Here is a 100,042-nt window from a genome sequence, read left to right on the forward strand (position 1 = left end):
AATCGCCAACGGCGACGCGAGGGAGGAACGACCGAGCGCCCTTGACGCCCGACCCGAAGCCGCCACCATCAAGACCAGGAGGGCGGCCCCACACCCAACGATCCAACCGGGTTGCTGTCGGCCGGGTTGCTGTCGGCCGGGTTGCTGTCGGCCGGGTTGCTGTCGGCCGGGTTGCTGTCGGCCGGGTTGCTGTCGGCCGGGTTGCCGCCCCTTCGCCGTCCGAGACTGCCCATGCCTGTCTCCGCCGTATCAGGCCCGCCCGCTCGGCCGCACTCCGATCAGGTGTCCGTACGCCACCACGTTGCCCTGGTAGCCGGTCTTCCTCGTGAATCCGCCGCCGCAGGTGATCACCCGCAGTTCGGCACGGTCGCTCGGCCCGTAGACCTTCTCGTCCGGGAATGTGTCGGCCTCGTACACCTCGATGGCGTCGATGGTGAACACAGCGGTGCGCCCGTCCCTGCGGGTCACCTCGATCCGGTGGCCCTTCTTCAGCGCGCCGAGGCTGTAGAAGACGGACGGGCCCCGCGCGTTGTCGACATGGCCGGCCATGATCGCCGTGCCCTTGGCGCCCGGCGACGTACCGTCCTCGTACCAGCCGGCCAGATTGCGGTCACCGGCCGGCGGCACCTCCAGGCTGCCGCCCCTGCCCAGGCCCAGCCCCATGACCGGGGCGTCGACGCGGATCTCGGGTATGCGCAGCCGTACGGGGACCGAGGGCGCCAGCGGATCGGCGGCGGCGTCCGTGTGGACCCCCGGCCCGGCCGCGAACGCCTCGGCGGCCGACGGCATCGGCGGGGTGACGTCGTGCGAGCCGCTGTGGACCAGCCACAGTCCGACGCCGACGGCGACGGCTATGCCCCCCCAGCCCTTGTTCTTGGGGGTCATCGCTCCTCCGGTCTCCTCGGGTCGCTGCCGGGAGAGGTGCCCCGCCCCCGTCGGCCATGGGCCGGGCGGGAGCGGGGACGCGGCGGTACTCGGGCGGTGCGAACCTGCCCGTCAGCTGTCCTGCGCGCCGCTCGCCCGGCGCCGCAGCAGCAGCGTCCCGCCGACGGCGGCCGCGGCCAGTACGGCCACGCCCGCCGCGATCTGGGTGGTGTCAGGACCGACGCTGCCGCCGACGCCGGTGCTGACATGGCCACTCGGCCTGCCGTGGTGCCGCACCACCAGCTCGCCCTCGGCGCGCTTGCCCTTCTTGCAGCGCACCTCGATGTCGTAGGTGCCCGGCTCGGTGTCGTCCGGGATGGTGAACCGGCCCACCGCGCCCTCCTCGTGCGCGTCGGCGCGCAGCCGGAACTCGCCCGCACCGACCGAGCTCGCGTCACCCGTGCCGTGGCCGTCCTTGCCGCACGCGGTGGTGCTCACGGTGACCTTCGTGCCGGGGCTCGCGGGCGAGGGGGACACCTCCAGCGTCCCGGCGTCGCCGGGGTACGCCGCCTGGGCGCCGAGGCCTATGGAGACGAGCGCCAGTGCGGTGGCGGCCAGCAGGCGTGACGTGACCATGGGGTCCTCCGGAAAGCGCATGGTGCGGTGTGCCGTTCTCTCCGAGATAAGGCGCAGCCCGCCCTCCACGCCTGCTGATGAGCCATCAGATCCATGTGGCCTGATCGGCGTGTCGCACTGGACAGTAGGTGTTGTTGCAGGTCGGCGACGGTGACGGGGCGTCAGTCTCCCTCGGTGCCGTGGACCCTGCTGAACGGGTGAAACCGGGCGCGCCGACGGCGCGCCGTCGGCGGGTCCGGTGCGGGGTGTGCACCGGGGCGTGCGCGTCGAGCGAACCGGCGGCGCGCGCCAAGGGGGGAGCCGCCCGGTCGGTGACCACTGTCGTAGCACCGCGACCTTGAGGCGACCCGCCCGTCACAGCAGCTCGCCCGTTCGTGTGATCGCTCTTCCGCGGGTGGTGCTTGACCTCAACCGCGCTTGAGGTAAGACGCTCTCCCTATGGACCTCACCCCATCTGGGAACGCCGCGCCGCACGTCCCGTCGGGCGCCGCGCCCCTCAAGCTCGCCGTCATCGTCGGCTCCACCCGCGACGGCCGCTTCGGACCCGTCATCGCCGACTGGTTCCTTTCCAGGGCCGCCCTGCGCGAGGACTTCAGCGTCGAGCTCGTCGACCTCGTCGAGGCCGAGCTGCCCACCGCCCTCTCCTACAACCCCTCGCCGGAGGTGCGCGCCGAGCTGGCCAAGGTCTCGCCGAAGCTGGCCGGTGCCGACGCCTTCGTCGTGCTCACCCCCGAGTACAACCACTCCTTCCCCGCCGCCCTCAAGAGCCTCATCGACTGGCACTACACCGAATGGCAGGCCAAGCCCGTCGCCTTCGTCTCCTACGGCGGCATCTCCGGCGGGCTGCGGGCCGTCGAGCAACTGCGCCAGGTCTTCGCCGAGATGCACGCCGTCACCGTCCGCGACACCGTCTCGTTCCACAATGCCCGCGCCCACTTCGACGACGCGGGACAGCACCGCGACCCCGCCGGACCGGACGCCGCCGCCAAGACCATGCTCGACCAGCTCGCCTGGTGGGGCACTGCGCTGCGGGACGCCAAGTCGGTCCGTCCGTACGCCGGTTGAGCGCGGCGCGGCGGTGGACGTCCAGGTCGGGCCGGGGACTGCGTACGGTGGCGAGGGCGGGGCCGGACCGGGCCCGTTCGCAGACGTTGAGCCCCATGACGACCCGAAGGAGCCCATGCCGTGGACCGACCACTCGCCTCGCCGCCGCTGCTGGCCGTCCTGACCACCACCGACAGCGCGGACAAGGCGCGGGAGCTGGCCCGCGGCGCCGTGGAGGCGCGGCTGGCCGCCTGTGCACAGATCACCGCGCCCGTGACCTCGGTCTACCACTGGCAGAACGCGATCGAGACCGCCGAGGAGTGGCAGATCCTCTTCAAGACCACCCCGGACTGCTACGACGCGCTGGAAGCGCATCTGACCGCGGCCCACGACTACGACACACCGGAGATCATCGCCACCCCGGTGGTGCGCGGCAGCGCGGCGTACGCGGCCTGGGTCCGGGCGGAAACCGCCGCGCCGTGACCGGCAAGGAGCGTTCCCGCCTCCCGTTCTTCGTCTACGGCACGCTGCGCCCCGGCGAACACAACCACGACCTCTTCCTGCACGGGCGTACCGTCGCCGAGGAGCCCGCGACGCTGCCGGGCGCGCTGCTGTACGCCGGCCCGGGCTATCCCTACGCCGTCGACGACCCCGGCGGCGGTGACACGGTCGCCGGGGAGGTGGTGACCGCGGCGCCGGGGGAGTACGGGGAGCTTCTCGCGGTGCTGGACCGTCTCGAGGAGTTCGTCGCCCCGGGCGACCCGCGCAATCTGTACGAGCGGGTGGTGCGCGACGTGGTTGTCGAGGACGGCACGGCGATCCGGGCCTGGGTCTACATCGCGGCGGACGGCATCGCGCGCGAACTGCGGGCCCGGGGGAGGGTGATCGGGGGAGGCGACTGGTCGGACCGGGCGGGGACGTAGCCGATCCCGGACCGGGCAGGGCGTCGCCCGTACGCGGCCGCCCTGTTCTGTGTTCCGGCCGGACCAGGCTGCGTTCGGACCGGGAGCGCCCGGTCGGGCGGGCGGCTTGTCTGTGCGGCCGAGGGCCCGCCGTGTCAGGCCCGGGCCGATTGCGCCGCGGTCGGCCAGGCCCGGCGCCGGGCCTCGCCGACCCGGGCGAAAGCCCCTCGGCCGACCGGGCCGGACCTCGGACTGAGGCCCCCCGTACCTCAGGCCGCGGCCGCCGGAGCGGGCTGCTCGGCGCGTTCCACCCGGACCGCGCAGACCTTGAACTCCGGCATCCGCGAGGTCGGGTCGAGCGCCGGATTCGTCACCGTGTTGACCCGGCCGTCGCCCGGCCAGTGGAACGGCATGAACACCGTGTCGGGCCGTATGCCGTGGGTGATCCGCGCCGGACCCACCGCGCGGCCGCGGCGCGACACGACCGCGATCGGGTCGCCCTCGGCGGCCCCGAGGCGTTCCGCGAGCTGTGGATGCAGCTCCACGAACGGTCCGGGCGCGGCGGTGTTGAGTTCGTCGACCCGCCGGGTCTGCGCGCCGGACTGGTACTGGGCCACCACCCGCCCCGTCGTCAGCAGCACCGGGTACTCCGCGTCCGGCTCCTCCGCGGCCGGCCGGTGCCCGACCGGGATGAAACGGGCCCGCCCGTCCGCTGTCGCGAACCTGTCCAGGAAAAGCCGCGGCGTGCCGGGGTGAACGGGGGCCGCCGAGCCGACCGGACCGTCGGCCTTGCCCCGGCCGGCCGTGTGCATCCCGGACAGGACCTCCGACCGGGCCGGCCCCGCGTCCCCGGAAGGGGCCTCGATCGCGTCCTCGACCGTCTCCGGGCACGGCCAGAACACGCCGTTCTCCTCCGCGATCCTGCGGTACGTGATGCCCGAGTAGTCCGCCGGGCCGCCCGCGGACGCCCGCCGCAGCTCCTCGAAGACCTCCTCCGGGTCCGAGGGGAATCCCTTCTCGTGCCCGAGCAGCTCGGCCAGAGCGCCCAGCACCTCGAGATCGCTGCGTATGCCGGACGGCGCCTGCACCGCCTTGCGGCGCAGCAGTACCCGGCCCTCCAGGTTCGTCGTCGTGCCCGTCTCCTCCGCCCACTGCGTGACCGGCAGCACCACATCCGCCAGCGCCGCCGTCTCCGACAGCACCACGTCCGCGACGGCGAGGAAGTCCAGGGAGCGCAGCCGCTCCTCGATGTGCCCCGCGCGCGGGGCGGACACCACCGGGTTCGACCCCATCAGCAGCAGCGACTTCACGTCCTGGCCCAGCGCGTCGAGCAGTTCGTACGCACTGCGCCCCGGTCCCGGCAGCGTCTCGGGCTCCACGCCCCACACCCTTGCGACATGGGCCCTCGCCGCCGGGTCGTCCAGCTTGCGGTAGCCCGGCAGCTGGTCGGCCTTCTGGCCGTGTTCCCGGCCGCCCTGGCCGTTGCCCTGTCCGGTCAGACAGCCGTAGCCGGACAGTGGCCGGCCCGCCCGGCCGGTGGCCAGGCACAGGTTGATCCAGGCGCTGACCGTGTCCGTGCCCTTGGAGTGCTGCTCCGGCCCGCGCGCCGTGAGCACCATGCCGGTCGGCGCGTCGCAGAACAGCCGTACCGCTTCGCGCAGCTCGGGCACGCCGACGCCGGTGATCCGCTCGACCAGCTCGGGCCAGTGCGCCATCGCCGCGGCCCTGGCCTCCGCCCAGCCGCTCGTACGCTCGCGGATGAACTCCTCGTCCGTACGCCCCTGCGCCACCACCACATGCAGTAGGCCGAGCGCGAGCGCCAGATCCGTGCCGGGGCGCGGCGCCAGGTGCAGATCGGCCTGCTCGGCGGTCTTGGTGCGCCGCGGGTCGATGACGATGAGCGTGCCGCCGTTCGCCTTCAGCTCGGTCAGATAGCGCAGTGCGGGCGGCATCGTCTCGGCGAGGTTGGAGCCGACGAGGATCACGCACCCCGTGCGCGGAATGTCCTCCAGCGGGAACGGCAGCCCCCGGTCGAGACCGAATGCCTTGTTGTGCGCGGCCGCCGCCGACGACATGCAAAAGCGCCCGTTGTAGTCGATCTGCGAGGTGCCGAGCACGACGCGGGCGAACTTGCCCAGCGTGTACGCCTTCTCGTTGGTCAGACCGCCGCCGCCGAAGACGCCCACCGCGTCGGGGCCGTGCTGCGCCCTCGTACGGCGCAGCCCGTCCGCGATCGTACGCAGGGCCTCCTCCCAGGTCGCCGGTTCGAGCCTGCCTGTGGCGTGGCTTCGGATCAGTGGCTCGGTCAGGCGTACCCGGGAGGAGAGCAGGGAGGGGGCCGTACGCCCCTTGCCGCACAACGCGCCCCGGTTGACGGGGAAGTCGGCCCGCTCAACCACCTCGACGACCGTCTCGGCGGCGGCGCCGGAACCCGGCGTCGCCCGCAGATTCATGCCGCACTGCAGGGCGCAGTAAGGGCAGTGGGTCGGGATGGTCTCGTCGCGCATGACGCCCAGCGTGGAACGTCCGTGTTACGCGGACGGGCGCGCCGCATTACGGGCGAGGTACGCCCCGCTCCGCGCCCGCCCCACGGTCCGGTGAGGTGTACGCCCGTGCTCCCTCTCCCGGGGACACAGCGTGATCCCGCCCGGGGACCGCTCCCCGCCCCGGGGCCACAGCAGGGCGGGCTCATGTCAGCCGCGCCGGCCCAGCATCGCCAGCAGCCGGGACTGGTGGCTGTCACCCGGCGGCGGCTCGATCGGCGGCGCGAACAGCCCCGACTTCGCCAGCCCCGATGCATACGGCGTGACCTCGTCCAGGGCAAACCCCACCAGCGCGGCCGGCAGCCGCTCCGATGCGCCGATGGCCCGCGACAGGTCCCACGCGTGCACCACCGCGTCCGTGGTCATCTGCGCGCAGTACGCGACGGCCGGCGTCTCCCCGTACGACAGCCGCACGGTGCGCTCCAGTGCTCCGTCGGCGGCGAAGGCCTTGCGGGCGGCCCGGGCGGCCGCGTCCCAGGCGGCCCGGGGGCGCTCGCCGAGGACGTCGCCGTCGTACGCGTCGCCGATGTCCCCGATCGACGCACCGTCGCTCACCAGATCGGGCACCCACAGCTGCTCGGCCGTGAGGTGGTTGACCAGATCGCGTACCGACCACTCGGTGCACGGCGTCGGATCGTCCCACTGGTCGGCGCGCACGGCGTGCACCCGCTCGGTGAACAGGGCGAGCGCCTCGGAGTGCCGGGCGAGCAGCGTTGCCATGTCGTTTTCCATACGGCTCACTGTTACGCGCCACCGAGCCCTGCGCGAGTCTGCGGGGCGTCGTGCCGCTCCGCGTCAGCGGCCGGAGGCGGCCGTGGCGTCGGCGAGGGCCTTGCGCACACCAGGCTCCACGGCGCCGAGGAACCGCGGGTCGGGTGTGAGCGCCGCGTCGAGCGACGCCTTGCCGGCCGCGAACATCTCCCGTACGCCGCCGTAGTACCAGGTCGCGTCGTGCGGCTCGGCGACCGAGACGCCGTACGACTCGATCCCGGCCGAGCGGCACAGCGCGACGGCACGCCGGATGTGGAAGCCCTGCGTCACCAGCACCGCGCGATCCACCCCGAAGATCTTCTTCGCGCGTACGCACGAGTCCCAGGTGTCGAAGCCGGCGTAGTCGCTGACGATCCGCCCGTCCGGCACTCCGCGCTCGGTGAGATAGGTGCGCATCGCGTCCGGCTCGTCGTACTCCACCCGGCTGTTGTCCCCGGTGACCAGCACGACCTTGACCTTGCCCGTCCGGTACAACTCGGCCGCGGCATCCAGGCGGTGGGCGAGATACGGCGTGGGCCGGCCTTTCCAGAGCCCGGCGCCGAACACGACGGCGACATCCTGCGCGGGGACCTCGGCGACGGTAAGGACGCGGCTGTCGGCGACGGCGTGCATCCAGGTCGCGGGCGCGAGCGCGATCACGCACCCCAGCATCACCGTCTGCACGGTCCGCCGCCGGGCACGCCGCGAGCGGGGCAGGCGGGGCTTCGGCAGGCGGAGCTTCTTCAAGGAACCCATCACGCCCGGTCAGACGCTTACGGAGAGGAAACGGTTCGGTGGACGGCCGACTTGTTGGCATGATCACCGCCGTGATCGACGACAAGGTGTACATGGCCGCACGCAACAACGCGCAGTGGTGCGACGCCATGTGTCGTGCCCACGGGCTGCCGGGCAGTTTCGGCGCCCGCGTCTGGACCAACGGCCGGCGGACGCCGCCGCTGTACCCGGACGCGGTGACGCTGACCGGGGACGCCACGGCGGACGACATCCTGGGCACCGTCGACACGGCAGGCCCCGGCTGCTCGGTCAAGGACAGCTTCGTGTCCCTGGACCTGGCAGCGGCGGGGTTCGAGGTCCTCTTCGAGGCGCAGTGGCTGCACCGTCCGGGCGACCTGCCCGCGCCGGTGCCGCCGCCGGGGAGGGAGTGGGAGCGGGTTCGCAGCCCCGCCGAGCTGGCCGCGTGGGCAGCGGCCTGGGACGGCGACGAGGGCCTGGCCGGACTGTTCCGCCCGGAACTGCTGACCGACCCCGCGACCACCTTCCTGGCAGCGCGCGAGGCGCCGGGCAAGGACCGTATCGTCGCCGGCGCCGTGGTGAGCCTGGGCGCAGGGGCCGCGGGCATCTCCAACCTGTTCGCCGTGGACGACGACCTGGACGCCGCCTGGGCGGGCGCTCTGGCGGCGGTCGCCCGCCGATGGCCGGGCACGCCGGTCGTCGGGTACGAGCAGGGCGACGACCTGACGGCCGCGGTCGGCCAGGGATGCGCGCCGGTGGGGCCGCTGCGGGTCTGGCTCGTGTCGGCGCAGGCCGCCGACGAGGAGTAGCCGCCGCCGACCGCCCAGCCGCCCGGTCGCGGGGGCAGAGAATCCGCCACGGCGGGGCGCCGGTCCCGCTTGCGCCGGTCCCGCTTGCGCCGGCCCCGCTTGCGCCGGCCCGGCCGACCGCCGGCTCCACGCCCGCCTGCGCCGGCCCGTCGACCGGTGTCGCCCGCCGATCGGCCCGGCGCCCCTTGGCCGGAGACCCGGTCCGGGCTGCGCGCGGGTGGATCCGCCTGCGCTTCGGGCGGGCGTCCGGCCCGGTCGCCGACCACGCCCCGGTCGGCAGCGAACCCGCCGCCGGCAGGCCTGGCCGCTGCGGCGAGGCGCGCCCGCGAAGGCCTCCCGGCGCCGGCCGGCAGCAGCCCCCGCCGCCGCCCACACGCGATTGATCACGTCGTTTCGGGGTGACGCCGCGCCCATTCGGACCCGGCGCGCGCCGACGGTCATGGCGTCGGTCGGGCGCCCGCCTGCGCCGGCCCGGCCGACCGCCGCCTCCACGCCCGCCTGCGCCGCGCCGTGAGCCTGTGGCAAAGACCCGTCACCCTCACGCAACAACCCGGCAACCTGCGCCCGTCACCATCGGTTCATGACGGAGCCGGAACACCTTCGAGAGTCCCTGCCCCTCGACACCACAGCGCAGCTGCTCACGCGCATCACCGCTCAGCTCGGCACCCAGCTGAGTCACGTCCGACTGAACGGAACCCCCAGCGCATGCCCCCGACCGACCGGCCAGCCCTCGTTGTCGTCGCCCACGGCAGCCGCGACCCGCGCGCCGCGCTCACCGTCCGCGCGCTCATCGACGGGGTCCGTGAGCTCCGCCCCGGGCTCGATGTCCGTCTCGGTCACATCGAGCTGAACGAGCCGCTGCTCCGCGACACCCTCGCCGGGCTGCGCGGCAGCCGGGGGCGCCCCGCCCGCGGTGTGCTCGTACCGCTGCTGCTCAGCCGCGGCTACCACGTCAAGCACGATCTGCCGCAGGCCGCCGCGGCCCACCCAGACGCGGAACTGCGTATCGCCGAACCGCTCGGACCGCACCCGCTGCTGGTGGAGGCGCTCTGCTCCCGGCTCGCCGACGCGGGCTGGCGGCCCGAGGACGGCACCAGCCGCAGCGCCGGCGTCGTCCTGGCGTCCGCAGGCTCCCGCGACCCCGACTCGGCCACGGACACCCGCCGGACGGCGGACCTGCTGAGCGAACGGCTCGGCGGGGTGCCCGTCGTCGCCGCCTACGCCTCCGCCCTCACGCCCACCGTGCCCGCGGCCGTCCGCGCCCTCACCACCCGCGGCCGGCACCGCATAGCCGTCGCCTCCTACTTCGCCGCCCCCGGCCTGTTCGCCACCCGCAGCGCCGCGGCCGCGCCGTGGATCGCCGCCGAGCCGCTCGGTACCCACCCCGCCCTCGCCCGGCTGCTGCTGCACCGCTACGACCAGGCACTCAGCCGCCCGTACGCACCTCAGCGGCTCGAACTCTCCGCCGCATAGCCCCGAGTGTCACCTGCTCCGGTTACCTTCGGTGCATGGATGGCACCACCGGCCCCACCGGCAGCACCTCGTCCGAGCCCGCCGCACACGACCCGGCCGCACACCGCCCGGCCCTGCACGACCCCGCCGCTTACCAGCCCGCGCTGTTCGGTCACGCCGCGCACGACGTCGACGCCTATGACGAGGCCGCCACCGAGCGCTGGGCGTCCGAGCCGGACAAGCGCCCCGGCCGTACCGCCTTCCAGCGTGACCGGGCCCGGGTACTGCACTCCTCGGCGCTGCGCCGTCTGGCGGGCAAGACCCAGGTGGTCACCCCCGGCACCCGCAGCCATGCCTGGGACGCCAGCCCGCGCACCCGGCTCACCCACTCTCTGGAGTGCGCCCAGGTCGGGCGGGAGCTGGGGGCCGCACTCGGCTGCGATCCCGATCTGGTCGAGGCCGCCTGCCTCGCCCACGACATGGGCCACCCGCCCTTCGGGCACAACGGCGAACAGACTTTGAACGACTTCGCGAAGGACTGCGGCGGCTTCGAGGGCAACGCCCAGTCGCTTCGGCTGCTGACCCGGATCGAGCCCAAGCGGTTCATCCACAGCGAGTCCACCGGCGAGCCGGTCAGCGTCGGCCTCAATCTCACCCGGGCCGTCCTGGACGCGGCCACCAAGTACCCCTGGCCGCGAGGCGGACACCCCGCCGAGCCCGACTCGGTGAAGTTCGGGGTGTACGAGGACGATCTGCCGGTCTTCGCATGGGCGCGGATCGGTGCCCCCGCGTACCGCAAGTGCTTCGAGGCCCAGGTCATGGACTGGTCCGACGACGTGGCGTACTCGGTGCACGACTTCGAGGACGGTCTGCACGCCGGCCACGTCGACCCCGCCTGCCTGCGGTCGCAGACGGAGCGCCGGGCGATCTGGGACGTGGCGATCGGGCGGTACGTACCGCAGGACACCGACCCGCAGGAGCTGTCCGACGCCCTCGACCGGCTCGTCGACCAGGTGTGGTGGCCGCACCACTACGACGGGTCGGCTGTCGCCCAGGCCCGCCTGAAGGACGCCACCAGCCAGCTGATCGGCCGGTTCTGCCTGGCCGCGGAGGGCGCCACCCGCCGGGCGTACGGCTCCGGCCGGCTCACCCGGTACGCGGCGGAACTGGTCGTGCCGCGCGAGACCCGCAACGAGTGCGCGGTCCTCAAGGCCGTGGCCGACCGCTATGTGATGCAGCGCGCCGAGCAGGAGGTGCTGCGCGCCGACCAGCGTGTCGTGCTCTCGGAGCTGGCGCGCGCGCTCACCGCCCGCGCCCCCGAGGACCTCGAGCCGCAGTTCCGTGCCCTGTTCGACGCCGCGGAGGACGACCGGGCCCGCAAGCGGGTGATCGTCGACCAGATCGCCAGCCTCACCGACGCCTCCGCGCGTACCCTCCACGCCCGCCTCACCGGTCCTCGCCCGCCGGGCTGACACCAGGCCGGTCCCTCGGGTCCGTCCGATATGACACGCCCGGAGGGGCACTCCCCCTTTCGCCATCACGCTCCGTGCGGGACGCTCGCTGAAGGCTGAGCAGCGTAGAACCAAAGAGGAGGCATCACGTGGTCGACGCACATCGGACCTTCGTCATCGTCGGCGGCGGACTGGCCGGGGCCAAAGCCGCCGAGACGCTCCGCTCCGAAGGGTTCACCGGGCGAGTGATCCTCATCGGTGACGAACGCGACCACCCCTACGAACGCCCGCCCCTGTCCAAGGGCTATCTGTCCGGCAAGGAGGAGCGCGACAGCGTCTTCGTCCACGAGACCGCCTGGTACGCCCAGGCGGACGTCGAACTCCACCTCGGCCAGCCCGTCGTCGCCATCGACCGCGACACCAACACGGTCCGCCTCGGGGACGGGGCCGTCATGCACTACGACAAGCTGCTGCTGGCCACCGGCGCCGAGCCCCGTCGCCTCGACATCCCCGGCACCGACCTGGCGGGCGTCCACCATCTGCGCCGCTTGGCCCACGCCGACCGGCTGCGCCACCGGCTCACCGCACTCGGCCGCGACAACGGGCACCTGCTCATCGCCGGCGCGGGCTGGATCGGCCTGGAGGTCGCGGCGGCCGCCCGCGGCTACGGCGCCGAGGTCACTGTCGTCGAGCCGCTGGCCACCCCGCTGCACCAGGTCATCGGCCCCGAGCTGGGCCAGTTCTTCACCGAACTGCACACCGAGCACGGCGTCCGCTTCCGCTTCGGCACCCGCCTCACCGAGATCACAGGGCAGGACGGGATGGTGCTCGCCGCCCGCACCGACGACGGCGAGGAGCAGCCGGCCCACGATGTGCTCGCCGCGATCGGCGCCGCCCCGCGCGCCGCACTCGCCGAGGCCGCGGGCCTCGCCCTGGCCGACCGGGAGCACGGAGGCGGCGTCGCCGTCGACGCGAGCCTGCGCACCTCCGACCCCGACATCTACGCGGTGGGCGACGTCGCGGCCGTCCACCATCCGCTGCTGGGGATCCGGCTGCGCGTCGAGCACTGGGCCAACGCGCTGAACGGCGGTCCGGCGGCCGCACGCGCCATGCTCGGCCAGGACGTCTCGTACGACCGCATCCCGTACTTCTTCTCCGACCAGTACGACCTGGGCCTGGAGTACTCGGGCTGGGCCCCGGCGGGCTCGTACGACCAGGTGGTGCTGCGCGGCGATGTGGGCAAACGGGAGTTCATCGCCTTCTGGCTGAAGGACCGCCGGGTGCTCGCCGGGATGAACGTGAATGTGTGGGACGTCACGGACCCCGTCCAGCAACTGGTCCGCTCCCGCGCACAGGTGGATCCCGACGCGCTGGGCGACCCGTCCGTGCCGCTCGCTTCGCTGGCCGGCTGACCGGGCAGGACTGTGGGCGCACGGCCGTAGACTTCACGCGTGGCCGGCAGGATCAACGATGACGACGTGAAGGCGGTACGGGACGCGGTCCCGATCGACGCCGTCGTGTCCGAGTACCTCCAGCTGCGCAACGCCGGCGGCGGAAACCTGAAGGGGCTGTGTCCCTTCCACGACGAGAAGTCCCCCTCCTTCCAGGTCAGCCCGAGCAAGGGTCTCTTCCACTGCTTCGGCTGCCAGGAGGGCGGCGACACGATCGCCTTCGTGATGAAGATCGACCATCTCTCGTTCTCCGAGACGGTCGAGCGCCTCGCCGCGACGGCGGGCATCACCCTGCGCTACGAAGAAGGCGGGTACAACCCCAGCCACCAGCGCGGCGAGCGTATCCGCCTGGTGGAGGCCCACAAGATCGCCGCACAGTTCTATGTCGAGCAACTGGACGGCCCCGAGGCGGAGATCGGCCGGAAGTTCCTCGCCGAGCGCGGCTTCGACCAGGCCGCCGCCCAGCACTTCGGCGTCGGCTACAGCCCGGCCGGCTGGGACCATCTGACCCGGTTTCTGCGCGGCAAGGGCTTCAGCGACAAGGAGCTGACCCTCTCCGGCCTGTCCCAGGAGGGCCGACGCGGACCCATCGACCGGTTCCGCGGCCGGCTGATGTGGCCCATCCGTGACATCACCGGAGAGGTCGTCGGCTTCGGCGCGCGCAAGCTGCGCGACGACGACAACGGCCCGAAGTATCTGAACACCCCCGAGACCGCGATCTACAAGAAGTCGCAGGTGCTGTACGGCATCGACCTCGCCAAGAAGGAGATCGCCAGGACCAGCACGGCCGTGGTCGTCGAGGGCTACACCGACGTCATGGCCTGCCACCTCGCGGGCGTCACCACAGCCATCGCCACCTGTGGCACGGCCTTCGGCGGCGACCACATCAAGATCCTGCGCCGGCTGCTGATGGACAACGCCACCGCCGAGGTGATCTTCACCTTCGACGGCGACGCGGCCGGTCAGAAGGCCGCACTGCGCGCCTTCGAGGACGACCAGAAGTTCGCCGCCGAGACCTCGATCGCGATCACCCCCGGCGGGATGGACCCCTGCGAGCTGCGCCTGGCCGAGGGCGACCCCGCCGTACAGAAGCTGGTCGAAACCCGCACCCCGCTCTTCGAGTTCGCCATCCGCCACATGGTGGCCCGGCACAACCTGGAGACGCCCGCGGGCCGTGCCGCCGCGCTCGACGAGGCCGCGCCCATCGTGGCCGGTATCAAGAACGGCGCGATCCAGCACGAGTCGGCGGTGCAGCTCGCCGGCATCCTCGGCATCCTCGACACCCAGTTCGTGGTCAAGAGGGTCGCCCAGCTCGCGCGCTGGGCCCGCGAGCGCGGCGGCCGCGGCCCGGACCGGCACGGCGGCCCGTCGCGCACCCCCGCCCCGTACGAGCAGCAGCGTGCCCCCCAGGCCCAGGCCGGCCCCGCGCTCAACCTGCGCAGCCCCGCCCACCGCACCGAGCGCGAGCTGCTCAAGCTTGCACTCCAGCACCCGGACCTGGTCTCCCCGGCCTTCGACGCGTACGGCGTCGACGAGTTCACCGCCCCTCCGTACGCGGCGGTGCGCCAGACCATCGCGGAGGCGGGCGGCGCCGAACAGGGCACCCGGGACAGCCCCGACTACCTGGCCCGGGTCCGGGACGCGGCCCCGAACGACACGGTGCGCGCCATGGTCACCGAGCTCGCCGTGGAGGCCGTCCACTCCCGCACGGTCGACGAGACGTACGCGGGGTTCCAGCTCGTCCAGGTCCGTCTGCGTGCGGTGGACCGCCGTATCCGCGACGTCCAGGGCACGCTCGCGCGCCTCGGCCAGCATGGCGACCCGGAGCAGGGGGCGGCCGTGCAGAACGAGCTGTGGGTGCTCCAGCAGTACGCCCAGTCCCTGCGCAACCAGGGCGCCGACGCGCTCTGAGCGCCCCGCGCACCAGCAGCGTGTCGGCGCTCCGGCATGCCGGCAGGTCGCGGCGCGCCGGCCGATCCGCCCGGACGGCGGCACCAGCGGCATCCGCGTAACCGGACGGTCACGCACGGGTCTCAAAAAGTCACCGCACGCCCCTCGTGGCGGGGATGTGTCGTACCCCACACTGGGGTGCGGTGTCTGAGTCCCCGGAGCGCGGCCGGTCCACCCGAAGTGGGCCTGATATCCCCGCGGATCCGCTCGTCGCGTACGGGACGGAAAGCGGCCCTGCGGCCGTTGCCGTCCCGCTGCCGCACGCCCCCGAACCGGCAGCGATCACCCTGGAGGTCGCCCCCGTGCAGACCCTGACCGAGACCGAAGCCGCCCCGACCGTCACCGCTCTTGCGGCCGCCCTGGCCGAGCAGGTCCCTGCCCAGAGGGTCGCGGCCGACCTCGACGCGGTGCCGGACGCCGACGCGCAGGGCGCGGACGAGGAGCCGGCGGACGGGCACAAGAGGCCTGATGTGCACGAGACGCCTGATGTGCACGAGACGCAGCACGTACGCGACATTCAGCACGTGCACGAGACGCCGGAGCCGCCCGAGCCGCGGCCCGTCGGCCGGGCGGACACCGGCGGACCCTCCTCCGACCTCTTCCGCCAGTATCTGCGCGAGATCGGCCGCATCCCGCTGCTCACCGCCGCCGAGGAGGTGGAGCTGGCGCGTCGGGTCGAGGCGGGTCTCTTCGCCGAGGAACGGCTCGCCGGCACGCCCGATTCCCAGCTCGCCGCCGATCTCGACACGTTGGTGGTCATGGGCCGGATGGCCAAGCGCCGGCTGATCGAGGCCAACCTCCGCCTCGTCGTCTCCGTCGCCAAGCGCTACGTCGGCCGCGGACTGACGATGCTCGACCTGGTCCAGGAGGGAAACCTCGGCCTGATCAGGGCGGTCGAGAAGTTCGACTACGCCCGCGGCTACAAGTTCTCGACGTACGCGACATGGTGGATCCGCCAGGCCATGTCACGTGCGCTCGCCGACCAGGCGCGGACCATTCGTGTCCCGGTCCATGTGGTCGAGCTGATCAACAGGGTCGTGCGGGTGCAGCGCCGCATGCTCCAGGAACGCGGCTACGAACCCACCCCCGAAGAGGTCGCCGCCCAGCTCGAGCTGCCGCCCGAGCGGGTCAGCGAGGTGCTGCGGCTCGCCCAGGAGCCCGTATCCCTGCATGCGCCGGTGGGGGAGGAGGACGACGTGGCGCTCGGCGACCTGATCGAGGACGGTGATGCCGCGTCCCCCGTCGAGTCCGCCGCCTTCCTTCTGCTGCGCGAGCATCTGGAGGCGGTGCTGTCCACGCTCGGCGAGCGTGAACGCAAGGTGGTGCAGCTGCGCTACGGGCTGGCCGACGGCCGGCCGCGCACCCTCGAGGAGATCGGCCGGCTCTTCGGTGTGACCCGTGAACGGATCCGCCAGATCGAGTCCAAGACCCTCAACAAGCTGCGCGACCATGCCTTCGCCGACCAGCTGCGCGGCTATCTCGACTGAGCGCCGCGGCTCATCCCTCGTGATCGTCGTCCGGTCCCTGTCGCTTGGCGCGGGCGTCGATGCCGAGACCGATACCGACGCCGAGGGCGAGCCCGAGCGCGATTCCCAGGGCCAGGTTGTCGGTGAGCATCCCGAGTGAGATCCCCAACGCCACCCCCAGCGGCATCCACAGCGCGACGCCCTGTCCCGGCGTGCTCTTCCCTGCCATGTGGTTCCCCCTTGTGCGGATGTGGGTCGTGCCGTACGGACGCGGTCGTGGTCCGTGACGGCCCATTTTCCCTCACCAAGATCGCATGCGTTCCCGCAGGGGAACCGGGGAGAGGGAGCGGTCTATACCTGGCTGGCGATCTGGATCAGATTGCCGCAGGTGTCGTCGAGGACGGCCATCGTCACCCCGCCCATCTCGAGAGGCTCCTGGGTGAAGCGGACCCCGAGCGCACGCAGGCGCGCGTACTCCGCGCGGGCGTCGTCGACGGCGAACGACGTGGCGGGGATGCCGTCCTCGACCAGCGCCTTCTTGAAGGGGCCGACGGCCGGGTGGCCGTCCGGCTCCAGGAGCAGTTCGGTGCCGTCGGTGTCCTCCGGGGAGACGACGGTCAGCCAGCGGGCGTCGCCGCCGAGCGGGATCTCGGTCTTCTTCACGAATCCGAGCACGTCCGTGTAGAAGGACAGGGCCTTGTCCTGGTCGTCGACGAAGACGCTTGTGACGTTGATCCTCATGGCGCTCTTCCTCTCATGTCCGGGGCGGCCACCGCTCCACGATGCTCTGCAGCGGGGCGGTGTCGAGGTGGTGGAATCTGAACTTGCCGTCGCGCCTGCTGGTCACGAGACCGGCTGCCTCGAGCACTTCGAGGTGCTGGGACACGGCCTGCCGGGACAGGCCGAGCCCGTGCTTCATGGTCAGCCGGGTGCACAGTTCGAACAGCGTCTGGCCGTCACGGTCGTGCAGCTCGTCGAGGATCGCTCTTCTCGCAGGTGCGGCGAGCGCGTGGAAGATGTCGCTCACCACCCCGTTATAGGCAAGTGCTCACTTGCCTGTCAATCCACCTCCACCACGGCCTGCGCGAACTGCGCCGCGTACAGCCGTGCGTACGCGCCCTGCGCCAGCAACAGCTCCTCGTGCGTGCCCTGCTCGACGATCGACCCGTTCTCCATCACCAGGATCACGTCCGCGTCCCTGATGGTGGAGAGCCGGTGCGCGATCACAAAGCTCGTACGCCCATGGGACAGGCGCGCCATCGCCTTCTGGATCAGCACCTCGGTGCGGGTGTCCACGGAACTCGTCGCCTCGTCCAGCACCAGGATCACCGGGTCGGACAGGAACGCCCGGGCAATGGTGATCAGCTGCTTCTCGCCGGCGCTGACGCCCGAGCCCTCGTCGTCGATGACGGTGTCGTAGCCGTCCGGGAGGGTCCGGATGAAGCGGTCGGCGTGCGCGGCGCGCGCCGCCTCCTCGATCTCCGCCCGCGTCACCTTGCGGGACGTGCCGTAGGCGATGTTGTCGGCGATCGTCCCGCCGAACAGCCAGGTGTCCTGGAGCACCATGCCGATGCCGGAACGCAGCTCGTCCCGCGACATGGTGGCGACGTCCACCCCGTCGAGACAGATCCTGCCGCCGGTCACCTCGTAGAACCGCATCAGCAGATTGACCAGGGTGGTCTTGCCGGCTCCGGTCGGGCCGACGATCGCGACCGTGTGGCCCGGTTCGACCGACAGCGACAGATCCTCGATGAGAGGCTTGTCCGCGGCGTAGCGGAACGACACCTTCTCCAGCGACACGGCGCCGCGCAGTGCGTCCGGCCGTGCCCCGGCGAGCGGCTCCGGCGCCTGCTCCCGCGAGTCCAGCAGCTCGAAGACCCGCTCGGCGGACGCGACACCCGACTGCACCAGGTTCGCCATCGAGGCGACCTGCGTCAGGGGCATGGAGAACTGCCGCGAGTACTGGATGAACGCCTGCACATCGCCGATCGACAGCGCGCCCGAGGCCACGCGCAGCCCGCCGACGACCGCCACCAGCACATAGTTGAGGTTGGAGACGAAGAACATCAGCGGCTGCATGACACCGCTGTTGAACTGGGCCTTGAACCCGGCTTCGTAGAGCGCGTCGTTCTGCTCGGCGAAGTCCTTGGCCGACTCCTCCTGCCGTCCGAAGACCTTCACCAGCGCATGGCCGGTGTACATCTCCTCGATATGGGCGTTGAGCTTGCCCGTGGTCCTCCACTGCGACACGAAGTACGGCTGCGAGCGCTTGCCTATCCTCGTTGCCACGACCACCGACACCGGCACCGTGACGAGCGCGACCAGCGCCAGCAGCGGCGAGATCCAGAACATCATCGCCAGCACGCCGACGATCGTCAGCAGTGAGTTGATCAGCTGCCCCATCGTCTGCTGCAGGGTCTGCGAGATGTTGTCGATGTCGTTCGTCGCCCTGCTGAGCACTTCGCCGCGCTTGGCGCGGTCGAAGTAGGACAGCGGCAGCCGCGACAGCTTCGCCTGCACGTCCTCACGCAGCCGGTACACGGTCCGGTTGATCACCCGGATCGACAGTCGGGTCGCCACCAGCATCAGCAGCCCCGCGGCCACATAGATGGCGAGCGCCACCAGCAGGACATCGCGTACGGCGGTGAAGTCGATGCCGCTTCCGGGCGTGAAGTCCACCGCGGAGAGCATGTCGGCAAGACCGTCGTCGCCCTGCTTCCGCAGGCCCTCGATCGCCTGGTCCTTGCTGGTTCCCGCGGGCATCTCCCGCCCGACGACCCCCGCGAACACCAGGTCCGTCGCCCGCCCCAGGATCATCGGCCCGACCACCGAGAGACCGACGCTCAGCACAGCGGCCGCGAGCATCACCCACAGCGTCGCCCGCTCCGGCGCGAGCTGCCGCAGCAGCCGCTTGCCCGACCCCTTGAAGTCCATCGACCGCTCGTTGGGCGAGCCGCCCGCCATCATCCGTGCAGCAGGTCCCCCGCTCATGCGGCCTCAGCCTCCGTCAGCTGCGAGAGCACGATCTCCCGGTAGGTCTCATTGCCCTGCATCAGTTCGTGATGGCTTCCGGTGCCCACGACCCGCCCCTCGTCCAGGACGACGATCCGGTCCGCGTCCCGGATGGTCGACACCCGCTGGGCGACGATCACCACCGTCGCGCCGGCGGTCTCGCGCGACAGGGCACCGCGCAGCGCCGCATCGGTCGCGTAGTCCAGTGCCGAGAAGGAGTCGTCGAACAGATAGATCTCCGGCCGCTGCACCAGCGTGCGGGCGATCGCCAGCCGCTGGCGCTGGCCGCCGGAGACATTGGTGCCGCCCTGCGCGATGGGCGCGTTGAGCCCGCCCTCGAGTTCCCGTACGAAGTCGGCGGCCTGCGCCACTTCGAGGGCCTCCCACAGCTCCTCCTCGCTCGCGCCGGGCTTTCCGTACCGCAGATTGGTGGCCACGGTCCCGGAGAACAGGTACGGCTTCTGCGGCACGAGCCCGACCGTCCTCGCCATCAGTGCCGGCTCCAGCTCCCGTACGTCCACCCCGTCGACGAGCACCTCGCCGCCCGTCACGTCGAACAGCCGCGGCACCAGGCCCAGCAGCGTCGACTTGCCGCTGCCCGTCGACCCTATGATCGCGGTCGTCTCGCCCGGCAGCGCCACCAGGTCGACCCCGCGCAGCACCGGCTCCTCGGCCCCCGGATAGCGGAAGTCGACGCCCCGCACCTGAAGATGACCGCTGCGGCGCAGCTCCCTCACCGGCGAGCTCGGCGGCACCACGCTCGAATCGGTGCCCAGCACCTCCTCGATCCGCTCGGCACAGACCTCGGCGCGCGGCACCATCATGAACATGAAGGTGGCCATCATCACGGCCATCACGATCTGCATCAGATACGCGAGGAACGCGGTCAGCGCACCGATCTGGATCGCACCGCTGTCGACACGGTGGGCACCGAACCAGACGACGGCGACGGACGACACGTTCACCACCGTCATCACGGTCGGGAACATCAGCGCCATCAGCCGTCCGGTGGACAGGGACACATCGGTGAGCTCGTCGTTGGCCCCGCGGAAGCGCTCCTTCTCGTACGCGTCCCGTACGAAGGCCCGGATCACCCGGTTGCCGGTGATCTGCTCGCGCAGCACCCGGTTCACCGTGTCGAGGCGCTCCTGCATGGTGCGGAACAGCGGCCGCATCCGCTTCACGATCAGCGACACCGAGATGCCGAGCACCGGCACGACAGCGAGCAGCACCGCCGACAGCGGCACGTCCTGGCCGAGCGCCATGATGATGCCGCCGACACACATGATCGGGGCCGAGACCATCATGGTGAAGCCCATCAGCACCAGCATCTGCACCTGCTGGACGTCGTTGGTGGTACGGGTGATCAGCGAAGGCGCCCCGAAGTGCCCCACTTCCCGTGCCGAGAAGCTCTGCACCTGCCCGAAGACGGCGGCCCGGACGTCCCGCCCGAGGGCGGACGCGGTGCGCGCGCCGTAAAAAACGGCCCCGATGTTGCAGAGCACCTGGACCACACTGACGCCGATCATGAGGGCGCCCACGGCCAGGATGTAGCCCGTGTCCCCCTTCACGACACCGTTGTCGATGATGTCGGCGTTCAGGGTGGGCAGATAGAGGGTGGCGCTGGTCTGCAGCAGTTGCAGCGCCACCAGGAAGGCGATCGGTCTCTTGTACGGACTCAAGTGGGTCCGCAGCAGTCGTATCAGCACACGCTGTCTCTCGGGCTCGGCAAGATCGGGGGCCACCCCATCTTCCGACACCCGACGGGGGAAACCCCAAGGGTTTTCCCCCAAAGCCCGGTCAAGAACAGCTGAACGAAAGCTGTCCGTTAAGGGGCGGGGTTGAACGCCCCCGGATGGATCTGGTCCCGGGTCGCCCCGTACTGCTGGCGCACCGCCTGCCCCACCGGCAGTTCGTCACCCGGCTCGAAGACCTGGACGGCAGCCCCCTGCCAGGCCGGCGGGGCCTGCGGGGACAGCGTCCCCTGCGCGACACCCAGCGCCCACGCGGCCTGGCGCGCCGCGCCGAGGGCCGCATAGTCGGCGGGCTGTGGCACCAGGACCTGCGCCCCGAAGATCGCGGGCGCCGCGGCCTGTACGGCGGCCAGCTCGGCGGCCGCCCCCAGCAGGAACACCCGGCGCACCTCCAGGCCCCGGCCGCGCAGCACGTCCAGCGCGTCCGCGAGCGAGCACAGCATGCCCTCGAAGGATGCCCGCGCGAGATGCTCGGGCTTCATCGACTCGCGCCGCAGCCCGCTCAGCGTGCCCGCGGTGTGCGGCAGCTGCGGAGTCCGCTCGCCCTCCAGATACGGCAGCAGCACCAGACCGGACGAGCCCGGCGTCGACTTCATGGCGAGATCCGACAGCTCCGCGAGGTCGTCCAGCCCCAGCAGTTCGGCCGTACCGCGCAGCGCCCGAACGGCATTGAGCGTGTGGACGACCGGCAGATGCATCCCGGTCGCGTCGGCGAACGAGGTGATCATCCCGCTCGGGTCCGCGAGCGCCTCGTGGTGCACGGCCATCACGGAACCCGACGCACCCAGCGACACCACGGCGTCGCCGACGCCGAGCCCCAGCCCGAACGCCGCCGCCATCGTCTCGCCGGTCCCCGCGGAGATCAGCAGCCCTTCGGGCGTGGTGCCCGCGGCCTCGGCCGGACCGAGCACCTCGGGCAGCGCGCACTGGTGCCCCAGGGCGAGTTCCACCAGATCGGGGCGGTAGGAGCCGGTACCCGCCGACCAGTACCCCGTGGCAGAGGCGCCACCGCGGTCGGTGGTCCGCCGGGAGGGCCGTCCCAGCAGCTGCCACACCAGCCAGTCGTGCGGCTGCATCAGCCCCGCGATCCGCCGTGCGGCCTCGGGCTCGGCGCGTGCCAGCCAGCGCAGCTTCGCCACCGGCTGGGCCGCCTGAGGTACGCACCCGACGGCCTCGGCCCAGGCCTGCCGCCCGCCGAGCCCGTCGATGAGATCGGCCGCCGCGACCTGGGCCCGCTTGTCGTTGCCGAGCAGGGCGGGACGTACGAGCCCACCCTGCGCATCCAGTGGGACCAGCCCGTTCTGCTGTGCGGAGACGCCGATGGCCTGCACGCCTTCCAGCAGCCCGCCGGTTGCGGCGTCACCGAGAGAGAGCAGCCAGACCTGCGGATCGACCTCGGTCGCCTTGGGATCGACGGGGTGCGGCGCATACCCCTGCCGCAGTACGGCACCCGTGTCCGCGTCACAGACGACGATGCGTGTGAACCCAGACGAACTGTCCAACCCGGCGACTATCCCCATGTACAGAATTCTGCCGCACTCGGCGGACAGTCATGTCACGTGTTGGTGGTTCCCCAGTCGTCGTCGAGGCTGCCGTTCCGGTCCCGCAGCGCGCGCACCCGCTCGGCGACCGAGACGGGCACATGGTCACCGACCTTGTCACTGACCTTGTGGAACGCCTTTCCGGCCGCTTGGCGGCTGTTGTGCGCGGCGGACTCGGCGGCGTTACGTACCGCGGGGTTCCGGGAGAGCTCCCGCGTGGCTTTCTTGAGCTGTTCGTAGCGTTCGCGCCCTGCCCGCGTGCCGAGCACGTAGCCGAGGGCGAGTCCGGCGACGAAGGTGAGCTTGTACCGCATGGCGCGACCCTTCCGTTGCGTCGGTGCTGGCCGCCTACCCGCAGAAGCCCGTGATCACCCCGGGACATACCGATTGGCGGAGCACCCCCCTGCTTGCGCTAATGTATGTGTCGCAGCGAGCACACGCCCCCTGGGATGCCCCAGGTAGGTACGTTCGGTGCACATGCAGCAATCCCCTGTAGCTCAATTGGCAGAGCAGCCGGCTGTTAACCGGCAGGTTACTGGTTCGAGTCCAGTCGGGGGAGCGCGATCCCCTGTAGCTCAATTGGCAGAGCATTCGGCTGTTAACCGGAGGGTTGCTGGTTCGAGTCCAGCCGGGGGAGCAGATGAGAGAGAGGACCCCTCGTGGGTCCTCTTTTCATGTGTTCTGCACCGGACCGGAACCGGGCGGCGACCAGCGCAGTCCTCATGGTTGTGCGTTGCCGACCATCCGAAGCAGGAGATCGTATGACCGGCTATGCTGCGGCAGACGGCGCGCACAAATGTGCGCGACGCGCCGTAAGGGGCGGTAGCTCAGCCGGTTAGAGCAGCGGACTCATAATCCGTCGGCCGTGGGTTCGAGTCCCACCCGCCCCACTGCGCGCTATATGTGCAGAAACGATGTGACGTGCGACAGCAGCATGCACCTGCCGAAGCGTCAGAGGAAGTAGCCACGCCGAAGTGTGTCGGTCCTCGCCCAGCAGCCCTTCCGAGTCCCCCGCGGGACCACTCGGTTGGCCCCGTGGGGAGTGCGGCCGGTCCTGAGCGGCAGCCCCGATCGCGTTGATGCCGGACGTGGGGGAGGCCGGCGCGGGGATCTGCCGGCCGGGAGTGCCGCGGCACACCCTGACGGCCTTCCGCAGGGCGGGGCCGACCGCGGATCACGTGTCCGAGCCGGTCCCGGCTGCGCGCCGGCGGATCAGGTCGGCACGCGAGGTGATGCCCAGGCGCTCGAAGATGCGACGCAGATGGTAGTCGACGGTGCGTGGGCTCAGGCACAGCCGGGCCGCCACCTCCTTGTTGGTTGCGCCCTCGGCTACCAGGCGGGCGATCTGCTGCTGACGGGGCGTCAGCGTGTCCGGCCGGACTTCAAGAGCGGGGGCTTCGTCCTCAGCGGGATCCCAGTCGTCCCCGGTGGCGCGCAGCTCGGCCCGGGTCCGGTCGAGCCACAGCCGCGCTCCGTGCCTGCGAAAGACGTCGGCCGCCTCCCGGAGCTGGGCGCGGGCGTCCGCGCGTCGGCGCTCACGGTTGAGGTACTCGCCGTACAGCAGGCATGTGCGGGCAAGTTCCAGTTCGCGATCGCCGCTCGGGTGCAGACGCAGAGCGCGCCGGAAGTGTTCCTCGGTGTCGCCGGTTTCCAGCAGTGCGCGGCACCGGGCAGCCAGCGCGGCCGGCCACCCCCGGCCGATCGCCTGGGCCCAGGGGGCGAAGGTCGCCGCTGCGCGCTCCGCCCGGGGCCGGTCCCCGGCGCGGACGGCGGCCTCCACGTAGCTGGGGACGGCCTCGATCGCGACACCGGGATGTCCGAGCCTTGTCCGGGCGAGCCTGCGCAGCTTGGCGGCCGCCTCGGCCCAGTTTCCGGAGGCGAGATCCAGGTGGGCCAGGCCCCACAGGCCAAGGGCGGAGGCGAGGCCCAGGCCGTGCGCCTGCGCTTCGCCGACGACGCGGTCCGCGTACTGCCCACAGGCCCCGGAGTCCCCGGCGATCCCGGCCGCGAGCATCAGTATCCCCATCAGGTTGCGGGCACAGTTGAGCTGGCCGGTTTCACGGGCGAGCCGTAGTGCCTCCATGGCGGTGAGCGTCGCGGTGTCCGGTCCGCTCAGCCAGCATTCCGGGTACGCGAGGTACTGCATGGCGTGCGCCATCGTGGGTGTGTCACCTGCCGTGCGTGCCGTCGTCACCGCTCGGGTGGCCAGCGCACGCGCGCGGGCATCGTCGGCGACGAACAGCGCACCGTGCGACGCCCAGGCGAGCAGGAGGGGGTCGTCCACCTGCGCCGCCGTGTCGAGACACCCGCGTAGGCGGGGCACCGCGGCCGCGAGCCGTCCTTGCAGCGAATCGGCGACCGCGAGCAGAACCTCGGCGGCGAATCGGCTCTCCGGCTGTTCCTCCCGCGCCGAACTGTCGAGCATCGCCAGCGCGCGCCGGCCGGCCTGCACGGGTAAGGCCGCGTTTCCCGCGTACAGGCCCGCCTCCCCCGCTGCCACGAGCGCCTTGATGGCCAACGACGGGTTGTCACCGGCCAGTAGGTCGGCGGCGGTCAGGAGTGCGTCGTAGGCATCCGGCGCTGCGGCGTGATGCAGGGAGATCACGCCGTTCAGATAGGCGATGTGCCCCCGCAACGACGGCTGATCCGTACCGACCAGGGTCTCCGCGCGTTCCAGCAGCCGGGCTGCGCGCCGCGGCCGTCCGGCCCGTCTGCTGCAGTCGGCGGCGCTGACCAGGCGGCTTCCCCGGGGGCCGTCCTCGGGGGTCAGCTGGGCCGAGCGTTCCATGAGCGCCGCCGCGTGCGCCTGGCCCTCGTGCCGACGGGCGCAGGCAGCCTGACGTTCCAGTTCGTCGGCCAGTTCGGCGTTTGCCTCCGACAGCAGGGCGGCCTCGTGCCAGCACCGACGATCGTCGTCCGTGTCGGCGAACGCCCGCGCCAGCATGTCGTGCGCCCACTGCCGCTCGGCGAGATCCGCTCCCTGGCAGATCGCCCGGCCGAGGTCGTCGTGCCGGAAGGAGATCGCCGTCCTCGAGACGGTGAGCAGACCCGCGGTCTCGGCGGATTTCAGGGCCGACGGGTCGATCCTCGTCCGCTGGGCGACACGTAAGAGTGTCAGGGGGTCCAGGCCCGGTTCCGCGGCCAGCAGCAACAGCAACCTCCGGCAGTCGCCGGGAAGCCGTCGGAACTCGGCAAGCCGGAGGCGCGCCAGGCGAGGTGCCAGGGGCAGGGGATCGGGCAGGCTGGACAGCCGGCTCAGCTCCGCGGGTGTGAGCGTCCGCAGGAACTCGAGCAGAACGAGGGGATTGCCGCCGGCTGCATGGAGGAGCACCTCGCGAACCGGGAGCGCCACCGGATACGGCCGGATCCGCGCGAGGAGCCGCAGACAGTCCTGGTCGCTCAGGCCCGCCAGACGAAGTACCGGCACTCCCGACACGGCGGCGCACCTGTCGCTCTCCGTCCCGGCCAGGATCAGGACCCGCTCGGTGCTGATCCTGCGGGCCACGAAGCCGAGGGTGTACCGGGACTCGGAGTCGACCCACTGCAGATCGTCGACGCCGAGCAGCACCGGGCTGCGGCCGCTCGCCCTGGCCAGCAGAGCCAGCACGGCGAGTGCGATGAGCGACCGCTCCCGGAGCGGCGGGACGTACCCGAGCAGCAGCCGCTCCAGGACCTCCCGGGACTGCGGCGGCAGTTGACGCATGTCGGGGGCCAGCGGCCTGACCAGCCGCTGCACCACTCCGTACACCAGGTGCTGCTCCGCCGGTACCCCGTCGGCCCGGACAGCGCGGAAGTCATGGGCCAGGTGGGACGCGTACCGGAGCAGTGCGGTCTTGCCGATCCCGTGGTCACCGGTCAGGAGCAGGGCGCCGCCGCCTGCTCCGCGGCAGGCATCCACCGCCGCCGCAAGCTGGGTGCGCTCGGCCTGTCTGCCGATGATGTGGGGTTGCTCGGTGCCGTACGTCATGACGCACGCCTCCCGGCTCGACGCCTCAGGCCTGAGAATAATGACTATTCTCGACGGTGAGCGCAACAGTGACGCTGCCCCGAAGCGCCGTGCTTCGAGGGCCTCCTGGAGGCTCCTGGCGCGGATACCCTTGGTTCGTGGCAGACCCTGATTCCCCCTCAAGGCAGTCCGGTGCACTGATCCGGGACCGGTTGATCGAGGCGGCCGTTCAGGAATTCGGTGAGCAGGGCTACGACCGCACGCGGGTGCAGGACATCGCCCGTCGTGCCGGGCTCTCCACCGGCGCCATCTACGGCAACTTCCGGAACAAGGCCGACCTTCTTGCCGAGGCGGTCGATCGCGGTCTGGCAGCCGCCGCGCGCAAGCTGGATGAGGCTCTCGACCGCGGGGCTGCCTCCACCGACCTGCTCGAGATGATCACCACTGACCTCTCCGACCCACGCCGGCGAACGTGGGCGCCTCTGGTCAGCGAGGCGCTCGCCGCCGCGCGGCGCGACGACGAGGTGGCCCGCAGGGTCCACGCCGCCTTGCGCAGGGCGGAGACCAGGTTGACGGATCTGGTCGAACTCGCCCAACAGGACGGTTCACTTACCGCCGAGGTCGACGGCGCGGCCTGTGCCCGCCTGGTGCTGTGTGCGTCCCTCGGTGTCGACGTACTCACCGCCGTGAACTTCGAGGGCCCGGACCGCAAGGCGTGGACCGCATTGATGCACAGGATCTTCGCCGGGGCGGCCGCGGCGACTGTCCGGACCGTGGCCTCCGTCCGGCGCCCGGCCGGGGGCCGTTCGCGGCGGAGCGGCTGAATCACCGGTCGCAGCCACCGCGAATCGGTGCAATCGCCGGTGTTGCGGCTGCCCGCGAGGGCGAGTACCCCGAGTACTTGCTGGTCAGCAACTCGGCGGAAATTTCCCCGTTTTCACTGCGTCAGAGATCCGTTGACAGTGGAAAGGCCGCACGTCACTCTACGGTCAGCCGAGCGAGTCCTTATCGGTGAGGGGGACCCCCTCGATCAGGCCTGTCCGCTCTGGCGCTGTTGACCGTAACGCGTTCCTCGCCAGGGAAAAACACCGCCTGCTTTCATGCTGCGCGCCGACAAGGATTCCGGCGTTCTGGCCATCGCGAGGCGACGTGAAGCGCGCTCACATTCCATGCGCACCGGTCGAGTCCGAAGAATTCCTTTCCGGCAAGGAGGAAACATGCTTCAGCGAAAAATCGCGTTGACCGCCGTCGTCGTCGCCACGGCGCTGGCGGCGGGCGCCACCCCGGCGGTCTCCGTCGGCGCTCCCGACACCAGGACACGACCCCAGCACTCCGGAGCACAGGTCACAACAGTTCGGTACGGACCGTTCACGATCCCGGCAGCGTCCGGGCACGACCACGGGGAGACGGGCAACCGACTCTCCTTCAACGTGCAAAAGCCGTGCGACGACTGCTACATAACGGGATTCAAGCCCAATCTCGTGTACGCGGACGGGTCGAACGCCAATGTCAACACCGGCCCCATGCTGCACCACATGGTGATGGGAAACCACTGGAAGAACGACGTCGTGTGCAACGGCCCGCAGCGAATATTCGCCTCCGGAAACGAGCGGGTGGAGAGCGTCCTGCCCTCCGGATACGGCATCAAGGTCGGCAGGGGCGAGCGGTGGAACATGCTCTACGACCTGATGAACCACGCCTCGCAGAACAAGACGGTCTACATCTCCGTCACCTACACCCATGAATCCGCCACTGGTTCGTCACTCAAGCCGGTGACACCGATCTGGATGGACGCGGGCGGATGCCTCGGCAGCGTGTACGACGCTCCCGAGGGAGTCAGCGAAAAGACCCGACGATGGCGGTCCACGATCTCCGGGACGCTGGTGCACATGCGTGGCCATCTCCACCACGGCGGTCACTCGGTGCGGACCGAGAACCTCGGCACCGGCAAGGTCCTGTGCAACATCGTGGCGGAGGAAGGCGGCAGCCCCGAGTTCATCGACATTCACGGAAACACCGAGATCTCGGACATGCCGCCCTGCAGCGGGGACTCCCTGGGCACGATCCAACGGGGGGACGTTCTGCAGATCACCAGCAGGTACGAGATCGACGGGCACTCGCACGACGACGTCATGGGGATCATGGCCGGCTGGGTGGCCCGGAACTGATCCGCCTCGAGCAGGCGGTGGGGCGCGCGGGGGCGCGCCCCACCGCCCCACCGCCCCACCAAGGAGGTGATCGCATGAATCCGGGCCGGTCCAGCAGAACTCCGCACGGCTGGACGCTCCTCGTCGCCGACGTGCTCGTCTGTCTGGCATGGGCGGGCAGCGTGTGGGCGGCGCTGCATGTGGAGGCCGGCCCGGCGGTGCGCACGGTCGCGCTGTTCGCGCATCTGGGGGCATTGGTCGTCGGACTGGGCTCGGTGCTGACCATCGACTACTACGGCATGCTGTGGCTGCTGGGGAGGCGGAGCCTGCGTCACGCGCTGGAGTTCGCCGGCCCGCTGCACGTGCCCGTGTGGGCGGGGCTGGCCGGCTTGGTGCTGAGCGGGATCATCCTCGATCCCGACCCCCGGGCACTCCTCACCCGGGTCAAGCTGGCACTCGTCCTTCTGATCGCGCTCAACGGAGTGCACGCGCACGCTCTGCACCGCACCCTGGTCGGCCACGAAAACGGGTGTCCCCCGCGGCGGTTGCTCGTGCGTGCAGTGATCTCGGCCGCCCTCTCTCAACTCGGGTGGTGGGGGGCAGTGACGATCGGATTCCTCAACAGTCAGTCATGACCGGCGAGGGAGTGTGCCTCGGCGGCGCCACGCACCGCCTCAGGCAGCGGCGGCAGATCAAACGCGAGGGAGTCGGCAACGTGGCGTCCCGGGTCACTCGGTGCGGACGTGCTGCCGCCGTAGAAGCCGAGAGTCGGCTGCGGTCAGAGAGTGAGTAGTCGGACGAGCAACACCACCGACGTGCCCGCTGTGAACACCGACCCCAACACGGTGAACACCAGGTCGACCGTCGCTACGTCCCAGCCCTGGATCGCAAACCGGCGGGGATCTTCCGGATCGTATTGGACCATGACAAAGGCCCCCACGCCGAAGTTGCCTCCGACGCAACCGCGGCCAAACCTGGATGAGTACTCGCACTCGCGGCCGTCCCGGGTCGTCCAGGCTGCGACCGGGTGGTAAATCGTGGCGCCCTCGTCGCCTCGTCCGACCTCGTGGCGGACGATCCGAGCCTCTGCGGTGACACCTGTGCGACGGAGCGCGCCGGCGCGGCGGAGTCCGTACACGCCGAAGCTGAGGAAGACCGCGCCAATCGTCAGCGGGATGAGAGAGAAGAGCCATTCGCGTTCCATGTGTTGTGCGACGCGTGCGTGGGGGTGCCGGTTGCGAGTGGGGCGACTGCGGCAGCCTGCCTGCCACCGCGCTCGGTGACACAAGCCGACAGAGTTGGAGCCGTCGAGCAGGGGATCGGCCCGGCCGCGAGGACAGGGCGCACGCACCGGCCGCCACAAGCGTCACGATCAGCCCGGCGAGGAACATCAGGCCGACGCCCGCCCCGGCGAAGCCGATCGCCACGTACCGCGCCCACGGATCGGCCTGCTTGATGATGACGGTCTGCGCCGGAGGAGGCCCGCGACCGTGCCCGCACTGGCACACCGTGCCCGTCCGGTACTGCTCCACGGGCAGGTGGCGCGCCGGCGCGGTACGGGTGCGGGCCCGGCGCTCCGGCGGGCGCACGCGGCGGAGCCGCCGCGCCCCGACCCGGGTCACGCAGCGATACCGCACACGAGGGAGGCCGAGGCGAGCAGGAGAACGCCCGAAGCAGAGGCCACCACAGGGATGGGATCCCTGGCCCGCAGGTGCGTCAGCACGGCCCCGGACATCAACGCGCACAGTCCCGCGCCGGCCGCGATGCCCAGCGGAGGGACCGCGGGCCCGGCCAGCAGCCCCACACCACCCGCGACCTCCAGTACGCCGATCGCCCGCCACAACGAGGGCGACATGCCGAAGTGGTCGCGGTACTGCAGGGACCGGCGCAGCCCGTAGACCTTGATCCCTCCGGTGAGGACGAATATCGGGCCGACGGCTGAGGCCAGGATGATGCGCAGGACGTCCACAGGTCACCTTTCGAGCAGTGGGGCAGTCGCGGATGGGATACTGCTGGGGCGATGACCGATCCCACGACAACGACCGGCCCTCTTCCGACGATGCGCGATGACCAGCGCGAGGCATCCAGGCGCAGACTGCTCGACGCGGCACTGGGGATCTTGGCCGAGGAAGGCTACCGCGGCCTCACGGTGAAGAAGGTCGGTGATCGTGCCGGGGTCAGCCGGGGCATGGTCAACTACCACTTCACGTCCAAGGCGGGGCTCGTCGAGGCGGTCATCACCGACATCCGCGAGGTCTTTGTCGACCGTCTCCGGGCGCTCCCCGGGTACGACCGGATGACCGGGCTGGAGGCCGTGCTGGCCAAGCTGGAGCAGTACTTCTCACGTCTGGCCGAGCCGGGCCCGAGCGTCCGGGCACGCGCGCTGCTGGTGCTGCTCGTCGAGGCGATCGGCAGTCCGGGCGACACCGCCAAGGGGCCCCTGAGCGGCCAACTCGACCTGGTCCGCACCGGCGTGGAGGACGACATCCGACGAGGGGTCGCCGACGGCAGCATCCGTTCCGACCTGGACCCCCGCGCGCAGGCATTCCTTCTGGAGAGCCTGGCGCGCGGCGTGCTGCTCCAGTACCAGCTGGACTCCGCGCGCGCCCGCCTGGAGGAGATCGGCCGCGCGGCCCACGACATGGTGCTGCTGGCACTCACTGCGGACCGCAGGACCGGCTGACGCCGCCGGCCGGGGGCGCCTGCGGGAGTCCGGCCCCCGCGCAGCGGCCGGACAGCTGCCGCACCATGGTCAGACCGCACTGAGGCCGCCATCCACCACCAACTGCTGGCCCGTGATGTAGGAGGCGCGGTCGGAGAGCAGGAACGTGACTGCCTCCGCCACCTCCCACGCGGTGCCCTGCCGGCGGAGTGGGATCCGCTCGAAGGACGCGGTCCTGGAGTTGCGTGCTGCTGATGCCTGACGGCCCATCGGGGTGTCGATCAGACCAGGTACGACCACGTTGGCGCGGATACGGCGCGCCCCTCCTTCCTTGGCGACATGCCGGGTCAGACCCACCAGACCCGCCTTGGAACTGTCGTAGGCGGGCGAGCCTGTGGCGGCGCGCAGCCCGGCGACGGATCCGATGAAGACGATCGCGCCGCCGCCGCTCATCGCCGGCAGGCCGTACTTCGCGGCAAGGAAGGGCGCGCGCAGATTGAGCGAGAGGACATGCTCCCAGTCCTCGGGCGAAGAGCCGGCCAAGCCGACGCCGAGCCCGATGCCCACGTTGACCACGAGCGCGTCCAGGCCACCGAGCTCGTGGGCTGCATCGGCGACCAGTGCGGCGGTCTGCTCGGGGTCGGTGGCATCAGCCACCAGGGCGACCCCCGGGGAACCCTCGGCGGTGACCAGCCGGGCGGTCGCCGCGGCCGCCTCGCGTGCGACGTCGGCGCAGGCCACACTCGCTCCCTCACGGGCGGCAAGGACGGATATAGCCCGCCCGTTGCCGACGGGTGCCTGCGGATCCCCGTCCGGACGGGTGCCCGCGCCGATCACCAGGAGCTTGCGGCCGGCCAGACGGCGCGGCTCCTTCTCCGGTCGCCGCTGCTCATCCATCGGCGCGCGCCTCCTTCCGGGTGCCGGTCCGGTCGAAGCCCGGTTCCAGCTGCACGCCGGCGGAGTTCAGGAAGAACGCCAGCATGTGGTACTGGCCGATGAGCATCGTGATCTCTATCAGCTCTGCCTCCTCGTAGTGGGACGCGAGCCCTTCCCAGGTCACGCCCGAAATCCGTGCGTCGTGGTGCAGCTGGTCGGCGGCTCGGAGCAGATGCCTCTCGAGGTCCGTCCATCCGGCGGCGTCCGGGCCCTGGGTGATGCGCCGGACGTCCGCGGCCGTGACGCCGGCGGCCTCGGCCAGCGGCAGATGGCGTCCCCACTCGTAGACGGCCCCGGTGTTGTGTGCGGTGCGCAGGATCAGCAGCTCCCTGATCCTTCCCGGCAACAGCCCGCTGCGGAGCAGCTGCCCGCCGAACGGCATGAACCGTGCGTAGAGGTCGGGGTGGCGGGCCATGGTGGTGAAGATGTTGGGCACCCGGCCTCCCGGGTCCCGCGGCGCGGTGGTGAGAAGTGCGCGCACCCCCGCGTCCCAGCGTGCCTCCGGCAGCGGCGCGACGCGGGGGAGGCGCCGGTCACCTCCGAGGCTGCCGTCGGGTGCGTCAGGTACCTCGTTCGTGACGTCGTCCATGCCCTCACATTAGAAACTGGCTGAACGTTTAGCAAGTGAATGGCCAATGGAGAGGCTGTGCCGGTACAGCACAGTCGAGGCTGGTGCACGGACGACCACCATGGCGTGGTGGCGTACAACTCACATGACCGTTTCACTGCTCGGGCCCGCGGCGCCGAGCTGCCTGCCGGAAGCATCGACGCCGCGGGCCCACGAGGAGCGATCGCTTCGATCACCTCCCGGTGATCGTGCCCCCGACCGCCCCGCTTCGAAGTCGGTCCGGCAGCAGCGGCTCCGTCCGTTCCGTCAGCGCGTCGGTCACCGGCACACCCGTCGTGCTCGGGGAAGGACTACCCGTAGGTGAGGCGCCGGCACTCCCGGTAGGACTTGCGGAAGGAGTCGGCGTCGGCGAGGCCGGGTCGCTCGGGCGGCCGGTGGAGGGGCTGGGGGCCGGCCTGGCCTTAACGGGTGGACGGGTGGTGGCTGCGGGAGCTCGGGGAGCCGCTGATTCCCGGGGAGGGGCGGTCGCCCGAGGGCGACCGGTCGGACCGCTGTTCCGGTCCCGGGCCCTTCCTCTGGCCGGGTGCGTGGCCGGACGTTCCGGTGAACCCGAGGCTTTCGGATGCTTCGTGACGTGGCCCTGGGGCTCCTCGTCGGGGATCGACCGCTCCGGGCTAGGCGCTGCGCTCGGGGTGCCGGCGGAGTGCTGGGGCAGCAGTGACGCGGCGGCCAGGCCGCCGAGCATGGCGAGGGCGGCCGCGGCGAGATTCCGGCCGCCGCGCTTCTTCGGTCGCGGCGGGCAGCGGTGCGAGCCCGCGGGCACATCGGCCGAGGACGCGGGGGACCAGGGAGGGTCGGGGGTCTCCGAGGAGCCCGGTCCCTCGCTGAAGAGGACCTCCAGCACCGTCGTGTCGACATCCGGAGCATCGACGCTCCGATCGCTCGGCGGTGCGGTGTCCGAGTCGTATGCCCCACACTCCGGGCACGTCACGGCGCCGTTGAGGACGCGGCGGCAGGGATAGCAGTAGTCCATGGGTTCGACCGCTCAGTGCGTGAGTCGCTGGAAGGAACCGTGGCCGGCCCGCCAGGCCGGGCAGCAGCCTGCGGCCGGACGCCGGTACCCGGTGACTTTCGGAAGGATCCTTGGCATGTGCGAACCTCACTCACTCACCGGTTTTCAGACGGTCACCGGTTACCGAGGTCAACGGGCCCGGGAGAGTCGGTGTTCAATCAGCGGCCGAAACGTGGGCTACGCAACTCCGCCGGTGTTGTAGCTGGTCACACGGCGCCCCGCTTCGGCCTCCGAGCCGGCAGCGGGATTGGACCATGGCATGACGGCCTGCTCACGCCTTCGCGGGCGCGAGCAGTACGTGGGGACCGGCACCGGCGGGTGGGCGCCGCCGGTGCCGGCTGTCGCCGCACCGGGTCGGCCGCACATGGGCCTGAGGGGCGGCGGGACTGCGCCTGGATCCGGCGGCAGCGCCGCCGGCCGGTCGCCCGCCTGGCGGTGCTGAGAGCCGAGGGCCGACGGGCGGGCGCTCGCGGCCGGTTTCCCCGGAGGCCTGGGAAAACGCGCAGGGGACCCCATCCGAGAATGCGGTCCCCTGGCGGCGGGTCAGGCCTGCTCGGTGATGTTGACCAGCCAGGTGACACCGAAGTTGTCCGTACACATGCCGAACACGTCGCCCCACATCTGCTTCTCCAGCGGGACCGCGACAGTGCCGTTCCCCGACAGCTTGTCCCAGTAGCCGCGCAGTTGGGCGGAGTCGTCGCCGCTCACGCTCACGGCGATGTGGTTCCCCCGCTTGTACTCCATCCCCGGCGGGGTGTCGGCGCCCATGAGCGTGAAGCCGCTGCCGGTCTCGAGCATGCTGTGCATGATCTTGTCGGCGGCGTCTTTGGCCTCCTTCTCGCCGAACTCGCCGAAGGTGTTCATCGTCAGCGTGCCGCCGAAGACACTCTTGTAGAACTCCATGGCCTGGCGCGCGTTGCCGTCGAAGCTGAGGTAGGGGTTGAGTCGAGAAGGCATGAGTGCTCCTTTCGTGACAAAAAGGTCAGTTCCGGCAGATTAGCGGTGTGCCGCCGGTGAGCGGGGCGACTCCCCGGCCGTCATGCCGCGGCCCCGGCGTCCGGCCGCTGTGCCGTCCGGTAGCGCAGCAGCACGATCCCCGAGGTGAACGGCCGGGTCTCGGCCAGGCGCAGCTTCCGGACGCCGGTCGTGTCCGAGAACAACTGGCGGCCGCGGCCGAGGACGACGGGGTGCACGAACAGGCGGTACTCGTCGACGAGTCCGGCTGCGATGAGGCCGGCCGTGAGCGTCATGCTGCCCGTTGTGACGATGTCCTGGCCCGGCGCGGATTTCAGTGCCCGCACCTCTTCCGCGAGGTCACCCCGCAGCACGGTGGTGTGCTCCCATGCGGGGTCGTCCAGCGTCCGGGAGACCACGTACTTCGACACGGTGTTCAGGTACGCGGAGACGCCGGTCGTGTCGTCGGTCCGCTTCGGCCAGTAACCGCGCATCTCCTCGAACGTCACCCGTCCGACCAGAAACGCGTCGGCGGCCGCCATCTGCTCGCGCAGTGCCGCCTCGAGGTCTGACCGGTCGCCTTCCGCACCGGCACCGGCCGGGTCGAACCAGCCCTCCGAGGCATCGATGACCCCGTCGAGCGTGATGTTCTCCGTGATGATCAGATCTCGCATGCTCGGCCTCCACGGTCCTGCGCCCCTGGAAGAAGGGACCACGCGGGCCGGCCGAACTCATCGGTGCGGCGGGTACGGATTGCCTTGCGCAGCCGGGGCCGCCCGCGGGCGGTGCCCCCGCGATCGCGGGGCCATGGCCGGCGGTCAGGGGTCCGCGCCGCTTTCGGGCTTCTCGTCAAGGGCTGACGCTTCAGTGCTTCTGCATTGTTGTACTTACTCGAGTTCCAGAAGTCGGGGCCCTGCGCCCTGAAGTGGACTTGACGCACGGAGCCGTGAATGGCCGCCTTCCAGAACTCTTGTTAGCGGGCGGCCAGTTGTGTAAGGGTGAGCTTCCTCACGTCCGAACAAGACTATTTTGATCAACCGTTCGAATTTCTCCGAGGGCGGCCCAACTCCAAAAGAGGGAGGCATCGCCCCCAAAGGTATGTACCAACAGGTGCGCACCTTTCGATCGGCTGCACGGCCACACCGACCGGGGCCGCCGACCCTTGCAACCCCCCACCGCAATGCCATGGATGGAAAGACGTCTATGCAGCACCCCCGTATGCCCGGGGCCGCACCTTACGTGCAGCCCAGCCACACTCCCGGAGTCTCCGACGAGGAACTCGCCGCCGCGCTGGGGAGCAGCGGAGGGACCAGGGAAGCCCATCCTGTCGCCACCCTGCTGGCGCGGCACTGGCAGTCCGTGTTCGATTACGCCTCGATCTGTTCCCCTTCATCGAATATCGCTTCGATGCTCACTACCGCGGCATTCGCCCAGCTGATGGAGAATCTCGCCTGTACCGGGGCATCGGTCGGCGCCCTGCGGCCGCATCTGCTGGTGACCACCCGTCATATCGCCAAAGCCTGGGCCTGCGACGAGCGCGTCGCGGCGTTGCTGACCGGACTTCTCATTCCCGAGCTGCCGCCCGAGAATAGGCAGCTCATCTCACGCGCTTTCTACTCAATGCCGCTGACGGCTCAGGTTCTGCTGTGGCACGCGGAGGTCGAGGGCGAGGGCATATCCGTACCGGCCGCTTTGCTGGGTATGGATCCCCGCATAGCGACGGACCAACTCGAGCAGGCGCGTGAACAGTTCCGGCAGGCCTGCGTCCGCGCCCACCGGGAGAGCGCCCCCGGCCACGAGTGCCGGCACTTCAACCGGCTGCTCGACGTATCGCTGCGGCGCGGTGGCGCGCTGATTCCCGACATCCAGCAGCATCTGGCGAGCTGCCGGCACTGCCGGTACGCGGCCGACCAGCTCCGGCAGTCCGGGGGCCGGCTGGGCCGGCTGCTCGCCGAGGCACTCCTCGGCCGGGCCGCCCAGCCGTATCTGGATTCGCGCCCCGGCCGGAACAACGCCAGGGCACAGGCACGGACCACCGTCCGCGCAACGGGCCGGCACTCCCGGTCCGGACGGGCCCGCGCCCTGCCCCGCATCGCGCTGAGGAGCAAGCGTGCCGCGATGACCGCCTCACCCCGGGTACTGGTCGCAGGGACCGCCGTCGCTGTGACAGGACTGCTCGCCCTCGGCCTGGTGGCGAGCGCCTGGTCGGACGAGGAGGAGCAGGCCGGTCCGGTCGTCCCCAGCGGCGCGGTCGCCAAACCGTCCGCCACGGCCCCCGCACCGGGCACCGGCACGGGCCGGCCGTCGGGCACCGCGCCGCAGCCGTCGGCGACCTCCGCCGCCCATCCGGACGTGCCGCTCAGCACCCGGTTGCGCAATGTCGAGTCCGGCCTGTGCCTCGACGTCCCCACCGGGGCGCCCGAGCCCGGCACGGACGTCACGATGGCGACCTGCTCGTCGGCTCCGGCCCAGAGGTGGGTGTACGAAAGGGACGGACGGGTGCGCAGCGCGCAGGCTCCCGAGCTGTGCCTGAACTCCCATGAGCTCGATGGCATCGTTGTCCTGGGTCCCTGTACGACCCCGGCCGCCCCTGATGCCGCCGACGTCCGCTACGACCTCACGATCCAGGGCCAGGTCATCCCGCGATGGAACGACGGCCTGGCCCTGATACCCGCGTCACCGGAACCGCAAAGCCCGGTGGTCGTCAAGGTCCGTGACGACTCCGCCGGCCAGATCTGGGCGACCGACGCCGTGCACAACGGGACCAAGCAGCAGTCGGGCACCGACGCGGCCTCTCCGTACGCCGAGGAGGTCAACCGCCCGGCGCCGGAGGGCGGGAGATGCGTCCCCGAGACGTGCCCGCAGGAGTCGCCGCCTGTCGGCGACGACGCGGCACCTGCCTCACGGGGCGCCTCCGTGGGCGGTGCCGCACAGGACCACAAGCCGGCCGATGCGGGCCTGCGCCGGGTCAGTGACGGCAATCCCGCGGCGCCGCAGCCGCGCACCTTCGAGCGGCCCGCGGTCGTCCCGGCCCCGGCGGGCCGGGTGGTCGGCCGGGTGGCGGCCACGTTGACGCGGGTGCCGTCGCCCCAGCGCCCCAAGGCGGAGGCGGCGCCCGCCCGGTAGGACGGGAAGAGAGCGAGGCGGCAGGGGCATACGGCCTACGGGGCCCGGGCGGCACCGGGTCCCGCGGCGCGGTCGGCAGGGAGCATGCCGCATGGCTCCGCCTGCCGCCCGGGTCGGCCCGCGCCCGCGGCTGCGATCAGACGAACTCCGGCATGTCACCCGCCGTCGTCTTGATGTCGATGACGGAGAACACCGCCCCCTGCGGGTCGGACACCGAGGCCCAACGTCCGAAAGGGCTGTCCTTCGGACCGTGGTGCACCTCGCCGCCCAGCCTGCCGACCGTGGCGATCGCCGCGTCGCAGTCCTCCACGCCGAAGTACACATTGACGAACGGGTGCATCTCGTGCGGGAAGTCGGCGGTCATCTTGAACCGGCCCGCGACCGGGGCCTCGTCGATGTACCACAGGCGGTAGTCGACCGACTCGTCCTTCATCCGCTTCACCGTGTACGGGAAGACCGCCGGGAAGAAGTGGTCGGCCTTCTCCACATCCCTTGTCGTGACCTCCGCCCAGCAGTACGCGCCGAGCTCGCCGATCTTCTCGAAACCCTCATGGCTGCCCGCCTGCCAGACACTGAAGTACACGCCGCTCGGGTCCTCCGCCGTGACCATCGTGCCGAAGTCGGCGACCGGCATCGGATCCATCAGCAGCGCACCGCCGTTGTCAGCGATCCTGCGGGCGGTGGCCGAGATGTCCGACGTGGCGAAGTAGAGATTCCAGGCCGGCGCGGTGTCCATGCCCGGCATCCGCGGGACGACCGCGGCCACGGCCTTGCCGTCCGACCGCGCCTGGGTGTAGCCGCCGAACTCCGTCGAGCCCTCGTCGAAGGTCCAGCCGAGCAACTCGCCGTAAAAGCTCTTCGCGGCCTCGACGTCGGGGAACATCGCGTCGGCCCAGCAGGGCGTGCCTTCGGGTAGCGCTGCCATGGTGTCCAAGCCTCCTGCTCGTCGATGTGCCTCCTGCTGCCAAGCTAGGCGGCGCACGGGCCCGCCGCCCCTCGAGCACCGCCCGGGCGTGTCCGCCTGGACACCGCCAGGTCCGTCCCGCCCCGGTCAGGACCGGGGCCCGTCGGCCTGACCTGTGTCCGGTCGTCGAGCCGATGGCCGAGGGAAAGGCCGAGCGAGTGGCCGCCGGGCCGCGGCGCGGCTCGGATGTCCGGCGCACCGCGGCCTCCGGCTCGCCGCGCGGACCCGGACGGCCTTGGTCGGGGAGACGGTGACCCGGTGACCGGCGGACGAGCCGGGGCACCATGAACTCGCCGCCTTCCTGCAGCCGGGCTTCATCCCGGCGACACCGGGCCGGCCGCGCTGTGCCCGGCCGCCTTGCTCCTGACCGCGTTGTCCCCGGTCGCTCAGTCGGCGGGCGGGCCCACCACCCCTCGTACGACCCCCAGTTCGACCAGGTCCTGAGGACGCAGCCGCAGCTGGTCCGCCGTCCGGGGCACCTCGCCGGGTTCGCGCTTGAGGATCGCCGCGGCGAGCTCCGGGGCGATGACGGAGAAGTAACTGTCCGGCGTCACCCAGGTGTTGCCGGGCGCGGCCAGCGCGAGGGCGCCGCCCGAGCCGCCCTCCCCGATGACCAGACTGGTCAGCGGGGTGCGGGCGGCGGCCATCGCCGCGAACAGCTCCGCGATCGCCGCCCCCGCGCCGGCCCGCTCGGCCGCGGCGTCGTTTGCCGCTCCCGGGGTGTCGATGAGGGTGAGCACGGGGATACGGAGCCGGTCGGCGAGCCGCACCACGCGCGCGGCGGTGCGGTATCCGGCGGGCACGGTCGGGGTGCCGCACTGCGCCACGTACGCCACCGGGCGGCCGTCCCGGATCCCGACACCGCACAGCATCCCGGGGTCGACGCCACCGCACCGGTCCCCGCGCAGCGGCTCGTGCCGGGTGAAGTACGCGTCGAGGTACGCCTCGCCCCGCGGCCGCCCCGGCTCACGGGCCTGCTGTACGGCGTCCCACCCGCTGTCCGGGAGCGAGGACCTGCCGAGGGCGTACGGAGGGGGTGCGGGCTCGATCCCGCGCGGGCCCGAGGCCCGGTGGTCGCGGGTCGTCCCGCTGCCCGCGCCGGGCGGTACCGCGTCGCCGGGCGAGACGGTACCGGCCGCCGCCCCGTCGCCCTGCGGCGCCGAGCTCAGCGCCGTGGCCCAGAACGTCACCGCCCCGCGCAGGTCCTCCGGGCGGACGATGGCGTCGATCTGGCCCGCCGCGAGCTGGCCTTCCGCGGTGTACGCCGCCGGGTCCGCGTCCGCGGGGCGTACCCGCGATCCCGCGAAGCCCACCTGGGCGCCCGGCAGGGCCAGGATGACGTCCGCGCCCGCGCCGAGCGTCGCCCAGCCGCCGCCTGTTGTCGGGTCGCGCACCACGGCGATGTGCGCCACTCCCGCCTCGCGCAGCAGCACCGACGCGCAGGCCACCCGCTGGAGCTGGGAGAGCGCGATCATGCCCTCCTGCATCCGGCTGCCGCCCGTGGCGATCAGCGAGACCAGCGGCAGCCGGCGCTCGCGCGCAAGGGTGTACGCCGTCTCCAGCCTGTCCCCGGCACGTTCGCTCAACGAGCCGCCCAGGAAGCCGAACTCGAAGGAGATCACCACGCACCGGCGGCCGTCGCCGAGTGTCGCCTCGCCGTACACGACGGATTCGGCGGAGCCGGTCCTGCGGGCCGCGCGGGCGCGGGCCGCGCCATAGCCCGCCCAGCCGATCGGCCCCTCGCCCTCGGCCGGCAGATCCGCGACGTCATGCTCCGTGAAGGCGTCACAGATCAGCGCGATCGCCTCACGTGCGGCCATCCGCTCGGCCATGTCAGCCTCCCCAGCCGTGAAGGGCCCGCTTCATGATCTTGCCCATGTCGTTGCGCGGCAGAGTGTCGAGGTAGCGCACTTCGCGCGGCCGCTTGTGCGGTGCGAGCTGGGATGCCACATGGGCCGCCAACTCCTGTGCCGACGGCGGCCCCTCGGGATCGGCCGCCACGATCCAGGCGACCACCCGCTCACCCAGATCCGCGTCCGGTTCGCCCGTGACCGCGGCCTCGCGCACGCCTGGGTGGTCCAGGAGCACGTTCTCGATCTCGCCGGCCCCGATCTTGTAACCGCCGCTCTTGATCAGATCGGTGGCCTTGCGGCCGACGATGCGCACGTACCCGTCCGGGTCGCGCACAGCCATGTCCCCTGTGCGGAACCAGTCCCCGTCGAAAGCCGCGGCCGTCGCGTCGGGGCGGTTCAGATACCCGGTGAACAGGTTCTCGCCGCGTACCTGGATCTCACCGATCGTCTCGCCGTCCAGCGCGGTGATCTCCGTGCCGTCCTCTTCCACCAGCCGCAGCGACACCCCGCGCAGTGGCACCCCGACCGTGCCCGGCCGGGCCTCGCCGTCCATCCGGACGCTGGTGTTCATCAGTGTCTCGGTCATGCCGTACCGCTCGATGACCCGCCGGCCGGTCGCCGCGGCGATCCGCTCGTGGTCCGGCAGCGGCAGGGCGGCCGACCCGGACACCAGCAGCCGCGCACCCGCCAGAGCCTTGGAGAGTTCCGGGTCGTCGTCGAGCGCCTCGGCCAGCCGGTGGTACATCGTCGGTACGCCGAACAGCATGGTGCCGCCGCCGGTGAGCTCCCGCGCCACGCCTTCGGGTGTGAACCGGCCCAGGTGCCGCACTTCGCCGCCGCGGCGCAGCGGCCCGAGGATGCCCAGGATCAGGCCGTGCACATGGAACAAGGGCAGGGCATGGACGAGTACGTCGTCGGCGCTCCACTGCCAGGCGTCCTGGAGCGCGTCCAACGTGGCCGCGACAGCCCGGCGCGGCAGTACCGCTCCCTTCGGCGGTCCGGTGGTCCCCGAGGTATAGACGATCAGGGCGGGTGAGCCGGGATCCGCCTCCTGCCGCGGTGGCGGCGCCTGCGCCGCAGAACCGGACACCGGGATCTCGATGCGTTCCAACGCGCCGAGCGCCGCGGGCAGTTCGTCGCCCGGAGCGACCAGTACGGCGCACGGCGCGCTGTCGGCGACCACGTGCGCAAGCTCCCGCTCGCCGGTCCGTGGATTCAGCGGCACGACCGGTGCTCCGGCCCGCAGCGCCCCCACGACACCGACCGCGGTCTCCAGCGTCGGCGTGGCCCACAGGGCGACCGCCCCCAGGCCGTCGGCCGGGGCGACCCCCGCCACGCTTCGCCGGGCACCGGAGATCCGGCCCGCGACTGCGCCCGCTACGTCGGCCAACTGCCCGTAGGTGAGGGACCGTTCCCCGAAACGCAGGGCGATCCGCTCCCGGCCTTCGGCCGAGCGGACCCCCCTCTCGCTTCCTTCGGAGCCGGCGGCCCTGGCGTCCAGTGCCGGAAAGAGGGAACCCACTCGTCGTCCTCCTTGAGTCGCATGCTCTCGGACCATCTCGGATCATTGTGTCTCCCCCGCGTGGGGGAGAGGGCGGAACACCTGCTCCGTCTGCGGACCGATGTGCCGGGCCGCCGGATTCGGCAGGATCGTGTCCGGCGGGGGAGCAGCGGCGGCCCGCCGCCCGGTCGGCATCCACGGGGGACCGCGACCGGGCGACGGGCGGCTCCGTCGGCACCGGGCCGACAGCTGCGTGAGGCCGATCGAGTACGTCTCTTCGCGCCGTGGACGGCGCCGCTCACCGGCGGCGGTACGAACCCGCCGGGGCCGGGTCGACGACGCTGCCGCTCGCCGTGCCGAGAGCCGCGGCCATGCCCGGCAGCGCGATCCCGCCGCCCGGCTCGGCTGCGGGCCGAAGCCCCGCATGATCGCCGTCAGCGCCGCGAGGCCCGGCGCCGCCGAGGTCACGGGCGCGGGGTGGACCGGGTCGGACAGCCGACCGACCCGGCGCGGGCGCGATCCGCCGGAGGGGGCCACGGCGATCAGCGCGAACCCGGCGGCCCTGGTGCCGACTTCGGGCGCGCCGAGTTCACGGAAAGTCAGGAGGTCAGGGCGGCGACGGGGCACGGGGCACGCCGAGTTGCTCCGTACGGGCGGGTTGTTCAGGGCAGCGGCAGCGCGACCTTCACGGCGTACACGGCGACGAACCCGTAGCCGATCCGGAAGGTCCACGCGTGGGTTTTGTCCGAGATACGAGCCCCCGCGAGGCCGCTGACGGCGACGAGCAGTTGCTGCCACGCCATCGACGCGACGAACACTCCGGCGACGAACACCGAACCGGCGACGCCGCGCAGGGTCGCGCCCTGGGCGGTGGTCAGCGCGGCGAAGTAGAGGGCGGTGGTGGGGTTGATGAGGGTGAGCGCGGCGAATCGCGCGAAAACGCGCGCCGGGGTGGCGGCGCCTGCCCGCCGGCAGGCCTTCGCCCGGGTCCGCGGGGCGCTTGTGCGCCCGGGCGCGGCTGCCCGCGCAGGGGTCCCGGTCTCGCCGGTCGCGATCGAAGGGCTTCCCGCCCGGCGAGGTCCGGTGCTCGCGGCCGGGACCGAGGCGTCTTCCGCCTCCGTCGTCGCGCCCGGGCGCGACCGGGTGTCCCCGGGGCCGGGTTCCGGGGCCGCCGGCCGCGGCCCTTCACGCCGGCCGGGTCTCCCTGCCCGCGCGGCGGCGGCGTCGGCTGCGGCACTCCCACCCTGGCGCGCACCGGGGCGGGGCCGGGCGTCCCGGGGCCGGCCCGTGGCTGTGGCCGCGGCGCCCGTGGGATGCCGTGACGCCCACAGGCCCCGCGCCGCGATCACGGTCAGGATCGCCGCCGACACCAGGCGGACCCAGGCCTCCACGCCCGAGAGGGCCGAGGCGACAAGGGGGCCGAGGCCGGTGGCCACCGCCGCGTACGCCAGGTCGGCCGAAGCCACCGCGGCCGCCGCGGCCATCGCGCCGCGGCGGTCGCGCATGGCCTCCTGGACCAGCAGCACGCCCATCGCCCCCACGGGCATCGCCACACCCAGGCCGGCCACCGCGCCCGCCGTCGCTGTCGTCCATATCTCCGTCATGGCCACACTGTCGGAGCCCGGCTGCCGCTCACGCGGTCGGATTACGGCCCGGACTGCGACAATCGCGGTATGGACAGCCTCGACAGTGAAATCCTCGGTGTGCTGCGCGAGGATGCGCGGATCTCCTACCGCGATCTCGGTGTCCGGGTCGGCCTCAGTGCCAATGCCGCCGCCGACCGGGTGCGCCGGATGCGCCGAGAGGGGGTCATCCGCGGTTTCACCACCCTCGTCGACCCCACCGCCGACTCGCGCGCGGGTCTTGTCGTCTTCATCGACATCACCTTGCGCCTCGACACGACGAACGAGGAGTTCGAGCGGGTCGTGCTCAGACTTCCGGGTATCACCGAAGTCGTCCATGTCACCGGCGCGTACGACTATCTCGTACGGGCCAGAGCCGCCGATCCCGCCGAACTGGACGCACTGCTGCGCACCCTCAAGCGCGACGCCGGTGTCGCCCAGTCGAGCACCCGGATCGCCCTGCGGGCCGCAACCGGGGGGCCTGTCAGGTAACCGGTTCGTGGAACCCCCGCGTCCCGGAACCACCCTGGGGCACCCCGGACGATCGGGGGGCGCCCGCCTCTCCCGCCTCGCCTGCCTCGTCCGTGCCGCCCGTGCCTCAGCCGGCGTCGGCGAGCGGGTCGAGGACCATCGGCCGGATGTTGCCCTCCAGCATCGCGCCGAGGCCCAGCACCGCACAGATGTCGGGCCGTTCGGCGATGTGCACCGGCATCCCGGTGGCGTCGCGCAACATCTGGTCCAGGCCCGGCAGCAGCGCGCTGCCGCCGACCATCATGATGCCGCGGTCGACGAGGTCGGCGACCAGGTCCGGCGGGCAGTCCCGCAGGACCTTGCCGATGCCGTCGAGCACGGAGGTCAGCGGGGTGTGGATGGCGTCGCGTACGGCGGCGGTGTCGACGGTGACCGAGCGCGCGAGTCCGGTGGCCACGTCACGGCCGTGGATCTCGGTCCAGGCAGGGCCCTGGGCAGTGAGGCCGTTGCCGCTCAGGGCCAGCTGGAGCGGGCGTACGGACTGGCTGGGCAGCATCAGTTCGTGCTGGTGGCGCAGATGCTGGATCACCGCGTGGTCGATGGCGTTGCCGCCGACCGGGATCCGCTCGGCCGTGACGATCGAGCCGAGCGAAAGCACCGCGACCTGAGTGGTCGCCGCTCCGCACACCATGATCATGGTCGCGATGGGCTGTTCCACCGGCAGGCCGCAGCCGACGGCCGCGGCGATCAGCGTGTCGACGAGTTCGACCCGGCGGGCGCCGAGGCCGACCAGGGTCTCCACGGTGGCGCGCTGGGCCAGCGGGTCGCTGTCGTGCGGGGTGCTGGCGGCGGCGCGCAGCCGCGGCTTGCGGCGCAGCTGGCGCCGGAGCTTCTCGCCCAGCAGATGACGCAGCATCCGCTGGGCCATCTCGATGTCGACGACGGTGCCGCCCGAGACGGGTCGGGCGACGCGGATGTAGTGCGGCGTGCGGCCGGTCATCCTCTCGGCCAGTGCGCCGACGGCGATCAGTGCCCCGGTACGGGTGTTCACGGCAGCGACGCTGGGCTCGTCGACGACAAGGCCGGCGCCCTTGACGAAGACCCGGGTGCGGGCGGCCCCCAGATCCACGGCGACATGGCAACGGCGCAACTGCTCAAGGCTGACGGTCACGACAGGTCCTCCCGAGTGGGGTACTTGTTCGCATCGTCCGATCGCCGCGAGCACCGCGCGCGCTGGGCTGCGCCGGTCGGGGGGTAGGGAGCTGACACTCCACCAGATCGCGTGTGCCGGCCGCTCAGCTGTCCGGCACCATCCGTTGGAACAACCCCCAGGTGAACTCCGCCACCCGCTCCTCGCCGCTGGCAAGGGTGAACGCCAGCCGCCATCTGGTCGGTGCCGATCCCTCCATCGGGCGTGCCGGCGGGAACGCTGCGGCCACCTCGTCCACGGTGCACGACCAGGGCCTCAGGTCATCGGCCGTGCGCAGCTCGGGAGCCGGTGCCCCCGGGGCACGCACCAGCCATTCGTTCCACACCGCTCCGGAGTCCGGCGCCGCCAGCACCTCGAAGCGCAGATCGGGCCAGAGCGGCAGGCGCCAGTGCAGCGCGTCGCACTCCAGGTCGCCGATCCGCCGGCGCACGACCTGCTCCGGCTCGCCGAGGACCGAGCGGTACCGGGACAGTGCGCCCCGGCCCCGGGGCGAGCGCAGCATCCTCTGCCAGCGGCGGTTTGCCTCACGCTGATCGGCGAGGGACACGCCGAGCTCCCGCCGGGCGTCCTCCGCCGGGCCGGGCTGGAAGTCGGCCATCCGGCGCAACAGCACGAGTTGGAATTCGAGCGGACCGAAGGGTGCGGCAGGGGTCATGGCGGACATCCTGCCCTCTCGTACGGCGTCAACCTCAGGGAGTCGGCGCGCCGCGGAAGTGAAGATTCCTCACAGGATCCACACAAGGCGACCCACCGTTCGTACCCGGGCGCCGAATAATCTCCGGAAGCCATGGATTACTGCCACCCGTGCGGACGGCACCTCAACGGCGCCCTGGCCTGTGCCGGGTGCGGTACCCCCGTCGAGGAGCTTCGCCACCTCAGCCCCACCGCGGCCCAAGAGGTCCACGTCCACGAACTGGACGAGGTGACCGAGCCCGCGGTGCCCCGGCGTGCGCGGCGACAGCAGCCGCCGCGCCGGCAGGCGCCCGAGCGCCGCAAGCCCGCGAGGGCGCGCCGTGCGCGCAAGCGGCGAGGCCGCAAGGTGGTGCTCGGTACGTTCGGCCTGGTGCTCGCGGTCGGTGCGCTGAGCCTGGCCGAGCTGGCCTCCGAGCGGGGCGGTGACGACGGCGCGGCGACCTCCGTGCGGGAGAAGCCCGTGATCGAGTCGGAGGAACCGGAGCCCACCCCGAGCGAGGAAACGCCCGAAGGCCCGGCCGAGGTCACCGAATCCGCCGTCACCTCCTCCGCCTCGCCGCGCCCCGCCGGAACCGGTACGGCCACCGGCAAGGCCGGTGAGGGCAGGAGCAGCGGCGGCAGGAGCGGCGGCACCCGGCAGGCCCCGTCCGAGCCGGCGGGCGACCCGTCGCCTTCTTCGTCGGGGGACCCTTCTCCCGGCGGGTCTCCCAGCTCCAGCGGGGAGCCCTCGTCGGACCCGGATGATTCCGAGCCTCCGGGACAGCAGCCCCCGCCCCCTCCGCCGGAGCCGGCTCCCACCCAGACGTGCGAGGCGTTCCTGTGGTGGTGCATCTGAGAGCGCTCCGCCGGCCGCCGATGGGGCCACTGTCAGGATGATCCTGCCCCTCCGCGCGGCGTCCGCTCGACCGGGTCCGGACAGAGCACCGGCCGCCGGGCAGGGCCCAGGGCCGGGTGCCGGACGGGTCGGACGGCGGGGGCCCGGCACCCGACGGGTCAGGTGGCGCTCTCCTTGCCCAGCATCCGCTTGAGCAGATCCCGCAGCACCGTGCGCTCGGCCGTGGTCAGCTCCGCGAGCGGCTCGCGCGCGAAGCCCAGTGCCTCCCGCAGCCGGTCCGCCGTGACACGGCCCTCTTCGGTGGTCGCCGCGAGCTTCACCCGCCGGTCGCCCGCGTCGGGACGGCGCTCGACCAGGCCGCGGACCTCCAGCCGGTCGACGATGCCGGTGATGTTCGACGGCTCGCACCTCAGCTGCTGCGCTATGCGGCGCATGGGCAGCGGTTCCAGGGACAGCAGCCCCAGCACGCGTGCCTGGGCTCCGGTGAGCGAATGCTGCGCCGCGGCCTGCTCGTACTCGTCGTGGTAGCGGGCCACGACGGTGCCGATGAGCTCGACGACCTCGAGGGTCAGGGGGTCTGTTCGCTGACTGGCCATGTACGTGAGGATACCCAGTTACTTGACAACATGAAATATCCAGGAGCATGGTTGTTTCAGGTAGTGAAGCTTTTCAGAGGAGGCAACCCGGCATGTCCGCACTTCCCGAGTCCAGCCGTGAATGGCACCTTGTCGCCCGCCCGCACGGCTGGCCCAAGCCCGAGGACGTCGCTCTGCGTGAGGTCCCGGTCGCGGCGCCGGGCGAGGGGCACCTCCTGGTGCGCAATCTGCACTTCTCGGTCGACCCGTACATGCGCGGCCGGATGAACGACGTGAAGTCGTACGTCCCGCCGTTCCAGCTCGACAAGCCCATGGACGGCGGCGCGGTCGGCGAGGTCATCGCCTCCGAGGCCGAGGGCTTCGAGGTCGGCGACCATGTCCTGCACGGACTCGGCTGGCGTGAGTACGCGGACGTGCCCGCCAAGCACGCCACCAAGGTCGACGCCTCCCTCGCCCCGCTCTCCGCCTACCTCGGCGTGCTCGGGATGACCGGCCTCACCGCCTACGCGGGCCTGTTCGAGGTGGCCTCCTTCAAGGAGGGCGACGCGGTCTTCGTCTCCGGAGCGGCCGGCGCCGTCGGCAGCCAGGTGGGCCAGATGGCCAGGATCAAGGGCGCCTCGCGTGTCATCGGCTCCGCGGGCTCCGACGAGAAGGTCAAGCTCCTCGTCGAGGAGTACGGCTTCGACACGGCCTTCAACTACAAGAACGGATCCGTCCATGAGCAGTTGAAGGCAGCCGCCCCCGACGGCATCGACGTCTACTTCGACAACGTCGGCGGGGACCACCTCGAGGCCGCCATCTCCTCGTTCAACGTGCACGGCCGCGCCACCATCTGCGGAATGATCGCCGTCTACAACGACACCGAGCCGGCCCCCGGCCCGCGCAACATGGCCATGGTCATCGGCAAGCGGCTGCGCCTGCAGGGCGTGCTCGTCAGCGACCACGCCGCACTCCAGCCGCAGTTCGTCCAGGACGTCGCGGGCTGGCTCCGCTCGGGCGAGCTCAAGTACGACGAGACCGTCGTCGAGGGCATCGAGAACGGCTTCGACGCCTTCCTCGGTCTGCTCCGGGGTGAGAACACCGGGAAGATGATCGTTTCACTGACCCGTTAGGCTCACCGCCAAGCCGTCGCGATCGTGGGCGCGAGTCGCGGCGACACCCAGGAGGAACACCGAGTATGTCCATCCAGACCATAGACGTTCTCTACACCGCCGTAGCCACCGCGGAAAACGGCCGTGACGGGCGCGTCGCCTCCGACGACGGCAACCTCGACGTCGTCGTCAACCCGCCCAAGGAGCTCGGCGGCAGTGGCACCGGCACCAACCCGGAGCAGCTGTTCGCCGCCGGCTACAGCGCGTGCTTCCAGGGAGCGCTCGGCGTCGTCGCCCGGCAGGACAAGGCCGACATCTCCGGTTCGACCGTGACCGCTTCGGTCGGCTTCGGCAAGAACGGGAACGGTGGCTTCGGCCTGGAGGTCGCGATCAGCGTCTCCCTCCCGAACGTGGACGAGGCCACCGCCAAGGCCCTTGTGGAGAAGGCCCACCAGGTCTGCCCGTACTCCAACGCCACCCGCGGCAACATCAAGGTCGAGCTCAGCGTCGTCCGATAGGCACCACGCACGAACGAGGGCCGCCCACCCGGGGAGGCGGCCCTCGGCCCGTTCACTCCACTACCCGAGCAGTGCCCGGCCGACCTGCGCGAACAGGCCCTTGGGGTGTGCGCGGAAGAGCGGCTCGGTACCGAACAGCACCACCGGAGCGCCCGCCCGTGAGACGCCGCTGACGATCGACGCCTCCCCGGCCGCGTCCTTCGGACCGCCCGTGCCGTCCTCGTTCGCCCGCCAGTGCCCCGAGACCAGCGGATTTCCGCCGGCGTACGACTGCTCGACGCGCACACCCCGGCCGAGGCCGGTGAACCACCCCGGCGCGTAGACGAAGCTGTGGGCGGGAGCGCCGGCGGTGACCGGTGCGCCGGGCGCGTTCACCACGCGGACCACACCGTTCGCGTCCGCGTTGCCCGCCACAGGCGTCGCTGCCAGCAGCGCCGCCGCCGAGTTGAACGCCGCCCCCTGCGCACCGAGCGCCACCACGCGCCCGTCGCCGCCCGCGAGGAACGCGTCCAGGGCGCCACGCGCCCGCGCGTCGAGCTTCCCGTATTTCAGGTCGCCGGACACATACAGGGCCCCCACGCCTGTCCAGTCGAAGCCCGTGTTGAGTACGGCAGTCGACACCGGCGTCACATCGAAGCCCATCTCGCGCAGTGCGAACAGTTCACCGGGGGTCACGGCCGCGGCGACCCTGGTCCGGTGCAGCGGGACCGTCCCCTTGGCCTTCGTCGCATGGAAGGCGACCCCCAGCCGGTCGGCGAGAACACCCGCCACGCCCCGCGCCGAACCGGGCACGATCGCCGAGCCGTCCCCGGCGCCCCGCACCTTCACGCCCTGCGCGAGCAGCGAGTTGAGGGCGGCGAGTTCCTTCGGATCGTCGAGCCGCAGCCGCAGGTCACCGAAGGGAGCCACATACCCGGTGGCCGAGGCGGCATGGACGGTACGGGTCGGCACACGCAGTTCGCCCGAGACCGCCTTGTCCACGCGCGCGCCCCACAGCAGCCCCAGGCTCCAGCCCGAGATGTCGTACATCGTGGAGACGTCCGCACTGATGTCACGGCCCTCGGCGAGGATCACATTGGCGATACCGCGCTTGGGCTGGCGCATGTCGACGATGTACGAGCCTGCCGGGTAGTGGCGGCCGGCGAGCCGGAAGCCCTTGCGTGCCCGCTCCACCCGTACGTCATTGGCGACCAGATGGTCCACCAGCCGCGCCGCCGCCGTCGCACCCCGCTGCCTCTTGCCCGCGGGGATCACATACGCCCGCGGGAACGTGGTCGTGTACACATCCTCCGGACCGATGCCCGGCACACCGGGCACGCTCTCCTCGGACACCGGCCGCTGCGCCTCGCCCGCCGCACCCCGCCGGAACGTCTCTATCTGGTCGGCGATCACCGATGTGCGGTGCGTGTACGTGTAGTCGAGTGTCGCCCTCATCGCCGCGCCTGCGATGTCGGTGTTGATCGCGGCCCGCCGGCGCAGCTCGCCGACGGGGAGGGTGTCGTACTCCTTGTTGTTCACCGTCATCGGGAACTCGATGGTGTGCGAGGCCACCGCGCCCTGGAACGGCATGTACTGCGGGGTGAAGACGGGCGGCCAGTCGTCCCAGCCCTCCTTCTCGTCCCGGAACGGGATCACGGCGGGCTGCACTCCGTCCTTGTCCGGGGTGTAGCCGAGCCCGTTGACGGCCTTCTCCATGCCGAGCGCGTTGGCGTAGGCGTTCTTGAGGAACAGGTCGTACTCGTAGTTCTCGCCGTGCGGCGGGGTCGTCGGCTCGATCAGTGTGCCGTTGACATATCCGTGCAGATCCAGCATGACGGCCGGCTGCTTGTCGATGGCGATCCGCCTGATGGCACGCGTCTCGGGCTGGGTCGCGGTGATGAAGTCCCGGTTGAGGTCGAACCCGTTGGCGTTGGCGCGGGTGCCCGCGATCCGGCCGTCCGGATTGGCCGTCACGTTCAGATGGATACGGTTCTTGGCCAGCAGCCCCGAAGTCCTGGCGTCCTTCGCCTTCGCCAGCTCCTCGATGAGCTTCAGGGCGGCGTCGGTGCCCTCCCACTCGTTGCCGTGGATGTTGTTGTTGATGAACACGGGCGTCTTGTACGAGGCCTTGATCCGCCCGTCCTTGGCGGCGGCCGTGGGCGCGTTCTCGATCACCTCCCGCATCCGCTCCTGTTCGCGCGTCTGCCGGGCGCTCTCGGGCGCAGTGACGGTGACGAGATACAGCTCGTGCCCGCCGGCGGAGTGCCCGGCGACCTCCACGCTCACCCGGTTGCCCAGCCTCTGCAGGGCATTGAGCCGCGGCGCGAGCGAGTGGTACGGCGCCAGGCCCAGCTTGATCGACTTGTCGGCCGTATTCCTGGGCGGAACCGTGAGCGCGGTACGGCGCGGGTATCCGCGGTCCTTGGCAAGCTCGGGGGATGTCGAGGTGAGCGCGTTGGCGGTGGCCGAAAGGGGAGCCTCGGCGGCCGTGGTGTCGCGCCCTTCCTCCGCGCGCAGGGGACGCGGACTGTCGCGACCTGGGGCGCCGGGAACGGCGGTCGCGGGAGTGGGGGCGAGCAACAGAGTGCCGGCAAGCGCGGCGGTGGCGACCAGTGCGGTTCTGGGTGTGCCCATGCGTAGAAGCCTCCGGAGCGTCGGCAAGGGTTCGGCAAACGATCAGTACGGCAATGGGTCTACCGGTTCAACTGCCTGACAACAAGAGGGGCTTGAAGTGGGCATCCCTCATGGGCCGCCGCCGCGACGGGGCACGCGGCTGCTGTTCCGTGCCCCCGGATAGGGTGTACGACATGCGTGATCTCAGGGTGGGCTTCGGCTATTTGATCAAGGGCCAGCGCTGGGTCGGCCGGCACGGCCGGTGGTTCGGCTTCGGTCTGCTGCCCGGCCTTGTGACCCTCGTGCTGTACGCGGGCGCCCTGGTCGGGCTCGCCTACGGCGCCGACGACGCCACCGCTTGGGCGACACCGTTCGCCGACGACTGGTCGTCCCCCTGGCGCGGCATCCTCCGTGGCACGCTGACCGCTTTTCTCTTCGGCTTCGGACTGTTCCTCGCCGTGATCACCTTCACCGCGGTGACCCTCCTGGTCGGCCAGCCCTTCTACGAGTCGCTCTCCGAGCAGGTCGACCGCACCGAGGGCGGCGACGTCCCGGAGTCGGGGCTGCCGCTCTGGCGCGAGCTGTGGATCTCCGCGCGTGACTCCCTGCGGGTCGTGCTCCGCGTCGCCCTCTACGGGGTACTGCTCTTCGCGCTCGGCTTCATCCCGGTCATCGGCCAGACCGTGATACCCGCGATCGGCTTCTGCGTCTCCGGGTTCTTCCTCGCCGAGGAGCTCACTGCCGTGGCCCTCCAGCGCCGCGGCATCGAACTCAAGGAACGCCTCGGGCTGCTGCGTGGCCGACGGATGCTCACCCTCGGCTTCGGGGTGCCCGTCGTCCTCGCCTTCCTGGTCCCCTTCGTGGCCGTGTTCCTGATGCCGGGCGCGGTGGCGGGAGCGACGCTGATGGCGCGCGACCTGGTCACCCCGGAGGCGGAGCCCGACGACCGGGCTCCGGCCCCGGCACCGGCTCCGTACGGCTTCCGCAAGAACTAGGAGATCGCGACCTCGGCGAGCGCCAAGCCCGGTGCGGCCTCGCCCGCGGTCGCCAGAAGTGTGCCGTCCGGGCCCCAGACGGCGCTGTTGCCCCGGCAGTCCCCGACCTCGTTGAGGCCCACCGCGTTGGCGAGCACCACAAACAGGCCGTTGTCCCGTGCCCGCACCGGATAGATCACCTCGAACGAGTCGTTCTCCCTCTCATGCACGGAACCGGCCACGTACACCTGGCAGCCGTCCGCCCTGGCCCGCTCGGCGACCTCGGGGAAGCGGTTGTCGTAGCAGATGGCCAAAGCGAACCCGACGCCGTCGAGCGTGAACCGGCCCTGCTCGGTGCCCGCCGCGAAGATGTCGTTCTCCTCGCCGTGCAGATGCACCTTGTCGTAGCGGGCGAGCAGCCCGCCGTCCGGGCCGATCACCAGCGCCGTGATGGCGGGCCGGCCGGACTCCGTACGCACGGCGCAGCCGACCACGGCGGCGATCGATCCGGCCCGGCAGGCCTCGCGCAGCGGCCCGAGACGTGGATCGTCCTGGGTCAGCGTGAGCCCCGGATCCTTGGCGATGAGTCCCAACTCGTATCCCGTCACCGCCAGCTCGGCGAAGGCGACGACCCGGGCGCCCTGGCCCGCGGCCTCCCGGATCAGGGTGGCCATGGTCCGGACATTGCCCTCGATGTCACCGGGAACGGAGGTGAACTGCGCTGCGGCCGACTTCATGCACCCATCATCCCTTTCCCGCTGTCCGGGACAGAAGCCGATATCCGCTTGAACGCGTGGACGCTGATGGCGAGCATCGGCGCATGACTGAAGTGATCGCCGTCGCCGTCATCACCGTTCTCGCCGTCATCAGCCCGGGTGCCGACTTCGCCATGGTCGTGCGCAACAGCTATCTCTACGGACGTACGACCGGACTGCTCGCCGCTGCAGGCGTCGCGGCCGGTGTCCTCGTCCATGTCTCCTACACGACGCTCGGCGTCGGGCTGCTGATCGCTGCCAACACGGCGCTGTTCACCGCGATCAAGCTGGTCGGCGCGGCCTATCTCGTCTACATCGGTGTGCGCACCTTCTTCGCCCGTTCCGATGTGAAGCTCGACCTGGAGTCCCGTCCGGAGCTGTCCCGGCTCGGCGCACTGCGTACCGGCTTCCTCACCAATGTGCTCAATCCGAAGACGACCCTGTTCGTTGTCTCCACCTTCACCCAGGTCGTCGGCCCGGACACGATGGTGTGGCAGCAGGCCGGCTACGGGATGTTCATGTCTTGCGCCCATCTGGCCTGGTTCGGTCCTGTCGCGCTGTTCTTCTCCAACTCCCGGCTGCGGAAGGCGATGCTGCGTGGGCAGAAGCTCCTCAACCGGCTGATCGGCAGCGTGCTGGTCGGCCTCGGAGTCACGCTCGGATTCGCCCGCTGACAGAGGTGACCCCGCCGGGCGCGCGCCCGGCGGGTCACCGTGTGCCGCGGCACCACGGCGTCAGGCGGACGGCTGTGCTGCCACCCGGATGATCTCCCGTACCTGCGCGATGATGTCCAGCCGGTTCCGTACGAACTCCGGGTCCGTGATCTCCGTCGTGTTCCCGGCCCCGAACTCCAGGACCGGCGTGTGCACATGACCGCCCGGGACGGTGAGCCCCAGCCTGTCCCGCAGCAGCGTGGCACGATAAGCGATCTCGTTGGACAGATACGTGCCGCCGCCTCCGGCACGGGCCGTCGAGCCGGGGGTCGGACCGTCGGGACGCACCACGGGCTCCGTCGCGCCCGCCGGTATCTCGGTCACCGACGTGTTGTCGTACACGGGGAAGCGCCCGGTGCCCGCCGCCACGATCGCCGCGTGCGGCAGCGTCGTCGTGGTCCACTGCGGCTGTGAGGCCGGATCGGGGACCGGCACGGTCTCCCGGCGCGAGACGTTGTCGTTGTCGGGCGACCCGCCCCGCCACGCCCCGTTCGTGCGCTCGATGTCGAACCTGCCCACGCGCCCCTGGCTCACCGTCGTGAACAGATCCGCGTGCGGCAGCTGCTCGCGCAGGGTCCGCTCCACCGTGCCGTCGGTGAAGTCCTGCCAGCGGACGGGGAAGACGGCCGTCTCGATCCGGGCCGGACCGTCCGCCGTACGGATCCATGTGCCGTCCAGCGCCAGCGCGGTCGCGCCGGACGGATTGCTGATACGGATGTCACGGTCGAGCGTGAACGGGTCGAAGCCCGTCATCACGATGCGCCTGATCCCTGCGCCCGCCGGCAGCAGCATCGATTCCTGGCCGCGCGAGGAACGCTCGAGCCGGTCCATCAGATGCGCCCGCTGAGCATCGGTGAGTGCGAACGGCGGTTGCCACTGCCGTAGTTGGGCTGTCATCCCCAGTCGTGCCCAGTACAGCGGCCGGTCGTCGTCCTGGCTCAGATCACCCGCGGTGGGTACCCTGCCCTGCGCCCGGTCCACGGCCCGCGCCCAGAGCGCCCGGCCGTGCCGTACGACGGCCCCCTCGGCCTGCCGGATCGATCGCGCGGAGGCCAGCGCACGGGTGAACTGCGGTGCCACGCCGTCGAATCCGCTGCGCCGAAGTATCTCCTGAGGGACGGCATGTTCGAGTCGCTGCTCCTCCGCGGTGAGGGGCTGCGGCGCGGCGGCCGGCCGGGCGAGGGCGAGCGGAGGTGCGGACAGGCACAGAGCCGCGGAGGCGAGCACGGCGGCACCGAAGAGGCGGAGGGCGCTACGGGGGGTGCGTATGCGGAGCACAGGAGTCCTTCCGACGGGGTGCCGGGAGTATGTCCTTCGCTCCGAACGGGCAGCCACGGCTGATCCCGGCCGATGGCCGGGGAGTGGACGGCCGGCGAGGTCGTGCCGAAGGCCGGTTGCCCGGCAGCGTGCTGCGCGCCGCCGGGCCCGTGTGCGGATAGCGGTCAGCCGCAGCGGCGGCCGGTGTTGATGCAGTTGACGGCCTGTTTCATCAGCGTGTTCGGCATGGCGTTGATGAAGTCGCCGTGGTCGGTGACGGGCTTGTGGAGCGACTCCGGGAAGCTGTCGATGGCGAACGAGGTGCTTCCTGCGAGGCCGTTGTAGGTGACGCGCTGGACGAGTTGCGGGATCGGCCGGAATCCGGCGGGGCACCTGCCCCGGGCGTCGGCGAAGGCGACATGGGAGCGGTGGTTGGCGCTGTCGGTGCTCCTGCCGTCCCAGCAGTTCTGGAACTTGGACACGCGCATCAGCTTGCTGCCCTGCGGGCAGATCGGGTACTTGTCCCTCAGCTCGACGCGGTTCTCGAAGCCGGTGCAGGTGAACCGGGCGTTGGCGTTGGCGCCGCCGTTCGCGTTGGCTTTGGCGTCACCGGTGATGATCCGCAGGAAACGTGGCATCGCCGTCACCTTGGACTGCGGGTTGCCCGCGAACTCCAGGGAGACGGAGGCGGGGGTGAGGATCCTGCCGATGTTGCCTTCCGCGCCTCCGCCCTGCTTGTCGGCGTCCGTCTCCTGGACGCCGTTGCGGTCGCGCAGCACCGGCCAGTAGTACGTGGACCGGTCGCCGTTGGTACAGGTCGTCCCGGCTGCCGCGAGCGACTCGTTGGTGGTGAATCCGTCGACGCCGACCGCGCCGACGTAGTCATGGGTGTGATGGGCGCCGTTGGTCACTCCGGGAGCCACGATGACGTTGTCGGAGTTGAACTGCCCCTGGGCGTTGACACCGCACCGCGACCGGAAGGTGCCCAGGGATGCCGAGCGACCGTTGCGTACGGGCTGGACGTTCGGGCGGACGGTGGTGATGTCCACGAAGTCATCCGGTGCGGGCCCGTTGTCGTCGGTCTGCCCGCCGTCCTGCTCGCCGGCCGGAGGCTGCCCGCCGCCCGGCGTACCCGTGGGCGGCTGCCCCGCCCTCTGCTGGTCCCCCTCCGCCTTCACTTCGGCTCCTTCCGCGGCGACCGCGCACTGCGAGAGGCTCTGCAGGTTCCGCGGCCGCTCGGCCCCCGCCCGCTCGACGGCGATCTCGATCCGCTCCAGGACGGCCGAGCGTTTGGACCACAGGGGGTCGAGGACCGTACGGGAGGACACGCCCTGCTCGGAGGTCCAACGCGCCTCGGCGGCCTTGATGTCCTGCTGCATCGTGCTCAGGTCCCGGCGCACCTCGGCCCTGGCCGGCGCGGGGACGTCGGGCAGCCGGTCCGCCACGGACGGGCAGACGATTCCCCCGGCGCGCGGGTCATCGGGGGTCCCGGCATTGGCCCCGGCGTTGACCAGCGCCAGGCCGCCGCCACCGAGCACCAGGCCGGCCACTGCGAGGAGAGCCTTTCGTCGGGTGCGATTCACCTTGTGTCGCTGCTTCATGGAGTGTGCTCGCTTTCTGCTGGGTGCCAACCGGCGCCCGGTTCACCCCCGGACGGCGGACCCCCGTTGGCGGCACACTCTGGCAACACATCTGACACATCGGCCTCAGGAGTGGCAGGTGTGTCACAGACTCGTAAGACCTAGGCGGGCGGTTCGGCGGCGGTGACGTTGCGATAGGCGAGCTCGGCGAGTCGGCGCTGTCCGTCCCTGCTCGGGTGGAACCAGTCCCACCGGCTCAACTGGTGGCCGTCGAAGCGGTAGTTGAAGACCGTCCCGCCGTCGTAACGGCAGCGCGGATCCTTTCCGCACACATCCTCGAGCACCTTGTTGTACGCGATGACCCGCTGGTGGACGCTCTCGCGTCGCTGCTGCGCCGTCGTGCTCACGTCGTTCGCGTTGCCCAGCATGGTCGCGCAGATGCCCAGCTTCCAGATCTGGCTGCCCAGCGGATCACCGCGCCCGGTCGACCACAGCCGCTTGAGGTCCGGCACGCTCGACACGTACACCTGCGCCTTGGGGGCGCCCTGCCGCAGACGGGCCATCGACGCCGTGAAAGACGACCGGAAATCGTCCACGGGCGTCATCTGCTCGACCGTGTCCGCGCAGGCGTCGTTCGCGCCGACCATGACGGTGACCAGCTCCGGCTTCCTGGCGGCCGCCCGGGACATCTGCTCGGGCAGATCGGCGACATGGGCCCCGGAACGGGCGTAGTTCCAGCTGTGCGTGGTCACCGCCCGTTCGCCGAGCAGCCGCAGCGCCAGACTTCGTACGGTGCTGTCCGTGCCGGTCGCCCAGGAGACCTCGGGGCAGTCCGCGAACACCACGCACGCGTCGAAGCCCCTGGTGATGGAGTCTCCGACCGCGGCGAGGGAATCCGGGCTGCGGTCCCACACCGGCGCCGGGCTCGGCGCCGGGCGCGACGGGGAGGGCGAGCGCCGCCCGTCCGGGGCTGACGTGGTGTCACAGCCGGCCAGCGCACCCCCGGCCATGAGGAGAACGGCGACCGTCACAGCGGCGGTAACTGTGCGTGAGTGGTGGGTACGACTCTCCCGCATCCCCTGATCCCCTCCGTGTCACCGGCATCTGACGTCCCGTGACGTCCTGCCGAGTGAAAGCTTGGTGCGTACGGGCCCAGGACCGACAGTACGTCACCCCTCGGGGGTCCTCGCACGGTAGCTTTTAGCCCGTCGACCCAGAGACATCCCCTCTCCCATCGGCGCCAGTAAATTACATCACGTCACATCCTGTCCCTTTTGTGGAGATTGCCGCCCGATGCTGTTTACTGAGGCCGCTGGGAAGGCGATCCTCGTCCCACACTGGAGGTCCCGGTGACGACACGTGGCGTTCTGTACGTTCACTCCGCACCGCGCGCGCTGTGCCCGCACGTCGAATGGGCGGTGGCGGGGGTGCTCGGAGTACGGGTCCAGCTCGACTGGATCCGCCAGCCGGCATCGCCGGGTACCTGGAGAGCCGAGTTCTCCTGGCAGGGCACGGTGGGCACGGCCTCCAAGCTCGCGTCGGCGCTACGGGGCTGGCGCCTGCTGCGCTTCGAGGTGACGGCGGAGCCGTGCGCCACGGCTGAGGGCGAGCGCTACAGCGCGACGCCGGACCTCGGGATCTTCCACGCGGTCACCGGCATGCACGGCGACATCCTGGTCCCCGAGGACCGCCTGCGCGCGGCGCTGGTCCGCGCGTCCGAGGGCGAGACGGACCTGGAGGCGGAGGTCGCCAAGCTCCTCGGCAAGCCGTGGGACGACGAACTGGAACCCTTCCGCTACGCGGGCGAGGGCGCCCCGGTCCGCTGGCTCCACCAGGTGGTCTGACCTCGCGCCACCCGCCGCGCGGAGCTTTTCCCTGCCACGTCCGGCCCCTCCCCGAACCGGCGGGTGCCCCGGCCCCGCCGCGCGGGCGACTGCCTGCGCTCGCGCCCCCTGCCCCGCTCTCCCCGCGCCTGATGCGCGTTCCCGCCGGCGCGGCCTGTGGCCCCAGGTGTCCGTGTTCCCGGACCGGCTCCGCCCCCTTGTCTGTCGCGCGGCGGGTTGCCGCATGTTGCCGCCGCCTGCTGGCGGGCGAGTGCTGCAGCCACTGCTCCGGGCTCCGGAATGCGGCTCCTGATGCGCGGTCCGTTGTGGTGGCACCCGGTGTCCGTGTTCCCGGACCGGCTCCGCCTCGTGTCCTGCTGTGCGGCGCGTTGCCGGAGTCCTCCGGACGTCCGGGGACCCGCGGCCCTGCACGGGCGGCTGTGCGGTCCGAGGCTCGCCTCCCGCGCGCTTGCACCGCACCCGCCCTCGTCCTGCCGGGGGAAGTCCCGCCGCTCCGAGGCGGGTCGCGCTCGGCAGCCTCCCACGCGGCGTTCGCTGCGCGCCGCGCATCGGCCGGCCGGCGGAGGTCCGCGACACGAGGACCCCCGGACATGGCCGAGGCCCGCACCCCCCGGGGGGTGCGGGCCTCGGTCGCGTCCTCGGATCAGACCGTGCGGAACGCCAGGACCACGTTGTGGCCGCCGAAGCCGAACGAGTTGTTGATCGCGGCGATCGTGCCCTCCGGGAGGGCACGGGGCTCGCCGCGGACGATGTCGGCCTCGACCGTCTCGTCCAGCTCGTCCACGTTGATCGTCGGCGGTGCCGTCCGGTGGTGCAGCGCCAGGACCGTCGCCACGGTCTCGATGCCGCCCGCGCCGCCCAGCAGATGACCCGTCATCGACTTCGTGGCGGAGACCGCCACATGGTCGAGGTCGTCGCCCAGGACGCTCCGCAGCGCCTTGATCTCGGCCACGTCACCCTGCGGGGTCGACGTCGCGTGGGCGTTCAGGTGCACGACCTCGGACGGCTTGAGGTCCGTCGTCTCCAGCAGGTTGCGCAGCGCCGCGGCGATACCGCGGCCCGTCGGCTCCGGCTGTGCGATGTGGTGGCTGTCCGCGGACAGACCCTGGCCCAGGACCTCGCAGTAGATCTTCGCGCCACGCGCCGTCGCATGCTCGGCAGACTCAAGGATCACCACGCCCGCACCCTCGCCGAGGACGAAGCCGTCCCGCGCGGTGTCGTAGGGACGCGACGCCTTCTCGGGCTCGTCGTTGTTCTTGGACATCGCCATCATGTTGGCGAACGCCGCGATCGGCAGCGGGTGGATCGCCGCCTCGGTGCCGCCCGCGACGACCACATCGGCGCGGCCGGTGCGGATCATCTCGACCGCGTAGCCGATCGCCTCCGCGCCCGACGCACAGGCCGAGACCGGAGTGTGCACGCCCGCCTGGGCGTTCACCTCGAGGCCGACGTTGGCGGAGGGGCCGTTCGGCATGAGCATGGGGACGGTGTGCGGGGAGACGCGGCGTACGCCCTTCTCCTTGAGCACGTCGTACTGGTCGAGCAGTGTCGTCACGCCGCCGATGCCGGATGCGATGACCGTGCCCAGGCGCTCGGGGACGATGTTCCCGTCCTCGCCCGCCGCAGCGGTGAAGCCGGCGTCCGCCCACGCCTCGCGCGCCGCGATGACGGCGAACTGCGCCGAGCGGTCCAGCTTGCGGGCCAGCGGGCGGGGCAGAACCTCGCCCGGGTCGACCGCCGCGGGTGCCGCGATGCGTACCGGCAGTTCGGCGAAGCGCTCGCCCTCGAGGGGCTTTACTCCGGAACGCCCGCTGAGCAGACCTTCCCAGGTCGATGCGCTGTCGCCACCCAACGGTGTGGTTGCGCCGATACCGGTGACGACCACGGTGCGATTGGTCGAGTTCACAGGAATTCTTTCTCCACGTTTAGGGGGTGCTGAATTTTCACGGCGCCACCGAAGGGTGGCGACCAGCGCGACTGAGGACTCAGGCCTGGTGCTTGGCGATGTAGTCCGCGGCGTCGCCGACAGTCTTCAGGTTCTTGACGTCCTCGTCGGGGATCTTGACGTCGAAGCGCTCTTCGGCGGCGACGACGACCTCGACCATGGACAGCGAGTCGACGTCCAGGTCGTCGGTGAAGGACTTGTCCAGCTGGACGTCCTCGACCGGGATACCGGCGATCTCGTTGACGATGTCGGCGAGACCGGCGACGATCTCTTCCTGCGTGGCGGCCATGTTGGCGCTCCTTCGGTGTGTTTCAGAGGGTGTGGCAGTAGCCGTCCGGAAGATCCGTACGGTGCACTAGGGGAGGGTAACGACCGTCGCGGCGTAGACGAGACCCGCCCCGAAGCCGATGACGAGCGCGGTGTCACCGCTCTTCGCCTGTCCGGTCGCCAGAAGCCGCTCCATGGCGAGCGGAATCGAGGCGGCCGAGGTGTTGCCGGTGGTTTCCACATCACGGGCGACCGTGACGTGTTCCGGCAGCTTCAGAGTCTTCACCATCGAGTCGATGATCCGCATATTGGCCTGGTGCGGAATGAAGACGTCCAGGTCGTCCGACGTGATCCCGGCCGCGTCGAGCGCCTGCTGGGCGACCTTCGCCATCTCGAAGACGGCCCAGCGGAAGACCGCCTGGCCCTCCTGCGTGATGGCGGGGAACTTCTCGACGGTGCCGTTGCGGTAGTCGTCCCACGGCACGGTCTGCTTGATGGTCTCGGACTTGTCGCCCTCCGAGCCCCAGACGGTCGGGCCGATCATCGGCTCCTTCGCCGGACCGACGACGACCGCGCCCGCGCCGTCGCCGAACAGGAAGGCCGTCGCACGGTCTTCCAGGTCGGTCAGGTCGCTGAGCCGCTCCACGCCGATGACAAGGACGTACTCCGCCGAACCCTCCACCACCATGCCCTTGGCGAGGGTCAGGCCGTAGCCGAAGCCCGCGCAGCCGGCGGAGATGTCGAACGCGGCCGGTTTGTTGGCCCCGATCTTGTCCGCGATCTCCGTGGCGACGGCCGGTGTCTGCCTGAAGTGCGAGACCGTGGAGACGATCACGCCGCCGATCTGCGCGGGGGTGATCCCGGCGTCGGCGATCGCCTTGCCGGCCGCCTCGACCGACATCGCGCACACGGTCTCCTCGGGGGAGGCCCAGTGGCGGGTCGCGATGCCCGAGCGCGAGCGGATCCACTCGTCGGACGAGTCGATCGTCTCGAGGATCACCTCGTTGGGCACCACCCGCGTCGGGCGGTAGCCACCGACACCCAGAATGCGTGCGAACGGCGCGCCCTGGCTGGGTTTGATCTTCGGCATGCTCTGCGGCTCCTTGTCAGGCGCCCGCCGCGTCAGCGGCAGGTGAACCAGCCTCGGCGAGCAGCGCGCGGGCCGCGTCGAGGTCGTCGGGTGTCTTGAGCGCCAGCGTCTTCACACCCGGCAGCGCGCGCTTGGCGAGGCCGGTGAGGGTGCCGCCGGGGCAGACCTCGATCAGGGCGGTGACGCCCCGCTCCTTGAAGGTCTCCATGCACAGGTCCCAGCGGACCGGGTTGGCGACCTGGCCGACCAGACGGGAGATCACATCGGCGCCGTCGGCGACGACCTGCCCGTCCTTGTTCGAGACGTAGGGGAGGGCCGGGTCGGACACCGTGAGGGCGCGGGCGGCCTCCTCGAGGGTCGTGACCGCGGGCGCCATGTGGTGCGTGTGGAACGCGCCGGCCACCTTCAGGGCGATGACACGGGCCTTCTCCGGCTTGTCCTCGGCGAGCGCGGCGAGCTGCTCGGCGGTGCCGGCGGCGACGATCTGGCCTGCGCCGTTGACGTTCGCCGGGGTCAGGCCCAGCTTCTCGAGGTGCGCCACGACCTGCTCGGGGTCACCGCCGAGCACGGCGGACATGCCCGTCTCGGCGACCGCGGCGGCTTCGGCCATCGCGAGTCCCCGTGTGCGTACGAAGCGCAGCGCGGCGGTGTCGTCGAGGACACCGGCGAGGACGGCGGCGGTGATCTCACCGACGCTGTGGCCGGCGACCGCGCCGGGCGTCACCTCGCCGAGCGCGGCAGCCGACAGCAGACCGGCGGCGACCAGCAGCGGCTGGGCCACGGCGGTGTCGCGGATCTCGTCCGCGTCTGCCTTCGTGCCGTAGTGGGCGAGGTCGAGCCCGATGGCGTCGGACCAGGCCGCGATGCGGTCGGTGGCGCCGGGAAGGTCGAGCCAGGGGGTCAGGAAGCCGGGCGTCTGAGCGCCTTGGCCGGGAGCGACGAGTACGAGCACCCTCACACTCTCTCTTGTGGACGGCTCCGAACACCCGTGGGGACAGGGACGAAGAACCGTCAGGGGAATTGTTGGTGTTCGACAAAAGTCTAGGGTTGGGCATCACCGTCAGCCAGACGCCCCAGGATCAGTGCAATCCGGAGAGTGAACGCAGAGCGAACGTCGGAGGGTGACCATCCGGTGACATCGGTCACACGTCGCAGCCGGTAGCGCACGGTGTTCGGATGTACGAAGAGCATTCGGGCCGCGCCCTCGAGACTGCTCGCCTGTTCCAGATAGACACTCAGAGTCTCCAGCAGCGCCGAGCCCGCTTCCTCCAGCGGTCTGTAGATCTCCTCCACCAGCTGCTGGCGCGCGGCAGGGTCGGAGGCGATCGCGCGCTCCGGGAGCAGATCGTCCGCGAGAACCGGCCGCGGCGCGTCCTGCCAGGCCGAGCACGCCTTCAGGCCCGCCGCCGCGGCCTGCGCGGACCGGGTCGCGGCCAGCAGGTCCGGCACGATGGGCCCCGCGACGACGGGGCCCGCCGCATACGGGCCGATCAGCGCCTTGGCGACATGGAGCGGGTTGTCGCTGCCGCCGGCGATCACCACGAGCCGGTCGCCGAGCACCCCGGTGAGCACCTGGAGCTTGGCATGGCGGGAGGCCCGGCGGATCGCTTCGACAGTCAGCTCGCTGTCCCCGTCCGGCGCCGTGCCGAGGATGACGCACACATGCTCGGGGGAGTTCCAGCCGAGCGCGGCGGCACGCGAGACGGCGCCCTCGTCGGCCTCGCCGGACAGCACCGCGTTCACCACGAGTGACTCGAGACGGGCGTCCCATGCCCCGCGCGCCTCGGCCGCCTGCGCGTACACCTGGGCGGTGGCGAACGCGATCTCCCGCGCGTACACCAGCAGCGCCTCGCGCAGCACCGATTCGTCGCCGGGTGCGGCGACCTCGTCGATCGCCGCCTCCATGACCTCGATCGTGGTGCGGACCATCTCGACAGTCTGCCGCAAGGTGATCGCCCGGGTCAGCTCCCGAGGCGCCGTGCCGAACACATCCGTCGAGATTGCCTGCGGAGTCTCCGGATGCCGGAACCACTCGGTGAACGCGGCGATACCCGCCTGGGCGACCAGGCCGATCCATGACCGGTTCTCCGGGGGCATCGCCCGGTACCAGGGCAGCGTCTCGTCCATGCGGGCGATGGCGTTCGCCGCGAGCCGGCCGGACGACTGCTCCAGTCGGCGCAGAGTCGCATTGTGCGGATGGGGGACGTTCGCTGCAGGTTCGGGCACGGGGACAAGAGTGCCTTATCAGGACGCCCGGGCCGAGTGCAGGGGTTCCCTCTCATCGCGTCGCGCCGTGCTCGGGCCCGGCTACGGTGGTGGCGTGATTTCCGTTCGGCGCGCCGACGAGCGCTATCGCGGCGGTGACTCCGCCGCGGGCATCGAGTCCCTGCACGCCTTCTCCTTCGGGCGGCACTACGACCCCGACAACCTCCGCTTCGGCGCGATCCTGGCCTGCAACGAGGAGCGTCTGGCACCCGGCGCCGGGTTCGAGGAGCACCCGCACAGCCATACCGAGATCGTCACCTGGGTCGTCGAGGGCGAGCTCACCCATCGCGACTCGGCCGGCCACGCCACCGTCGTGCGGCCCGGGGACGTACAGCGGCTGAGCTCGGCGGGCGGGGTGCGGCACACCGAGCGCAATGACGCCGAGGTGCCGCTCGTGTTCGTACAGATGTGGCTCGCCCCCCTGGAACCGGGCGGCGAGCCGGCGTACGAGATCGTGCGCGGCATCGCCGACTCCACCCCGTACGCCCTCCCGCAGGCCGGGGCGATGCTCCATGCCCGCCGCCTCGCACCCGGCGAACGCACCGCCGTCCCGGACGCGCCGCTGGTGTATGTGCATGTCGTACGCGGTGAAGTCCGGCTGGGAGAGGAGGAGTTGGCCTCCGGCGACTCGGCGCGGGTCACGGACGCCGACGGTCTCGATCTCGCCGCCGCCACGGCTGTCGAGGTGCTGCTGTGGGAGACGGCCGGCTGAGGTCAGCGCAGGGCGCTCCTTGCCTGCCAGTCGGCCCATGACAGGTTCCAGTCGCCGAAGCCGTTCCCGGGGGCGACCGTGCCCTTGGTCTGCGCGCCCTTGATCTCGAACGGGTCGCCCGGGCGCACCTGCTTGTAGAACCAGGCGGCATCCGCGGTGCTCATCCCGATGCAGCCCGAGCTCATGTTCGCTCTGCCGAACCACTTGGCGTTCCACGGAGCGGCATGGGCGTACATTCCGGACCAGGTCAGCCGCATCGAGTGGTCGACCATCTTGTCGTAGGCGTTGCCGAGGCCCACGGTCTCGGAGTTCATGTTGATCGTCCCCTCCTTCGCCATCAGCACCGCGGTCCCGCGCCAGGAGCGCTTGTCGCCGCCGGGCGTGCCGCCGGAGACCGGGATCTTCCGTACGGATCTGCCGTCGCGCTCCAGCGTCAGCTCATGGCGGTCGAGGTCCACCTTGACGACCTGGCGCGCGCCGATGGTGAACGTGGTCGAGTAGTCGCGTACGAACCAGCCGCCCGCGCCCGAGTCGGTGCCGTTCAACTGCGCGTCGAGGGTGACCTTGGTGCCGGACTTCCAGTACGACTTGGGACGCCAGTCCACCCGGTCGCGGCCCGAGTAGTCCTGCATCCAGCCCCACGACCCCTCGGTGTCGTCCGAGGTGGTGATCTTCAGCCGCTTCTCGACCGCGGCCTTGTTCCTCACCGGGTTGTCGAAGACCAGCGAGATCGGCTGCGCGATGCCGACGGTGGCGTTCACCCCCGGACGCCATTCGACCTTGTTGACCTTGTCGGCCGCATCCGTGGTGAAGGACGCCTCGGCCGTGCCGGTCGCGCCGCCCTTCGTACGGGTCGCCGCGGTGACCGAGTACGCGGTACCCGGCGCCGCATTGCGGTCGGAGGTCCAACTCGTTCCGTCGGCCGAGGACCTGCCGGTGAGATGACGGCCCTTGGCGTCGGTGACCGTGACGGAGGTGAGCGTGCCGCCCGCTGCGGTGACCTTGACCGGCTCGCCCGCCTTCGCATGGCGGCCCTGGGGCGTCACGGTGACGGTCGCGGGCCGGTCGGCGGCCGGCTTCCCGCCGGGCTTGGCGTCCGGTCGCGGCGTGGTGGCGTCCGAGCAGGCGGTGAGCGTGAGGAGCGCGGCCGCCGCTACCGCGGTACGCACGGATATGTGAATCAACGGAAGTCCCCCGTCCGAAGAAGCAAGTGGATGCCGCCGACTCTAGGACGGGAAAAACGCAGGTGAGCGGCCCCATGGCCATGTGACGGCGACTGGTGAGGAACGGTCATGGTCCGGTCACATTCGCCGCGCGGGACGGTCACGCACGGCTGTGAACCTGTCCGGCGTCCCCGCGACCGCTCGGGGCGGAAGAGAGGCTCACACCGTGTCAGCGTTGCTCGTGACACCCGGCCGCGGTCAGGAAAGCCGCGGCCAGGAAACCCGGCTGGGACCCGTCACCGTCGAGACCTACCGTGCCTTCCTCGCCACCCGCGCGGGCAGCGCTCTGGGGGCCGGGTTTCTGCAGTGCCCGTCCTGGGCCCAGGTCAAGGAGGGATGGCGCGCCCAACTGCTCGGCTGGGGTCCGGACCCGGAGGCCGGCCGGCTGACCGGAGTGGCACTCGTGCTGCTGCGGCAGCTCCCCGGCACCCGCAGATACTTCGCCTACCTCCCCGAAGGGCCCGTCGCCGACTGGGCCGATCCGGACATCGACGGCTGGCTCGACCCGCTGCTGCGCCATCTGCGGGCGACCGGCGCGTTCGCCGTACGCGTCGGGCCCTCGCCCGCGTACCGCCGTTGGGACGCCGACAGGCTCAAGTCGCTGACCGGGCCCGGTCGTCGGCTCGGCGACGTTCTCGCCTGCGAGGTCGACCCGCTCGGCACGGCGGTCGCCGAACGGCTGCGGGCACGCGGCTGGAAGCGATGCGGTGGCGAGGCGGCCGGAGAGGCCGGGGACGCGCAGCCCCGCCATGTCTTCCAGGTGCCGCTCGCCGGGCGCACCACCGACGACCTGTGGTCCGGACTCAACCAGGAGTGGCGGCGCAACGTCCGCCGCGCCCAGAAGTCGGGGGTGGAGGTGGTCGTGGGCAGCGCCGCCGAACTCCCCGATTTCTACCGGCTGTTGCGCATCACGGAGGAGCGCGACGGCTTCCGGCTCGGCCGCTCGCTCGCGTACTACGAGCGGCAGTACGAGGCTCTCAACGCCGAGGAGCCCGGCCGGATGAAGCTGTATCTCGCCCGCCACGAGGGCGAGATACTCGCTGCCCACACCATGATCACGGTGGGTCGGCGGGTCTGGTACCAGACCGGCGCATCCGCCGACCACCGCCGCGACGTCCGCCCGTCCAACGCCCTGCAGTGGCGGATGCTGCTCGACGCCCACGCACTCGGCGCCGACGTCTACGATATGCGCGGGGTACCCTCCACCCTCGACCCCGACGACCGTCCCTACGGGCTGCTTCGCTGGAAGCTCGGCACCGGAGGGCGGGTCGTCGAGACGCTGGGGGAATGGGAGAGACCGTTGGGCGGGACCGCCAACCACACGCTGTACCGCGCCTTCCAGGCGTACATGGCACGCCGATGAGCGCCCCGAACACGGGGGCCCCGACCGCCACGGGGGCGGCCGGGGCCAACAGGGCCGAGGGCGTCCTCGCGCCCGGCGGCCGGCAGGGCGGTGCGGACCGCAACGCCGGGGCGCCCATCCCCGGAGCCCGGACCGCGTCCGTGGCAGATGGTGGTGCGGTCATGGGCGCCGGGGCCACCGGGGCCGAGGACACCGCGCCGCACGGGGACGACACCACACGGGCCGACGACACCACACGGGCCGGCAAGGCCGGCACGCGATCCGGCCGCGCGGACCGAGACGACGGGACGCCGGATCCGGGTGCCAGGACCGCGTCCGTGGCGCGCAGTGGGGCCATCATGGCCGCGGGATCCATCGTCTCCCGTGCCACCGGGTTCGTGCGGTCCGCCGTCGTCGCCGCAGGCCTCGGCATGGGGCTGGTCGCGGACGGCTATGCGGCCGGCAACTCCGTCCCCACCATCGTCTACATGCTCCTCCTCGGCGGCGCGCTGAACGCCGTCTTCGTGCCCGAACTCGTCAAGGCCGCCAAGGAACACGAGGACGGCGGCGCCGCGTACACCGACCGGCTGCTCACCGTCTGCGTCATCGGCCTGCTGGCGATCACCGCCGCCGCGGTCTGGGCGGCGCCGCTCATCATCGACACGTACACCGGCTACACCGGCCCCCAGGCCACGATGACCGTCGCCTTCGCCCGCTACTGCCTGCCTCAGATCTTCTTCCTCGGGCTGTTCACACTGCTCGGACAAGTGCTCAACGCCCGTGGCCGGTTCGGCGCCATGATGTGGACGCCCGTTCTCAACAACGTCGTCGTCATCGCCGTGTTCGGTCTCTATCTGGCGACGGGCGACGGCGGCACGCTCACCCCTGCCGAGACGGCCCTGCTCGGCTGGGGCACCACCGCGGGTATCGCCGTCCAGGCGCTCGCCCTCGTCCCCGCCCTGCGCGCGGCCCGCTTCCGCTGGCGGCCCCGCTTCGACTGGCGCGGCAGCGGGCTGACCCGGCCGCTGCGCTCGGCCGGCTGGCTGGTGCTGCTCGTGCTCACCAACCAGCTCGCGTACCTGCTGACGACCCGGCTCGCCACGGCCGCCGGCACCCGCGCCGCGCAGGTTGACATCGACGGCGGCGTCGGGTTCAGCGCGTACAACAACGCGTACCTGCTGTGGGCCGTACCGCACGGGATCATCACCGTCTCGCTGGTCACCGCGCTGATGCCGCGGATGAGCGGGGCAGCGGCGGACGGCGACACGGCGGGTGTGCGGCGCGATGTCTCCTACGCGCTGCGCAGCAGCGCGGTCGCCGTGGTCCCCGCGGCGTGCGCGCTGTTCGCTCTGGCCCAGCCGATCATGGCGCTCGTCTTCCAGTACGGCAGGACGGACGACGACGACATCGCGGCGATGGCGGGCATCCTCATGGCGTTCGCCCCGGGGCTGATCGCGTTCTCCGGGCAGTACGTGCTCTCCCGCACCTTCTACGCCCTCTCCGACACGCGCACCCCGTTCCTGCTGAACCTGGTGATCGCGGGCCTGAACGCGACCCTGTCGACGACCGCGTATCTGCTGCTGCCGGCGCGGTGGGCGGTGACCGGGATGGCCGGGGCGTATTCGCTGGCCCTGTGCGCGGGATGGGCGGTGACGGCGTACGTCCTGCACCGGCGGCTCGGGGCGCCGGCAGGGACGGAACCCGCGCCCGCGTCGGGGCCCGTGTCCGGGGCAGGGCCTGCGTCCGTGGCGGGGCCCGCGCCGGTTTCGGCTGCCGCGTCCGGGACGGCGGCGACACCCGCGTCCCGGCCCGCCCGGGCCGGTGGGCGCGCTCCGGCACTGTGGCGCTCGCCCACCGTGGCCGCCCAGGCCCGGCTGCTGCTCGCCGCGATACCGGCCGCCGCGCTCGGTCACCTCGCGGCCAGGTACACGGCCCCCCTCGGTGCCGTCGCCGCGGCGGCGGCCGGCGCGCTCGTCATCGCGCTCACCTTCGCCTTCCTCGCCCGTCCCCTGCGCCTCACCGAACTCGATGCCCTGCTCTCCGGTGCCGGTAGACGTCTCACCCGCCGCTGAAGAAACCACCCTCGGGATACCCCACAGATGCCTCGCGTGCTGCTGATAGAAGACGACGCCTCCGTCCGGGAAGGCGTCGAACTCGGACTGCGTCGCCGTGGTCATGACGTACGGACCGCCGCCACCGGTGAGGCCGGGCTCGCCGCGCTCGACGAGTTCCGGCCCGATCTGCTTCTGCTGGATCTGATGCTGCCCGGTATGAACGGCGTGCAGGTCTGCCGGCAGGTGCGTGAGACCAGCCAGTTGCCGATCATCATGCTCACCGCCCGCGGCGACGACTTCGACGTCGTCATCGGGCTGGAGGCCGGCGCCGACGACTACATCGTCAAGCCCGCCCGTACCGAGGTGATCGAGGCCCGCATCCGGGCGGTGCTGCGCCGGATCGAGGACACCGGCGGGGGAAAGCCCGCGGTCGAGTTCCACGGTGAGCTCGCCATCGACCGCGCCGGGCTCACCGTCGCCAAGTCCGGGCAGCGTCTCGCGCTCGCCCCCTCGGAGCTGAAGCTGCTGCTGCATCTGTGCGCCGCCCCGGAGCAGGTGTTCAGCAGACAGCAGTTGCTGGAGCATGTGTGGGAGCACAGCTACCACGCCGACGCACGGCTGGTCGACGCGTGCGTACGGCGCCTGCGCAACAAGATCGAGGACACCCCGGGCAGCCCGCGGTACATCCAGACCCTGCGGGGCTTCGGCTACCGCTTCGGACCGCTGTGAGGTTCCGCCGCGGCCTCCGCGCGAACACCGCGAGCACGGACGCGCCCGACGCAGCCCCGACGAGTGCGAGCCTCCCGGGCGCGAACCCCGTCGGCCCGAGCCTCCCGGGCGCGAACAGCCCCGGCCCCCACCCCGCGGGCGCGAACAGCCCCGGTGCCGGCGCCGCGGGCGCGGTCGGCACCGGCACGGCCCCAGGCCGTGCCCGCCCGGCACGGCACATCGCCGCCTTCGGCCTGCGCACCCGTCTCATCCTCGCGTTCCTTCTCGTCGCCGCCGTCAGCGCCGGGACCACCGCGGCCCTCACCTACCGCGAGGCACGCAACGCCGTCCTCGCCACCGCCCAGGACACCGCGGTCGCGTCGTTCCGCGAGCAGGTCCAGCCGCTCAGCACCGAACTGCCCGTCGAGCGCACATCGCTGCAGGAAGTCCTGCGCGACATAGCCCGGAAGGGCAAACCACACCCTTGGGTCGTCTTCGCCGAGTACGGCTCGCTGCGGGTCTCCTCCGGAACCCAGCCCACCTCCACCGTGATCACTCCCGAACTGCGCCGCACCGCCCTGCACAATCCGCACGGCTCCTTCCAGCGGGTCGTCAAGGACGGCGTCCCGTATCTGACGATCGGTATGCCCGCCGTGTTCAAGGTCGGCGTGAACGGCGTGATACCCACCGGACTCGTCCTGTTCGCCGTGATGCGGATGAGCGGCGAGGAGGCCAATATCGAGGCCCTGGTGACCGCCGCGCGCGACGGCGCGCTGCCGGGCCTCGCAGTCGCGCTGATCCCCGCGCTGCTCGCCGCACGCAGCGTGCTGCGCCCGGTCCGCGAACTGCGCAAGGCCGCCGGCAGCATGGGCAGCGGCCGGCTCGACACCCGTATCCAGGTCCGGGGCAGCGACGAACTCGCGGATCTGGCACGTACGTTCAACGAATCGGCGGCTGAGCTCGAACGGTCGGTGCACGAACTGCGGCAGGCCGAGACGCGCGCCCGCCGCTTCGCTTCCGACGTCTCGCACGAACTGCGCACCCCGCTCGCCGGGATGCTCGCCGTCACCGAGGTCCTCGACGAGGACGCGGCCCGCCTCGACCCCGATACCGCCCGCGCGGTACGGCTGATCAGCGCCGAGACCGGAAAGCTCGCCGTGCTCGTCGAGGATCTGATGGAGATCTCCCGCTTCGACTCCCGCGCGGCCGAGCTCAACACCGACGAGGTGGACGCCGCCGAGACCATTCGCAAGACCCTGGAGCACCGGCACTGGACCGATCAGGTCCGTACCGAGCTGCCCGACGGTATCCGCATCCGCCTCGACCCACGCCGCTTCGACGTCGTCATCGCCAACCTCGTCGGCAACGCATTGCGGCACGGCGGCGCGCCCGTCACCGTACGGCTGCGCACCGAGACGCGCGCGGACGGCGTGGCTGTGCTGGTCACCGAGGTCGCGGACAGCGGACCCGGCATCCGGTACGACGTGCTCCCGCACATCTTCGACCGCTTCTACAAGGCCGACGCCGCCCGCACCCGATCGGCGGGCAGCGGCCTGGGACTCGCGATCACCCAGGAGAACGTACATCTGCACGGCGGCACGGTCCGGGCCGCGAACGGCCCCGGGGGCGTCGGCGCCGTGTTCACCGTCGAGATACCGCTCACGACGGCGGAGGCCACGGCATGAGACGACTGCCCGCCGCCGTCGCGGCACTTGCGGCCGCGCTGGCGCTGGCCGGCTGCGGCATCCAGGAGACCGATGTCATCGAGGCGGGCGGCCCCGCCACGGTCCAGGTCGTCCCGCACAGCCCGACCGGGATGGTGCTCTTCTTCCGCTCCCCGGACGGGGAGCCGATGCCCGTGGTCCGGTACCTGGAAGGGGAGTTCGCGGACAACAGGAACCCGGGGACATCGACCCCCGAGACCGTCGCCGCGCTCTTCGACGGTCCGATCGGAAACGAGCGCAAGGCCGGACTCACCACCGGGCTGCCCCTGCTGCCGCTCGGCAGACAGGTGCGGGTCGAGTCGGGCGCCGAGGGGGGCGTCGTGGTCAGGCTGCCGATTGCGCTCGACAGCCTCGACGACACCGCGGTGCGCCAGCTGATCTGCACGATCGCGTTCACCGAGGACGCCGAGGGCAGGAGCGGCGTGGTGCTGCGGGGGACGGACGTCACGCTGGGCCACGCCAACTGCGATGTCGACATCGACCTCGGCCGCCTGCCGCGCCCGACGAGCGTGCCGCGCTAGGTTCCGCTACCGAGCGCGCAGTTCGGCGAGCACCGCGTCCGTGAACGGCGGCCAGGCCTCGATGGCCCACGGTCCGAACGCCCGGTCCGTGAGCGTCACGCACGCGGCCTGCGCGTCCGGGTCGATCCACAGGAACGTGCCGGACTGGCCGAAGTGCCCGAAGGCGCGCGGCGAGGAGGAAGTGCCCGTCCAGTGCGGCGACTTGGCGTCACGGATCTCGAATCCGAGACCCCAGTCGTTGGGCTTTTGGTGCCCGTAGCCCGGCAGGATCCCCGACAGTCCCGGATGGACGACGGACATCGCCTCCAGCACCGTCCGCGCGTCGAGAAGCCGTGGCGCCTGCACCTCGGCCGCGAAACGCACCAGATCGTCGACGGTGGAGACGCCGTCCTTCGCGGGAGAGCCCTCCAGCGTCGTCGCCGTCATACCGAGCGGCTCCAGCACCGCCTGGTGGAGATAGTCCGTGAACGGGATCTCGGTCGCCTTGACGATATGGTCCGCGAGCACCTCGAAGCCCGCGTTCGAGTACAGCCGGCGGGTACCCGGCGGGGCCATGACGCGGTGCTCGTCGAAGGCGAGGCCCGAGGTGTGGGCGAGCAGATGACGGACGGTGGCACCCTCGGGGCCGGCCGGCTCGTCGAGCTCGATCGCCCCCTCCTCGTACGCCACCAGCGCCGCGTACGCCGCGAGCGGCTTGGTGACGGAGGCCAGCGGGAAACGCCGGCCGGTCGGGCCGTACGACCCGGCGACCGTGCCGTCCGCTCGTACGACGGCGGCCGCCGCGGTCGGTACCGGCCAGTTCTCGATCATCGCCAGGCTCTGCATGTGTACGAGCCTAAACGGTCCTACAGAGACAGCCGCATGGCCGGGTCCGGGGTGCGCACGAAGCCCAGGGAGGCGTACAGCGGCTCGCCCTCCGCAGAGGCCCGCAGATCGATCCTGCGCACACCGCGCTCCCGGAACCAGCCGAGCAGTCCCTCCGTACAGGCGCGTGAGTACCCACGGCGGCGCATGTCCTCGTCCGTCGCGACGCTGAACACATAGCCGCTCGTGCCCTCCGGATTGCCGGGCCCGCCGAGGCGGTACTCGATCGTGCCGACCGCGCAGGCCGCCAGCCCCCCGCCGGGCCGCTCGACGACGAAAGCCGTCAGCGCCCCGGCCGGATCGGAGAGCCGGTCGCGGAGCGTCGCCGCCGCGGCGGGCTGCCAGCTCACATCGGGATTCGGGCCCAGGTACGAGTCCTGCATGACCTTGCGCAGGCGGACCAGTTCTTCGGCGTCTTCGGGGGTGGCGCGGCGGGCGAGGCTCATGATCGGGCAGGCTAATTCGCGCCGTACCGCAACCGCCATCGGTTTCCGCTTGCTTGGAGTGCACTCCAAGGTTTTAGCGTGGTGGGCATGACGGTGATCGAGAGCACTCCGGCACGGACGAATCTCTGCAAGGCCGCTCCCCGTGCGCATCCGCGCCCCGAGGGACAGGACCGCTACACGATCAGCGAGGTCGTCGCCTTCACCGGGCTCACCGCGCACACCCTGCGCTGGTACGAGCGCATCGGGCTGATGCCGCACGTCGACCGCTCGCACACCGGCCAGCGGCGCTTCACCAACCGTGATCTGGACTGGCTCGCCTTCGTCGGCAAGCTGCGCCTGACCGGGATGCCCGTCGCCGACATGGTCCGGTACGCCGAGATGGTGCGGGAGGGTGAGCACACCTTCGAGGCCCGCCAGGAACTGCTGCAGAGCACCCGGCGCGACGTCCTCGAGCGGATGGCCGAGCTCCAGGACACCCTGGCCGTACTGGACCACAAGATCGAGTTCTACGCGGACGCCCGACGGGCGCCGGAGAGGGCCTGACCCCGATGAGCAACAGCAAGATCGCACAGGTGCGGCTCGGAACGAACGGCCCGCTGGTCGGCATCCAGGGCCTGGGCTGCATGGGCATCAGCGAGTTCTACGGCGACACCGACGAGGCAGCGGCCGGGGAGACGCTCCGCACGGCGCTCGCGCAGGGCGTCACGCTCTTCGACACGGCCGATGCGTACGGGCGGGGCGCCAACGAGGAGTTCCTGGCGCCGTTCGTCGCCGCGCATCGCGACGAGATCACCCTGGCAACGAAGTTCGCCATCGAACGGACCGACGACCCGCACTACCGCGGTGTGCGCAACGACCGCGCCTACCTGCGCCAGGCCGTCGAGAACAGCCTGCGGCGGCTGGGGACCGAGGTCATCGACCTGTACTACATGCACCGCCGCGACCCGGCCGTGCCGCTCGCCGAGTCCGTCGGCGCGATGGCCGAGCTGGTCGAGGAGGGCAAGGTCAAGCACCTGGGGCTGAGCGAGGTGACCGGCGCGGAGCTGCGCGAGGCGCACGCCGTGCACCCGATCGCCGCCCTGCAGTCGGAGTGGTCGCTGTTCAGCCGGGACGTGGAGCGCAGCGCGGTCGGCGCCGCGGCCGAGCTCGGTGTCGCATTGGTGCCGTACTCCCCCCTCGGCCGGGGGTTCCTCACCGGGGCGTTCACCGACGCCGGCACGCAGCTGTCGGCGGACGACTACCGCCGGTACCAGCCCCGCTTCACCGGCGAGAACGCCACGGCGAACGCCGCGCTGCTGGAGCCCGTTCACAAGATCGCGGCGGCGCACGGCGCGAGCGTCGGGCAGGTCGCGCTGGCCTGGGTGCAACAGCGGGCCCAGGTGCACTCGCTCGCCGTGGTCCCGATTCCCGGTACCCGTAAGGCGAGCCGGCTGCTGGAGAACGTCGGAGCGACGCGTCTGACACTGAGCCAGGACGAACTGGCGTCGCTGGAGCCGATCGCCGGACAGGTGGCCGGGGACCGCTACCCCGACATGAGCTCGACGTCGACCGCGCGCGAGTAGCACCACCGCGTCACCCGGCCCCGACACGCGGGACCGCCGCCTCACACCGGCCCGAGCGCGAACACCGCGAAGCCCGCCGCGAGCAGCCCCACAGCTGCCCGGCGGGCTTTCGTGGCGGGGCGCCACGGGGACTCGAAGACGCGCCACCGACGCCGCGGCCGGCTCCCGGCGGGGGATGACTGCCGGCCCCAGGGCCCTCGGACGCGGCCACCGGCGCGGGCGGCAGTGCGCACGGGCGGCCCGTGGGCTACTGGCCCGGGGTCACCAGACCCGACTCGTACGCGAAGATCACCGCCTGCGTCCGGTCGCGCACGTCCAACTTGGCGAGGATGCGGCCGATGTGGGTCTTCACCGTCTGCTCGGCGAGCACCAGATGGTCCGCGATCTCACGATTGGACAGGCCCTGGGCGACGAGTTCCAGGACCTCGGTCTCGCGAGGGGTCAGCCCGTTCAGCCGCAGCGACGGGTTCCTCCGCCGGGCGGGCCGCCGGGCCGCGAAATCGGCGATCAGCCGCCGGGTCACGGACGGCGCCAGCAGAGCCTCACCGGCCGCCACCACCCGTACCGCCGCGATCAGATCCGCCGGCGGCGCGTCCTTCAGCAGAAACCCGGACGCACCGGCGCGCAGCGCCTCGTAGACATAGTCGTCGACGTCGAACGTGGTCAGCATCAGCACCTTGGGCAGGTGCACCACGCCAGGGGGCGGGTTCAGCAACTCACGCGCAGCCGCGAGACCGTCCATCTCCGGCATCCGCACATCCATCAGGACCACATCGGGCTGGGTGCTGCGGCCGACCTCCACGCCCCTGCGGCCGTCCGGCGCCTCGCCGACCACATCGATGTCGGCCTGCGCCGCCAGAAGCGCGGCGAACCCCGCCCGCACCATGGCCTGGTCGTCGACAATGATCACGCGGATGCTCACGCGGGTTCCTTCACGTCGAGGGGGAGACGGGCCGCGACCCGGAAGCCGCCGTCGGCCAGCGGTCCGGTGTCCAGCGTGCCGCCGGTCAACCGTACGCGTTCGCGCATCCCGACCAGGCCGTGCCCGGTACCGGTCGTCTCCAGCGGTGAAATGGCCTGCACCGCTGGGCCGTTGACCACAAGCACGGTCAGATTCTCGCCGTCCGAGGTGACCGACACCCGGGTCGGCGCGCCGGGGGCGTGCCGCACCACATTGGCCAGGGCCTCTTGCACGATCCGGTACGCGGACAGCTCCACGGCCTGCGGCACCCCGCCGAGCTGCGCTGCGAGCGACAACTCGGCCGGCACCCCCGCCCGTACCGTCGCCTCCACCAGCTGCTGCACCCGGTCCAGCCCCGGCTGCGGGGTCCGCTCGCCCTCGGCGCCCTCGCTGCGCAGCACGACGAGCAGCCGCCGCATCTCCGTCAGTGATTCGCGGGCGCTCGTCGCGATCGAGGTGAACTCCTCGCGCGCGGCGTCCGGAAGCCCCTCTATCCGGTACGGCGCCGAGTCCGCCTGCACGGTGATCACCGACATGTGGTGGGCCACCATGTCATGCAGTTCGCGGGCGATACGGGCCCGCTCCTCCAGCAGGGTGCGCTGGGCCCGCTCCGCCTCGCTGATGGTTTCCTGCGCTGTCAACCGGCGCTGGGCGTCGCGGCGTTCGCGCAACGCGCCGGTGAGCACGAGGATCACACCGCTGAAGACGATCAGCGGCAGGTGGATCCCGTCGCTGAGCGACGGCGACAGTCGCTCGAGCAGCAGGCCGGCCGCACCCGTCAGCAGCCAGACCCCCACCAGCTTGCGGCGCGGCTCGCGCCACCCCAGGCAGATCATCAGCAGCAGATAGCCGACGACCGTCATGGGGGTCCACGGCCAGGACCTGTCGGCGGTGCCGGGCGCGGCCATCAGGGCGACGGCACCCAGGACATCCGCGGCGAAGATGATCCACCACGCCTCCAGCGGCCGGGTCACGGCAAGCAGCAGCGGCGCGGACTGCGCGGTGGCGAGGGCACCGGCGAGGGCACCGTTGAGACCGTAGTCGTTGGCCAGGACGGTGACGGTGATGGGCAGCAGCTGGACGACGAAGATGAGGACGACCCCGTACGACAGCGCCCGCAACCGGCGTTTCTCCCCACCGGCGAACGGTGGTTCGGTGGAGCGCGTGGGCGTACCGAGGTCGGTCGCGAGCGACCGCAGGTTCCGTAGCGCGGCCCGCGCCGTGCGCGACGACAGGGGAGGGGAGGGGGACGGCTCGGGGGGCCGGGGGGACTTGGACATGACGTGATCAGCCTAGGCAGCGGGGCGCCGCGCGGCGTCATACCGAGGAGCCGGACCCCGTGTCATACCGGGGTATGACACGGGCCGAGGCCTATGGGCCCCGGAACGTCGCCGCCACGGACCGGCCGCGCCCGGGAAGTCGGGTGCGCCCGAGTCGCCGCCACGGACCCGGCCGCGCCCGGAAACCCGGCCCGCCCCGTCACAGCTCCGCGAGCAGCTCCGCCTTCTTCCGGCTGAACTCCTCGTCCGTCACCAGACCCGCCTGGTGCAGATCCCCGAGATGGCGTATCCGGTCCGCGATGTCGGCCGGGTCCCGGTGGGCTGCCCGGGGCGTCAGCGCCGGGGCCGGGTTCGCCTTCCGTGCGGCCGCGAGGACCGCCGCGGCGAACGGCAACGACTCGTGGACCGGGCCGTAGCCGAGGCCGAAGATCACCGCCGCCGGGTCGTGGTCCGCCTGCACCGGCTGCCCGCCCGCGATCACGGTCCCGGGCGGCGCGCCGGGGTCGGCGCCGCGGCGCAGCAGCCGCAGATAGCCGTCGAAGACCTCGGGCGAGCGCCACTCCACCCCGCTCAGCTCCGACACCGGGAAAGTCTGGTCCCCCGCCTTCCACTTGGCGGACGACGCGCCCGTCCAGAACCAGCGGAACGCGACCTGTGAACCGTCGAACGACGCCTTTCCGTCGTATGCCTTGAAGCCCAGCGGAGCCTCGGGCGCGGCCACCGAGAACCGCTCGGCGGGCTGGTCCGCGTCCGGCCCGAGGAGGGCCCGCAACTCGTCCGCGTAGTACTCGGCGAGCACTTCGCGCTCCGCCGGGAGCACCAGGCGGTACGGGTCGCAGCCTTCCTTCAGCTGTCCGGCCGCCGCCTCCATCAGTGGATCGGCGCCTGGTCTGGGCACCGCTTGCAGAACTACCGTGCCCCGCTTGCCCGGGAAGAGCGTCACCGCCGCCAACGCCTCGTGCGGGACACGCCGTTCCCGTAGCGCGGCCCAGAGCTTCGGTGTGCGGATCCCCCGTTCGAAGCGGATGAGCACGGAGTCGGTCTCGAACTCCCAGGTGGCCTGAAATCCGGCCAGCACATCACCCATGCGCCTCATCGTATGCGGACCGCGCCTGTGCGTCGCCCCTCGGTGGCAGGACGGCCCGGCAGTGATCTACGCGCGTCCGTCCGCTTCCGCGCCGTAAATACCGCGGCGGCAGGCGTCATTGTTGCCCGCACAGCTCACTCCCGCATACCAACCGAGGCCTATCTCGGCGAAGTTGTCGACGCTCTCGGTGCCCGGCTCGAAATAGCCTCCGTGGCCGATCGCACCGGCCGCGGACAGCAGGCGCGCCCCGAACTCCGGCGTCACAGGGTCCTCGCCGTGACCGAGCCCGCCGACGGCCATGTGCGGCACGTCCTGGATCCAGTCGTCGCTGTCGCGCATCGCCCACACCCTGGCCCTGGTGTGCAGCCCGGCCACGTTCTCGGCACGCATACCGGGGCTGCCCGCCACCGCCACGTCCTCGACCCGGTCGGGCAGCCGGCTGGCGGCGACGCCGCACACCACGGAGCCGTAACTGTGGCAGAACAGGGCCACCTTGGAGTCGCCGGGCAGCGACTTGGTGAGCGCGGTCAGCCGTACCGCGCCGTTCTCGGCCAGGCGCCCGATCGCCGACTCCACGCCGACGCCGACGGGACTGGTGTAGTCGGCCCAGGCGATCACGGCTGTGCGGACCCGGGGGGCGGCGGCCCGCTGCGCCGCGTACAGCGACTGGGCCATACCGACGGGAGCGCTGTACTTGCGGGCCGACCGCTGGAAGGTGAGCAGATTGGTGTCGACCCCGGGCACGATCACCGAGACGCGCTGCGCCCGGTCGAGATCGCCGAAGACCTCGGCGACCCGGCCGGAGCCGGAGGGGTCGAAGGCGAGGATCTGCCGGTCCTCGCTCATCAGCGCCTGGAACCGGTCCATCCTGCGGACCGCCGCGCGGTGGCCGGCCGCTGTGAGATGGGGATCGTCGACCCGCTTGTGCTCGGCGGCGAACGAATTCGCCAGTGCCGTCCGGTTGGCGCGATAGCGGAGTGCTACCGGCGCGCCGTTGAGGTTGCCGACGACATGCGGGAACTCGTCGGCGAGTGCGGCGCGGCGGGATGGGCTGATCGATGCGAAGAAGGCGGTCAGTTCGTGCGGCGGCGCGTCGGCCTCGGGCACCTCACGTGCTCCGATCGTGGCCTTGCTCCAGCCCGCCTGCTCGGCCGCCAGGGCGTCGCGCGGACCGCCGGGATGCCGTACGGCGGTCCAGCCGGTCATCGCCAGCATCACGAACACCACCGTGAGAGCGAGCAGGGCGCGCCACACGGTCGATGTGGGGGAGTGGTCGAAGGAAGTCACTGCGACACACCCTAGGAGACGCGCGAGGGGCCGAGCGTAGAGGGTGAGGGAGATCACGTGTTGGGAGGGGGATGGCGGGGGAAGAGGTCACCTTGTGTGTGCGCGAGGCGTACCCTCCGGCGCGGCGGGGGCGTTACGCCCTCCTGTTCTTATCCGGCCCTTATCTCTCCCGAGTTGTGCGCCGCATCACACTGCTGGACGCGCCGACGGTGACGCGCGCGCACGCGTCCGCGTCATCTCGAGCCGGGGGTGTGCGCGGCCCACCTCCGACGTCGCGCCGTGTGCGTGCGCGGCCCACATGTCGCGTCAACCCGGGTACGCGACAGCCCCACCGAGCGCCCCGACGGGGGCTGTCCCCTATCCGGGTGATCTTGGTGCGACCCCCTTCCGCGTCGGCTCCGCCCAGGGTCAGGGTTCGGTCAAGTGATCAGTACGACACGGGGGTTCATCATGCGTACGACCGTCTTCGCCACCGTCCTGGCCGCCACCCTGCTCACGCCGGCCGCCGCGACGCCCACCGCTGCCGCTTCGCCCGTCCCCGCGGCCTCGGCGCCCCGGCTCGGCGCCTGCGCGGCCGGCGAGCTGTGCCTGTGGGCGAAACCGGACTTCAAGGGCGCCCGGCAGATCCACGAACTGTCCGGCCTCGACATCGATTCCTGCGTCCCGCTCCCGGCGGGCACCACCGTCCAGGCACTGGCCAACCGCACGGGGCGGCCCGTCACCACCTACCAGTCCGGGGAGTGCGCGGAGACCGGAGAGTTCGAGACCTATCCCGGCAGCGGCACCTGGGTGCCGCAATCGCCGTACCGCGTAAGGGCCTTCAAGGTCTGGGAGCGCTGAAGCGGGGTACCCGCAACTCCGGGCCGGTTTCGACGATCCCAGGGAGTGATGATGGCGGGCTTCGGAAGCACCACGCGCAGGCACCCCCGCTCACGCGGCCGCAACTGGTCTCGGAGCGGGCCGGATCGCGCGGCACTCGGCATCATCGGCCTGATCTGTGCGATCACGGGTTTCTTCGTGCTGGGGATCGTTCTCGGCCCGATCGCGATCGTCTGCGGCTGGCTCGGCATGGGACGCCGCTGGAACGGCGCGCAGCCGGTGCCGGCCCTGGCCGCCCTGGTCCTGGGTGCGATCGACACCGTCCTGGCCGTTGTCCGGCTGGCGGGAGCCACCGTTCCCGGCGGCGGGATGTGGTGATTTTCACCCACGGACAGCGGCATCATCGGACGGACCGGCAGGGGCGGGCACAGTGCCCGCCCCTGCCGCCGTGTCCGCCATGGCGGTGACCGAGGCGGCCGCGGAGAGCGTGGCCACCTCCGCCCGCAGCTCCTTGACCTCCCTGGTCAGGGCCTCCAGCAGCGCCGTCTGCCGGCGCTCCTCCACGTCGTCGCGCTCGAAGCGCGCGATGAACCAGGCCGCGATGTTCGCCGTCACCACACCGAGCAGTGCGATCCCCGACAGCATCAGCCCGACCGCGAGCAACCGCCCGAGGCCCGTCGTCGGCGCATGGTCGCCGTAACCGACCGTCGTCATCGTGGTGAAGGACCACCACACCGCGTCACCCAGCGTCTTGATGTTCCCGCCCGGCGCGTCCCGCTCCACCCGCAGCACCGCCAGCGAGCCGAACATCATCAGCCCCACCACCGCGCCGCCGACATACGTCGTCAGCGTGATCTGTGGGGCCATCCTGGCCCGCCGCCCGACCAGCAGCAGCGTCGCGACCACCCGGAGCAGCCGCAGCGGCTGCACCAGCGGCAGGACGACCGCCAGCAGATCCAGCGGATGGCTGCGGACGAACAGCCACTTGCCGGGTGCCAGCACCAGCCGTACGAGGTAGTCGAAGGCAAAGGCGCCCCACACCACCCACTCGACGGCGGAGCAGAGCGTGTGCACCCAGCTCGCGGCGTCCGGCGCCACGATCGGCACGGCGTAGGCCCCGCCGAACGCGACGGCCAGCCCCAGCAGCGGCCCCTGGGCGCGCGCTTCCCACCGCATCTGCGGCGTTCGTTCCTTCATGTCCGGCATCGTAAAGAAGCCGAAGGGCGGCGGGACCCGCCCGGGTCCCGCCGCCCTTCATCAGGCCATGAGTGCTACGCGTCGCCGCCGGCCGCGCCAGGGTCGGCCGCCGCCACATCCAGCAGCTGGTACCGGTCCACCGCCTGCTTCAGAACGGAACGGTCCACCTTGCCCTCACGGGCGAGCTCCGTGAGCACCGCAAGCACGATCGACTGCGCGTCGATGTGGAAGAAGCGACGGGCCGCGCCCCGCGTGTCCGCGAAACCGAATCCGTCGGCGCCCAGCGACTGGTACGTTCCCGGAACCCAGCGGGAGATCTGGTCCGGGACGGACCGCATCCAGTCCGAGACCGCGACGAACGGGCCCTCGGAGCCGGACAGCTTCTGGGTGACGTACGGGACGCGCTGCTCCTCCTCGGGGTGCAGCAGATTGTGCCGCTCCACCTCCACCGCCTCACGGCGCAGCTCGTTCCAGGAGGTCGCCGACCAGACATCGGCCCTGACGTTCCACTCGGCGGCGAGGATCTGCTGTGCCTCGACCGCCCACGGCACCGCCACACCGGACGCCAGGATCTGCGCGGCGATCGCGCCGGACTCGCCCGCCCTGTAGCGGTGGATGCCCTTGAGGATGCCCTCCACGTCCACGTCGGCCGGCTCGGCCGGGTGCCGGATCGGCTCGTTGTACACGGTCAGGTAGTAGAAGACGTCCTCGCCGTGCGGGTGCTCCGGGCTGGATCCGTACATCCGGCGCAGACCGTCCTCGACGATGTGCGCGATCTCGTAGCCGAACGCCGGGTCGTAGGCGACACAGCCCGGGTTGGTCGAGGCCAGCAGCTGCGAGTGGCCGTCCGCGTGCTGCAGGCCCTCACCCGTCAGGGTCGTACGGCCCGCGGTGGCGCCCAGCACGAAGCCGCGGGCCAGCTGGTCCGCCATCTGCCAGAACTGGTCGCCGGTGCGCTGGAAGCCGAACATCGAGTAGAAGACGTAGACCGGGATCAGCGGCTCGCCGTGCGTGGCGTACGCCGAACCGGCGGCGATCAGCGAGGCCGTGCAGCCGGCCTCGGAGATGCCGTCGTGCAGCATCTGACCGGTCGGTGACTCCTTGTACGCGAGCAGCAGCTCGCGGTCCACGGCCTCGTACTGCTGGCCCAGCGGGTTGTAGATCTTCGCGCTCGGGAAGAACGAGTCCATACCGAAGGTGCGGTACTCGTCCGGCGCGATCAGCACGAACCGCTTGCCGATCTCCTTGTCCCGCATCAGGTCCTTGAGCAGCCGGACGAACGCCATGGTGGTGGCGATCGACTGCTGGCCCGAGCCCTTCTTCACAGCCGCATACGTCTTGTCGTCCGGCAGCGCCAGGGGCTGCGACCGCACGACGCGGGTCGGGACGTACCCGCCCAGCGACCGGCGGCGGTCGTGCATGTACTGGATCTCCGCCGAGTCGGGGCCGGGGTGGTAGTACGGCGGAGCGCTCTCTTCGAGCTGCTTGTCGGTGATCGGGATGTGCAGCCGGTCGCGGAAGCCCTTCAGGTCGCCGACCGTCAGTTTCTTCATCTGGTGCGTGGCGTTGCGGCCCTCGAAGTTCGGGCCGAGGGTCCAGCCCTTGACCGTCTGGGCGAGAATCACGGTCGGCTGGCCCTTGTGGGCGCGGGCCGCCGCGTACGCCGCGAAGATCTTCTTGTGGTCGTGGCCGCCGCGGCCCAGGTGCAGGACCTGGTCGTCGGTCATGCCCTCGACCATGGCGCGCAGCCGATGGTCGTCGCCGAAGAAGTGCTCGCGGATGTACGCGCCGGTCTCGGTGGCGTACGTCTGGAACTGGCCGTCCGGCGTGGTGTTCAGCTTGTTGACCAGGATGCCGTCGCGGTCCTGCGCGAGCAGCGGGTCCCAGGAGCGGTCCCAGACCAGCTTGATGACGTTCCAGCCGGCGCCGCGGAACTGCGACTCCAGCTCCTGGATGATCTTGCCGTTGCCGCGCACCGGGCCGTCGAGACGCTGCAGATTGCAGTTGACGACAAAGGTCAGATTGTCCAGACCCTCACGGGCGGCGATGGACAGCTGGCCGAGCGACTCGGGCTCGTCCATCTCGCCGTCGCCGAGGAAGGCCCACACATGCGACTTGGAGGTGTCGGCGATGCCGCGCGCCTCCATGTAGCGGTTCATCCGGGCCTGGTAGATCGCGCCGAGCGGGCCAAGGCCCATGGAGACGGTCGGGAACTCCCAGAAGTCCGGCATCAGCCGCGGGTGGGGGTACGACGACAGCCCGTTCGGGAACTTGGACTTCTCCTGGCGGAAGGCGTCGAGCTGGTTCTCGTTCAGCCGGTCCAGCAGGAAGGCGCGGGCGTAGATTCCGGGCGACGCGTGGCCCTGGAAGAAGATCTGGTCGCCGCCGTCGCCCTCGTCCTTGCCACGGAAGAAGTGGTTGAAGCCCACGTCGTAGAGGGAGGCGGACGAGGCGAAGGTGGCGATGTGGCCGCCGACGCCGATACCGGGGCGCTGGGCGCGGGAGACCATCACCGCGGCGTTCCAGCGGGTCGCGTTGAGGATCTTGCGCTCGATCTCCTCGTTGCCGGGGAAGAACGGCTCGTCCTTGGTGGCGATGGTGTTGACGTAGTCCGTGCTGCGCATCTCGGGCACGGCGACGCGCTTCTCGCGCGCCCGCTCGATCAGGCGGAGCATGAGATAGCGGGCCCGCTCACGGCCCCGCTCGTCGATGGCGGCGTCGAGAGAGTCCAGCCATTCCTTGGTCTCTTCAGGATCGAAGTCCGGGACCTGGCTGGGAAGGCCGCCAATGATGATCGGGTTGCGATCGGATCCGGAAGCCACGCTGTTCCTTCGCTGTTCGGTGGAGCTGCCTCTATGGGGATGTTGCGCTGTGTCGCACCGCCTCCATCGTGTACCGCGGGGAGGCAAACGTCACCTCTACCGAGGGGTAACCCCGGATCTCCCCCGGATCCGGGCCCTACCCCGCCTCGGGGGACGGTCAAATCGCAACGATACGCTCAACACGTGCATGCGTTTCGTTTGACTGTTCGGTTCCGATCGGTGGCCGGACGGGTAGGAATGCCGCAAAGATGGCTGAAAGGTCGCGTCCCTCACGCGACGGGGCTCTCGTACTTGCCTGGAGTTGCGCCGAGACGGCCGCAAACGTCACCGTTTCGGCGGTCTCAACGGCCGGGTACTTGCGCGATCCGCCCCGCCCGTGTGGACTACGGCCAACGCCACGCGTACGCGCGCGGCTGCAGCATTTTCCGAACACGATCAGGAGGCAAGCCGTGAGCGCGACCGCGGACCACGCGGAGGAGCGGACCAACCCGGCAGCGAGGCTGGGGTTCGAGCCCGGACAGGTGGTCCAGGAGATCGGCTACGACGACGACGTCGAGCAGGAGCTCCGTGAGGGCATCGAGGCCGTGACCGGCCAGGAACTCGTCGACGAGGACTACGACGACGTCGCTGACGTCGTCGTGCTGTGGTTCCGGGACGAGGACGGCGACCTTACGGACTCGCTGGTGGACGCCATCGGTCTGATCGACGAGGGCGGAGCCGTCTGGCTGATGACTCCCAAGACCGGCCGTGACGGCTACGTCGAGCCCAGCGACATCAACGAGGCCGCCCAGACCGCGGGACTCTCCCAGACCAAGAGCATCAACGCCGGCAAGGACTGGACCGGCAGCAGGCTGGTGACCCCCAAGGCGGCGAAGTCGAAGCGCTGAGCCGTAACAGCAGGCCCGTGGCCCCCGTCGGCGCATACCGGCGGGGGCCTTCTGCGTAGGCTGGGCACTCACCGGATCGGCCTACAGAAGGGATGCGTTTTCCATGGCGATCGAGGTCGGGACAAAGGCTCCGGAGTTCGAGCTGAAGGACAACCACGGCCGCACCGTCACTCTGGCCGACTTCCGCGGCCGGAAGAACGTGGTGCTCCTCTTCTACCCCTTCGCCTTCACCGGCGTGTGCACGGGTGAGCTCTGCGCGCTGCGCGACGAGCTGCCGAGGTTCGTCAACGACGACACCCAGCTGCTCGCGGTCTCCAACGACTCCATCCACACCCTGCGCGTCTTCGCCGAGCAGGAGGGCCTGGAGTACCCGCTGCTGTCGGACTTCTGGCCGCACGGCGAGACCTCGCGCGCCTACGGCGTATTCGACGAGGACAAGGGCTGCGCCGTGCGAGGCACGTTCATCATCGACAAGGAGGGCGTGGTCCGCTGGAGCGTCGTCAACGCTCTGCCGGACGCCCGCGACCTGACCGACTACGTCAAGGCGCTCGACACCCTCTGATCCGTGGTCCGGTCACCCGTACCAGACCTGTTTTGTGCGGGAACCGGTCACTAGGATCCATTCGTTGATCCGATGCCAACGCACTACGGGGGCGCTGCCCCTGAACAACCAATGGAGGGACTCGTGGGAGTCAGCCTCAGCAAGGGCGGCAACGTCTCGCTGACCAAGGCCGCGCCCAACCTGACCGCGGTCATCGTCGGTCTGGGCTGGGACGCTCGTACCACCACCGGTGGTGACTTCGACCTCGACGCCAGCGCCCTGCTGACCAACGCCGAGGGCAAGGTCGCCAACGACGGCAACTTCGTCTTCTTCAACAACCTCAAGAGCCCCGACGGCTCCGTCGAGCACACCGGCGACAACCTCACCGGTGAGGGCGAGGGCGACGACGAGCAGATCAAGGTCAACCTGGCCTCGGTCCCGGCCGACGTCGACAAGATCGTGTTCCCGGTCTCCATCTACGAGGCCGAGAGCCGCCAGCAGTCCTTCGGCCAGGTGCGCAACGCGTTCATCCGCGTCGTCAACCAGGCCGACAACACCGAGCTCGCCCGCTACGACCTGAGCGAGGACGCCTCGACCGAGACCGCGATGGTCTTCGGCGAGCTCTACCGCAACGGTGCGGAGTGGAAGTTCCGTGCCATCGGCCAGGGTTACGCCTCGGGCCTGCGCGGCATCGCGCAGGACTTCGGCGTGAACGTCTGAGCCGGTTCGCACCGCTGAACCGACCGTACGCCGACCGTACGACCGTGTCCGGCGCCGCACCCTCGTGTGCGGCGCCGGACGCGCCTGCTTGTCCGTAACACCACCACCGGGGAGGACCATCGTCATGGGCGTCACGCTCGCCAAGGGAGGCAATGTCTCCCTCTCCAAGGCCGCACCGAACCTCACCCAGGTCCTTGTCGGCCTCGGCTGGGACGCACGCTCCACCACCGGGGCCCCCTTCGATCTCGATGCCAGCGCCCTGCTGTGCCAGAACGGACGGGTGCTGGGCGACGAGTGGTTCATCTTCTACAACCAGCTCACCAGCCCGGAGGGGTCGGTCGAGCACACCGGCGACAACCTCACGGGCGAGGGAGAGGGCGACGACGAGTCGCTGCTGGTGGACCTGTCGAAGGTGCCCGCGCACTGCGACAAGATCGTTTTCCCGGTCTCGATCCACGATGCCGACAACCGCGGCCAGACCTTCGGCCAGGTCAGCAACGCGTTCATCCGCGTGGCCAACCAGGCCGACGGGCAGGAGCTCGCACGCTACGACCTCAGTGAGGACGCCTCGACGGAAACCGCGATGATCTTCGGCGAGCTCTACCGCTACGGGGGCGAATGGAAGTTCCGAGCCGTGGGACAGGGGTACGCGTCGGGACTGCGAGGCATCGCTCTAGACTTCGGGGTCAACGTTTCGTAAAGCCGCGTGCGGCTCGGGGGAGGCCCGTGCAAGCGGGAGACCCGAAAACAACGATTGGGTAGCCAGTGGTACTGAAAACCTTCGGCTGGTCGTTCGCAGTCACTGCGCTCGGCCTGGTCGCTGCGGTGTTCTATGGGGGGTGGACAGCCTTCGGGCTCGTCGCGATCCTGTCCGTCCTCGAGGTCTCGCTCTCCTTCGACAACGCGGTGGTCAACGCCGGCGTGCTGAAGAAGATGAGTGAGTTCTGGCAGAAGATCTTCCTCACCATCGGCATCCTGATCGCCGTCTTCGGCATGCGCCTGGTGTTCCCGATCCTGATCGTCTCGGTCACGGCGAGCCTCGGTCCCATCGAGGCGGTCGACCTCGCGCTGAACAACCACGAGAAGTACGAAGAACTCGTCACCGACGCCCACCCGGCGATCGCGTCCTTCGGTGGCATCTTCCTGCTGATGATCTTCCTCGACTTCATCTTCGAGGACCGGGACATCAAGTGGCTCTCCTGGCTGGAGCGGCCGCTGGCCAAGCTCGGCAAGGTCGACATGCTGTCCGCCTGCATCGCGCTGATCGTCCTGCTCGTCACCTCGATGACCTTCGCGGTCCACGCCCACCAGTACGGCGGCGGCCACGCGGACAAGTCGGCGACCGTGCTGCTGGCCGGTGTCGCGGGTCTGATCACGTACATGATCGTCGGCGGCCTGTCCGGCTACTTCGAGGACAAGCTCGAGGAAGAGGAGGAGCGCGAGCAGGAGGCCGAGGAAGAGGCCAGGAAGGCCGGCAAACCCGTCTCCGCGGCCAAGCTCGTCGGCAAGGCCGCGTTCTTCATGTTCATGTACCTGGAAGTGCTGGACGCCTCGTTCTCCTTCGACGGCGTCATCGGCGCCTTCGCGGTCAGCAACGACCCGGTCGTCATCGCGCTCGGCCTCGGTATCGGTGCCATGTACGTCCGGTCGCTCACGGTCTACCTGGTCCGCCAGGGCACCCTCGACGACTACGTCTACCTGGAGCACGGCGCCCACTACGCGATCGGTGCGCTGGCCGTGATCCTGCTGATCACCATCCAGTACGAGATCCCCGAGGTCGTCACCGGTCTGATCGGTGTGGCCCTGATCGCCTGGTCCTTCTGGTCCTCGGTGCGGCGCAACAAGGCATTGGCGGCGGCCGAGGGAAAAGCTGACGCCCCGGGCGGGAAAGCCGGAGTCTCGTCCGGGGTGTGACGCCCTGCGCAGTGAGGAACGCTCTCAACGGGGCGGTCACGAGGTACCTGAGCCTCGTGACCGCCCCGCGCGGCATTGCGCGGGGACCTGATGGACCGACAAGGGGTGGGGCATGGCCTTCTGGGACAATTTGTGGCGGGGGAGGGCGGCGCAGTTCGACTCGGGCAGTGCCGCGAGCAACTCCATCGAGCTGACCAAACGGCACCCGTCCGTCTCGCTCACCAAGCAGGGCGCGGCCACCGGCAATCTGCGCGTCAACCTCTCCTGGAGGATGCGCTCCTCCGACATCGAGGGCCGCTCGCGGCAGAGCGGCAGACTGCTGCGGCACCCGTTCAAGCTCTTCCAGCCCGATGTGGTCCAGGCCCACACCCAGGGCGTGGTCAACGTGGACCTCGATCTCGGCTGCCTCTACGAGATGGCGGACGGCAGCAAGGGCGTCGTACAGCCGCTGGGCAGCTTCTTCGGGAGTCTGAACGAACCACCCTATGTGCGGCTCAGCGGCGACGACCGGTTCGGCGCACCCTCGGGCGAGACGATCTTCGTGAACCTCGACCACCGGGAGTCGATCAAGCGGCTGCTGTTCTTCGTGTACATCTACGACCAGACGCCCGCCTTCGACCGGACGCATGCGCATGTCACGCTCTATCCGAGCAACGGCCCGCGGGTGGAGATAGAACTCGACGAGCACGCCCCGGAGGCCCGGTCCTGCGCGGTCTTCTCCGTGGACAACGTCAAGGGCGAGCTGATCGTGCGCCGCGAGGTGAAGTTCGTCTACGGCTTCCAGGCCGAGCTCGACCGGCTGTACGGGTGGGGCCTGCAGTGGGGCCGCGGCTACAAGAGCCGGGTCTGAGGGCCCGGGCGTGGTCCATCCGCCGCCCCGGTCGGGACGGCCCTCAGGGACGGACGAACTGCGGGCCCATCGGCGGCAGCCGGAAGGTCGGGTCGGGCGCGTGCGCCGCAGCGGGGGCCGGCTGTGGATAGCCGTAGGCCGGCTGGACCGGAGCGGCCTGCGGATGCGCCGGGGCGGCGTGCGGATAGCCGTATGCGGGCTGGGTGAGATCCGACTGCGGGTACCCGTAGGCGGGGGCCGGGGCCTGCACCGGGGCCGGAGGCCGGGTGATCTGCGGCTCAGGCTCCGGCTGTGCCTGCGGCTCGGCCGCAGCTTCCGCCTCGTCCACCGAGATACCGAAAGCCGTCGCGAGTCCCACCAGACCCGTCGGATAGCCCTGTGCCACCGCCCGGAACTTCCAGCCCTCGCCGCGGCGGTACAACTCACCGCAGATGATCGCCGTCTCCTCGCCGGTCTCCGGCTTCACATCGAAGACGGCCAGCGGCTCGCCTGCGCCCGTGGCGGCGTCGTACAGCAGTATCCGCAGGTCACGCACGTGCTGGAAGGTGTCGCCGTCCGAGGATGCGGCGAGCACCACCTGGTCGACCGAGGAGTCCAGTGCTGCCAGATCCGCCTCGACGGTGTCGGTCAGATGCTCGGCGACCCGCTTCTTGGGCAGCCGGCGCACCAGGCCCGACGGGTGGCGCGGCTGGTTGTAGAAGACGAAGTCCTCGTCCGAGCGCACGCGGCCGTCGCCGCCGAGCAGCAGGGCCGAGGCGTCCACATCGGGAACCCCGCTGCCCGGGGTCCAGCGCAGCACGGCCCGTACGGCCGTGGCGTCGAGGGGAACGTTCGAGCCCTTCAGCATCGCGTGCGTCATGCCCGTCATCCTGCCTGCCCGACGGTGTCCGGGACAACGCGGGTCCCCGTTCCCGGTGGTCGGGACGCGCTTCCCGCCCCAGCATGGAAGGGGGCGGCGAGCAGACGAGTTACCTGGATTTCATGCACTTGGGGAACTCTTGACACCTACATCTACGTACTATTACCGGCCACATGTTGTCAGGGCCGTCACGGCAGTACGGGGGATCATCCATGCGTCATTTCGGGCACATCCCGTCGGCGGACCGGGAAAGGCTGTTCCACCAGGAGCCGGCCGAGTTCGACGCGAACTCCCCGATCCCGACACTCGCGGCCGCCCTGGGCGCCACCCTCTACAGCCCGGCCACCCGGCCGCGGCTCGCGGATGACGTGATCAAGCAGGCGGGGCGCGGGGTCGTCTCGATGGTGCTGTGCCTCGAGGACTCCATCGACGACGCGGACGTCGAGGCCGCCGAGTCCAACCTGATCAGGCAGTTCGTCGACCTCGACGCACGCGGCGCCGAGGTGCCGCTGCTGTTCGTCCGGGTCCGCCGGCCGGACCAGATACCCGACCTGGTGAAGCGCCTGGGATCCTCGGGACGGCTGCTGTCCGGATTCGTGCTGCCCAAGTTCACCGAGGAACGCGGCGTGCCCTTCCTGGAGGCGCTCACGGCCGCGGAGGCCCGCAGCGGGCGCCGGCTGTTCGCCATGCCCGTCCTGGAGTCGCCGGAGCTGCTGTACCTCGAGACCAGGACCGAGACGCTCACCGGCATCGCCCACACCGTCGACAAGTACCGCGACCGGGTCCTCGCGATGCGCCTCGGCGTCACCGACTTCTGCTCCGCGTACGGGCTGCGCCGCACGCCCGACATGACTGCGTACGACGTACGGATCGTCACCTCCGTCATCGCCGACGTCGTCAACGTCCTCGGCCGCTCCGACGGCACCGGGTTCACCATCACCGGGCCGGTGTGGGAGTACTTCCGCGCCCAGGAGCGCATGTTCAAGCCACAGCTGCGACGCAGCCCCTTCCTCGAAGGACGGGCCGAGGAACTGCGCGACGCCCTCATCGAGCACGATCTGGACGGCCTGCTGCGCGAGATCGAACTCGACCGGGCCAACGGACTGCTCGGCAAGACCTGTATCCACCCCTCCCATGTGCTGCCCGTGCACGCACTGTCCGTGGTCAGCCATGAGGAGTTCAGTGACGCCCAGGACATCCTGCGGCCCGAGCGGGGCGGCGGCGGGGTGCTGCGCTCGGCGTACACGAACAAAATGAACGAGGTGAAGCCGCACCGCGCCTGGGCGGAGCGCACCCTGCGGCGCGCCGAGGCCTTCGGTGTCGCCCGCGAGGACGTCGGCTTCGTGGACCTTCTGGCGGCAGGGCTCGCCGAATGATCGAGAGGCAGAACACGGACGTGGTGTGGTCGGGCAGGTGGGTCGCCGAGAGGCTCGGAGTCTCCTTCGACGGCGACGGGGAGCTGCCGAAGCTGCTGGGCCTCGCGCTGCGCCGCAACCCCAAGCGCGCGCATCTGCTGGTGTCGAACGTGCTGGGCAAGCATGTGCCGCAGCGGCCGCTGGTCGTCTGGCAGGCCGGTTTCGACCTCGGGTCCCGCGTGCGTGAGCTGCTCGGCACGGCCGAAGCCGGGCGAGCGGTGGTCCTCGGCTACGCGGAGACCGCCACCGGTCTCGGCCATTCGGTGGCCGACGGCGTGGGCCTCGCCCCGTATCTGCACTCCACACGCCGCCCCGTCGACGGCGTCGCCGCGGCGGGCGGTTTCGAGGAGTCGCACTCGCACGCCACCTCGCATCTGCTGCTGCCGGAGGACCCGGCGCTGCTGGCGGGCGACGGCCCGCTGATCCTCGTGGACGACGAGTTCTCCACCGGCAACACCGTGCTCAACACGATCCGGGATCTGCACGAGAGGTACCCGCGCGGGCGGTACGTCATCGTGACCCTGGTCGACATGCGTTCCGCGCAGGACCGGGAGCGCTTCGCCGCTTTCGCCGAGGAGATCGGCGCGCGCGTCGACCTGGTGGCCCTCGCCTCGGGCACGGTCCGGCTGCCGGAGGGCGTGCTGGAAAAGGGCCAGGCCCTCGTCGCACGGTATGAGCGGACGGGGGCCGACGCCCCGGCGGCGGTGGCCGCGCCGCTCCACACCCGGGTGGAGCTGGGCTGGCCCGCAGGCGTCCCGGACGGGGGCCGGCACGGTTTCACCCCCGCCCACCGTGACGCACTGGAGGCCGCCCTGCCGGACATGGCGGTGCGGCTCGCCGACGCGCTGGGGGAGGCCCGGCGTGTGCTCGTCCTCGGGTTCGAGGAGCTGATGTACGCACCCCTGCGGCTGGCCCTCTCCCTGCAGAAGCACGGCGGCGCGGACGTGTACTACTCCACCACCACGCGCTCACCCGTCCTCGCCCTCGACGACCCCGGCTACGCGATACGCACCCGGCTCGTCTTCCCCGCCCATGACGACCCCGCCGACGGCCCGGGCGAGCGCTACGCCTACAACGTCGCGGGCGCCGGCTTCGACGCTGTCGTCGCGGTCGTCGACTCCACCGCCGACACCGGTGACCTGCACGCCCCCGACGGCCTGCTGGCCCAGCTCGCGGCCCACACGCCGCGCGTGGTGCTCGCCGTCGTCCCCTCGTACGTACCCGAAGCACCCGCAGCCTCAGCAGTACCCGAAACAACCGCAGCACCTGAAACAACCGCAGCACCTGAAACAACCGAAGTATCCGAAGCACCCGAAAGGGCCTCCATGCTGCCCGAGCCGCTCCGCGGACCCGACTTCTCCTCCTACGCCCCGGAGGAGGTGGGCTGGCTGCTCCAGGATCTGTCCGAGGCCGAGCTGGAGGCCCCGACCGAGGAACGCGAGGAAGCGATCCAGAGCGGTGGGGCGCACTACGCCGAGTCGCTGCCCGTCGAGTACCAGCCGAGCGCCGAGTACCAGGAGCTGTTCCGCGCCGCGCTCGAGACGTCCGCAGCCCGTATCGCCCGCGCGGTCGGAGCCGTCACCGAAACCGTGCTCGCCGAGCGCTCGCCGCGCCCCGTGCTCGTCTCGCTGGCCCGCGCCGGCACCCCCGTCGGCGTACTGATGCGCCGCTGGGCACAGCACCGGTACGGCCTCGACCTGCCGCACTACGCCGTGTCCATCGTGCGCGGCCGCGGCATCGACTCCAACGCCCTGCGCTGGCTCGCGGCCCACCACGACCCCGCCGACGTCGTCTTCGTCGACGGCTGGACCGGCAAGGGCGCCATCACCCGCGAACTGGCCGATGCCCTGCGGCAGTTCGACGGCTTCGACCCCGAGATCGCGGTCCTCGCCGACCCGGGCGGCTGCGTCAGCACATACGGCACCCGTGAGGACTTCCTGATCCCCTCGGCCTGCCTCAACTCCACCGTGTCCGGGCTGATATCGCGCACCGTGCTCCGCAGCGACCTCGTCGGCGAGCACGACTTCCACGGCGCGAAGTTCTACCGCGAGCTGGCCGGCTCCGACGTCTCGCAGCACTTCCTCGACACCGTCGCCGCCCGCTTCGACGAGGTCCTCGACGCCGTGGACGCCGACGCCAAGGAGCTGCTGGCCACCGACCGCGCCCCTACGTGGGAGGGCTGGGCAGCCGTGGAGCGCATCAGCGAGGAGTACGGCATCCACGACGTCAACCTCGTCAAGCCGGGCGTCGGCGAGACCACCCGGGTGCTGCTGCGCCGCGTCCCCTGGAAGATCCTCGCCAAGCGCGGCGCGGGCGCGGACCTCGACCACATCCGGCTGCTCGCGAAGCAGCGCGGTGTCCCGGTCGAGGAGGTCGACCAGCTCCCGTACAGCTGCGTCGGGTTGATCCACCCCCGATTCACGCGCGGCGCCACCGGCGCCGACGGCAGGGCGGTGACGGACAAGTGACCGTCCTCATCGCCAGCGACCTCGACCGCACGCTGATCTACTCCAGCGCGGCCCTCGGGCTGACCATGCCCGACGCCGTCGCACCCCGGCTGCTCTGCGTCGAGGTGCATGAGCACAAACCCCTGTCGTACATGACCGAGCGCGCGGCGGCGCTGCTGTCCCGGCTCACCGAGGACACCGTCTTCGTACCGACGACTACCCGCACCCGCAAGCAGTACCAGCGCATCAGCCTGCCCGGCGCCCAGCCCCGGTTCGCGATCTGCGCCAACGGCGGACATCTGCTCGTCGACGGCGCCACCGACCACGACTGGCGTGACCAGGTCACGGCACGGCTGGCCGACGAATGCGCCCCCATCGAGGAGATCCGCGCCCATCTGTCCGCCACCGCCGACCCGGGCTGGCTGCGCAAGGAGCGGGTCGCCGAGGACCTCTTCGCCTACCTGGTCGTCGAACGGCATCTGCTGCCCGAGGACTGGGTCGGGGAACTGAGCGTATGGGCCGAGGCACGCGGCTGGACCGTCTCCCTGCAGGGCCGCAAGATCTACGCCGTACCGAAGCCGCTCACCAAGAGCGCCGCGGTCCGCGAAGTGGCCCGCCGCACCGGCGCCGAATACATCGTCACCGCCGGTGACTCCCTCCTCGACGCCGACCTGCTGCTCGCAGGCGACCGCGGCTGGCGGCCGGGCCACGGCGAACTCGCCGAGGCGGGCTGGAACGCCCCGCACGTGGAGGCTCTGCCCCAGCAGGGCGTCGCCGCGGGCGAGGAGATCCTGCGCCGGTTCCGCAACGCGAACCGCGACTTCCGCCGCACCGGCAAGCACGACGCGGCCCCGGTGCAGGCCCTGCGGGCTGCACCGGGCCGACAGGCGGGGCCGCACGGGGCCAGCCCGATCGCGCCCCTGGCCTGAGCCTTCGCACCGCCGGCGCTGCGAGGCGGTGCCACCTTCGTGTACGCGGAAGTGTTCCGCGTGCACGAAGACATGGCCCGCGGCGTACGGCCCCCGTGCGGGGTCAGCCGCAGCAGCCGCCTCCGCAGCAGCCCCCGCCACCTCCGCCACCTCCGCCGCCACCGGCGCTCGGCGCGGGGGCGGACTTCGTACCGCCGACGGCGACGGCCGACAGCAGCTTGACCGTGTCGTCGTGACCGGCGGGGCAGTCCGCCGGGGCGGAGGACTCGGCCATCGGCCGGTTCACTTCGAACGTGTTGCCGCAGGTCCGGCAGCGGAATTCATAACGAGGCATACGCCCCAGGCTAGCGGCGTGCCCGGCCGGGCGGGGAGCCGGCAGGGCGTTCGGGCGGCTGCTGCGCCGCGAGTTCGGCGCGGCGGCGGACCCGCTGCTCCTGCTCGGCCTGCTCGGGGTGGCGGGCCTTCCAGTACGGGTTGTCGTGCGGCAGCGTCGCGCTGACCCTCCCGTACATGCCGAAGAACATCAGCATCACGCCCACCACAAAGCTGAACAGCACGTTCTGGATGCGGAAGGCGAGCGGGTTGAAGCTCCGGTCGAGAAGGGCGAGGTTCACAAAGCCGCTGAGGATGAACAGCACGCCGAGGACCATGTTCAGGGTCGAGGCGAAATTGCCGCCGATCACCATGCCGACGAAGAGCAGCAGCCCGACACCGATGGACAGGACGCTCAGCGCGCCGTTGGTGTTCAGGCCGGCGACGGTGTCACCGCGGATGTCGAAGAAGCCGATCCGGTCGATCAGCCCGAGGATGCCGAAGGCGACCAGTACCAGACCCATCAGCCCCGCGCCGATGCGGTAGAAGCGGCTGAGCCGGTGATCGACGGGCAGATGCTCGTCGAGTCTGATGCGGCCGGCTTTCGAGTGCAGTACGTGTGCGGCCATGTCCGGCCTCCTTCGTACGTACGCGTACTCCATCCCCAGCATCCGCCCGCGCGTGGACCGGTACAACCGGTGATGGGTGCCGTGCGCGAGGCCGGGCGGGGGCGTGCTCGGAAGCCGCGTCCGGGCGGCGCCGGGCCGCTGCCCGCTGGGTGCTCGCGCCCTTGCCGGGTAGGCGGACCTGGGATGGACGGCGGCCGGGCGCCGACGGGTGGACGGACTCGGGGCGGATGGCGGTCTGCCGCCCGGCCGGTCACGCGTGCCCCGTGCCCCGCTCCTCGCGGATCTGATCGACGACGTGCGCGACCGTGCGCCGGACGGCCTCGTTCTCGGTGAGGAAGTGCCAGTAGTCGGGATGGCGCTCCTCGAGCCCCGCGACGGCCCGATCCAGCCGGGCCACCGAGTCGTCCAGCGGCCGGGCGTGCCGGGGGTCCGGGGTGTTGCGCCCGGCCATCGCGAGGCGCTGGGCGTCGCGGATCGCGAACCGGGTCCGGTCGATCTCGTGCTGCGGGTCCTTCGATACGGCGTTGAGGCGCTGCAGCCGGTCGCCGGCGGCGGAGACGGCCTCGTCGGTGGCGTTCAGCAGTGCCCGTACCGTGCTGAGCAGGGCAGTCGCATCCGGCCAGCGCTGCTCGTCGCGCGCCTTGCCGGCCTCCCTCAGCTTCTCCTCGGCCTGGCGGACATCGGCGGCCGCATGCTCGGGTACGGACTGCAGATCCTGCCAGCAGGCCGCCGAGAAACGGCGGCGCAGTTCGCTGAGGACCGGTTCGACGGTGCCGGCGCGAGTGGTGAGGGCCTGGGCGCGGGTACGCAGGGACACCAGGCGCTTGTCGGTCTCGGCGGCGCGCTCGGGCAGCCGCTGGGCCTCGGCCCGTACGGCTTCGGCGTCCCGCAGCACACGGTCGGCGCGCTGCAGGGTCTCCGCGACGCCATGGCGTCCGGCCCCCTCGTTCAGCCTGGTCAGCTCGGGGCCGAGGGCGGCGAGCCGGGCGGCGAGGTCGTCCGCTCGCAGACCGGAGCCGCGCGCTGCATCGAGAGCATCGCTCGCGGAACGAAGCGCCTGCCGCGCCCGCTCCACGGCGGGCGCCAGCCGGGCGAGCTGTGTCTCGGCCTTGTCGAGCAGCGGCCCGAGGCCCTGCTCGAACCGGTCCAGCTCGCCCTTGACCCGTACCAGCTCGTCCTTGGCACGGTTCAGCTCACCACGCGCCCGCGCGGCGACCGAGGCCTCGAGATCGGCGCGGTCGAGATCGTAGGTGTCGACCGCGGTGATGTACGCGTGGCTGACCTCGTCGATCCGCCGCCCCAGCGCGGCGAAGTCGTCCACCGCGCGGCGTGCCCCCGGCGAACTGTCCACGGCGGTGATGGTCTCGATCGAGATCCGCAGATCGCGCTGGGCGGTGTCCAGCTCGTAGAAGGCAGCGGCGGCGGCGTCCTTCGCGGCCTGCGCATCGGCCCGCTGACTCTCGCCCCGCCCGCCGAACCAGCGCCGCGTACCGCCACCCGCGAAGGTGCCCGGCAGCGCGGCGACGACCAACGGCAAGGGCAACAGCAACAGGGCGAGGACATCCCGGACGTCGCGGACGGCATTCGCTCGTGCCTTGTGGTGCGGCCGCGCGTCTCTCGCCGTCACATCCCTCTCCCGTGCCGTGTCCGCCCTGACCGGTTAATTCTCCCACCCGGTAAGGACGAACACACCGGGCTGTTAGTTCACGGTTCGCACGGTCACTTTGCCGTTGTCGCTGCGCGCCCGCACGACATGCGCGCTGTTGTCGTCGGTCGGCACGTCCACATCGACCTCGCCGTTGTCGCTCCTAGCCGCCACGGCGTAGGGGGCGCCGGCGCCGGGCAGCTCGATCAGGATCTCCCCGTTGTCGCTGACGGTCTCCACCCGCTCGGGCACGGCGACGAGCCCGAGCCGCACAGACCCGTTGTCCGACGCGGCGACGACGCTCTTCGCGCTCACACCTTCGGTGACGACCTCGCCGTTGCCGCTGTCGAGGTCGAGCGGTCCGCTGGAATCCTTGACCCTGACCCGTCCGTTGTCCGACGTGATCTTGAGAGCGGTGTCGAACCCGCTCGCGGTCACGCTCCCGTTGTCGTCCTCCACGGTCACGGCAACCCCGTGCGGCACCTTCACGGTGTGCCGCGACTCGCAGTCACTGGAGACCGCGTCGCACTCCACCCGGAGAGTGAGGGTGCCGTCCTCCAGCTTCCAGACCGGGTCCGGCCCCTGTCCGAACACGACCCACCCATCGACCTGCCGGGTGACCTGCACGTCCTTGACGTCGGCGGGCACCAGCTCGATATCCGAATTGTCGGAGTCGATGGTCAGGGTCTTCCCGCTGAACACGAACGACTTCTTCTCGACAGGAGCCTCGTCGGCATTGGCGCTCCCACACCCGGAGGCCCCGAAGGCGACGACGGCGACGACGCCGGCGGCGAGAAGTGCGCGGGTGCGGTGCTGGATGCTGGCCATGTGATGGTCCCCCGGGTCGGTGCGGCGATGCCCCCACGCTATAAGCGCGCCGCCACCGGACCGATGCGGCCGCCCACCGGGTCCGGGGCGGGGCTGGCCCCCGTACGACCGCCCCCGCGGTAACGGGTTTGCGGCCGGGCGGTGTGCGCCATGTAGGCTGTTGCCTCATCCACGGGTGCGTAGCTCAGGGGTAGAGCGCTGCTCTTACAAAGCAGATGTCGGCGGTTCGAAACCGTCCGCGCCCACCAGTAGGAAGCACGACTAAGGCCCAGGTCACCGGCAGTAAACCGGAAGCCTGGGCCTTGATCGTTCCCGCTCCTGATCGGTGAGGGAGGGGTGTCGTGCCACTCGCGTGCCATATCGAGGCCACAACGAGGCCACATCAGCCATCTCGATCTTGAGCCTTTCTGATCTGACGATCGACGTGATCGGCGATCTCGTGGTCCCGCCCGTTGGCCAGGTGCTGGTAGATCAGCGCCGCCCGCACCGACGAGTGCCCCATGCGCTGCATCAGTTCCCTCGTCGTCGCGCCCCCCGTCGCAGCCAGGGTGTTGCCGGTATGCCGAAGATTGTGGAAGTGGACGTCGTCCAGCCCAGTCCGCTCGATGACGCGGAGCCAGATGCGGCGGAAGTTGTTCCGACGGAGCATCCCGCCGCGTGAGCCGGTGAAGACCAGCCCCGTACGGCCTGGCTCGGCGTAGCGTCCAGATGGGAGACCAGCTCGGCCGTCAGGGACGCGGGGAACGCGACGGTACGCACGCCAGCCGCGGACTTCGGTGCCTTGATCAGCAAGCCGTCGGTCCTGGTTTCAGCGAGAGCAAGCCGGACCGAGATGGTGCGCCGTTCGAGGTCCACGTCTCGCCGTTGGAGTGCTGCCTCCCTCGGGGAGCGACTCATCGTCGAATCTCTCGACTACGCACACTCCAAAGGTCTTCGACTAGGGCCTGTGTGAGGTTGTGATCAGTTGTTGGGTTCTGCCTCCTTCATGGGTGGAACCCGGTAGGAATTTGCCGTGACGCGCAAGCAACTCAC

General features: G+C 71.0%; 91 protein-coding genes, 4 tRNA genes and 1 pseudogene. 44 read left to right on the forward strand and 52 right to left on the reverse strand.

Translation table 11 applies throughout. The features are described 5' to 3' along the window. Positions 1-68 precede the first annotated feature (68 nt). The 3 genes from ACFYWI_RS31885 to ACFYWI_RS31895 form a co-directional block, all read right to left on the reverse strand. A complete protein-coding gene (locus tag ACFYWI_RS31885) occupies positions 69-233 on the reverse strand; it encodes a hypothetical protein (RefSeq protein WP_389239232.1) in 165 nt (54 codons plus the stop codon). 16 nt (positions 234-249) lie between these two features. Continuing rightward, the gene (locus ACFYWI_RS31890) at positions 250-885 is read right to left on the reverse strand and encodes a class F sortase (RefSeq protein WP_389239233.1); all 636 of its coding nucleotides are present in this window, start codon (positions 883-885) and stop codon (positions 250-252) included. Between the two features lie 111 nt (positions 886-996). Next, the gene (locus ACFYWI_RS31895) at positions 997-1,500 is read right to left on the reverse strand and encodes a hypothetical protein (RefSeq protein ID WP_389239234.1); all 504 of its coding nucleotides are present in this window, start codon (positions 1,498-1,500) and stop codon (positions 997-999) included. Positions 1,501-1,938: 438 nt separating this feature from the next. Here ACFYWI_RS31895 and ACFYWI_RS31900 point away from each other — a divergent pair, with 438 nt between their 5' ends. From ACFYWI_RS31900 to ACFYWI_RS31910, 3 genes are all read left to right on the forward strand, one after another. Beyond that, on the forward strand, positions 1,939-2,565 hold the full coding sequence (locus ACFYWI_RS31900; RefSeq protein WP_389239235.1) for an NADPH-dependent FMN reductase: 627 nt from the start codon (positions 1,939-1,941) through the stop codon (positions 2,563-2,565). Between the two features lie 120 nt (positions 2,566-2,685). Then, on the forward strand, positions 2,686-3,027 hold the full coding sequence (gene cutA, locus ACFYWI_RS31905; RefSeq protein ID WP_389239236.1) for a divalent-cation tolerance protein CutA: 342 nt from the start codon (positions 2,686-2,688) through the stop codon (positions 3,025-3,027). Continuing rightward, positions 3,024-3,467 (forward strand): gamma-glutamylcyclotransferase family protein, encoded by a 444-nt coding sequence (locus tag ACFYWI_RS31910; protein ID WP_389239237.1) that lies wholly within the window; start codon positions 3,024-3,026, stop codon positions 3,465-3,467. Before cutA ends, ACFYWI_RS31910 begins: the two co-directional genes overlap by 4 nt. A gap of 248 nt (positions 3,468-3,715) precedes the next feature. On the opposite strand, the gene ACFYWI_RS31915 is transcribed toward ACFYWI_RS31910, so the two are convergent. From ACFYWI_RS31915 to ACFYWI_RS31925, 3 genes are all read right to left on the reverse strand, one after another. Continuing rightward, positions 3,716-5,953 (reverse strand): molybdopterin oxidoreductase family protein, encoded by a 2,238-nt coding sequence (locus tag ACFYWI_RS31915; protein ID WP_389239238.1) that lies wholly within the window; start codon positions 5,951-5,953, stop codon positions 3,716-3,718. A gap of 186 nt (positions 5,954-6,139) precedes the next feature. After that, on the reverse strand, positions 6,140-6,721 hold the full coding sequence (locus tag ACFYWI_RS31920; protein WP_389239239.1) for a TIGR03086 family metal-binding protein: 582 nt from the start codon (positions 6,719-6,721) through the stop codon (positions 6,140-6,142). Between the two features lie 63 nt (positions 6,722-6,784). Beyond that, positions 6,785-7,486 (reverse strand): vancomycin high temperature exclusion protein, encoded by a 702-nt coding sequence (locus ACFYWI_RS31925; RefSeq protein WP_389239240.1) that lies wholly within the window; start codon positions 7,484-7,486, stop codon positions 6,785-6,787. 68 nt (positions 7,487-7,554) lie between these two features. On the opposite strand from ACFYWI_RS31925, the gene ACFYWI_RS31930 reads away from it, so the two are divergent. From ACFYWI_RS31930 to ACFYWI_RS31955, 6 genes and pseudogenes are all read left to right on the forward strand, one after another. Next, on the forward strand, positions 7,555-8,301 hold the full coding sequence (locus ACFYWI_RS31930; RefSeq protein ID WP_389239241.1) for a hypothetical protein: 747 nt from the start codon (positions 7,555-7,557) through the stop codon (positions 8,299-8,301). Positions 8,302-8,881: 580 nt separating this feature from the next. Further along, a pseudogene (locus ACFYWI_RS31935) lies at positions 8,882-9,774 on the forward strand (sirohydrochlorin chelatase). 35 nt (positions 9,775-9,809) lie between these two features. Next, entirely contained in the window at positions 9,810-11,225 is a 1,416-nt protein-coding gene (locus ACFYWI_RS31940; protein ID WP_389239242.1) for a deoxyguanosinetriphosphate triphosphohydrolase, read from the forward strand. 128 nt (positions 11,226-11,353) lie between these two features. Continuing rightward, positions 11,354-12,616 carry an NAD(P)/FAD-dependent oxidoreductase gene (locus tag ACFYWI_RS31945; RefSeq protein WP_389239244.1) on the forward strand — a complete coding sequence of 421 codons (1,263 nt, stop codon included), beginning with the start codon at positions 11,354-11,356 and terminating at the stop codon, positions 12,614-12,616. A gap of 39 nt (positions 12,617-12,655) precedes the next feature. Next, positions 12,656-14,566, forward strand: a complete 1,911-nt coding sequence (dnaG, locus tag ACFYWI_RS31950) for a DNA primase (RefSeq protein ID WP_389239245.1) — start codon at positions 12,656-12,658, stop codon at positions 14,564-14,566. Positions 14,567-14,748: 182 nt separating this feature from the next. After that, positions 14,749-16,092: an RNA polymerase sigma factor gene (locus tag ACFYWI_RS31955; RefSeq protein ID WP_389239246.1), complete on the forward strand. Its 1,344-nt coding sequence runs from the start codon at positions 14,749-14,751 to the stop codon at positions 16,090-16,092. Between the two features lie 10 nt (positions 16,093-16,102). Here ACFYWI_RS31955 and ACFYWI_RS31960 read toward each other — a convergent pair whose 3' ends face one another. The 7 genes from ACFYWI_RS31960 to ACFYWI_RS31990 all read right to left on the reverse strand — a co-directional run bounded on the left by ACFYWI_RS31960 (position 16,103) and on the right by ACFYWI_RS31990 (position 22,692). Beyond that, positions 16,103-16,300, reverse strand: coding sequence for a hypothetical protein (locus tag ACFYWI_RS31960; protein ID WP_389239247.1), 198 nt, complete (start codon positions 16,298-16,300; stop codon positions 16,103-16,105). Between the two features lie 122 nt (positions 16,301-16,422). Further along, the gene (locus ACFYWI_RS31965) at positions 16,423-16,812 is read right to left on the reverse strand and encodes a VOC family protein (protein ID WP_389239248.1); all 390 of its coding nucleotides are present in this window, start codon (positions 16,810-16,812) and stop codon (positions 16,423-16,425) included. A gap of 13 nt (positions 16,813-16,825) precedes the next feature. Then, positions 16,826-17,101, reverse strand: a complete 276-nt coding sequence (locus ACFYWI_RS31970) for an ArsR/SmtB family transcription factor (protein WP_389239249.1) — start codon at positions 17,099-17,101, stop codon at positions 16,826-16,828. A 29-nt stretch (positions 17,102-17,130) separates the two neighbouring features. Further along, positions 17,131-19,062 carry an ABC transporter ATP-binding protein gene (locus tag ACFYWI_RS31975; protein ID WP_389239250.1) on the reverse strand — a complete coding sequence of 644 codons (1,932 nt, stop codon included), beginning with the start codon at positions 19,060-19,062 and terminating at the stop codon, positions 17,131-17,133. Then, positions 19,059-20,792, reverse strand: coding sequence for an ABC transporter ATP-binding protein (locus tag ACFYWI_RS31980; protein WP_389239320.1), 1,734 nt, complete (start codon positions 20,790-20,792; stop codon positions 19,059-19,061). Before ACFYWI_RS31980 ends, ACFYWI_RS31975 begins: the two co-directional genes overlap by 4 nt. Positions 20,793-20,911: 119 nt before the next feature. Then, positions 20,912-22,357, reverse strand: coding sequence for an FGGY family carbohydrate kinase (locus tag ACFYWI_RS31985; protein WP_389239251.1), 1,446 nt, complete (start codon positions 22,355-22,357; stop codon positions 20,912-20,914). Between the two features lie 35 nt (positions 22,358-22,392). Then, a complete protein-coding gene (locus ACFYWI_RS31990; protein WP_389239252.1) occupies positions 22,393-22,692 on the reverse strand; it encodes a YtxH domain-containing protein in 300 nt (99 codons plus the stop codon). 172 nt (positions 22,693-22,864) lie between these two features. On the opposite strand from ACFYWI_RS31990, the gene ACFYWI_RS31995 reads away from it, so the two are divergent. The 3 genes from ACFYWI_RS31995 (at position 22,865) to ACFYWI_RS32005 (ending at position 23,268) form a co-directional block, all read left to right on the forward strand. Beyond that, a tRNA-Asn gene (locus ACFYWI_RS31995) sits at positions 22,865-22,937 on the forward strand. A gap of 5 nt (positions 22,938-22,942) precedes the next feature. Beyond that, positions 22,943-23,015, forward strand: a tRNA-Asn gene (locus ACFYWI_RS32000). A gap of 179 nt (positions 23,016-23,194) precedes the next feature. Next, a tRNA-Ile gene (locus tag ACFYWI_RS32005) sits at positions 23,195-23,268 on the forward strand. 284 nt (positions 23,269-23,552) lie between these two features. On the opposite strand, the gene ACFYWI_RS32010 is transcribed toward ACFYWI_RS32005, so the two are convergent. Next, positions 23,553-26,345 carry an AAA family ATPase gene (locus tag ACFYWI_RS32010; RefSeq protein ID WP_389239253.1) on the reverse strand — a complete coding sequence of 931 codons (2,793 nt, stop codon included), beginning with the start codon at positions 26,343-26,345 and terminating at the stop codon, positions 23,553-23,555. A 137-nt stretch (positions 26,346-26,482) separates the two neighbouring features. Here ACFYWI_RS32010 and ACFYWI_RS32015 point away from each other — a divergent pair, with 137 nt between their 5' ends. The 3 genes from ACFYWI_RS32015 (at position 26,483) to ACFYWI_RS32025 (ending at position 29,106) form a co-directional block, all read left to right on the forward strand. Continuing rightward, positions 26,483-27,148 (forward strand): TetR/AcrR family transcriptional regulator, encoded by a 666-nt coding sequence (locus ACFYWI_RS32015; RefSeq protein WP_389239254.1) that lies wholly within the window; start codon positions 26,483-26,485, stop codon positions 27,146-27,148. Between the two features lie 393 nt (positions 27,149-27,541). Continuing rightward, on the forward strand, positions 27,542-28,492 hold the full coding sequence (locus ACFYWI_RS32020) for a hypothetical protein (RefSeq protein ID WP_389239255.1): 951 nt from the start codon (positions 27,542-27,544) through the stop codon (positions 28,490-28,492). A 74-nt stretch (positions 28,493-28,566) separates the two neighbouring features. Beyond that, complete coding sequence (locus ACFYWI_RS32025) at positions 28,567-29,106, forward strand: hypothetical protein (protein WP_389239256.1); 540 nt, start codon at positions 28,567-28,569, stop codon at positions 29,104-29,106. A 143-nt stretch (positions 29,107-29,249) separates the two neighbouring features. Here the strand turns inward: ACFYWI_RS32025 and ACFYWI_RS32030 are convergent, their stop codons facing one another. Further along, the gene (locus ACFYWI_RS32030; RefSeq protein ID WP_389239257.1) at positions 29,250-29,675 is read right to left on the reverse strand and encodes a DUF3592 domain-containing protein; all 426 of its coding nucleotides are present in this window, start codon (positions 29,673-29,675) and stop codon (positions 29,250-29,252) included. A 414-nt stretch (positions 29,676-30,089) separates the two neighbouring features. Next, a complete protein-coding gene (locus ACFYWI_RS32035) occupies positions 30,090-30,440 on the reverse strand; it encodes a DoxX family protein (protein WP_389239258.1) in 351 nt (116 codons plus the stop codon). 51 nt (positions 30,441-30,491) lie between these two features. On the opposite strand from ACFYWI_RS32035, the gene ACFYWI_RS32040 reads away from it, so the two are divergent. Next, positions 30,492-31,154 (forward strand): TetR/AcrR family transcriptional regulator, encoded by a 663-nt coding sequence (locus ACFYWI_RS32040; RefSeq protein WP_389239259.1) that lies wholly within the window; start codon positions 30,492-30,494, stop codon positions 31,152-31,154. Between the two features lie 69 nt (positions 31,155-31,223). Here the strand turns inward: ACFYWI_RS32040 and ACFYWI_RS32045 are convergent, their stop codons facing one another. The 4 genes from ACFYWI_RS32045 to ACFYWI_RS32060 form a co-directional block, all read right to left on the reverse strand. Next, on the reverse strand, positions 31,224-32,030 hold the full coding sequence (locus tag ACFYWI_RS32045; protein ID WP_389239260.1) for an SDR family NAD(P)-dependent oxidoreductase: 807 nt from the start codon (positions 32,028-32,030) through the stop codon (positions 31,224-31,226). Beyond that, positions 32,023-32,658 (reverse strand): carboxymuconolactone decarboxylase family protein, encoded by a 636-nt coding sequence (locus ACFYWI_RS32050; protein WP_389239261.1) that lies wholly within the window; start codon positions 32,656-32,658, stop codon positions 32,023-32,025. The genes ACFYWI_RS32045 and ACFYWI_RS32050 overlap by 8 nt, the downstream gene beginning before the upstream one ends. Positions 32,659-34,252: 1,594 nt before the next feature. Continuing rightward, positions 34,253-34,666: a VOC family protein gene (locus tag ACFYWI_RS32055; protein WP_389239262.1), complete on the reverse strand. Its 414-nt coding sequence runs from the start codon at positions 34,664-34,666 to the stop codon at positions 34,253-34,255. 80 nt (positions 34,667-34,746) lie between these two features. Continuing rightward, the gene (locus ACFYWI_RS32060) at positions 34,747-35,337 is read right to left on the reverse strand and encodes a dihydrofolate reductase family protein (RefSeq protein ID WP_389239263.1); all 591 of its coding nucleotides are present in this window, start codon (positions 35,335-35,337) and stop codon (positions 34,747-34,749) included. Positions 35,338-35,866: 529 nt separating this feature from the next. On the opposite strand from ACFYWI_RS32060, the gene ACFYWI_RS32065 reads away from it, so the two are divergent. Then, positions 35,867-37,789: a ricin-type beta-trefoil lectin domain protein gene (locus ACFYWI_RS32065; protein ID WP_389239264.1), complete on the forward strand. Its 1,923-nt coding sequence runs from the start codon at positions 35,867-35,869 to the stop codon at positions 37,787-37,789. A gap of 136 nt (positions 37,790-37,925) precedes the next feature. Here ACFYWI_RS32065 and ACFYWI_RS32070 read toward each other — a convergent pair whose 3' ends face one another. The 4 genes from ACFYWI_RS32070 to ACFYWI_RS32085 form a co-directional block, all read right to left on the reverse strand. Further along, a complete protein-coding gene (locus ACFYWI_RS32070; protein WP_389239265.1) occupies positions 37,926-38,714 on the reverse strand; it encodes a VOC family protein in 789 nt (262 codons plus the stop codon). Between the two features lie 425 nt (positions 38,715-39,139). After that, positions 39,140-40,585: a carboxyl transferase domain-containing protein gene (locus ACFYWI_RS32075; protein WP_389239266.1), complete on the reverse strand. Its 1,446-nt coding sequence runs from the start codon at positions 40,583-40,585 to the stop codon at positions 39,140-39,142. A gap of 1 nt (position 40,586) precedes the next feature. Next, positions 40,587-42,128, reverse strand: coding sequence for an acyl-CoA synthetase (locus tag ACFYWI_RS32080; protein WP_389239267.1), 1,542 nt, complete (start codon positions 42,126-42,128; stop codon positions 40,587-40,589). Between the two features lie 641 nt (positions 42,129-42,769). After that, complete coding sequence (locus ACFYWI_RS32085) at positions 42,770-43,711, reverse strand: hypothetical protein (RefSeq protein WP_389239268.1); 942 nt, start codon at positions 43,709-43,711, stop codon at positions 42,770-42,772. A 69-nt stretch (positions 43,712-43,780) separates the two neighbouring features. Between ACFYWI_RS32085 and ACFYWI_RS32090 the strand changes: the two genes are divergently transcribed. Beyond that, positions 43,781-44,221, forward strand: coding sequence for an Lrp/AsnC family transcriptional regulator (locus ACFYWI_RS32090; protein ID WP_389239269.1), 441 nt, complete (start codon positions 43,781-43,783; stop codon positions 44,219-44,221). Between the two features lie 106 nt (positions 44,222-44,327). On the opposite strand, the gene ACFYWI_RS32095 is transcribed toward ACFYWI_RS32090, so the two are convergent. Further along, positions 44,328-45,371, reverse strand: a complete 1,044-nt coding sequence (locus ACFYWI_RS32095; RefSeq protein WP_389239270.1) for a rod shape-determining protein — start codon at positions 45,369-45,371, stop codon at positions 44,328-44,330. 124 nt (positions 45,372-45,495) lie between these two features. Next, on the reverse strand, positions 45,496-46,065 hold the full coding sequence (locus ACFYWI_RS32100; RefSeq protein WP_389239271.1) for a hypothetical protein: 570 nt from the start codon (positions 46,063-46,065) through the stop codon (positions 45,496-45,498). Between the two features lie 132 nt (positions 46,066-46,197). Between ACFYWI_RS32100 and ACFYWI_RS32105 the strand changes: the two genes are divergently transcribed. Further along, on the forward strand, positions 46,198-46,938 hold the full coding sequence (locus ACFYWI_RS32105; protein WP_389239272.1) for a hypothetical protein: 741 nt from the start codon (positions 46,198-46,200) through the stop codon (positions 46,936-46,938). Positions 46,939-47,096: 158 nt separating this feature from the next. Here ACFYWI_RS32105 and ACFYWI_RS32110 read toward each other — a convergent pair whose 3' ends face one another. After that, on the reverse strand, positions 47,097-47,534 hold the full coding sequence (locus ACFYWI_RS32110) for a MarR family winged helix-turn-helix transcriptional regulator (RefSeq protein ID WP_389239273.1): 438 nt from the start codon (positions 47,532-47,534) through the stop codon (positions 47,097-47,099). A 92-nt stretch (positions 47,535-47,626) separates the two neighbouring features. Here ACFYWI_RS32110 and ACFYWI_RS32115 point away from each other — a divergent pair, with 92 nt between their 5' ends. Continuing rightward, positions 47,627-48,646, forward strand: coding sequence for an NADP-dependent oxidoreductase (locus ACFYWI_RS32115; RefSeq protein ID WP_389239274.1), 1,020 nt, complete (start codon positions 47,627-47,629; stop codon positions 48,644-48,646). A gap of 65 nt (positions 48,647-48,711) precedes the next feature. Next, positions 48,712-49,143 (forward strand): organic hydroperoxide resistance protein, encoded by a 432-nt coding sequence (locus ACFYWI_RS32120; RefSeq protein ID WP_389239275.1) that lies wholly within the window; start codon positions 48,712-48,714, stop codon positions 49,141-49,143. Between the two features lie 60 nt (positions 49,144-49,203). Here ACFYWI_RS32120 and ACFYWI_RS32125 read toward each other — a convergent pair whose 3' ends face one another. Continuing rightward, positions 49,204-51,756, reverse strand: a complete 2,553-nt coding sequence (locus tag ACFYWI_RS32125) for a M14 family zinc carboxypeptidase (protein WP_389239276.1) — start codon at positions 51,754-51,756, stop codon at positions 49,204-49,206. 173 nt (positions 51,757-51,929) lie between these two features. On the opposite strand from ACFYWI_RS32125, the gene ACFYWI_RS32130 reads away from it, so the two are divergent. After that, complete coding sequence (locus ACFYWI_RS32130) at positions 51,930-52,730, forward strand: EI24 domain-containing protein (RefSeq protein ID WP_389239277.1); 801 nt, start codon at positions 51,930-51,932, stop codon at positions 52,728-52,730. On the opposite strand, the gene ACFYWI_RS32135 is transcribed toward ACFYWI_RS32130, so the two are convergent. Beyond that, entirely contained in the window at positions 52,727-53,446 is a 720-nt protein-coding gene (locus ACFYWI_RS32135) for a carbon-nitrogen hydrolase family protein (protein ID WP_389239278.1), read from the reverse strand. The genes ACFYWI_RS32130 and ACFYWI_RS32135 overlap by 4 nt on opposite strands. A gap of 83 nt (positions 53,447-53,529) precedes the next feature. On the opposite strand from ACFYWI_RS32135, the gene ACFYWI_RS32140 reads away from it, so the two are divergent. Then, positions 53,530-54,138 (forward strand): LysE family translocator, encoded by a 609-nt coding sequence (locus ACFYWI_RS32140; RefSeq protein WP_389239279.1) that lies wholly within the window; start codon positions 53,530-53,532, stop codon positions 54,136-54,138. A 60-nt stretch (positions 54,139-54,198) separates the two neighbouring features. Here the strand turns inward: ACFYWI_RS32140 and ACFYWI_RS32145 are convergent, their stop codons facing one another. The 3 genes from ACFYWI_RS32145 to ACFYWI_RS32155 form a co-directional block, all read right to left on the reverse strand. Then, on the reverse strand, positions 54,199-55,446 hold the full coding sequence (locus tag ACFYWI_RS32145; protein ID WP_389239321.1) for a pyroglutamyl peptidase: 1,248 nt from the start codon (positions 55,444-55,446) through the stop codon (positions 54,199-54,201). A gap of 173 nt (positions 55,447-55,619) precedes the next feature. Next, positions 55,620-57,035: a DUF1996 domain-containing protein gene (locus ACFYWI_RS32150; protein ID WP_389239280.1), complete on the reverse strand. Its 1,416-nt coding sequence runs from the start codon at positions 57,033-57,035 to the stop codon at positions 55,620-55,622. A gap of 140 nt (positions 57,036-57,175) precedes the next feature. After that, complete coding sequence (locus ACFYWI_RS32155) at positions 57,176-58,090, reverse strand: SGNH/GDSL hydrolase family protein (RefSeq protein WP_389239281.1); 915 nt, start codon at positions 58,088-58,090, stop codon at positions 57,176-57,178. Positions 58,091-58,363: 273 nt separating this feature from the next. Here ACFYWI_RS32155 and ACFYWI_RS32160 point away from each other — a divergent pair, with 273 nt between their 5' ends. Then, a complete protein-coding gene (locus ACFYWI_RS32160) occupies positions 58,364-58,858 on the forward strand; it encodes a DUF3145 domain-containing protein (protein WP_389239282.1) in 495 nt (164 codons plus the stop codon). Between the two features lie 643 nt (positions 58,859-59,501). Here the strand turns inward: ACFYWI_RS32160 and fabF are convergent. The 5 genes from fabF to ACFYWI_RS32185 all read right to left on the reverse strand — a co-directional run bounded on the left by fabF (position 59,502) and on the right by ACFYWI_RS32185 (position 64,386). Next, on the reverse strand, positions 59,502-60,764 hold the full coding sequence (fabF, locus tag ACFYWI_RS32165) for a beta-ketoacyl-ACP synthase II (protein ID WP_389239283.1): 1,263 nt from the start codon (positions 60,762-60,764) through the stop codon (positions 59,502-59,504). A 79-nt stretch (positions 60,765-60,843) separates the two neighbouring features. Then, positions 60,844-61,092 carry an acyl carrier protein gene (locus tag ACFYWI_RS32170; protein ID WP_389239284.1) on the reverse strand — a complete coding sequence of 83 codons (249 nt, stop codon included), beginning with the start codon at positions 61,090-61,092 and terminating at the stop codon, positions 60,844-60,846. A gap of 66 nt (positions 61,093-61,158) precedes the next feature. Continuing rightward, positions 61,159-62,160, reverse strand: coding sequence for a ketoacyl-ACP synthase III (locus ACFYWI_RS32175; RefSeq protein ID WP_389239285.1), 1,002 nt, complete (start codon positions 62,158-62,160; stop codon positions 61,159-61,161). Positions 62,161-62,176: 16 nt separating this feature from the next. Further along, on the reverse strand, positions 62,177-63,112 hold the full coding sequence (locus ACFYWI_RS32180) for an ACP S-malonyltransferase (RefSeq protein ID WP_389239322.1): 936 nt from the start codon (positions 63,110-63,112) through the stop codon (positions 62,177-62,179). An 89-nt stretch (positions 63,113-63,201) separates the two neighbouring features. Beyond that, positions 63,202-64,386 carry a PucR family transcriptional regulator gene (locus tag ACFYWI_RS32185; protein WP_389239286.1) on the reverse strand — a complete coding sequence of 395 codons (1,185 nt, stop codon included), beginning with the start codon at positions 64,384-64,386 and terminating at the stop codon, positions 63,202-63,204. A gap of 94 nt (positions 64,387-64,480) precedes the next feature. Here ACFYWI_RS32185 and ACFYWI_RS32190 point away from each other — a divergent pair, with 94 nt between their 5' ends. Continuing rightward, on the forward strand, positions 64,481-65,137 hold the full coding sequence (locus tag ACFYWI_RS32190) for a pirin family protein (RefSeq protein WP_389239287.1): 657 nt from the start codon (positions 64,481-64,483) through the stop codon (positions 65,135-65,137). Positions 65,138-65,139: 2 nt separating this feature from the next. On the opposite strand, the gene ACFYWI_RS32195 is transcribed toward ACFYWI_RS32190, so the two are convergent. Then, the gene (locus tag ACFYWI_RS32195) at positions 65,140-66,306 is read right to left on the reverse strand and encodes an Ig-like domain-containing protein (protein WP_389239288.1); all 1,167 of its coding nucleotides are present in this window, start codon (positions 66,304-66,306) and stop codon (positions 65,140-65,142) included. 220 nt (positions 66,307-66,526) lie between these two features. Here ACFYWI_RS32195 and ACFYWI_RS32200 point away from each other — a divergent pair, with 220 nt between their 5' ends. The 5 genes from ACFYWI_RS32200 (at position 66,527) to ACFYWI_RS32220 (ending at position 72,709) form a co-directional block, all read left to right on the forward strand. Continuing rightward, on the forward strand, positions 66,527-67,723 hold the full coding sequence (locus tag ACFYWI_RS32200) for a lipid II:glycine glycyltransferase FemX (RefSeq protein WP_389239289.1): 1,197 nt from the start codon (positions 66,527-66,529) through the stop codon (positions 67,721-67,723). A gap of 338 nt (positions 67,724-68,061) precedes the next feature. Continuing rightward, positions 68,062-69,774, forward strand: coding sequence for a murein biosynthesis integral membrane protein MurJ (murJ, locus tag ACFYWI_RS32205; RefSeq protein WP_389239323.1), 1,713 nt, complete (start codon positions 68,062-68,064; stop codon positions 69,772-69,774). 27 nt (positions 69,775-69,801) lie between these two features. Continuing rightward, positions 69,802-70,485 (forward strand): response regulator, encoded by a 684-nt coding sequence (locus tag ACFYWI_RS32210; RefSeq protein WP_389239290.1) that lies wholly within the window; start codon positions 69,802-69,804, stop codon positions 70,483-70,485. 218 nt (positions 70,486-70,703) lie between these two features. Beyond that, positions 70,704-72,149: a sensor histidine kinase gene (locus tag ACFYWI_RS32215; RefSeq protein WP_389239324.1), complete on the forward strand. Its 1,446-nt coding sequence runs from the start codon at positions 70,704-70,706 to the stop codon at positions 72,147-72,149. Then, a complete protein-coding gene (locus ACFYWI_RS32220) occupies positions 72,146-72,709 on the forward strand; it encodes a hypothetical protein (protein WP_389239291.1) in 564 nt (187 codons plus the stop codon). Before ACFYWI_RS32215 ends, ACFYWI_RS32220 begins: the two co-directional genes overlap by 4 nt. Positions 72,710-72,715: 6 nt before the next feature. Here the strand turns inward: ACFYWI_RS32220 and ACFYWI_RS32225 are convergent, their stop codons facing one another. Both ACFYWI_RS32225 and ACFYWI_RS32230 read right to left on the reverse strand, forming a co-directional pair. Continuing rightward, positions 72,716-73,534, reverse strand: a complete 819-nt coding sequence (locus ACFYWI_RS32225; RefSeq protein WP_389239292.1) for a serine hydrolase domain-containing protein — start codon at positions 73,532-73,534, stop codon at positions 72,716-72,718. Between the two features lie 20 nt (positions 73,535-73,554). Beyond that, a complete protein-coding gene (locus tag ACFYWI_RS32230) occupies positions 73,555-74,019 on the reverse strand; it encodes a GNAT family N-acetyltransferase (RefSeq protein ID WP_389239293.1) in 465 nt (154 codons plus the stop codon). Between the two features lie 87 nt (positions 74,020-74,106). On the opposite strand from ACFYWI_RS32230, the gene ACFYWI_RS32235 reads away from it, so the two are divergent. Together ACFYWI_RS32235 and ACFYWI_RS32240 are read left to right on the forward strand one after the other, a co-directional pair. Continuing rightward, positions 74,107-74,562: a MerR family transcriptional regulator gene (locus ACFYWI_RS32235; RefSeq protein WP_389239294.1), complete on the forward strand. Its 456-nt coding sequence runs from the start codon at positions 74,107-74,109 to the stop codon at positions 74,560-74,562. A 5-nt stretch (positions 74,563-74,567) separates the two neighbouring features. Continuing rightward, on the forward strand, positions 74,568-75,581 hold the full coding sequence (locus ACFYWI_RS32240; protein ID WP_389239295.1) for an aldo/keto reductase: 1,014 nt from the start codon (positions 74,568-74,570) through the stop codon (positions 75,579-75,581). 247 nt (positions 75,582-75,828) lie between these two features. On the opposite strand, the gene ACFYWI_RS32245 is transcribed toward ACFYWI_RS32240, so the two are convergent. The 4 genes from ACFYWI_RS32245 to ACFYWI_RS32260 form a co-directional block, all read right to left on the reverse strand. After that, positions 75,829-76,503, reverse strand: coding sequence for a response regulator (locus ACFYWI_RS32245; RefSeq protein ID WP_389239296.1), 675 nt, complete (start codon positions 76,501-76,503; stop codon positions 75,829-75,831). Continuing rightward, positions 76,500-77,822, reverse strand: a complete 1,323-nt coding sequence (locus tag ACFYWI_RS32250; protein ID WP_389239297.1) for a sensor histidine kinase — start codon at positions 77,820-77,822, stop codon at positions 76,500-76,502. Before ACFYWI_RS32250 ends, ACFYWI_RS32245 begins: the two co-directional genes overlap by 4 nt. Positions 77,823-78,021: 199 nt before the next feature. Beyond that, entirely contained in the window at positions 78,022-78,909 is an 888-nt protein-coding gene (locus ACFYWI_RS32255) for a DUF4429 domain-containing protein (RefSeq protein WP_389239298.1), read from the reverse strand. 66 nt (positions 78,910-78,975) lie between these two features. After that, a complete protein-coding gene (locus tag ACFYWI_RS32260; protein WP_389239300.1) occupies positions 78,976-80,196 on the reverse strand; it encodes an alpha/beta hydrolase in 1,221 nt (406 codons plus the stop codon). Between the two features lie 450 nt (positions 80,197-80,646). Between ACFYWI_RS32260 and ACFYWI_RS32265 the strand changes: the two genes are divergently transcribed. Together ACFYWI_RS32265 and ACFYWI_RS32270 are read left to right on the forward strand one after the other, a co-directional pair. Continuing rightward, on the forward strand, positions 80,647-81,036 hold the full coding sequence (locus ACFYWI_RS32265; protein WP_389239301.1) for a peptidase inhibitor family I36 protein: 390 nt from the start codon (positions 80,647-80,649) through the stop codon (positions 81,034-81,036). 48 nt (positions 81,037-81,084) lie between these two features. Continuing rightward, positions 81,085-81,393, forward strand: a complete 309-nt coding sequence (locus ACFYWI_RS32270) for a small hydrophobic protein (protein ID WP_389239302.1) — start codon at positions 81,085-81,087, stop codon at positions 81,391-81,393. A 3-nt stretch (positions 81,394-81,396) separates the two neighbouring features. Here the strand turns inward: ACFYWI_RS32270 and ACFYWI_RS32275 are convergent, their stop codons facing one another. Both ACFYWI_RS32275 and aceE read right to left on the reverse strand, forming a co-directional pair. Next, the gene (locus ACFYWI_RS32275) at positions 81,397-82,212 is read right to left on the reverse strand and encodes a potassium channel family protein (protein WP_389239303.1); all 816 of its coding nucleotides are present in this window, start codon (positions 82,210-82,212) and stop codon (positions 81,397-81,399) included. 74 nt (positions 82,213-82,286) lie between these two features. Next, the gene (gene aceE, locus ACFYWI_RS32280; RefSeq protein ID WP_389239304.1) at positions 82,287-85,034 is read right to left on the reverse strand and encodes a pyruvate dehydrogenase (acetyl-transferring), homodimeric type; all 2,748 of its coding nucleotides are present in this window, start codon (positions 85,032-85,034) and stop codon (positions 82,287-82,289) included. A gap of 449 nt (positions 85,035-85,483) precedes the next feature. Here aceE and ACFYWI_RS32285 point away from each other — a divergent pair, with 449 nt between their 5' ends. The 6 genes from ACFYWI_RS32285 (at position 85,484) to ACFYWI_RS32310 (ending at position 89,946) form a co-directional block, all read left to right on the forward strand. Beyond that, positions 85,484-85,921, forward strand: coding sequence for a DUF3052 domain-containing protein (locus ACFYWI_RS32285; RefSeq protein ID WP_389239305.1), 438 nt, complete (start codon positions 85,484-85,486; stop codon positions 85,919-85,921). Positions 85,922-86,024: 103 nt separating this feature from the next. Then, positions 86,025-86,483 carry a peroxiredoxin gene (locus ACFYWI_RS32290; protein WP_389239306.1) on the forward strand — a complete coding sequence of 153 codons (459 nt, stop codon included), beginning with the start codon at positions 86,025-86,027 and terminating at the stop codon, positions 86,481-86,483. A gap of 123 nt (positions 86,484-86,606) precedes the next feature. Continuing rightward, positions 86,607-87,182 carry a TerD family protein gene (locus ACFYWI_RS32295; RefSeq protein WP_389239307.1) on the forward strand — a complete coding sequence of 192 codons (576 nt, stop codon included), beginning with the start codon at positions 86,607-86,609 and terminating at the stop codon, positions 87,180-87,182. Positions 87,183-87,306: 124 nt separating this feature from the next. Then, positions 87,307-87,882: a TerD family protein gene (locus ACFYWI_RS32300; protein WP_389239308.1), complete on the forward strand. Its 576-nt coding sequence runs from the start codon at positions 87,307-87,309 to the stop codon at positions 87,880-87,882. Between the two features lie 65 nt (positions 87,883-87,947). Continuing rightward, positions 87,948-89,096, forward strand: a complete 1,149-nt coding sequence (locus tag ACFYWI_RS32305; RefSeq protein ID WP_389239309.1) for a DUF475 domain-containing protein — start codon at positions 87,948-87,950, stop codon at positions 89,094-89,096. A 112-nt stretch (positions 89,097-89,208) separates the two neighbouring features. Next, on the forward strand, positions 89,209-89,946 hold the full coding sequence (locus ACFYWI_RS32310) for a Tellurium resistance (protein ID WP_389239310.1): 738 nt from the start codon (positions 89,209-89,211) through the stop codon (positions 89,944-89,946). A 43-nt stretch (positions 89,947-89,989) separates the two neighbouring features. Here the strand turns inward: ACFYWI_RS32310 and ACFYWI_RS32315 are convergent, their stop codons facing one another. Beyond that, the gene (locus ACFYWI_RS32315) at positions 89,990-90,814 is read right to left on the reverse strand and encodes a TerD family protein (RefSeq protein ID WP_389239311.1); all 825 of its coding nucleotides are present in this window, start codon (positions 90,812-90,814) and stop codon (positions 89,990-89,992) included. Positions 90,815-91,017: 203 nt separating this feature from the next. Between ACFYWI_RS32315 and ACFYWI_RS32320 the strand changes: the two genes are divergently transcribed. Genes ACFYWI_RS32320 through ACFYWI_RS32330 form a run of 3 tightly spaced genes read left to right on the forward strand, consistent with a single transcriptional unit; the run spans position 91,018 to position 95,596 of the window. Continuing rightward, positions 91,018-92,181 (forward strand): HpcH/HpaI aldolase/citrate lyase family protein, encoded by a 1,164-nt coding sequence (locus ACFYWI_RS32320; protein ID WP_389239312.1) that lies wholly within the window; start codon positions 91,018-91,020, stop codon positions 92,179-92,181. Next, a complete protein-coding gene (locus ACFYWI_RS32325; RefSeq protein ID WP_389239313.1) occupies positions 92,178-94,688 on the forward strand; it encodes a phosphoribosyltransferase in 2,511 nt (836 codons plus the stop codon). Before ACFYWI_RS32320 ends, ACFYWI_RS32325 begins: the two co-directional genes overlap by 4 nt. Further along, the gene (locus ACFYWI_RS32330) at positions 94,685-95,596 is read left to right on the forward strand and encodes an HAD family hydrolase (protein ID WP_389239314.1); all 912 of its coding nucleotides are present in this window, start codon (positions 94,685-94,687) and stop codon (positions 95,594-95,596) included. The genes ACFYWI_RS32325 and ACFYWI_RS32330 overlap by 4 nt, the downstream gene beginning before the upstream one ends. A 103-nt stretch (positions 95,597-95,699) precedes the next feature. On the opposite strand, the gene ACFYWI_RS32335 is transcribed toward ACFYWI_RS32330, so the two are convergent. From ACFYWI_RS32335 to ACFYWI_RS32350, 4 genes are all read right to left on the reverse strand, one after another. Further along, positions 95,700-95,930, reverse strand: coding sequence for a zinc ribbon domain-containing protein (locus tag ACFYWI_RS32335; protein WP_389239315.1), 231 nt, complete (start codon positions 95,928-95,930; stop codon positions 95,700-95,702). A 10-nt stretch (positions 95,931-95,940) separates the two neighbouring features. After that, entirely contained in the window at positions 95,941-96,537 is a 597-nt protein-coding gene (locus ACFYWI_RS32340; RefSeq protein WP_389239316.1) for a DUF4383 domain-containing protein, read from the reverse strand. 250 nt (positions 96,538-96,787) lie between these two features. Next, positions 96,788-98,164, reverse strand: a complete 1,377-nt coding sequence (locus ACFYWI_RS32345; protein WP_389239317.1) for a hypothetical protein — start codon at positions 98,162-98,164, stop codon at positions 96,788-96,790. Between the two features lie 72 nt (positions 98,165-98,236). Continuing rightward, on the reverse strand, positions 98,237-99,010 hold the full coding sequence (locus ACFYWI_RS32350) for a DUF4097 family beta strand repeat-containing protein (protein WP_389239318.1): 774 nt from the start codon (positions 99,008-99,010) through the stop codon (positions 98,237-98,239). A 173-nt stretch (positions 99,011-99,183) separates the two neighbouring features. Here ACFYWI_RS32350 and ACFYWI_RS32355 point away from each other — a divergent pair. Next, positions 99,184-99,258, forward strand: a tRNA-Val gene (locus tag ACFYWI_RS32355). A 134-nt stretch (positions 99,259-99,392) separates the two neighbouring features. Here ACFYWI_RS32355 and ACFYWI_RS32360 read toward each other — a convergent pair. Continuing rightward, entirely contained in the window at positions 99,393-99,659 is a 267-nt protein-coding gene (locus ACFYWI_RS32360) for a tyrosine-type recombinase/integrase (protein ID WP_389239319.1), read from the reverse strand. Between the last annotated feature and the right edge of the window lie 383 nt (positions 99,660-100,042).

Origin of the sequence: Streptomyces sp. NPDC002889 (assembly GCF_042888425.1) — a bacterium.
Classification (GTDB): domain Bacteria; phylum Actinomycetota; class Actinomycetes; order Streptomycetales; family Streptomycetaceae; genus Streptomyces.

What these genes read in the sequence shown, in the direction of transcription:
- ACFYWI_RS31885 (WP_389239232.1), bottom strand. Translation starts at nt 233, where the DNA reads ATGGGCAGTCTCGGACGGCGAAGGGGCGGCAACCCGGCCGACAGCAAC.
- ACFYWI_RS31890 (WP_389239233.1), bottom strand. Translation starts at nt 885, where the DNA reads ATGACCCCCAAGAACAAGGGCTGGGGGGGCATAGCCGTCGCCGTCGGC.
- ACFYWI_RS31895 (WP_389239234.1), bottom strand. Translation starts at nt 1,500, where the DNA reads ATGGTCACGTCACGCCTGCTGGCCGCCACCGCACTGGCGCTCGTCTCC.
- ACFYWI_RS31900 (WP_389239235.1), top strand. Translation starts at nt 1,939, where the DNA reads ATGGACCTCACCCCATCTGGGAACGCCGCGCCGCACGTCCCGTCGGGC.
- ACFYWI_RS31915 (WP_389239238.1), bottom strand. Translation starts at nt 5,953, where the DNA reads ATGCGCGACGAGACCATCCCGACCCACTGCCCTTACTGCGCCCTGCAG.
- ACFYWI_RS31920 (WP_389239239.1), bottom strand. Translation starts at nt 6,721, where the DNA reads ATGGAAAACGACATGGCAACGCTGCTCGCCCGGCACTCCGAGGCGCTC.
- ACFYWI_RS31930 (WP_389239241.1), top strand. Translation starts at nt 7,555, where the DNA reads ATGATCACCGCCGTGATCGACGACAAGGTGTACATGGCCGCACGCAAC.
- ACFYWI_RS31940 (WP_389239242.1), top strand. Translation starts at nt 9,810, where the DNA reads ATGGATGGCACCACCGGCCCCACCGGCAGCACCTCGTCCGAGCCCGCC.
- ACFYWI_RS31960 (WP_389239247.1), bottom strand. Translation starts at nt 16,300, where the DNA reads ATGGCAGGGAAGAGCACGCCGGGACAGGGCGTCGCGCTGTGGATGCCG.
- ACFYWI_RS31965 (WP_389239248.1), bottom strand. Translation starts at nt 16,812, where the DNA reads ATGAGGATCAACGTCACAAGCGTCTTCGTCGACGACCAGGACAAGGCC.
- ACFYWI_RS31975 (WP_389239250.1), bottom strand. Translation starts at nt 19,062, where the DNA reads ATGAGCGGGGGACCTGCTGCACGGATGATGGCGGGCGGCTCGCCCAAC.
- ACFYWI_RS31985 (WP_389239251.1), bottom strand. Translation starts at nt 22,357, where the DNA reads ATGGGGATAGTCGCCGGGTTGGACAGTTCGTCTGGGTTCACACGCATC.
- ACFYWI_RS31990 (WP_389239252.1), bottom strand. Translation starts at nt 22,692, where the DNA reads ATGCGGTACAAGCTCACCTTCGTCGCCGGACTCGCCCTCGGCTACGTG.
- ACFYWI_RS32010 (WP_389239253.1), bottom strand. Translation starts at nt 26,345, where the DNA reads ATGACGTACGGCACCGAGCAACCCCACATCATCGGCAGACAGGCCGAG.
- ACFYWI_RS32020 (WP_389239255.1), top strand. Translation starts at nt 27,542, where the DNA reads ATGCTTCAGCGAAAAATCGCGTTGACCGCCGTCGTCGTCGCCACGGCG.
- ACFYWI_RS32025 (WP_389239256.1), top strand. Translation starts at nt 28,567, where the DNA reads ATGAATCCGGGCCGGTCCAGCAGAACTCCGCACGGCTGGACGCTCCTC.
- ACFYWI_RS32030 (WP_389239257.1), bottom strand. Translation starts at nt 29,675, where the DNA reads ATGGAACGCGAATGGCTCTTCTCTCTCATCCCGCTGACGATTGGCGCG.
- ACFYWI_RS32040 (WP_389239259.1), top strand. Translation starts at nt 30,492, where the DNA reads ATGACCGATCCCACGACAACGACCGGCCCTCTTCCGACGATGCGCGAT.
- ACFYWI_RS32045 (WP_389239260.1), bottom strand. Translation starts at nt 32,030, where the DNA reads ATGGATGAGCAGCGGCGACCGGAGAAGGAGCCGCGCCGTCTGGCCGGC.
- ACFYWI_RS32050 (WP_389239261.1), bottom strand. Translation starts at nt 32,658, where the DNA reads ATGGACGACGTCACGAACGAGGTACCTGACGCACCCGACGGCAGCCTC.
- ACFYWI_RS32055 (WP_389239262.1), bottom strand. Translation starts at nt 34,666, where the DNA reads ATGCCTTCTCGACTCAACCCCTACCTCAGCTTCGACGGCAACGCGCGC.
- ACFYWI_RS32060 (WP_389239263.1), bottom strand. Translation starts at nt 35,337, where the DNA reads ATGCGAGATCTGATCATCACGGAGAACATCACGCTCGACGGGGTCATC.
- ACFYWI_RS32065 (WP_389239264.1), top strand. Translation starts at nt 35,867, where the DNA reads ATGCAGCACCCCCGTATGCCCGGGGCCGCACCTTACGTGCAGCCCAGC.
- ACFYWI_RS32070 (WP_389239265.1), bottom strand. Translation starts at nt 38,714, where the DNA reads ATGGCAGCGCTACCCGAAGGCACGCCCTGCTGGGCCGACGCGATGTTC.
- ACFYWI_RS32075 (WP_389239266.1), bottom strand. Translation starts at nt 40,585, where the DNA reads ATGGCCGAGCGGATGGCCGCACGTGAGGCGATCGCGCTGATCTGTGAC.
- ACFYWI_RS32085 (WP_389239268.1), bottom strand. Translation starts at nt 43,711, where the DNA reads ATGACGGAGATATGGACGACAGCGACGGCGGGCGCGGTGGCCGGCCTG.
- ACFYWI_RS32090 (WP_389239269.1), top strand. Translation starts at nt 43,781, where the DNA reads ATGGACAGCCTCGACAGTGAAATCCTCGGTGTGCTGCGCGAGGATGCG.
- ACFYWI_RS32100 (WP_389239271.1), bottom strand. Translation starts at nt 46,065, where the DNA reads ATGACCCCTGCCGCACCCTTCGGTCCGCTCGAATTCCAACTCGTGCTG.
- ACFYWI_RS32105 (WP_389239272.1), top strand. Translation starts at nt 46,198, where the DNA reads ATGGATTACTGCCACCCGTGCGGACGGCACCTCAACGGCGCCCTGGCC.
- ACFYWI_RS32110 (WP_389239273.1), bottom strand. Translation starts at nt 47,534, where the DNA reads ATGGCCAGTCAGCGAACAGACCCCCTGACCCTCGAGGTCGTCGAGCTC.
- ACFYWI_RS32115 (WP_389239274.1), top strand. Translation starts at nt 47,627, where the DNA reads ATGTCCGCACTTCCCGAGTCCAGCCGTGAATGGCACCTTGTCGCCCGC.
- ACFYWI_RS32120 (WP_389239275.1), top strand. Translation starts at nt 48,712, where the DNA reads ATGTCCATCCAGACCATAGACGTTCTCTACACCGCCGTAGCCACCGCG.
- ACFYWI_RS32125 (WP_389239276.1), bottom strand. Translation starts at nt 51,756, where the DNA reads ATGGGCACACCCAGAACCGCACTGGTCGCCACCGCCGCGCTTGCCGGC.
- ACFYWI_RS32130 (WP_389239277.1), top strand. Translation starts at nt 51,930, where the DNA reads ATGCGTGATCTCAGGGTGGGCTTCGGCTATTTGATCAAGGGCCAGCGC.
- ACFYWI_RS32135 (WP_389239278.1), bottom strand. Translation starts at nt 53,446, where the DNA reads ATGAAGTCGGCCGCAGCGCAGTTCACCTCCGTTCCCGGTGACATCGAG.
- ACFYWI_RS32140 (WP_389239279.1), top strand. Translation starts at nt 53,530, where the DNA reads ATGACTGAAGTGATCGCCGTCGCCGTCATCACCGTTCTCGCCGTCATC.
- ACFYWI_RS32150 (WP_389239280.1), bottom strand. Translation starts at nt 57,035, where the DNA reads ATGAAGCAGCGACACAAGGTGAATCGCACCCGACGAAAGGCTCTCCTC.
- ACFYWI_RS32155 (WP_389239281.1), bottom strand. Translation starts at nt 58,090, where the DNA reads ATGCGGGAGAGTCGTACCCACCACTCACGCACAGTTACCGCCGCTGTG.
- ACFYWI_RS32170 (WP_389239284.1), bottom strand. Translation starts at nt 61,092, where the DNA reads ATGGCCGCCACGCAGGAAGAGATCGTCGCCGGTCTCGCCGACATCGTC.
- ACFYWI_RS32175 (WP_389239285.1), bottom strand. Translation starts at nt 62,160, where the DNA reads ATGCCGAAGATCAAACCCAGCCAGGGCGCGCCGTTCGCACGCATTCTG.
- murJ (WP_389239323.1), top strand. Translation starts at nt 68,062, where the DNA reads ATGGCCGCGGGATCCATCGTCTCCCGTGCCACCGGGTTCGTGCGGTCC.
- ACFYWI_RS32210 (WP_389239290.1), top strand. Translation starts at nt 69,802, where the DNA reads ATGCCTCGCGTGCTGCTGATAGAAGACGACGCCTCCGTCCGGGAAGGC.
- ACFYWI_RS32220 (WP_389239291.1), top strand. Translation starts at nt 72,146, where the DNA reads ATGAGACGACTGCCCGCCGCCGTCGCGGCACTTGCGGCCGCGCTGGCG.
- ACFYWI_RS32225 (WP_389239292.1), bottom strand. Translation starts at nt 73,534, where the DNA reads ATGCAGAGCCTGGCGATGATCGAGAACTGGCCGGTACCGACCGCGGCG.
- ACFYWI_RS32230 (WP_389239293.1), bottom strand. Translation starts at nt 74,019, where the DNA reads ATGAGCCTCGCCCGCCGCGCCACCCCCGAAGACGCCGAAGAACTGGTC.
- ACFYWI_RS32235 (WP_389239294.1), top strand. Translation starts at nt 74,107, where the DNA reads ATGACGGTGATCGAGAGCACTCCGGCACGGACGAATCTCTGCAAGGCC.
- ACFYWI_RS32240 (WP_389239295.1), top strand. Translation starts at nt 74,568, where the DNA reads ATGAGCAACAGCAAGATCGCACAGGTGCGGCTCGGAACGAACGGCCCG.
- ACFYWI_RS32250 (WP_389239297.1), bottom strand. Translation starts at nt 77,822, where the DNA reads ATGTCCAAGTCCCCCCGGCCCCCCGAGCCGTCCCCCTCCCCTCCCCTG.
- ACFYWI_RS32255 (WP_389239298.1), bottom strand. Translation starts at nt 78,909, where the DNA reads ATGGGTGATGTGCTGGCCGGATTTCAGGCCACCTGGGAGTTCGAGACC.
- ACFYWI_RS32265 (WP_389239301.1), top strand. Translation starts at nt 80,647, where the DNA reads ATGCGTACGACCGTCTTCGCCACCGTCCTGGCCGCCACCCTGCTCACG.
- ACFYWI_RS32270 (WP_389239302.1), top strand. Translation starts at nt 81,085, where the DNA reads ATGATGGCGGGCTTCGGAAGCACCACGCGCAGGCACCCCCGCTCACGC.
- ACFYWI_RS32275 (WP_389239303.1), bottom strand. Translation starts at nt 82,212, where the DNA reads ATGAAGGAACGAACGCCGCAGATGCGGTGGGAAGCGCGCGCCCAGGGG.
- ACFYWI_RS32290 (WP_389239306.1), top strand. Translation starts at nt 86,025, where the DNA reads ATGGCGATCGAGGTCGGGACAAAGGCTCCGGAGTTCGAGCTGAAGGAC.
- ACFYWI_RS32300 (WP_389239308.1), top strand. Translation starts at nt 87,307, where the DNA reads ATGGGCGTCACGCTCGCCAAGGGAGGCAATGTCTCCCTCTCCAAGGCC.
- ACFYWI_RS32310 (WP_389239310.1), top strand. Translation starts at nt 89,209, where the DNA reads ATGGCCTTCTGGGACAATTTGTGGCGGGGGAGGGCGGCGCAGTTCGAC.
- ACFYWI_RS32315 (WP_389239311.1), bottom strand. Translation starts at nt 90,814, where the DNA reads ATGACGGGCATGACGCACGCGATGCTGAAGGGCTCGAACGTTCCCCTC.
- ACFYWI_RS32320 (WP_389239312.1), top strand. Translation starts at nt 91,018, where the DNA reads ATGCGTCATTTCGGGCACATCCCGTCGGCGGACCGGGAAAGGCTGTTC.
- ACFYWI_RS32325 (WP_389239313.1), top strand. Translation starts at nt 92,178, where the DNA reads ATGATCGAGAGGCAGAACACGGACGTGGTGTGGTCGGGCAGGTGGGTC.
- ACFYWI_RS32335 (WP_389239315.1), bottom strand. Translation starts at nt 95,930, where the DNA reads ATGCCTCGTTATGAATTCCGCTGCCGGACCTGCGGCAACACGTTCGAA.
- ACFYWI_RS32340 (WP_389239316.1), bottom strand. Translation starts at nt 96,537, where the DNA reads ATGGCCGCACACGTACTGCACTCGAAAGCCGGCCGCATCAGACTCGAC.
- ACFYWI_RS32350 (WP_389239318.1), bottom strand. Translation starts at nt 99,010, where the DNA reads ATGGCCAGCATCCAGCACCGCACCCGCGCACTTCTCGCCGCCGGCGTC.
- ACFYWI_RS32360 (WP_389239319.1), bottom strand. Translation starts at nt 99,659, where the DNA reads ATGCTCCGTCGGAACAACTTCCGCCGCATCTGGCTCCGCGTCATCGAG.